The organism is Methylobacterium sp. Leaf125 (genome assembly GCF_001423085.1).
Classification (GTDB): domain Bacteria; phylum Pseudomonadota; class Alphaproteobacteria; order Rhizobiales; family Beijerinckiaceae; genus Methylobacterium.
Genome location: NZ_LMNU01000023.1, coordinates 229615 through 322500, shown reverse-complemented (window position 1 = coordinate 322500; position 92886 = coordinate 229615). Strand labels below are relative to the sequence as shown.

The following is a 92886-nucleotide window of genomic DNA, read 5'->3' as shown; positions in this document are numbered from 1 at the left end:
CCTCCGGGAAAGACGAACTTGCCGGGCATGAAGGCGAGGCTGGCATGCCGGCGCCCCATCAGAATCCGAAGTGCACGCTTGCTCCGGTCGAGCAGGATCAGGGTCGCGGCGTTGCGTGGTCTCAGGGCCGCCTTGCGGGCTGATGCCTCAGGCGGGACCGAATCCGGCCGCTCGGTCGGCGGCACGCCCGTCGGCTGGTCCATGCGGCCTCTCCTCGCCCTGCGGCCCCGTCGCCGCGCCCGGCACCGGTAGCGTGGCGAAGCCGTGCATGCCAAGCGCATATTGCAGCCCCACCACTGCGCCCTTCACCGGCTGCAGCAGCCCCAGCGATCCGAGCAGGGTGACGAGGGGCCAGAAGGTCAGCTGAAACCAGAGGGGCACGTCGTAATTCATCTCGGTCTCGAGGAGGAAGTACCCGACGATGTGACCGACGATGAAGATGACGATGTAGGGCGGCAGGTCGTCGGCCCGGTGATGCGACAGTTCAAGGCTGCAGACGTCGCAATGCGGCCGGACCTTGAGGAATTTTCCGAAGATGCGGCCCGCGCCACAATGGGGGCAGCGGCCGAGGAAGCCGCGTCCCAACGCACGCAGGAGCGGGGTGCGTTCGGCCTGGGCCGGCTCGACGGTATCGGTCATCTCGACTCCTCGCATGGCGCTCAGCCTAGACCCTTCGCCTCAGCGACGCGAGCCGCGGTGGCGCGACCCGGTATTGCGGATGCCGGCCGGCCGGCCAGGAGCGCCGGGCTTGCGAACCGAGCGGTTCGGCCCGGGGCGCGTTCCGCGTTCCGGCCGTGCCTGTCCCTCCGACAGCAATTCGAAGCGCAGTGCTCCGGCGACCGCGGCCGCCTCCACCAGGCGGACCTCGACCCGGTCGCCCAGCCGATGGGTCTCGCCCGAGCGCTCACCCACCAGGGCATGCTTGGCCTCGTCGTGCCGGTAATAGTCGGCCCCGATGGTGGAGATCGGCACGAAGCCATCGGCCCCGGTCTCATCGAGCTTGATGAACAGCCCGGAGCGGGTGACGCCGGAGATCTGCCCGGTGAAGGTCGCGCCGACCCGGTCGGCGAGGTGATGGGCGATGAGGCGGTCGATGGTCTCCCGCTCGGCTGCCATGGCGCGGCGCTCGGCCGCCGAGATCTGCTCTCCGATCTGGTCGAGGGCCGCCACGGACATCTCCGAGGACAGGCCGTCCGAGCCGAGGCGGCACGCGGTGATCAGGGCCCGGTGCACGATGAGGTCGGCGTAGCGCCGGATCGGCGAGGTGAAGTGCGCGTAGCGCCGGAGGTTGAGCCCGAAATGGCCGAGATTCTGCGCGGCGTAGACCGCCTGCGCCTGGGAGCGCAGCACGACCTCGTTGATGAAGATGGCGTGCTCGGTCTCGGCCACGGTGGCGAGGATGCGGTTGAACAGGGCGGGTCGCAGGATGCCCTCCTTCGGCAGCTTGATGCCGATGGAGGCGAGGACCTCGCCGAGCGCCCGCATTTTCTCCAGGGCCGGCTCGTCGTGCACCCGGTAGATCAGGGGTTGGCGCGCCTGCTCCAGGGTCTCGGCCGCCGCGACGTTGGCCTGGATCATGAACTCCTCGATGAGCCGGTGCGCGTCGAGGCGGGCCGGGACCACCACGCGATCGACCGCCCCGTCCGCCGTGAGCAGCACCTTGCGCTCCGGCAGGTCGAGCGCCAGCGGTCCGCGGGCGTCGCGGGCCCGGCGCAGAGCCTCGTAGGCAGCCCAGAGCGGACGCAGCACGGGCTCGAGCAGAGAGGCGGTGGTCTCGTCGGCGAAGCCGTCGATGGCGGCCTGGGCCTGGGCGTAGCTGAGCTTGGCCCGGGAGCGCATCATCACCCGGTGGAAACTGTGCCGGCGCTTGGCGCCCTCGGCATCGATCACGATGCGGACGGCCAGGGCCGGCCGGTCCTCGGCCTCGCGCAGGGAGCAGAGGTCGTTGGAGATGCGCTCCGGCAGCATCGGCACGACCCGGTCGGGGAAGTAGACCGAGTTGCCCCGCAGGAGCGCCTCGCGGTCGAGGGCCGAACCCGGGCGCACGTAGGCGGCGACGTCGGCGATGGCCACGGTGACGACGAACCCGCCCGGATTGGCCGGGTCGGGATCGGGGTTCGCCATCACGGCGTCGTCGTGATCCTTGGCATCCGGCGGGTCGATGGTCAGGAGCGGCACCTCGCGCCAGTCCTCGCGTCCGTCGAGGCCCACCGGCACCACGGCGTCGGCTTCCGCCAGGGTGGCAGCGGCGAAGACATGGGGGATGTGGTGGAGATGCAGGGCGATCAGGCTGATCGCCTTCTCCGAGCCGAGGGAGCCCAGGCGCTCGCGCACCCGGCCCTGGGGCAGGCCCAAGCGGCTCTCGCGCTGAAGGGTGACGCTGACGAGGTCGCCGTCGCGGGCGTCCCCCTCCTCGCCGGCGGGAATCGCGACCTCCCGGCCCTGCGCCCGCTTCTCGACGGGGATGATCCGTCCGCCCTGGGGGCCGGCGCGGAAGATGCCGATGATGTCGGACTTGTTCTTGCCCAGCACCTTGATGACGCGGCCGGTGTAGCGGCCCGGCTCGCCGGCACTGGCCTCGACCCGCATGAGCACGCGGTCGCCGATGCCCGGCGCCGGCTGGCCCGGGCGCTTCCCGCCGCGGGGCGTGGCGACGGTGATCTTCGGGGCAGCGCCGTTGCCGATATCCCACTCGGCGGGACTTGCCAGGAACTCACCGTCGCGGTCCCGGGCGGTGATGTCGGCGAGCACCACGGGCGGCAGGCGGCCGGAGGGTGCGAGGCCGCCGCGACCGCGGGCGATGGCGCCGTCCTCCTCGATCTCCTTCAGGATGCGCTTGAGGCCGATCCGGTCGGCACCCTTGATGTTGAAGGCCGAAGCGATCTCGCGCTTGCCGACCTTCTCGGTGGAGGCGGCGATGAAGGCGAGGATCTGCTCGCGGGAGGGAAGGCCGGCGGCGCCGGGATTGGGATTGATGCGTTTTGCCAAGGGATCCGGCTCGCTGCGCGGGCGCGAAGCCGTACGCGAAGAGGACGTGTCTCGCCGGGGGCGGGAGCGCGACCCGACGACAGGTCCTTAACATGGGCGCTGGACCCCGCCCCGGCAACGGCGTGGGCCCGGCCCTCAACATGGTTCAGCCGGTGGCGGCGGACTTCCGCAGGCGCTCGACCGCCGCATCGACGTCGAAGCCGGGCGCGGTGAGTTCGGCCAGGGTGAACGGACAGAGCGCTGGGAAGCCGAACTCCACCTGCGACTCGGCCGCACGATACTCGGGCGCCTCGGCCTCCCTGACCGCCAGGGTCCAGAAGCCCTCGACATTCAAGCCTGCGAGCTTGGCCGGTTCGGCGGCCAAACCCGCCTGACCCTGCCGGGCGGCTTCGCGCCAGAGGGCGCTCGCCCGGTCGTCCGACATCAGGGCGGCTCGCACGAGGTTGGCGAGGAGCGTACGAAGTTCCGTGGTGGTCTCGGACATGAGGGGCACTCGGCATGAGGAAATCGACCCGGACCCTGGGGCAAGGCTCGCGCCAGACCGGGTCCCGACGCGCCTCAGTAGGGCGTTCCCTTCGCCCGCCGGGCTTGCAGGGCCTCGGCGTACCAGACCAATTCGTCGAGGAAGCGCTTCGCCGCCTTCGGCAGCCAGTCGTCCTGGGCCGCACCGGCCTCGTCCAGGACCTTGCCGATGCGCGGGATCGGCAGGAGCGAGGGGATGCTCGAAGCGCCGAGCTCGGCCATCATCGCCCGGAGCTGCATCGCCGCGCGCACGCCGCCGTACTGGCCGGCCGAGTAGCAGACGATGCCGGAGGGCCGCCAGGAATACTCCTCCAGGAAATGGTCGAGGGTGTTCGACAGGGCGGGCGGGATCGCGTGGTTGTACTCGGCCGAGACGACCAGGAAGGCGTCCGCGCGCCGGTACAGGGTGGCCAGATCCTCGAGGACGGCCGGCGCCTCGCCCTTGGGGTATTCCTTGTACATCCGGTCGAGGAGCGGGAGCTTCAGCACCGCCGGGTCCACCAGCGGCGCCTCGAGGCCGCGGCTCTCCAGTTCGCGGATGACGAAGCGGGCGGCGCGCAGGCCCTGCCGGTCGGAGCGGACGGAGCCGAGAATGACGGGGACGACGAGGGACATGGGATGACCTCCGGGGGATGCCGTCCCTGGATACGCCCGGGTGGCGGCGGCCACCAAGCCCGCCGCCCGGACAGCCCTGTCGTCAGAACCGCGTCGTCAGCCGCGTGAGCCAGTCCGGGGAGGCGTCGACGAGGAGTGTTTCCAGCGCCTTGTCGGCGCCGAGCACGATCGCGAGCCCCGTCACCACGAGGATGAGGCCGAGGGCGACCTTGAGGCCCTTGCCGAGGCTCATCATCCGGTCGCGCCAACCCACCAGGGTGGCGCGGGACAGGGTGCCCAGGACGCAAAGGGGAAGGGCGGCCCCGAGGCCGAACAGGAACATGGTGAGGGCGACGGCGCCGAGGTCGTGTCCCTGGGAGGCCAGGAGCGAGGCAGCCCCGAGGGTCGGCCCGACGCACGGGCTCCAGACCGCGCCCAGGAGAAGGCCGACGCCGAACTGTCCCGAGAGGCCGGTGGTCGAGAGCCCGCCGAAGCGCGTCTCGGTCCAGTTGCTCAGCGGACCGGCGGCGACCGCGAGACGCGTCTGTGCCGCCGGGAGCATCAGCACCAGGCCGAGCAGGATCATCAGGATGGCGGCGCCCGTCCGGAAGATCCCGGTGTCGAGCCCGAGGCCGAAGCCGATCGTGGCCACGAACAGGCCGATCGCCACGAACGAAAGGGCCAGGCCCCCGGCGAGCGCCAGGGGCCCGAAGCGGTGCTCGGAGGCTGCGGCACCGAGGACCAGCGGCAGCAGCGGCAGCACGCAAGGCGAGAGCACCGACAGCAGGCCGGCGAGGAAGGCCAGTCCCAGGCTGGTGCCCACCGCGGCGTCCTAGAGCGTCTTCTCGACGAGACCCTCGATCCACTCGGGCTGGGTCTCGCCCACCGAGCGGCCGGTCTCGGTCTCGCCCTTGAAGGCGATCAGGGTGCTCTGCATGCGGGCATTGAACTGCCGCAGCACGTCCTTCCGGGTGTCGAAATCGACATCGAAGATGACGAGGTCCTTGAACCGGGGCTGCTCGGCGAGCGTGGCCAGGATCGGCTTCTGGGTCTTGCAGATCGGGCACCAGGGCGCGCTGACCTCGACGAGGATCGGCTTGCCCGCTTTCTGCGCGGCCGCGAAGGCCTCGGGCGTGAACGGCACCGGTTCGGCGGCCGCGGCCGGTCCCGCCAGGGCGAGGGGTGCGAGCGCCAGCAGGGCGAGAAGCGAGCGGCGGTACAGCATGGAAGGCTTAGCCTCGGCTTGGAGTGAATCGGGCCTCAGGGCCCTGCGCCGTCCTTGGCGCGTCGCGTCCAGATTTCGTCGGGGTGGATCGCCGCCGTGTCGTGCCGGTCCTGCCAGCCCTCGATCCCCTCCGGATACCAATGCACGTTGCGGTAGCCGAGATGGACGAGGCGCTTGCCGAGGTTCCAGCTGCCCCAGCAATCCGGGTGGCAGTAGGTCACGATCGCCCGGCCGCGGTCTCCCTGCGTCAGGGCCGCGATCCGTGCGGCGAGGGCGACCTGCTCGGGCGCCGAGAGGGTCCCCGATCCCGCCCCCGGCAGCCAGGTGCTCTCCGGGATCGCCCGGTGGATCGGCCGCCACAGGCGTCCGGCCGGCGGGTTCGGCGGCGTCGGGTCGGCCTCCGACACATCGATCAGCACGGCCGGCCCGGCCGCCAGGAGGGCGTCGAGCCGAGGCCCGTCCAGCACCGTGGCACCCGCGAGGGACTTGGGGGTGTAGCCCTGGAGCGCGCCCTCCCACAGGCCGGCGGGTTCGGGCACGTCGACCGGCGAATCCGCCGGGGCCGCCGCGGTCAGAACCGTGGCCGCCAGGCAAGCGACGAGGCAAGCGACCGAGAAAGCCGCCGCGGCGCGGCGGAGGCGCTCAGTTGCTGGCGACCGGTGCATCGAAGCTGTGCTCCCAGCGTCCGCCCTGGTTATCCTGCGTCACCACCGTGATCGGGCCCTTGCCCTCCGGCAGCATGGCGAAGTTGATCACCGGATTGGCCGAGATCGAGATATCGCCCTCCATCACGAAGACGTTCTTGCTGCCGTAGGTGACGCTGATCCGGTTGATGTAGCGCGCGGGCGTGTACTCGCGGCTGACCTGGTTCATCTGCAGGCCGGTGAAGTTCGGATGGCGGATCATCAGGGTCGCGGCGATGGGTTTGCCCGGGGCCGCATCGGCGAATTTCAGGCGCATGTCGCCCATGCCCTTCATCGCCTCCTCGTCGGTCATGCCCATGGGCGCCGAGCAGCCGCCGGAGGCCTTCACGAACTGGGTGGTCTGCACCAGCGCCCCGTCCTTGGTCTCCGCGACCGCGTGGACGTTGGTGTAGGTGTTGACCCGGATGCGCAGCTTCAGTTCCTCCGGATCGGCCGCGGGACCGAAGGTGAAGTGGGCGGCGAGGGGCGCCGGGTTGTCGTCGATGACGAGGTAGAGGCCCTTGATCCGATCCTTGTCGGCGATCGTCATGGTCAGGGGCACGAGGGAGGCGTCGTTGGCCCGGTCCGGCAGGTCCATCCGCACCAGTGGCTTGGCGGTCTCCACCGGACGATCTCCGAAGATCGATTGCTGCAGTTCCTTCCAGCGCGCGTCGCGCTCGGCGGCATCGTCGCCCGCGGCGGCCCAGGTGGTACCGGGCACGGCCAGGGCCGCGAAGAACAGGCCGGCGCTCAGGGCAGCGGCGCGGTGGGACATCCGCATGGCGTTTCACTCCTCGCACGATCGTGCAGGCCTTGCCGCGGAAGCGGCGGTCTTTGCAGCCTGCTTACGCCAAGGCGCCGGGAAAGTCCGAGATCGGATCGCCGTACGCGGAGATATCTTGCGCAAGTTTGCGTGACGAGGCGCCCGGCGCGTCAGGGTTCGCGATAGGCCGAGCCCTCTGCAGCCGTCGCCGGCTTGGCGACGTAACGGCCCTGCTTCGGCACTGCAATGCGGTCGAAATCCTGCGCCAGCGCGTCGAGGGCGCGGCGCAGCTCCGGTCCCTGGAGCGGGCGCCCATGCCCGGTGACGGCTCGCTCCGGCTTCAGGGCGGCAAGGATCTCGACGGAGTGCCGTGCTGCCGCCCAGTCGGTGGTCAGGTACATGGGCGGGCCGTGCAGCTCGGGCGCCTGCGTCGCCACCGCGTAGGCGGATTCCTGCGCCGTGGTCACGAAGGCGTCGCCAGCGATCAGGGTTCGGTCGCCCTCGCGCCAGAGGGAGACATGGCCGGGCGCGTGCCCCGGCGTGTGGATCCAGCGCCAACCCGGCATCGGCGGCACGCTGCCATCCTCGGGCAGCAGGCGCAGGCGCTTCGAGACGTCCACCGGGCGCGTCGGATAGAGCGGGGCGATCCGTGCCATCAGGCCGCCGCCGACGCTTGGGTCGGGCGTCGGGTAGGCGGCCGAACCGTCGAGGTAGGGCCGCTCCAGGGCGTGTGCGTAGACCGGCACGTCCCAGGCCTCGGCCAGATCCTCCAGCACGCCCACATGGTCGAAATGGCCGTGGGTGAGGACGATGGCGGAGGGCCGCGCCCCGGTGCCGTACCGCGCGGCCGCGGCAGCCTCGATCCAGCGACGCGAGCCGGGGATCCCGGCATCGATCAGCACCCAGCCCCGGTCCCCGGCATCCGGCGGCCCGGCCAGAATCACGTTGACCAGGGCGAGGCGGCGATAGGCGAGATCCTCGGCGACGGGATGGGTGCCGCCGCCCGCGCCGTCGCGATCCTCGAAGTCGCGGTCCGTGATGACGGCCTCGCGCGAGACCGGAACCTGCTGTGCCATTGGTAGTCTCCCGGGGTCGTCTTCCGACGTGCTGTGCTCTTCCGACGTGGTTCGCTCCGCGGCTCGGCCCCTTAGGTCAGCCCCGGAGCAGATGCAGGCTGAAGCCACCCTCCGTGCCGGCCCAATGCCGCACCGGCGTCCAACCGTTCGCGGTCGCCAGGGCCGCGAAGGCCTCCGGCGTGTACTTGTGCGAGGTGTCGGTGCGGATGCTGTCGCCGGGCGCGAAGGCGAAATCGGTGCCGTCGAGCCGCGCGGTGGTGGCCTGCTGCGCCACGAGGTGCGCCTCGACGCGGAAGGGGGCGTCGCAGAGCCGGACGGCTTGGGCGAAGGCGTCGGTGTCGAATTCGGCGCCGAGCTCCCGGTTCATCCGCACCAGGATGTTGCGATGGAAGGCGTCCATCAGCCCGTCGGCACCGCCATAGGCGACCCGCAGGATGTCGGGGTCGACGGTGGGGTCGGCACCCACGAGGAAGAGGCAGTCGCCGAGGGCGTCCCGAGCCCGGGCCAGGAAAGCGCCGGCCTCCGCGGGCGTGAAGTTGCCGATGCTGGTGCCCGGGAAGAATCCGAGGACCGGCCCGCCCCCCGCCGGCAGGGGAAGGGTGAACGGCTTGGCGTAGTCGGCGCAGACCGCCTGCATGGCCACCCGCGGGTAGTCCGGAGCCAGCCGCCGGATCGCCTCGGCGAGATAGTCGCCGGAAATGTCCACGGCGATGTAGGCCGCGGGCCGATCAAGGGCATCCAGGAGGGTGCGGATCTTACGGCTGGCACCGCTGCCGAACTCCACCACGGTGGCCCCAGGCCCCACGTCCGCCGCCACCGCGAGAGCCACCTCCGGCAGCAGCGTCATCTCGCGCCGGGTCGGGTAATAGTCGCGGGTGTGACAGATCCGGTCGAACAGATCGGAGCCGATCGCGTCCCAGAGGTACTTGCCCGGCAGCGTCCGCGGCTCGGCCGAGAGCCCGGCCAGGGCATCGCGCAGGAACTCGGCACGTTGGGACTCGGCGCGGTCGGACTCGGCGCGGTCGCATTCGGCAGGCTGCCGCTCTATCACCATGCTCATGCGCGCGTTGCCGTGAGGATCACGAGGGCGATGCGCTCGACCCCGGCATAGGCCGGGTCCTCCAACTCCTCGCCGTAGGCGTCGGGATCGAACTCCCGGTACTCCCATGTGAGCCCCGCCGCCTCGCACAGGCCGCCGGCGGCTTGGCGGAACGGGTCCTCGCCGTCGACGATCGCCGCGCCGGTGAACAGCACGAGGCTGCCGCCCGGGGCGAGGCGCTCGCGGGCCGCCTCGACGACGCGCAGCGAGAGCCCGGCGCCGAGGGGGCCGCCGCCGTGGCGATAGGCCCGTGCGCCGCGGTCGATCATGAAGGGCGGGTTCGAGACGATGAGGTCGAAGTCCCCTTGTACCGCCTGGAGCATGTCGCTCCGCTGCAGGTGGACGTTGCCGACCCCCGCCGCCGCGGCATTCACTTCGGCGGCACGCAGGGCGGCCGGGTTGATGTCGACCAGGCAGACCGCCGCCTCCGGTGCCCGCTTGGCGATGCAGATGCCGGCCGCGCCGGAGCCGCAGCCGATATCGACCGCACGCCGCACCGGTGTCGTCCGCTCGGCGAGGTGCGCGAGCACCCCCGAGACGAAGCGCAGGGTGTCGGGACCGAAGAACACCGCGTCGGCGGCGCTCGGCGGGTAGGCCGAGTGCAGGAAGAGCTCGCCATCCAGGCTGGAGAGCCGGACCGTCGGGCGCCATGCCGCGCCGTCTCGGGTCACGGCACCGGCCCGTTCGAGGGTGGCGAGGAGATCGGGCGGCAGGAGGTCGGGCGTGAAGGGCCGGCTCCAGCCGAGCACGTCGCGCAGGGTCTGCGCGCGTCGGTTCTCGGCCCGCGCGTTCACCCGGGCATGGGTGGCGGGGGTCACCGTGGTGAAGCCGTAGCCCGTCTCGCGCACCGCCCGCGTCAGGGCGAGCAGCGCCTCGGGCGCGACCTCGGGGAATGCGGGGGCGGCGCTGCGTGCTTCCATCCTCAGCCCTCCATGCCTTCGGCCACGAAGGCGCCGTTGCGCAGGGCGGCGATCACCTCGTCGCCGTTCCAGGCCGCCGGCTCGGCACGGCGCTGATACGGGCAGGTCCAATCGTCCGGCACCGCGCGACCGCTGAACTGGCGTGCGGCGGAGCGCTCGCCATGGTCGGCCAGCATCGGGTTCGCGGTTCCGGCCAGGGCGACGTCGCGGGCGACGATGCTGTCGCGCAGGCGTTCGTAGCGCCCCTCCGCCCGCAGGCGCTGGAACTGGTCGTGCAGGTTGAACACCAGGGCCGGGGCCGCGAAGCGGCGGGCGAGGCGGCTCGCCGCCGGATGCAGACCGACGATGAAGAAGCCTTCGCCCCCGAGGCTCACCGAGAAATGCGGGTCCTCCGGGTCGGCGGCGACGCGGGAATCATGCGGCTGGCCGAGCTGGCCGTCGCGGTCGGTGAGGGCCTGCACCCGCGTCCACAGGGCGGCCTCGAATCCTTCCTCCGAGTCCGGTGCCTCGCCGTCGAACAGCACCGCGAAGCTCTGGAACAGCTCCGGTGCCTGACGGTAGCGCCAGACGAAGGCCAGGAGGGCCGCGTAGATCCGGGCATCGTCGGCCGGGGTCCCGATGCCCCGGGCCACCACCAGGGTCATGCCCCCGCGCGACAGGGCCGATTTGGCGCCGACACAGGGAAAGGGGCGATGGCGAATGAAGTCCCGGAAGCGCTGAGCCAGGGGATGCGACGTGTCATCGGGAGGCAGAAGCATAGCAACTCGAAATCTCGACCATCATCATCGTGCTGCGATGCGTCGATGTCCGAATTCAGACACAAGCAAGACCAACCAAGTGCCTGACGAGGCGGTGATGGCGGCCTTGGCGATACGCCCGCAGCCTCAGATGAAGATCACCCGCGTGACCCGTGTTCCCTGCAAAACTGCCGCAGGACTGTGGATAACCACGCGTGTCGAGCGCGTCCTACCAGAGCGAGAATTCGGTGCCGAAATCCGTGCTCTTCAGCCGCTCACAGGTCTGCGGTTCCGCTTGGCAATTCGCCTTGGCCTTCAGCGTGAGGGTGCCGTCTGGACCTGTCTCGAAAGTCAGGAGCACCGGGGGCTCGTCGCCCTTGGTATAGACGAGGCTGACCTCGAAGCGGACGAAGTCGAAACGGTCACGGTCGGCGTACACGATGAGATCGCGCGAGACCGATTCGCCGGGATTCAGGTCGGAGGGTTCGCCCCCCGCTTCGGTGGCGCCGGCGAAGAGTCGGCCCTCGCGCAGGATCGCCTCACCGGGGCCCGTGAAGCCGTAGGCGCGCGCCGTGGTGGTGCGATCGGCGGGCGCGCGTTCGCCCGCTGGCGTGCCGCTGGGCGCCGCATCGAAGCGCACCCGCACCCCGGTGACGTTGTAGACGAGGCCGAGCACGCGTACGCCGGTCTGGCCGACGTTCTTGCGCGTCACGGTGGAGCGGATGGCCACGTGCCGGTCGCGCTCTCCTGCCCGAACGAGGCTCGTCGTCACCGAGACGGCGGGCGGCTCCAGGGCCGGCTTGATCCGGGCCTCATAGATGAAGGTGTAGACCGCCCAGGCGCCGGCGGCGAGGATCGCCAGGGTCTGCACCAGGGCATTGGAACGCTCCAGGCGGTCGCTCCGCTGGGCTCCGGGAGTCTGGTCGTCCCGCTGCATCTCGGTCCCGGTCTCCGCGTCGGGGCGGCAAGCGCGCCGGAGCCGCGAAGGTTCCGTGGGCCCGGTCCCTCCCGGACAACCGACGCCCGGACCGTTCGGCGCGGTATCGAGGCCGGCCCACGGAAACGCGAAACGCCGGAGCCCCTCGTGAGGCTCCGGCGTTGCGTCGTCGTCCGGTGAGCCGGGCGCGCGGCCCGGCACGCGCGCTCAGAGCGAGTAGTACATCGTGAACTCGACCGGGTGCGGGGTCATCTCGTAGCGCATGACCTCGGTCATCTTCAGCTCGATGAAGGAGTCGATCTGGTCGTCGGTGAAGACGTTGCCGGCCTTCAGGAACGCGCGGTCGCGGTCGAGGTTCTGCAGGGCTTCACGGAGCGAACCGCAGACGGTGGGGATCTTCTTCAGCTCGCGCGGGGGCAGGTCGTAGAGATCCTTGTCCATGGCCGCGCCCGGATCGATCTTGTTGATGATGCCGTCGAGGCCGGCCATCAGCAGGGCCGAGAAGGCGAGGTAGGGGTTCGCCATCGGGTCGGGGAAGCGGACCTCGACGCGCTTGGCCTTCGGGTTCGTCGTCCACGGAATGCGGCAGGAGGCCGAGCGGTTGCGCGCCGAGTAGGCGAGCAGCACGGGAGCCTCGTAGCCGGGCACCAGCCGCTTGTAGGAGTTGGTCGACGGGTTGGTGAAGGCGTTCAGCGCCTTGGCGTGCTTGATGATGCCGCCGATGTACCAGAGGCACTCCTGCGAAAGGTCGGCATACTTGTCGCCGGCGAAGAGCGGCTTGCCGTCTTTCCAGATCGACTGGTGCACGTGCATGCCCGAGCCGTTGTCGCCGTAGACCGGCTTGGGCATGAACGTCGCCGTCTTGCCGTAGCTCTGGGCGACCTGATGGATGCAGTACTTGTAGATCTGCATGTGGTCGGCGAGCAGCGTCAGGGTGTCGAACTTCATGCCCAGCTCGTGCTGAGCGGAGGCCACCTCGTGGTGGTGCTTCTCGACCTTCACGCCCATGGACTGCATGGCGGCCAGCATTTCGCCGCGCATGTCCTGCGCCGAATCCTGCGGCGGCACCGGGAAGTAGCCGCCCTTGGTGGCGACGCGGTGGCCGAGGTTGCCACCCTCGTAGTCGGTGAAGCCGTTGGTCGGCAGCTCGGTCGAGTCGAGCTGGAAGCCGGTGTGATACGGGTCGGAGCCGAACTTGACGTCGTCGAACACGAAGAATTCGGCCTCGGGGCCGACATAGATGGTGTCGCCGATGCCGGTGGACTTGAGGAAGGCTTCGGCCAGCTTGGCGGTGCTGCGCGGGTCGCGGCTGTAGGGCGCGCCCGTGGAGGGCTCGAGCACGTCGCAGACGATCGACATGGTCGAGGCCGAGAAGAACGGGTCCATGCAGGCGGTCGCCGGGTCAGGCATCAGCAGCATGTCGGATTCGTTGATGGCCTTCCAGCCGGCGATCGACGAGCCGTCGAACATCGTGCCTTCGGAGAACATCTCGTCGTCGATGAGGGAGACGTCGAACGTGACGTGCTGCCACTTACCGCGCGGATCGGTGAACCGAAGGTCGACGTACTTGACGTCGTTGTCCCTGATTTCCTTCAGGACGTCGGCTGCAGTCTTGGCCATCCTTGGGGGTCTCCTTCATGTCTCGGCCCGTTGCGGCCGTGGTTTTGCCGCAGCGGGCACCGGCGCGCCGCAGAGCGGAAGGGTCTTGGGCGTCGAGCGTTTAGCGCAGCTGAAGCCTTCCGGCCAGCGTAATTTCACGCCGCCCGCCGTGGAACGACCGGGAGAAGATCCGCAAAAACAGAAACTTAGATCTGTCTTTCCCCCGATGGGGCCGGTCCGGGAGGGCGTGACGAAATCGGGTGATCGTGACGCGGCGCGCCGGACCGCCGGGCTTCGGGGTACGCTGGGCGGCGTGCCGGGACGGCGGACGGTTCCTCGAGACGGCGTCGCCGCCCCCAAGGGCCGGACTGTCACGCGTCGAAGCAAGCTGCCGCTTCCCGACCTTCTTCCCGGCGTCACGCCCGTCCTCGGGAGTCGGGTCCTGCCGCGTGGCCCGGAGGCCCGACGCCTCAGATCGCGTCGGTGCCGGTCTCGCCGGTGCGGATGCGGATGGCTTCCTCGATGGTGGAGACGAAGATCTTGCCGTCGCCGATGCGGCCGGTCTGGGCCGACTTGCGGATCGCCTCGACGGCGCCCTCCACGAGGGCGTCCGACAGGACGATCTCGAGCTTCACCTTGGGCAGGAAGTCGACCACGTACTCGGCCCCGCGATAGAGCTCGGTGTGCCCTTTCTGGCGCCCGAAGCCCTTCGCCTCGATCACGGTGATGCCCTGGAGGCCAACCTCCTGCAGAGCTTCCTTCACCTCGTCCAGTTTGAAAGGCTTGATGATCGCTTCGATCTTCTTCATGCCGGGCGGGCCTGACCTCGATGCTGCTTGATCCATCGTTGGTATCATCGCCGTCCGGCCTTCGCCACGCCGATTTGTTCGGTAAGGGCGGAAAACTGCACAACAACCAAGCACGTGCCGCAAATCGTTTGAGCGGAAGCCCGGCCTGAGGCGGTTTCGTGAGCCTCAGACGAGCAGCCGGGCAACAATCCCGGCATGCATCCCAGGAGAAAACCCCCATGACCAGCCTGCGTCTGCTCAACGTCGAGGCGATGCGCCGGGTCGATGCGGCCGCGATCGCGGCCGGAACCCCCGGTCTCGCCCTGATGGAGCGGGCCGGGGTCGCCGTGGCCGAGCGCGCCCGCGCACTGGCCGGGGCGGGGGCCCGCATCCTGGTCCTGTGCGGGCCGGGCAACAACGGCGGCGACGGCTACGTGGTGGCCCGCCGCCTCGCCGAGGCCGGCCATCCGGTCGACCTCGCCGGGCTGGTGCCGCCCAGCGCGCTGTCCGGGGATGCGGCCGAGGCGGCGAAGGGCTGGACCGGACCAGTGTCCGAGCTTTCGGCGGTCGGCGACCTCTCGGCCTACGGCCTCGTCGTCGACGCGCTGTTCGGCGCAGGCCTCGCGCGCGACCTCGAGGGGGCCGTCGCCGCCCTGGTGGAACGGCTCGGGCAGGCCGTCTGTCCCATCCTCGCCGTCGACGTGCCGAGCGGGATCGACGGGGATACCGGCGCTATCCGCGGCGTCGCGGTGAGCGCCACCGAGACCGTCACCTTCGTGGCCCTGAAGCCCGGGCATCTTCTCGAGCCCGGACGGAGCCATTGCGGCACCCTGCAGGTGGCCGAGATCGGTACCGGCGCGGACGCCCTGGAGGCGGGCCTCGCTGGGGCTGCGCCGGCCTGGCGCAACGGACCCGGCCTCTGGGATGCGGTCTTTCCGCGGCTGAGCGCTGCGAGCCACAAGTACACGCGCGGGCACGCCCTCGTCCTGTCGGGGCCCGCCACCCGCACGGGGGCTGCCCGGATGGCGGCCCGCGCCGCGCTGCGGGTCGGTGCCGGCCTCGTCACCCTGGTCTCGCCGAGCGCGGCGATGGCGGAGAACGCCGCCCACTGCACCGCCATCATGCTGCGCGCCTGCGACAGCGCCGACGACCTCGACGACCTCCTCGTGGACGAGCGTCTCAACGTGGTCCTGGCCGGCCCGGGTCTCGGGGTCGGCGCGGGCACCCGCGATCTCGTGGCGGTGGCCGCCGCGGCGGGGCGCACCCTCGTCCTCGACGCCGACGCCCTGACGAGCTTCAAGGGACAGGCGGCCCTCCTGGGGGCGCACCTCTCCGACGGTGATTCCGCCGCGGTGCTGACGCCGCACGAGGGCGAGTTCGCCCGGCTGTTCGAGGGGACGGACGCGGTGGATCCGGAGGCGGACAAGCTGGCGCGCGCCCGCCGGGCCGCTGCCCTGGCCGGTGCCGTCGTGGTCCTCAAGGGCGCCGACACCGTCGTCGCCGCCCCCGATGGCCGGGCCGCCATCAACGATCACGGCACGCCCTATCTCGGCACCGCCGGCGCCGGCGACGTCCTGGCCGGACTCATCGCCGGGCTCCTGGCCCAGGGCATGGCGCCGTTCGAGGCCGCCGCCGCGGCGGTCTGGCTCCACGGCGATGCCGGTCTGCGCTACGGGCCGGGCCTGATCGCCGAGGATCTGCCGGACATGATGCCCGAGGTCCTCGGCGCGCTGCTCGGGGCCTAGGTGACCTCGAACAGGGTCCAGAGACCGGTGTCGAAGCGCTCCAGCACCGTGGCGCTGATCAGCCAGCGCCCGGGATTGTCCGCCTTGAAGGCGATCCGCGCCGTCCGGCCCTCAAGGAGCTGGAAGGTGTCGAGCCAGTAGGGCTCCCAGCCGTCGTCGAGGGGGTGGAGCAGCCGGAAGACGTGGCCGTGCAGGTGCAGCGATTGCGGGAAGGCGGTCTCGTTCCGGATCGCCAGCACCACCACCTGGCCGCGCTTGACCGAGAACAGGGGCGCCATCCCGGCCGTGCCGGGGGCGCCGTTCACCGACCAGACCCGGGAAGGGTCGCCGGTATAGACCGGCTCGGCGGCGGGCTTGTCCTTGTCGACCCTGGCGCCGCCCGTGATGGTGATGTCGCGCCGGACCGCGTTCTGAAGCTTCACCTCCGCCGGCAGCAGCGGATTGTCGCCGATCTTGGCGATCGGCGGCCGCGGCGGTGCGGCGGCCTCACCCGTCGCCGCGAGGGTCGCGAGGGCGATGCCGTTGCCGATCAGCGCCGTGATCGCGCCCTTGGCGCCGGCCTCGGTGGGCATGTCGAGCATCAGGTCGTAGCGGGTGCCGGGCGGGAAGGGCAGGGTGGCCCGTAGGGGCTCGAAGGTGTCGGTCGGTTGGCCGTCGACCGCCAGCACGTAGACCTTCACGCCGTCGAAGCGGATGCGGGTGGCGCGGGCGTTGCAGACGTTGCCGAGGCGCAGGCGCAGGCGGCTGCCCGGCCGGGCCGTGATCGGGGCCGGCACCGGCACCCCGTTCAGGGTGACGAGGCTGCCGAGGCGCCCGGAGCTCGCCGCGAAGATCGGTTGGCCGAAGGGCAGCAGGGTGGTGGCGTCGTCGAGCCGCCAGTCCTGCATCAGCAGGGTCAGGTCCTGGTCCACGGCGGGGGGCGTGGCCTCCTCGACCACCAGGGCGCCGGCGAGGCCCCGGCCCGAGGGCTCGCTCGACCCGCCGACCACCAGGGGGCGAATCAGGAAGGTGCCGGCATCCGGCGGCACGAACGCGTAGGTGAAGTCGGCACCCGGGGCGATCGGCGCCTGGGTGACGCCGCCGACCCCGTCCATGGGATTCTGGTTGCGCACCCCGTGCCAGTGCAGGCTGAGCGGCTTGTCCGTCCTGTTCTCCACCTTCAGCCGCGCCGTCTCGCCGAGCCGGATCCGCACCACCGGGGGCGTCGCCCGGCCGTCGAAGGACCAGACCGGCGTCGGGGCCGCCGGCTCGGGCTTCAGGCGCAGGGTGCCGGGGGCCGCCGTCAGGGCGCGGGCGGATCCCGCCGCCGTAGGAGCGCTCGGGACTGCGGCGGGGGCCGGCGGTGCCTTGGTCCCCTGCGCGCGAGCGCCGCGAGGCAGCAGGGCCAGCGCCGCGACGCCGCCCAGCAGGGCGCGGCGCGAGGCCGAGACGGGATCGTTCGGGACGAGCGATCGGGTGTTCGGCATGAAACCTCGGTATCGGGGGAGGGCAGGACCGGGCGCGAGCGTCCAGGCGGTGTTCGTGGTCCGGGCAGCGCTTGTAGAATGCGGATTCGGCGGACGCCAAATCGTCGTCCGGAGGCGTCTGCCGGCGCCGGGACCGATCCGCGGCGAGCCCTGATTTTTTTGCTGCGGCCCGTGGCGCGCGTGCTATAGGACCCCGCTCTGGCGGCGGAAAGCGCGCTGGGCGTTGGCGCTTGCGGGCGTGGCGGAACTGGTAGACGCGCTGGATTTAGGTTCCAGTGTCGCAAGACGTGGGGGTTCGAGCCCCTCCGCCCGCACCAGTCCATCGCCATCGGGAACGGATTGGCTCAGTGCGATGGCCGGCCGGCCCGCTGCAGGAAGCCGGCCCCCGGCGGCGCATCATTCCGGCGCCGACCTCGTGGGGCCCGCAAGGGCGGGCTGCGAGGGACAAACCGAATTTGCGCGATCACACGGACGACAGCGGAAAGACGACCATGCAGGTGACCGAGACACTCTCCCAGGGACTGAAGCGCGAGTTTCAGGTCCTGCTCGCCGCGAACGAGCTCGAGGAGCGCCTGACCAGCGAGCTGTCGACCCTCAAGGACAAGGCCCAGATCAAGGGCTTCCGTCCCGGCAAGGTGCCGGTCGCGCACCTGCGCAAGCTCTACGGCCGCTCGGTCATGGCCGACGTGCTGCAGAACGCCGTCAACGAGGCGAACCAGAAGATCGTGACGGAGAACAATCTCAAGCTCGCCCTCGAGCCCAAGATCGAGTTCCCCGGCGAGCAGTCGATCGTCGAGCGGGCCCTCGACGCCAAGGACGACGTCTCGTTCAACGTCGCCCTCGAGGTGCTGCCGACCTTCGATCTCGTCGACCTGTCCGACGTCAGCCTGACGAAGCAGGTGGCCAAGCCCTCCGACGCGGAGGTCGATGAGGCCATCACCCGCATGGCTTCCTCCAACCGCTCCTTCGCGCCCCGCGAGGACGGCGCCGCCGCCGAGACCGGCGACCGCGTCACCATCGACTTCGTCGGTCGCATCGACGGCACCGAGTTCGACGGCGGCAAGGGCGAGGGCATCGACCTGGAGCTCGGCTCCGGCTCGTTCATCCCCGGCTTCGAGGATCAGCTCGTCGGCGCCAAGGTCGGCGATCAGCGCGTCGTGAAGTCGACCTTCCCGGAGGCGTACGGCGCCGCCCACCTCGCCGGCAAGGATGCCGAGTTCGACGTGACCGTCACGGCGATCCAGGCCCCCGGCGAGACCAAGATCGACGACGAGCTCGCCAAGACCTTCGGCATGGAATCTCTCGAGAAGCTCAAGGAGGCGGTCTCCACCGCCATCGGCAGCGACTTCGAGGCGCAGTCCCGCCGCAAGCTCAAGAAGGACCTGCTCGACGCCCTCGACACCAAGTACGCCTTCGAGCTGCCCCCGAGCCTCGTCCACCAGGAGTTCGCCGCCGTGTGGGCCCAGGTCGAGCAGGACCTGAAGACCCGCGAGAAGACCTTCGAGGACGAGGGCACCACCGAGGAGAAGGCGACCGCCGAGTACCGCAAAATCGCCGAGCGTCGCGTCCGCCTCGGCTTGGTGCTTGCGCAGGTCGGTGAGACCGCCGATATCAAGGTCTCGGACGACGAGGTGAACCAGGCGCTGATCGCCCGGGTGCGGCAGTATCCCGGCCAGGAGCAGCAGGTCTGGGACTTCTACCGCAAGAATGCCCAGGCGCTCGCCGAGCTCCGTGCGCCGATCTTCGAGGAGAAGGTCGTCGACCACGTGCTCGCGCAGGTGAAGCTGGTCGAGGAGCCCGTCTCGAAGGAGGCGCTGTTCGCCGACGAGGACGACGCCGAGGGCAAGTCCGAGCCGAAGAGCGAGACCGACGAGTCCGCCTCGGCCGGAACCGACGAGGGCCTGCCCGCCGTCGCCAAGGCCGACTGAGCCTCGCTGCTCCCACGAGGGCGGCGGGCCGAGAGTAAGGCGATGTTCACCATCGCCGTAGTTCGCTGAAACGTCCGGTGCGCGCCCGATTCGTGGCGCGGCCGGACCCCTTGTAGCTGGGGCACGTGATGATGAGAGATCCGGTCGACTATTATAACAGCGCGCTCGTGCCCATGGTGGTCGAGCAGTCGAGCCGCGGTGAGCGTGCCTTCGACATCTACTCGCGCCTGCTGCGCGAGCGCATCATCTTCCTCACCGGCCCGGTCGAGGATTACGGCGCGTCGCTGATCGTCGCGCAGCTGCTGTTCCTCGAGGCCGAGAATCCGAAGAAGGAAATCTCCTTCTACATCAACTCGCCGGGCGGCGTCGTGACCTCCGGCCTGTCGATCTACGACACCATGCAGTTCATCCGCTGCCCCGTGACCACGCTCTGCGTCGGCCAGGCCGCGTCGATGGGTTCGCTGCTCCTCACCGCCGGCGAGCCCGGCCACCGCTTCGCCCTGCCGAACGCCCGGATCATGGTCCACCAGCCCTCCGGCGGCTTCCAGGGCCAGGCCACCGACATCCTGATCCATGCCCGCGAGATCGAGGCCCTGAAGAAGCGCCTCAACGAGATCTACGTGAAGCATACCGGCCGCGACTACGACACCATCGTCCAGGCCCTCGAGCGCGACAACTTCATGACGGCCGATGCCGCCAAGGAGTTCGGGCTCATCGACGAGGTGATCCAGAAGCGGCCCGAGCCCGTCGCCGCGTAAACCCGACCGGGACCGCCGGGCCGTCCGGCCCGGCGCGTCGTTTCGAGGCGGGGCGCTTTTTCGGTGCCTGCCTTGATCCCGTCGCGGTCGCGTGCTTGCATCGCCAGTCTGATCGAAGCCGGCAGATGCGCGCAGGTGACTGTTTCTTTAGGCGGACGCCATTAAATTCGAAGGATGCGTGTGCGCCCCGGACCGGCGCCATGCCCGCGAACGGAGACCGATATGAGCAAGACTGGCGGCAACGACTCGAAGAGCACGCTGTACTGCTCGTTTTGCGGCAAGAGCCAGCACGAGGTCCGCAAGCTGATCGCGGGCCCGACGGTGTTCATCTGCGACGAGTGTGTCGAACTGTGCATGGACATCATCCGCGAGGAATCCAAGTCCTCCCTGGTGAAGTCGCGCGACGGGGTCCCGACCCCGAAGGAGATCCGCCGCGTCCTCGATGACTACGTCATCGGTCAGGATTTCGCGAAGAAGGTCCTCTCGGTCGCGGTCCACAACCACTACAAGCGCCTCGCCCACGCCTCGAAGCACAACGACGTCGAGCTGGCGAAGTCGAACATCATGCTGATCGGGCCGACCGGCTCGGGCAAGACGCTGCTGGCCCAGACCCTGGCCCGCATCCTCGACGTGCCGTTCACCATGGCGGACGCCACCACCCTCACGGAAGCCGGCTACGTCGGCGAGGACGTCGAGAACATCATCCTCAAGCTGCTCCAGGCCTCCGACTACAACGTCGAGCGGGCGCAGCGCGGCATCGTCTACATCGACGAGATCGACAAGATCTCGCGCAAGTCCGACAACCCGTCGATCACCCGTGACGTCTCGGGCGAGGGCGTGCAGCAGGCGCTGCTGAAGATCATGGAGGGCACCGTCGCCTCCGTGCCTCCGCAGGGTGGCCGCAAGCATCCGCAGCAGGAGTTCCTGCAGGTCGACACCACCAACATCCTGTTCATCTGCGGCGGCGCCTTCGCGGGCCTCGAGCGGATCATCTCGGCCCGCGGCAAGGGCACCTCGATCGGCTTCGGCGCGACCGTGCAGGCCCCCGACGACCGTCGCACCGGCGAGATCTTCCGCAACGTCGAGCCCGAGGACCTGCTGAAGTTCGGCCTCATCCCCGAGTTCGTCGGCCGCCTGCCCGTGCTGGCGACCCTCGAGGACCTCGACGAGACCGCCCTGAAGCGCATCCTGCAGGAGCCGAAGAACGCCCTGGTCAAGCAGTACCAGCGCCTGTTCGAGATGGAGAACGTCGACCTGACCTTCCAGGAAGAGGCGCTCTCCATGGTCGCCCGCAAGGCGATCGAGCGGAAGACCGGCGCCCGCGGCCTGCGCTCCATCCTGGAGACCATCCTCCTGGAGACGATGTACGACCTGCCGGGCCTCGAATCCGTCGAGCAGGTCGTGATCGGTCCCGAAGTCGTCGAGGGCAAGGCACGGCCGCTCTACATCCATGGCGACCGCAACAAGGAAGCCCCGGCCAGCGTCAGCGCCTGAGGCCCTTCCGGGTCGCGTCAGGTCTGGGTTGAGCCTCGGGGCGGATGCTTGAAAACATCCGCCCCGATTTCCATCTGAAGCCTCAGCGCGATGGCCGCACGCTCACCCTCTGAGGTGCGGTGTCCCGCCACCAGCCGCACAGTCCAAGACCGTTTTCCAGACTGTCTCACCAAGACTGTTCCACCAAGACACTTCCGACCCCCTCGCGGCCCGGTCGGCCCCTGGCAGGATGCTTGCTCCCTGGGAGGAGTGACTGCCCGGCGTCCATCATGAGGAAGTCCGATATGACTCAATCGAAATCGCGCCAACCCGTCGTTCCGGGCTCGACGGGCTCTTACGCCGTCCTCCCCCTGCGCGACATCGTCGTGTTCCCCCACATCATCGTGCCGCTCTTCGTCGGTCGCGAGAAGTCGATCCGCGCTCTCGAGGAGGCGGTCCGCACCGACCGGCACATCCTGCTGGCGACGCAGATCAACGCCAGCGAGGACGATCCCTCGACGGACGCCATCTACAAGATCGGCACCCTGGCCAGCGTGCTGCAGCTCCTGAAGCTGCCCGACGGCACCGTGAAGGTGCTGGTCGAGGGCGCCGGCCGTGCCAAGATCTCCCGCTTCACCAAGTCCGACACCTATTACGAGGCCGAGGCCGAGACCCTGACCGACGAGCTCGGTGACAGCGTCGAGGCGGAAGCCCTCGCGCGCTCGGTGATCGCCGAGTTCGAGAACTACGTGAAGCTCAACAAGAAGATCTCGCCCGAGGTCGTCTCCGCGGTGACCCAGATCGACGAGCCCTCGAAGCTCGCTGACACCGTCGGCTCGCACCTGGCGGTCAAGATCGCCGACAAGCAGGCGATCCTGGAGATCCCCACGGTGGCGCAGCGCCTCGAGCGCGTGCTGTCGCTGATGGAGAGCGAGATCTCCGTGCTCCAGGTGGAGAAGCGCATCCGGACCCGCGTCAAGCGGCAGATGGAGAAGACCCAGCGCGAGTACTACCTCAACGAGCAGATGAAGGCGATCCAGAAGGAGCTGGGCGACTCCGAGGACGGCAAGGACGAGCTGGCCGAGCTCGAGGAGAAGATCGAGAAGACCAAGTTCACCAAGGAAGCCCGCGACAAGGCGGTGGCGGAGCTCAAGAAGCTGCGCCAGATGTCGCCGATGTCGGCCGAGGCGACCGTGGTGCGCAACTACCTCGACTGGATGCTCGGCATCCCGTGGGGCAAGCGCTCGAAGATCAAGAAGGATCTGCTCGGCGCCCAGGTCATGCTCGACGAGGACCATTTTGGCCTCGACAAAGTTAAGGAGCGGATCGTCGAGTACCTCGCCGTGCAGCAGCGTGCAAACAAGCTCACGGGCCCGATCCTGTGCCTCGTCGGTCCCCCCGGCGTCGGCAAGACCTCGCTCGGCAAGTCCATCGCCAAGGCGACGGGCCGTGAGTTCGTGCGCATGTCCCTCGGCGGCGTGCGCGACGAGGCCGAGATCCGCGGTCACCGCCGGACCTATATCGGTTCGATGCCCGGCAAGATCGTCCAGTCGATGCGCAAGGCGAAGACCTCGAACCCGCTCATCCTGCTCGACGAGATCGACAAGATGGGCATGGACTTCCGGGGTGACCCGTCGGCCGCACTGCTGGAGGTTCTCGACCCGGAGCAGAACGCCACGTTCAACGACCACTACTTGGAGGTGGACTACGATCTCTCGAACGTGATGTTCGTGACGACCGCCAACACGCTGAACATCCCTGCGCCCCTGATGGACCGCATGGAGGTGATCCGCATCGCCGGCTACACCGAGGAAGAGAAGCTCGAGATCGCGCGCAAGCACCTGATCCCGGGCGCCGTGAAGAAGCACGGTCTCGACGCCAAGGAGTGGCAGGTCGACGATTCCGGTCTGTTGATGCTCATCCGCCGCTACACGCGGGAGGCGGGCGTCCGCAACCTGGAGCGTGAGATCTCCAACCTGATCCGCAAGGCGGTGAAGGAGATCCTCATCACCAAGGTGAAGGCCGTCAGCGTCACCGAGGAAAACCTCCCGGTCTTCCTCGGCCCGCCGAAGTTCCGCTACGGCGAGATCGACGAGGAGGATCAGGTCGGTGTGGTCACGGGTCTGGCCTGGACCGAGGTCGGCGGCGAGCTGCTGACGATCGAGGGCGTCATGATGCCTGGAAAGGGCAAGATGACGGTCACGGGCAACCTGCGCGACGTCATGAAGGAGTCGATCTCCGCAGCGGCGAGCTACGTCCGCTCGCGGGCCGTCGACTTCGGCATCGAGCCGCCGCTGTTCGAGCGCCGGGACATCCACGTCCACGTTCCCGAGGGGGCGACCCCGAAGGACGGTCCGTCCGCCGGCATCGGCATGGCGACCGCGATCATCTCGACGCTGACGGGCATCCCGGTGCGCCGCGACGTGGCGATGACGGGCGAGGTCACCCTGCGGGGCCGCGTGCTCCCGATCGGTGGCCTGAAGGAGAAGCTGCTCGCCGCGCTCCGCGGCGGCATCAAGACGGTCCTCATCCCGGAGGAGAATGCCAAGGACATCGCCGAGGTGCCCGACAGCGTGAAGAACGGGATGGAGATCATCCCCGTTTCGCGGATGGATCAAGTGCTCCAGCACGCCCTGGTCCGCGTCCCCGAGGCGATCGAGTGGGAGGAACCTGCTCCGAAGGTCCGCCCGGTCATCGCCGACGAGGATTCCGCGACGGTCATCGCCCATTGAGCGCGATGCGACCCTGACTCGAAGCGACGCCCCGGCAACCCTGCCGGGGCCTTTTTCGTACCCGGACCCGGGGCCCGCCGGGGGAGGGGGTTGCGCCCCCGCCCGCCCTTCCGGTACGAAGCCTCGCATCGCGCGCAAACCTGCGGTGGCTCGGGCGGTTAGCTCAGTTGGTAGAGCGTCTCCTTTACACGGAGAGGGTCGGGGGTTCGAGTCCCTCACCGCCCACCATGCATTGCAACGACTTAGCCGTTTTGATTTTGACGGGCTGGTGGCCGATCCCCGAAAATCCTCGGAAACCCCGATTATGGGACTGATTTTGTCCTCTGAACCGCGTCGTTTTCCGACCCTAGGCGCCACATCGAATTGGCTGAAGCCTTCCGCATCGAGGCCGCTAGCAGCTTCGCCGTGGCCTACGTCTCTTTCTGCCACGGACGAAGAAGGACGGTCGGCGTCGGCGTTCCGGCGAGACGGGATTCGCCCGCTGAAGCGGGACTGGCGGACTCCAAGATCTTCGTTGATTGCGGCCTGAGCGGAGCAACGCGACCTAAGGCCTCGGCTCATCGAGCGTAAGCTTGACGTTCGAGACGTCGACCATAGCCCCCACCGTTCCGGTTAGATCGCATGTTTGCTGATCCGAACCACCGACCGCAGTGACGTCGCTCCATTGGCCATCCGGAATGTTCCGTGCGGTCGGGGTGCCCTGGCTTTCCCAGGCGAACCCGATCGCACCCCAGAGGCCGCCCCAGTCATTGGCTCCGAGGCCTGCTTTCCAGGTTCCTGGCGCACCGACCTTGTCACCTTTGATGCGCAAGGTGACGCGCGTCTTGGTCGACGTGACGGGAAAGGACTGAACGTACGAGCGACCGAGTTTGGAGAGCGATTTGTAGCCGAGCATCATGATCGACGCCGTGCAGTTCGGCAGTCCCGACGAAACCACGTCGAAGGAAAGCGTCGCATCTCGCGCCTCGGGTGTCCCATATCGGAAGCCCACGGCGTCCGCGGCTTGAATGTCCTGGTACAGGAAATTGCCCTGGTTCCCGTAGAACGTGACCTGTTGCCCCTCGATGACGGAGACGCCTGCCGGTGCCCCGGCCGGCGAGACAAGGGCTTGGCTCAGCGTGACGGTCGTATCTGTTTTGCTGACGACGTAGGTGCCGCGCCGGATCCCGTTGTTCGACCTGAATTGAGCGTCGAAGGCGAACTCCACGTTTGCGCCTCTCTGCACGCCAGCCGTGTTGGCGAAGGTCAGCATGGTGCTGCCTGCGGGAGACGCCGCCGACGTGACGAGCTTCGTTTGGCCCTGCTTCGTCGTACCCGATGCGCCGATCGTCCAATGATCGACGATACCCGAGCCGGCTACGACAGCGACATCCAGGACAAGCTTCGTACCCCTGTACGAAGCGATCGTTCCACGCATCGATTTCGAGTGATCGTGGGCCGCAACCGCATTGACCGGGAAACCAGCGGCAAAATTCAAGCCGCGAGCCACGGTGAAGGTTTTGAAGCCGGTTCCGATAGTGACCGGCCCCGAGGCTGCAAAGCCGTTGAGCATCCGGATGGCGGTGCTGCCGTCTGCCCACGTCACGCGCTGCCCGGTTACGTAGGGAGTCAGGGTTACCTGCTGGAAGATCCAGCGCCGAGGTCCGTAGACGCTCAGACCGTCGTTGTGGACGACCTTGGGGACCTGATCACCAACGGCACCATCCGGGTTGACCCACAGATTGCGCGATGCGCTGTCAATCCGACCCTGCCAGGGAAGCTGGTCAGCCTGAGAAGGCGTGCCAAGCAAAATGCCGGTGAACGCAGCAATGATAGTAGGAAGAGCAAGGCGGACCGAGGTGGATGTCATAGGTGGACCTAGCACGAGCGTACGCAGAACCGGAAACAAAGTGAGCGGGACCGCTATGACGGCAGATGACGGGCGTGATAGCCTGTTTTGGGACGGTAGCCGGAAATCGTGTGGATCGAAACTGATCAAGCTTACGCAAGGCTACAGTAATAAAAATTTGGACGACAAAAATGGCAAGTCATATCAATATAAATGACCCGCAGACGATCACTTATCTAAGTGTTAGAGCGTTAATAGCCTCGGAAGAGGATAGTGCAGATAAAAATATATTTATTTTGTCTGACGGTTCGGTGGCCATACTCCATCAAATTGGTGCTAGATCCAGCAACGTTACGCGTGTCAAATTAGAATTGAGTAATGGGGGAAATAGGCGCTGGGGCGCTAAGGCTGTGCGTGACAGCGATTGGATCATAAAAATCCATGACGAATTGCTTCGCCAAGTACCCAATCAACATAAAGGATTTATTGAGGACTAAACGACTCGCGCCGGCGGACCCAATCAGCCGCCGGGCGACCTGCGTATGCGCATTAAGACTTTAAGTTCGCTTGATCAGCTTCATCGTAGAGCGTGCCATGCGGGTAATGACACCGCTGCTTCTAAGGTTGCCTAGAACGCTGGCTGGTGATGCGCCCGCGCCACGAGTGCTGTGCTCTAAATGCGAGAAATGCAGAGCGCGATCTAGATTGTCTGGTTCGTATGAATAAAGCGGCGGCGGCTCGAAAGTAGGCGTTCCAGCACAGATGAGATTGATCTCATCACCTATGCCGCTACTCTCAAAGCAGTAGTGCGCCAAATAATGGGCCCGAGACCTGATCGAGTGAGCTTTAAGTATCTCGCTGCTGACAGCCTTGAGCGCCTCTAGAAATTGGTGGGGATATTTCCACGTTAGAGCGTTTGGATAAACAATATCTCGGCTGCTATGGAACCTTGTAAGGTAATTTTCTGCAATTAGAATGGGGATTCCCGCTCCCATGACTTCGAGCGTAGTTCTTGCGCCGCCAATCGGAAATGACGCGATGAACAGATCGACTTTTTTCTCAATCAGAAGTTCCCACAGATCTTTGACCCATGGGACGTGAACGAACCTCTGCGGGTCAACGCCCTTTTGTGCAAGTTCTGCCTTGATGCTTACCAGGTATCCATTGGGTATATTGCCTACATGGATATGAATTCCCGACCTCACTACAAGCCTATCTACGATCAGGCTTGTATAAGGATATAGATAGAAAGCAGCAAATTTATGAAATGTCGCGCAAGAACACGTAATAAGCTCATCGTTTTCGATAAAAATCGCACCGCTTCGATTGGATAATTTATCTCTGACGACGAGCGGAAGATAGACATTATCCCTGATCAGCTCTTTCTCTCTACAGTTGCAGTATCCAACGTTGTGTGGATCTACGTGGGTGACTCCTTCTAGATGGACGCCAAGGCACATGCTGTAATCAGCATGGTGATAAAATAGGACTTTGGTCTTTTTTAGAAATGGTTGGACCGCTGCAATAATTACCGAGTCTTGGTGATGGTTTAGTAGAAAAATGCGCGCTGGTTCTAGTTGGTCTATTTGTTCAATTATCCACTCTAATTTAGAGACTGCATTACCTTTGGGGCAGGTCAACAAATCAGCGGATGTATCGCCTATTCGCGCCGCGCTGATGTCCTGCTCGGTCATATCGTTGAGATAATCTGTAGCAATTACAGTGCATTCGCTTCCCGGGTGTGCCTTGATGAGATCGGCGATCACCAGAGATGTTCCACCGTATCGGTAAAGCCCTGTACAGATGAACAATACACGATCATTGCGGGCGGCAAACCCAGACTCAATCTTTTTGTCTTTTTCTGCGAAGACAGAGTACGAGGCGCCAATGCGCGCGCATAAAGCATCCAGCTTCGGTGATCCGTTGATGTTGCCGGGCGAAAACTGAGCATGCAGCATGGAGACGACAAAATCTCTGACGGAGTCGAGAGCTGCGGAATAATTATTTTCCACTAGTTTGTCGGTAACATATTGTTCCAAGTTATAGAAGGCTGAGTACATCCCTGACCCTGTTCGTATAATTGGAAGTCGATACCGCTAGCTTGGTAGCAACAATTGTTCCGTGCCAGCCGTCTGTGCTAATTGGCAGGCGGCAGACAACATCGTCAAACAGTAGTGCTTCCACACTCGAGGGAGCGGGAAGCTCGCGGAGTGATAGCAGGGATCAGATGGTGTGTCGCCCGGCCAAGCTCATGACAACCTTGCTGCGAAGACCGGCCAACGCGCGTCGACGTTAGCCTGGAACGACAAAAGCTCCGGGGCCGAAGCTCCGGGGCGCTGTGGACAGCCGTAGATAGCCGGGATCAGCGTGGCTTGAATTGACCATCCTCAAGACGGGCGAGGCGCTCGCCCTCTGCGTCCTCCGCGCGGACAGCCGGGCGACGTGGGCCTGCAGAGCCTCGCGCTCGTCTTGCGTCCATTCCTGCTCGTGAACCCACCGGGGAATTTCGTCGGTCTGCATCCTTGCAACGTCGGAGGTGATACCCGCGATCGGTGTTTCGATCGGCGCTCTCCACGACACGCCGATTGATCCGCGCATCATCAGCATTGCCGTGAAGTAGGAGATGTAGACGGACCACTACGGCTGCGAGCGCTTGTCCACCTTCTCGCCGTGGGAGTTGACCGCTGTGGCTATGCTCTGGACCGTGCCGATGATTCCCTCGACGCGCGTCTCGATTGCGCTGAGCCGCGCGGCTACGTGCCGGCCGTTCCGTGTTCATGTCGGCCCCCAGACCAGAGGCCCGACGGTGTCCGGTCGCGCGGAAGAGGATCAGCGCGCCAAGTCGCGGCGAACGCTGTCGATCCAGTACACGGCACGAGCGCTGCAGGCGGTCTTGGCGTGGTCGAGCGCTTTGGCCTCGCCGATCAACTGCACCGCGTCCCGCTTCGTCAGCGCTCGGTCCGGGATCTGAAGGAAGGACCGGCGTAGGCATCAGGATTTGAGCACGAATAAATGGTGGGTTCGGCGTTGGGATTAGACGGTGCGGTTCAACGAGCCTGTATCCCTTCAGGTGTCAGTGTGAGGGAAGTAGATGGGACGCCTGCCACGGCGCGCCGCGCGCGATACGGAGATCGTTTCTGCGAACGTGCGCACGTTCTCAAGGGACGTGCGGCGCTGGTAAGCGCGCGTCGAAGGTTGTAAATCAGCGCACATCTGATCGACACGGAGAGGGGGGGCGGGGGTTCGCGGCACTCTCCATCCGTCATATGATGCAACGCGGCGATCGCGACCCTGCCCCAACGCTGAGGTGTCCCGTGGCGGATGATGCCGAGATCCAACCGCGGCCGGCCCGGGGATTCCCGCCGCCCTGGATCGTGGTCGAGCGCGACGGCAGCTTCTGCGTCGAGGACGGGGAGGGGTTGGCCGTGGCCTGGACCTACTTCTCCGAGGAAGCCGACGCGCGCACGGCCACGGGCGCGATGACTCGGGAGGAGGCGCAGCGCATCGCCAAGGCAATCGCCATGGTACCGGAGATGCGCACGATCATTCGCTCGCTGCAGGACGGGCTCGCCGAGGCGGATGCCGATGATGCGTAGGGCTGAGCCGCCGCGATCGGCTGGGACCGCGCGATGACCGGGCTCGGCATCGATGGGGTCGAGGCCATCGGCTATCTCGGCACGGCCCTCACCATCACGGCTTCGGCGATGACGACGATGATCCCCCTGCGGATCATCGCCCTCGTGGCCAGTGCGGCCGTGATCACCTACGGGATGCTGATCGGAAGCTGGCCGGTGGTTCTCACCGAGGCGATCCAGATCCCCTTCAACGCCTTCCGCCTCTGGCAGATGATCCGTCTCGTGCGCCAGGTGGAAACGGCGGCGGAGGGCGACCTCTCCCTCGACTGGCTCCGGCCCTTCGGCAGCGCGGTCCGCTTCAGGGCGGGGCAGACGGTTTTCCGCAAGGGGGATGACGCGGGCGAGATGTTCTACGTGGAGAGCGGCAGCTTCCGCATCCCGGAATACGGGATCGCGGTGCGGCCGGACGGGGTCGTCGGCGAACTCGGGCTGCTCTCGCCGGGCAACACCCGCACCGCCTCGCTGGTCTGCGTCGAGGCGGGGCAGGCCCTGCGGATCTCCTATTCGGAGGTCAAGCAGCTCTACTACCAGAATCCGGAATTCGGCTTCTTCTTCCTGAAGCTCACCAGCGAGCGCCTGTTCCAGGGGGCGCAGGAGCAGGCCCAGTCCCGAGCTGCGACGGGACTTGCGGCCCCGACCGGGGCGCTCTGAGGCGTGTCCGACGGCGCCGAGGCGCGCGAATGCCTCAGCCTCCGGCCATGACCAGGGCCCAGTAGCGCTTGTAGCGCGTGCCCGGCGCGTCGACCCGGGCGATGCCGATGCGCCGGAGCTGCGGGATCAGCATGTTCTTGTTGTGCTCGCTCGAGGCTTTCCAGCGCGCCAGCACCTCGTCGAAGGTGGCCGAGCCGGCGCTGAGGTTCTCCGCGGCGTAGCTCCGGCCGAAGCCGGCCTGGGCCATGCGGGAATCGAAGGTGCCGCCGATCTCGTGGCTGAGGCGGCCGGCCTTGGCGTTCGACGCGGCCTGATAGGAGGCGGCCCGGATCAGGCTCGAATCGATCACCACCGGACCGAGTCCGTGCTGGGCCCGGTAGCGCGAGATCGCGGCGGCGGCCGCCTGCTCGTCCAGGATGACGAGGCTGGTGGGCTGGTCGGGGGCGAGGAGAGTCGGCGTGCCGCAGCCGGCCAGCGCCAGCAGGACGGTGAGGCCGAGGGCCGCCGTGCCGAGGCGGAGCGACGGGCGCAGAGGGGCGGAACGGAAAAAGCGCATCGGTGCGGACGGATCTCGAGGCTAGGGCTGTCGGCCCTCCGCCTCGGCATTCCATGCGGCGAAAACGCGGCGGTCTTCACGGGTTCGCTCGCCAGAGGAGTGCCTGTGTCTCCCGGGTCACGGGGCGCTGTCAGATCCGGGTTCCGTGATCGCGGGGCGGTGCGCCGCAGCGCCAAGCCGTAATGCGGAACTCGGGATGGCTGCCGATCCACCGTGCCAGCTGCGGCTGCGCCACGTGCAGGCAGGCCGGGGCGTCCTCGACGTCGAGGGCGAGCTTGCGCGATTCGCAGGTATCCGGCGCGCGGGTGAGGCAGACGGTGAAGTAGAGGAAGAAGACACCCGACATCCGTCGCCCTCCGGCACAGTCCTCGACGAGAGGATAGGGCGCGGAACTGAAAAGACGAGATGGGTGCATCTGGGACGCGATGGCGCGGGCGACGGGACTCGAACCCGCGACCTCCGGCGTGACAGGCCGGCACTCTAACCGACTGAGCTACGCCCGCATCCAATATTCGGGGAAGAAGTGACGTGGCGCGGGCGACGGGACTCGAACCCGCGACCTCCGGCGTGACAGGCCGGCACTCTAACCGACTGAGCTACGCCCGCTTGACGTCCCGCCCCGTTTCCGGCGGTGTCGGGGGTGTAGGTTCAGTGCCGGGGGCTGTCAAGCAATCCCGGAGCGCATTCGGCCGGGAATTTCAGGTCCCGCGCCGGCTTCGAGATGCGGCCCCGAGAACCGGCCCAAGATCCGGCCCCGAGACGCGGCATTGAAACCGCGTCGCTTTTCTGTCATAGCCCCCTCGCGTTGAACCGCCCGGCCGATCGGGCTGCCGTGGCGGTTCGTGCTGCTCCATCAGAAGCATCAACCGAGCGCATCTCTTCGATCCAACCGGATCGGAGCCGCTGCGCGTTCAGGAGAGCCAAATGCCCAAGCTGAAAACCAAGTCGGGCGCGAAGAAGCGCTTCAAGATCACCGGCACCGGCAAGGTCATGTATGCCCAGGCCGGCAAGCGCCACGGGATGATCAAGCGGACGACGAAGCAGATCCGCAACCTGCGCGGCACCACCACCCTGTTCGAGGGCGATGCTGCCAACGTGAAGAAGTACTTCCTGCCCAACAGCCGGTAAGCCTTCACGACGCCGACACTGCTTTTTTCGTAATCCAGGAGAACACCCATGGCCCGCGTCAAGCGCGGCGTGACCAGTCACGCGAAGCACAAGAAAGTCCTCAAGGCCGCCCGTGGTTATTACGGCCGCCGCAAGAATACGATCCGGATCGCCAAGCAGGCGGTCGAGAAGGGCATGCAGTATGCCTACCGCGATCGGAAGAACAAGAAGCGCACGTTCCGCGCCCTCTGGATCCAGCGCCTCAACGCCGCGGTCCGTGAGCATGGCCTGACCTATTCGCGCTTCATCAACGGCCTGTCGAAGTCCGGCATCGAGGTGGACCGCAAGGCCCTCTCCGAGCTCGCCATCCACGAGCCCGCCTCGTTCGCCGCCGTGGTCGAGCTGGCCAAGGCCGCCCTCCCGGCTGCCAAGGCCGCCTGAGTCGGGTTAGCCCGATTCGAGGCTGCCCGAGCCGGGCGCTGTTCTTCACGAAAGGCGCGGCACCCCTGGGGAGCCGCGCCTTTCGTCTTTCTGCCCGACGATCCGGGATTTTCGGCGCCCGACCGCTTGCGTTGCGGCCGGGGACCGGGAAAACCCACGCCCTGAAGCCGATCCCCCGATGCCGATCGAGCCCGCCCGGTCCCGCAAGGGGCCGGCGCCGCAGCCGGTGAGTGGAACCGATGACCGATCTCGACACCCTCGAAGGCGACCTGCTCCGTCAGGTCGCGGACGCCGCCGACGAGGCCGCCCTCGACGCCGTGCGCGTCGCGGCCCTGGGCAAGAAGGGGTCGGTCTCCGAACTCCTGAAGACCCTCGGGGCGATGACGCCCGACGCGCGCAAGGCGCGCGGCCCCCTCATCAACGGCCTGCGCGACCGGGTGCAGGGCGCGCTCACGGCCCGGCGGGACGCCCTGGCGGAGGCGGCCCTCTCCGCCCGCCTCGCGGCCGAGCGCATCGACGTGACCCTGCCGGTGCGCGAGGCGCCGGAGGTGCGCGGCCGCGTCCACCCGATCAGCCAGGTCATGGACGAGATCACGGCGATCTTCGCCGATATGGGCTTCTCGGTGGCCGAAGGGCCCGACATCGAGACCGACGACTACAACTTCACCGCCCTGAACTTCCCGCCCGGCCACCCGGCGCGGGAGATGCACGACACCTTCTTCCTGGCCCCCGACCGCAACGGCCAGCGCAAGGTGCTGCGCACCCACACCTCGCCGGTGCAGATCCGGACGATGCGCGCCCAGCAGCCGCCGATCCGGGTGATCTGCCCGGGCCGGACCTACCGGCACGATTCCGACCAGACCCACACGCCGATGTTCCATCAGGTCGAGGGCCTGGTGATCGACAAAGCGGCCAACATCGCCAACCTGAAATGGGTGCTGGAGGAGTTCTGCCGCAGCTTCTTCGAGGTCGAGGCGGTGAAGATGCGCTTCCGCCCGTCGTTCTTCCCCTTCACCGAGCCCTCGGCGGAGGTGGACATCCAGTGCTCGCGCAAGGGCGGCGAGATCCGCTTCGGCGAGGGCACCGACTGGCTCGAGATCCTCGGCTGCGGCATGGTCCACCCGAACGTGCTGCGCAATTGCGGCCTCGATCCGGACAGCGTGCAGGGCTTCGCCTTCGGCGTCGGCATCGATCGGATCGCGATGCTGAAATACGGCATGCCGGACCTGCGGCCCTTCTTCGAGGCGGACGTGCGCTGGCTGGACCATTACGGCTTCCGGCCCCTCGACATCCCGAGCCTGGTGGCCGGGCTGACGGGCTGATCCCCGGCTTTCGCGCCCCGGCCCCGGCCGGACGAGACCTTTCCTTTCCTGTTCGGCGCCGGCATCCCACCCTCCCGGGAGCCTCGGACGCCAGGGGATTCAAGCGATGAAACTCACCCTCTCCTGGCTCAAGGATCACCTCGACACCGAGGCGTCCCTCGACACCGTGGCCGAGACCCTGACGCGGATCGGGCTCGAGGTCGAAGGCATCGAGGACAAGGCGGCGAGCCTCAAGCCCTTCGTGGTCGCCCACGTGCTCACCGCCGAGCCGCACCCGAACGCCGACCGCCTGCGCGTCTGCACGGTGGAGACGGGCGACGGACAGCCCGTTCAGGTGGTGTGCGGCGCGCCCAACGCCCGCGCCGGGATGAAGACGGTGTTCGCGCCCCCCGGCACCTACGTGCCCGGCCTCGACAAGACCCTGGCGGTGGGCACCATCCGGGGTGTCGAGAGCCTCGGCATGCTGTGCTCGGGCGCCGAGCTCGGCCTCGGTGAGGAGGCCAGCGGCATCCTCGACCTGCCCGCGGACGCGCCCACGGGCCAGGCCTACGCCCTCTACGCCAAGCTCGACGACCCGGTGGTGGAGATCAATCTCACGCCGAACCGGCCCGACTGCACCGCCATCCACGGCATCGCCCGCGACCTCGCGGCGACCGGCCTCGGCGACCTCAAGCGCCCGCCGCAGCCGCCGGTGCGCGGGGAGGGCGCCTGCCCGGTGCCCGTCACCCTCGATTTCGCGGCACCCGACGCGGGCCTCTGCCCCTACTTCACCCTGCGCCTCGTGCGCGGCGTCAAGAACGGCCCCTCGCCGGACTGGATGCAGGCGCGCCTGCGGGCGCTGGGCCTGCGCCCGATCAACGCCCTGGTGGACATCACCAACTACCTGACCTTCGACCGCGGCCGACCCCTCCACGTCTTCGACGCCGCCAAGGTGGCGGGCGGCCTCGTGGTCCGCCGCGCCCGCGACGGCGAGGCCCTGAAGGCCCTCGACGGCAAGACCTATACCCTGACCGGCGACACCGTGGTCATCGCGGACGACAACGGCGTGGAGTCCATCGGCGGCATCATCGGCGGCGAGGCCTCCGGCTGCGATGCCGCGACCACCGACGTGCTGATCGAGTCGGCCCTGTGGGACCCGGTGAACATCGCCCAGTCCGGCCGCCGCCTCGGCGTCATCACCGATGCGCGCTACCGCTTCGAGCGCGGCGTCGACCCGGCCTTCACCCTGCCGGGCCTCGATCTCGCCACCCGCCTCGTGCTGGAGATCTGCGGCGGCAGCCCGAGCGAGCCGGTGATCGTCGGCGAGCCGCCCCAGACCGAGCGGGTCATCGACTTTCCCTGGACCGAGACCCGGCGTCTCGCCGGCATCGAGCTGTCCCGGGCCGAGATGAAGGTCACGCTGGAGGCCCTCGGCTTCCACGTCGCCGGCTCGGGCGACCGGGTGAAGGTGCTCACGCCCTCCTGGCGCCCGGATGTCGAGGGCAAGGCCGACCTCGTCGAGGAGATCGTGCGCATCGCCGGCCTCGACCGCATCGAGCCCAAGCCCCTGCCGCGCATCGAGGCGGCGGTAGGCAAGCCGGTGCTGACCGTGATGCAGAAGCGCACGCGCTTGGCCAAGCGGGCCCTCGCCAGCCGCGGCCTCGTCGAGGCCGTGACCTGGTCGTTCATTCCGCACGAGGATGCGGCGCTGTTCGGCGGCGGCGGCGCCGACCTCGCCCTGGCCAACCCGATCGCCGCCGATCTCTCCGACATGCGCCCGAGCCTCGTGCCGGGCCTGCTGCGCGCCGCCCAGCGCAACGCCGACCGTGGCAGCCCGGACGTCGCCCTGTTCGAGGTCGGCCAGTGCTTCGCCACCGACCAGCCGGAGGGGCAGACCATCCGGGCCGCCGCCATCCGTCGTGGCACCGCGACCCAGGCGGGCGCGGGCCGTCACTGGGACGGGCGCACCGACGGCGTCGACGCCTTCGACGCCAAGGCCGACGCCCTGGCGCTCCTGGCGGCCATGGGTGTCCCCAGCGGCGGCCTCCAGGTCGTGGCCGGCGGGCCGGACTGGCTGCATCCGGGCCGCTCCGGCACCCTGCAGTTCGGGCCGAAGAACCCGGTCGGCTTCTTCGGCGAGGTCCATCCCCGCGTGATGAAGGCCCTCGACCTCAAGGGCCAACTCGTCGCCTTCGAGATCACCCTCGATGCGGTGCCGCTGCCGAAGTACCGTCCGACCAAGGTCAAGCCGGCGCTGGCCCTCTCCGACTTCCAGCCGATCTCCCGCGACTTCGCCTTCGTGGTCGGCCGCGACGTGGCGGCCGGGGACGTGGTGAAGGCGGCCCAGGCCGCCGAGCGCAAGCTCATCACCGGGATCGACGTGTTCGACATCTACGAGGGCGTCGGCATCCCCGAGGGCGCGAAGTCGGTGGCGATCGCGGTCCGGCTCCAGCCGGTGGACCGGACCCTGACCGACGCGGAGATCGAGGCGGTCAGCGCCCGGATCGTCGCCGAGGTCGCGCGCAAGACCGGGGCGACCCTTCGCTCCTGACAGAAGAGACCCCCCATGCTCGATCCGGATCTCGTTGCCGCCCTCTCGGCCGCCAAGTACCTCCCGGTGCCCGAGATGCGCGCGGCCCTGGCGGAGCCGGATCGCATCGCCGACGCGGTCCTCGCGGTCCTCGATCGGGCCGCCCGGGAGCCTGACCTCGAGGAGGCTGAGGCCGACCTCCTGTTCTGGGGGCTGCACGTCCTCGCGGCGGCCCGGGACACCCGGGTCTACCGGCCGCTGATCCGGCTGCTCGCCCTGGACGGCGAGACCCTCGATGACCTCCTCGGCGACGCGGTGACGACGACCCTGACCCGGATGCTCGTCAGCGTCTTCGACGGGGACGCCGCCCCCCTCGGCGCCCTGCTGGTCGACAGCACGGTCGACGACGCCGTGCGGAACGAAGCCTTCGCCGCCCTGGCCTACCTGACCCAGACCGGCCGCATCCCGCCCCGGGAGACCCACGACCTCCTGGTCCGCTTCGACGACAAGCGGGCCGCCGTCGAGGGGGACCTGGCCTGGGCCGGCTGGGAGGAGGCGATCGCCCTCCTCGGCCTGCGCGACCTGGGGGACCGCGTGCTCGCCGCCCGCCGGGACGGCCGGCTCACCCCGTCGAACAGCGACCCGACCTGGTTTCCCCGGGCCCTGCGCGAGGCGGAGGCGGAGGGCGACGACCTCGCCCGCTTCGATCCCCAGCGCTTCGCTCCCCTGGAGGATCCCCTGGCGGACCTCGCCTGGACGGCGGAGGGCTTCGGCCAGCCGGTGCGCAATCCCTGGAAGAACGTCGGCCGCAACGACCCATGCCCCTGCGGCAGCGGCAAGAAATTCAAGAAGTGCTGTCTCGACAAGGCCGTCGCCTGAGGGGACCGCGCCGCGTCGATCGTCGCCCTGCGACGACCCGGCATTCCGGCGGGCGCTCAGACGCGGAGAGCTCCGATCTCACCACGGACCTTGGGGCCCGACTTGGTTAATTCCCCGCGCGCGCAATGCTCGCATGGTCAGGTCCCATTTTAATCCCTGCCGGACCGAACAAAATACCAGCATAGCCCCGTGCGATTCAGGGCTTTCAGCCTTGGCCGGCCCCTTGTGCAGGGCAGCGTGACCGAACATATTTCGCCGTGAGGCGCCGCTTGGCGCCAAGAGGTCCTGTGCGTGAGCCTCCTTCCGAAACCACACGCTGAGAGAGCGTCCAAGGGAAACTCCCATGGCATTCGATAACAGCCCCTTCCGGTATGGCGCCCAGCCGACCGGGTATGCCGGCAGCCAGGTCGAGATCGACCAGGGCCTGCGTACCTTCATGCTCGGCGTCTACAACAACATGGTCATCGGCCTCGGGATCTCCGGTCTCGTCGCGCTCGGCCTCAACATGGCCGCCGTCGCGCAGACGGCGACCGGTCGCGTCGCCCTGACGCCCTTCGGCCAGCTACTCTACACCAGCCCGCTGAAGTGGGTCGTCATGCTGGCGCCGCTCGCCTTCATCTTCATCTTCTCGATGCGGATGGACCGGATGTCCGCGTCCTCGGCGCGCATGACCTTCTTCGCCTTCGCGGCGGTGATGGGCGCCTCGATGTCCTCGCTGCTGCTCGTGTTCACGGGCGCGAGCGTGGTGCGGGTGTTCTTCATCACGGCGGCGACCTTCGGCGGTCTCAGCCTCTACGGCTACAGCACCAAGCGTAGCCTGTCGGGCATGGGCTCGTTCCTGGTCATGGGCCTGATCGGCCTGATCATCGCCTCGCTGGTGAACATCTTCCTCGCCTCTTCGGCGCTGCAGTTCGCGATCTCGGTGATCGGCGTGCTGATCTTCGCAGGCCTCACCGCCTACGACACGCAGAAGCTCAAGGAGATGTTCCTCTACAGCGGCGCCGATGCCGAGGGTGCGGCCAAGCTGTCTGTGAACGGCGCCCTGACCCTGTACCTGGACTTCATCAACATGTTCCAGATGCTGCTCTCGCTCCTCGGCGACCGCCGCTAAGCGAACCCAGTCTCTCGGACGCGTGACGCGAAGGCCCCGGCGGATCACCGCCGGGGCCTTTTTGCTGGGTTGAGCATCGGGAGGCGAAACATCGCGTTCGGCGGTTTCGCGCGGCTTCGGGGCGGGACGGTGGACTTATCCGTCGACCGCGACCGGAGGCGCGCCCGAGGCTTGATCCTGTGCGCGCCGGCCCCGTTTCCCCGAACGCTGCTCGGGCCGAAGCCGCGGCGGGGCAGCCAGGCCATGACGGATCCCCTAATCCGGAATGCCGGAAGACTGCGCGGGTCGCCGCTCCCGGCAGGCGAGGAGACCTCGCGCTTCCGGCGTCGATCCTCGGGGCGATCTCTCCGAGCCCATTCACGCGGCGGTGCGGTCAGACCGCCCGTAGCGGCGGCTCCAGGACGGCCAGGACTCGGGCCAGGTCGGTGCCGCGCTTCATCACGAGGCCGGAGGCCGCGACCACGGCGTAGGCGCCCTGGCGCCGGGCGAGCTTGGGGTCCTTCTCGACCCGGTACAGGGGCATTTCCGAGCTGCGCCGGTAGATCGAGAACACCGCCTTGTCGCGCCGGAAATCGAGGGCGTAGTCGCGCCACTCGCCCTGCGATACCATCCGTCCGTAGAGATTGAAGAGGACGCGCAGCTCGGCGCGGTCGAAGGCGATCTGGGGCTGGACCGGCGCGGTCGGGAAGGGGATGACCCGGGCAGCCGCCTCGGGCAATCGCGAATCAGCACCGGTTCTCTCGCTCATCGTCACTCCTGCTGCGGACCGATCCTTCATCATGGTGCCGGGCTTTCCCGGCCGCAAGGGCGGCGATTCGCGCCGGCGCGGGGAAACACATCATCACGATTTCGCCGCCATAAGGCCCAGCGTCGGCCTTGATGAGGCGCGACACCTGTGGCCGAAACTTCGTCGATCCCGTCCCGACGCGGCGTCCGATCTCCACGGCTCCCCAGCTTTTCGGACGGTGCCCGGTTCGGCGGGACCGACACTCCAGAGGTTTCGAGACCCAAGGACTTCAGGCCGCCTCTTCGGAGCGCGGCCCTTTTTTTGGCAGGCGCCGCGGAACGGGTGCCGGCGTCCCCGTCTCCCTGGGTGATCCAGCGCCCGCGACAGAACCCGCGAGACACCCGTGCATTCCTCGCAAGAGGGGCTGACACGACGACAGCGGAGCAACCGAGTGGCACGCTACTTTTTCGATATCCACGATGGGCGGGAGTTCCTCCAGGATTCGATCGGGCAGGACTGCATCGACGGGGACCACATCCGTCGCGAAGCGATGCGCGCCCTGCCGGAGATCGCGCGCGACGCCATTCCCCATCGCGGCGCCGATGCCCAGGCCTTCACGGTCATCGTCCGCAACGCCGACAACGCACCGGTCTACACCGCGACGCTGACCTTCTCGGGTTTGTGGATGAGCCCCCAGGCTCAGCTGGGTGAGCCCACCGACTGAGGGCCGGACGGCGTCGAGACCGTCGAATCGCGGAAGGCCTTGCGCGAAACTTCCGCTCCGCGGAGAAACTCCGTCTATGAAGGGGCGAGTTCATCGCCGGGGACGGGTCGTGGTCAGCTTCGATGCCGAGTTTCGCCAGACGCTCGCGACCCTGTTCGCCTGGCGCCGCGACGTGCGCCGGTTTCGGACCGACCCGGTGGACGAGGCGCTGCTGCGCCGCTGCCTCGATCTCGCGCGCTTCAGTCCCTCCGTGGGCAACAGCCAGCCCTGGCGCTTCGTCCGGGTGGCGGACCCGGCACGTCGGGCCCAGGTGCTCGCCAGCTTCGAGCGCTGCAACGCCGCCGCCGCCGAGGCCTACGCCGCCGAGCAGCGCGAGGCCTATGTCCGCCTGAAGCTCGCCGGCCTGCGCGAGGCCCCCATCCATCTCGCGGTGTTCTGCGACGAGGCCACCGCCACCGGGCACGGCCTCGGGCGCGCGACCATGCCGGAGATGCTGCGCTACTCCGTGGTCACGGCCGTCCAGACCTTCTGGCTCGCCGCCCGGGCCCACGGCCTCGGCGTGGGCTGGGTCTCGATCCTTGAGCCCGGCACGGTCTGCGAGACCCTGGAGGTACCCTGCGCCTGGAGCCTCGTGGCCTATCTCTGCGTCGGCTTCCCCGTGGAGGAACACGAGGACCCGGAACTCGTGCGCCATGGCTGGCAGCAGCGCCTCGACGGCGGAATGCCCCTGATCGAGCGCTGATCTTCCGGGCACTGTCAGAGTCAAGAAAGTCCGAAGGCGAAGCGGACGATTTACAGGGATTCCGGGGGCCGTGCTTTACCGCGCCGGAGGATTCCCGGGTATGACTGCGCCCGAGCACTTCGCTTTACCGGAACGCGAACCTGCCTCCGCCATTGATGGTCGGGCAAACGGTCACGCTTTCGGAGAGACAGGTCATGGTTCGGCACGGCAAGCTTCGCCCTCGCGCGTGGGCTGCGGCAATCCTGGGCGCCGCCCTCGGTGCGGGTCTTCTGGGTGCGCCCGCCCAGGCCCGGGAGGTGGTGGCCTTCCACGACGGCGTGATGCCGGGTTCGATCATCGTGCGCACCGCCGAGCGCCGGCTCTACCTCGTCAACGGTGACGGCACAGCGATCCGCTACCCCGTCGCGGTCGGCAAGCCCGGCAAGCAGTGGAGCGGCGCGACGCAGATCGACGGCAAGTACGTCGAGCCGGCCTGGTCGCCGCCGCGCGAGGTCAAGCGCGACAACCCGCGCCTGCCCGCCGTCATCGCCGGCGGCTCGCCCTCGAACCCGATGGGCGTCGCGGCGATGACCCTGGCCGGCGGCGAGTACGCCATCCACGGTACCAACCGGCCGAACTCGATCGGCACCTACGCGTCCTACGGCTGTATCCGGATGTACAACCAGGACATCACCGACCTCTACGAGCGCGTCTCGGTCGGCACGCAGGTCTACGTCACCCGCTGAGCCTGCAAACCCGCGCGACCGCGGCACGGCCGCGCGGGCCTTCCTCAGAGTTTAGCGCGCCGGCGGCGACGTCGCCTCGACGGCCGTGAAGGCCTCGAGGATGCGGTAGGTGTGCTCGGCGCCCTCGGGCACCAGCCAGGAATCGCCCGGCTCGAGCACCACCGTCTCGCCCTCGACGATCAACTCCGCCCGCCCGGCGATCACGTAGCCGACGGTCTCGTAGGGGCGCTTGGCCATGGGCTTGTCGGCGCTCGGCGATTCGTCGCGCCACATCCGCATCGCGACCACTTGCCCCCGGGCCAGGGCGACCTCGCCATGCGCACCCTCGCCCGCGTTCTTGCTCGAAACCTTGATCGCCATCGTCGTGCTCCCTCCGGTATGTCCGTGGCCGGAACAACGGGAGGGGATCGCCGCCGTTCCGGCGACGAAGTGCCCTCAGAAGTCGACGGCGATGCCCTTGATCTCCCAATCGTCGTAGCGCACCGGCTCCAGGCCGCCCCGGCCCTGGCGCTCCCGCTGTGCCGCGATCTCGGTCGCACGGGCATCGATCGCCGCCCGACGCTCCGCCGCCTCCGCCAGCGCCCGCGCCGCCTCCGGGGTCAGGGTCCGGGCCTCGGCCGGGGCCTCATCCGCAGCGTTTTCCGTCGGTTCCGGGCTGGTCATGGCTTGCATCTCGGTGTCTCGGGTGGAAGGGCATCGCAGGGAGGCCCGCCGCGCACGGGCTCATGGCTTGGCGGGTATTGGCTCGGCGGGCACGGGTTTGGCGGGCACGGGCTCAGCGGGCTCATGAATTAGGAAGTGGCACTCATGACGACACGCCGCAACACGGATGCGCCGATGGCGCCGCTCGATCGCGGCGTCGCCGGGCTCGGCGCCCGTCAGGTCGCGCACGGCGCGGTGGCCGACCTCATCGGCAAGACCCGCGGCTTCGCCCTCGAGGACGCCCTCGCGCAGGCGAGCCGGAATGCCGGCCTCGACGCCGCCGATGCGGGCCTCGCCCGCGCCATCGCCACCGCCACCTTTCGCCGCCTCGGCTTTCTCCGCCGGGTGCTCGCCGCGCGCCTGTCGCAGGGCCTGCCCGACGACCAGCCGCGTCTCGTCGCGCTCCTGGCCACCGGCGCCGTGCAGATCCTCGACCTGAACGTGCCGGACCACGCCGCCGTCGACCTCGGCGTCCGCCTCGCCAAGGCCGATCCGCAACTCCAGCACCTCTCCGGCCTCGTGAACGCGGTCCTGCGTCGGATCGTGCGCGAACGGTCCGAGATCGTGGCCGATCCCGGCGATCCGCTGGCCGACAACACCCCGGACTGGCTCGCCCGCCGCTGGCGCGCCGCCTACGGCGAGGAGACGGCCCGGGCCATCGCGGCGGCTCACCTGCAGGGCGCGGCCCTCGACATCACGGTGCGGGGCTCGGCCGCCGCGTGGGCCGAACGCCTCGGCGGGGTGGCCCTGCCGACGGGCAGCGTGCGCCTGCACGACGTTCATGCCGCCGTCGCGGACCTGCCGGGATACGCCGAGGGCCAGTGGTGGGTGCAGGACGCCGCCGCCGCCCTCCCGGCCCGGCTCCTCGCCGTACAACCCGGAGAGCGCGTCGCCGATCTCTGTGCCGCTCCGGGCGGCAAGACCGCGCAGCTCGCGGCTGCCGGCGCCTCGGTTCTGGCCGTGGACCGGTCCAGCCCGCGCCTGGAGCGCCTGTCGCAGAACTTCGCCCGTCTCGGGCTGGAGGCGGAGATCCGCGTCGGCGATGCCCTGGCGCTGCCCGACGATCTGGCCTTCGATGCCGTCCTGCTCGATGCGCCCTGCTCGGCCACCGGCACGCTGCGCCGCCACCCCGACGTGGCCTGGACCAAGACCGAGAGCGATATCAGCCGCTTGATCGGGCTGCAGAAGCGTTTGTTCGACAAGGCCGCCGCCCTGGTGCGCCCCGGCGGACGCCTCGTCTACTGCACCTGTTCCCTCGAGCGGGAGGAGGGGGAGTATCAGGTTGCGACCTTCCTCACCCGCAACCCCGCGTTCGAACGCGTCCCCGTCGAGGCCGCTGAACTCGGCGGCCTGTCGGAGCCGATCGACGCCGCGGGCGACCTGCGGACGCTGCCTGCCCACCTCGACGGCGCCACGCCGGAGCGACTCGGCGGCCTCGACGGCTTCTTCGCAAGCCGGCTGCGCCGAAAGACCTGAGCGATGCGCGCGGTCCGGTTCGGAGGCGCCCGTCACGGATTGGCATCGGTCCTGGTCCTGCTCGCAGCGCTCGCCGCGGGCGCGATGCCCGCCCGGGCGCAGGTCGATCCCCGCATCCTGCCGCTGCGGCCGGCCTACGCGCGCAATCCCACCTGCGCGCCGGTCGCGACCAGCATTCCCTTCGCGGCGCACGAGGGAACGCGCGACGTCGGACTGTCGCCGTCCCCGCGCGAGATGCCCCTGAACCAGGGCGAGAGCGCCATCTGCTTCGCCTACGCCACCGCCGACATGATCTCGCATCGGCTGGGGCGCCAGATCGCCCCCCTCGACGTCGCCACGAAATACTATTTCGCCGATCCCGAGCGCCTGACGGCCATTCCGGCCCTCCGCGAGCACCTGAAGGCGCATCCGAACTGGCGCGCCGACATCGCCTGGAGCCGCAACGCCGCCGAGATGTCGAGTCTCGGGAATCCGAAGCTGCTGCCCTATTTCGACAAGATCGAGGGGGGCGAGGAGGATACGGCCGCGCTCCTCTACAACATCGATGGCCTGTGCGAGGACCGCGACCTGCCGTCCAACGACGGCTACCGCTACGCCGCGCCGACCCTGCATCGCCTGCGCTATCGCAGCCGCCTGGCGCCCCGGCCGATGAGCTTCCGCAGCCTCGCGGGCACGGTCCCGCACCTTCGGCATCCGCGGACCGACACCTTCAATGCGGGCTGGATCGCCCATGTGGATGCCCGCTGTCGACGGGCCAGCCTGCCGGTGCCTCTGCTGCCGGTCTCCTATCGGGTGGCAGCCAATCAGGCCGAGTTCGTCGAGATGCGGGATTCCGGGACGCCGCCGAGCCCGCGGGCGATCAGCCGGATCCTGGCGATGATCGATTACGCCCTGGACCACCGCCGCGTGCCCACCATCGGCTACAGCTGGTACCTCCTGGAGGACCGCGATCCCAAGGACCCGGACCTGCACGCGGATCACGCCAGTCCCGTGATCGGGCGGCGAAGGATCGGCGGTCGCTGCCAGTACCGGGTGCAGGACAACACCGGCGAGTACTGCGCCCGCATGCGATCGGGCATGCGCGAGGCCTGCGAGAATGGCCGCGTCTGGGTCGACGAGGAGGCCCTGCGCCGCACCCTCTACAGTGTCACGTACCTGCGCTGAGCTGAGCGCCGACGCGGTCTTCGTTCGGGGCGGAAACAAACGACAGCCTTGGCCGTTGCCCCGTTAACCATGAGGGAGCCGAATATGTCGTCACGCTGGATGACCCTGCAGGAAATCGCCGAGTCCCGCAGCATCAGTCTCGATCAGGCACGCCGCTGGGTCGATGCCGAGCATTGCCCGCGGGTCTTCCGCGCCGAGACCACGCTCTACCTCGTCTGAGACCGTCCGGGTCTCAGAGCAGGCGCCGGTCGAGCCTGAGGATGCGACAGGGGTCGCCGGCCTTGGCGGCCGGTGCATGGGGCGCGCGGATGAGCAGCGCTTCGGCCGAACCCAGGATGAAGAGCATCGAGGAATCCTGGCGGTTCTCGGGATGGACCACCGGGATGCGGTCGGGCCCCGTCTCGATCCGCGACCGGAGATAGTCCTGGCGCAGGTCGTTCTCGGGCAGATCGCTGCCGAGGATGGCCGGTTCGGACAGATCCGCGGACGCGCGCGGATCCCCCAGCAGGGCCCGGATCGCCGGGACCACGAACAGCAGCCCGCAGACCACCGAGGCCACCGGATTGCCCGGCAGTCCCAGAACGGCCATCCGGCCGAGGCGACCGTGCATCAACGGTTTGCCGGGCCGGAGCGCGACGCGCCAGAAACCGAGTTCGAGACCGCGGGTGGTCAGGGCCGATTGCACGAGGTCATGGTCGCCGACCGAGGCCCCTCCCAGCGTGATCAAAAGATCCGCATCGGCCGCCACCGCGCGCAGGATCGCGTCGTCGAGGGCCGCGAGCGTGTCGCCGGCGATCCCGAGATCGATGGCGTCCGCCCCGACCTCCCGGACCAGGGCCGCGACGGCGAGCCCGTTCGAAGCGACGATCTGGTCCCAGCGCGCCGGTTCCCCGGGCGCCACCAACTCGTCCCCCGTGGCCAGGATGGCCACCCGTGGGCGCCGCCGGACCGGGAGTGCGCCGTGCCCCCCGGCAGCCGCGAGGGCGATGCGGCGCGAATCCAGCACGTCACCGGCGGCGAGCAGGCGATCGTCCCTCCGGAAATCGAGGCCGCTCGGGCGGATGAAGCGACCCGCCGGTACGGGGTCGCGTCCGGTCACGCGGTCGGATGTCGCCTCGGCGTTCTCCTGGATCAGGATGGCGTCGGCCCCCTCCGGCACCGGCGCACCGGTGAAGATCCGCACGGCCTCACCGCGTCCCAGCACGCCGGCGAACCCGTGGCCGGCGGCGCTGCTGCCGATGAGCCGCAGGGTCGCGGGTGCTTCGGCGAGGTCGGCACTGTGGACCGCGTAACCGTCCATGGCCGAGGCCGGGAATGGCGGTTGCGTCCGGGTCGCCCGCACATCCGCCGCGAGCGTACGCCCGGCGGCCTGCCCGATCGGGACGGTCTCCGTCTCGACCGGTCCCGGAATGGATTGCAGGATGCGCGCCAGCGCCTCGGCGACCGGGATCATGCCCCCGGACCGCGATTTCTTCGAAGACATGCCGCTCAAGCGTGATCCTCGGCGCGATAGGCGCCGGAGCGGCCCCCGTCCTTGGCGAGCAGCCGGATCCCCTCGATGCGCATGCCGCGATCGGCCGCCTTCACCATGTCGTAGATGGTCAGGCAGGCCACCGAGACCGCGGTCAGCGCCTCCATCTCCACGCCGGTCGGGCCCAGCACCTTCACCTCCGCGGTGACCCGAAGGCCCGGAAGGCTGTCATCGGGCTCGCAATCGACGCGGACCTTCGCGAGCAGGAGGGGATGGCAGAGGGGAATGAGCTCGTGGGTGCGCTTCGAGGCCATGATCCCGGCGAGACGGGCCGTGCCGATGACGTCGCCCTTCTTGGCGTCGCCTTCCCGGATCAGCCGCAAGGTCTCGGGCAGCATGACCACCGAACCGGTGGCCCGCGCCGTGCGCGTGGTCGCGTCCTTCTCCGAGACATCGACCATGTTGGCCGCGCCGGAGGCGTCCAGGTGAGTGAGTTCGGCCATCGCTGCGCTCAGGCTTTCGCGTCGCCGAAGAGCAGGCGGCGGGTTGCGGCGGTGACGTCGGCCTCGCGCATCAGGCTCTCGCCGACCAGGATGGTATCGAGACCGTTCTCGGCCAGCCGGACCACGTCGGCATGCCCGGCGATGCCGCTCTCGGCCACGGCGATGCGGTCGGCCGGCACGCCCTCGGCGAGGCGGATCGCCGTCTCGAACGAGACCTCGAAGGTCTTGAGGTTGCGGTTGTTGATGCCCACCAGCCGTGTACCGAGGGGCAGGGCCCGGGCCAACTCCTCGGCATCGTGGACCTCGACCAGCACGTCCATGCCGAGGTCGTGGGCCGTCTCCACCAGGGCGGCGGCCTCCTCGTCGTCGAGGCAGGCCATGATCACGAGGATGCAATCGGCGCCCCAGGCCCGCGCCTCGAACACCTGGTAGGGCTCGAACAGGAAGTCCTTGCGCAGGACCGGCAGGGCGCAGGCCGCGCGCGCTTCGGTGAGGTACTCGGGCTTGCCCTGGAACGAGGGCGTGTCCGTGAGGACCGAGAGGCAGGTGGCGCCGCCGGCCTCGTAGGCCGCGGCCAGGATCGCAGGATCGAAGTCGGCGCGGATCAGGCCCTTCGAGGGCGAGGCCTTCTTCACCTCGGCGATCAGCGCGGGACGCTTCTGCGCGATGTGCGCCGCGATGGCATCGGCAAAGCCGCGCGGTGCCGTGACATCGGCGATGCGCTTCTCGAGCTTCGTCTGCGGCACCCGCAGCTTCGCCTCGGCGATCTCGCGCCGCTTGTAGGTCTCGATGCGGGCGAGCACGTCCTTGCGCTCGGCCGGAGCGATCTCGGGGACAAAGCCGGGTTTCGATTTGGACTCGGACGTGGGCTCGGACATGACGGGCTTTCAGGCGTTCGAGCGAAGGTTCGAGAGACGGACCAGTGTCTGTAGTGTGGCGCGCGCAGCGCCGCTGTCGAGGGCCTGCGCCGCCCGGGCGACGCCGTCGGCGAGCGCGTGTGCCGCCTCGGCCACGACGAGGGCGGCCCCGGCATTCAGCACGGCGATGTCGCGATACGCGTTCCGCGCCCCGTCGAGGACGTCGGCCAGCGCCGCGGCGTTGTGCGCCGGATCGCCGCCGCGCAGGGCGTCCAGGCTGTGTAGGGGCAACCCGACATCGCGCGGATCGATGGTGAATTGCGAGACCCGGCCCCCCTCCAGGGCCACCACGGCCGTGGGACCGGTGACGGTGATCTCGTCGAGGCCGTCGCTGCCGTGAACGGTCCAGACCCGCTCGCTGCCGAGCTCGGACAGCACGCCCGTCAGCGGCTCGGCCCAGGCGGGCGACGAGACGCCGAAGAGCTGGCGCCGGACGCCGGCCGGATTGGCCAGGGGGCCGAGCATGTTGAAGATCGTGCGCGTCGGGAGCTCGGCCCGCACGGGCGCCACGTGGCGCATGGCGGCGTGGTGCGTCTGCGCGAACATGAAGCACAGGCCCGCTTCGGCCAGGCAGAGGCTCAGCTCGTCCGGGGCGAGCCCGATGCGCACGCCGAGGGCCGCGAGCACGTCGGCCGCCCCGGAGCGCGAGGTGGCGGCGCGATTGCCGTGCTTGGCCACGGGGACGCCGCAGGCGGCCGTCACGATCGCCGCCAGGGTCGAGACGTTGTAGCTGCCGGAATGATCGCCGCCGGTGCCCACGACGTCGACGGCCCCGGGAACGCTGCGCACCGGCAGCATCCGGGCGCGCATGGCCTCCACCGCCCCGACGATCTCGTCCGGCGCCTCGCCGCGGACCTTCAGGGCCATCAGGAAGGCGCTGGCCTGGACCGGGGTCACCTCGCCCGACAGGAGGTCGTCGAAGGCCCGGCGGGCCTCGTCGCGCGTGAGACTCGCACCCGTAGCGACCTTCGCGAGGAGGGGTTTGAAGGATTCCATGGGTCTCGGGCGTGAAGATCCGGCGCGGGAGGCCGGGATTGTTCCTGACGAGCGACAGGCTTCGTCAATGCACGCCGTCGCGGCCCTTGTCACGCGTTGCGTTCCAGGCCGCCGCGATGTCGAGGAAATTGCGCAGGATCTGCGAACCGTGGTGCGAGAGGATGCTCTCGGGGTGGAACTGGACCCCGTGCACGGGCAGATGCGCGTGCTGCAGCCCCATGATCAGGCCGTCGGCCTCCGCCGTCACGGTCAGGTCCGTCGGACAGCCGCCGCGCTCCACCACCAGGGAATGATAGCGCGTCGCATCGAAGGGCCCGTTCAGACCGCGGAAGATGCCGGAGGCCCGGTGCTGGATGCTGGAGACCTTGCCGTGCATCGGTGCCGGGGCCCGCACGACGTCTCCGCCGAAAGCCTGCCCGATGGCCTGGAGCCCGAGACAGACGCCGAAGATCGGGATCTCGGCCGAGAGGTCCTTGACCACGTCGAGGCAGATGCCGGCCTCGTTCGGCGAACACGGTCCGGGCGACAGCACCACGGCGTCGGGCCGACGGGCACGGATCTCCGCGGTGGTGATGGCGTCGTTGCGCACCACGTCGATCGAACCGCAGAGGGGGCCGATCAGGTGGACGAGATTCCAGGTGAAGGAATCGTAGTTGTCGATGACGAGGACGTCGGACATGGGCGGCTCACGCGCAGGCATGGAAGCGGTTTGACCGGACTCCCGCGAGGGGTCAACACATCCGGGGTCGACGCATCCATGTCGACGGATCGGGGTCGCCCCCGCCCGCACCGGGCGCTACTGCCCCCGCCGGGCCCGGCTCGCGAACAGCACCGCATCCTCGGCCGCCCGGAACAGGGCCTTGGCCTTGTTGACGCATTCCTGCTGCTCGGAGGCCGGGTCGGAATCGTAGACGATGCCCGCGCCGGCCTGCACGTGCATGCGGCCGTCCTTCACCAGGGCTGTGCGGAGCACGATGCAGGTGTCCATCTCGCCGCGCGCGCCGAAATAGCCGATGCAGCCGCCGTAGGGGCCGCGCTTCTCGTGCTCGAGCTCGTCGATGATCTCCATGGCCCGCACTTTCGGGGCACCGGAGACGGTTCCGGCCGGAAAGCCGGCGGCGAGGGCCGCGAGCGCATCGTGCTTCGGGTCGAGGTCGCCCTCGACGTTCGAGACGATGTGCATGACCTGGCTGTAGAATTCGAGGAAGAACGAACCCGTGACCGTGACGCTGCCGATCCGCGCGACGCGGCCGACGTCGTTGCGGCCGAGGTCGAGCAGCATGAGGTGCTCGGAGCGCTCCTTCGGATCGGCCAGCAGTTCCTCGGCCAGCGCCTTGTCCTCGGCGGGCGTGGCGCCGCGCCGACGCGTGCCGGCGATCGGCCGGATCGTGACGCGATCGTCACGGACCCGAACCAGGATTTCCGGCGAGGAGCAGACGAGCTGAAACGCCTCGAAATCGAGGTAGCACAGGAACGGCGCCGGGTTGGTCCGGCGCAGCGACCGGTACAGGGCGAGGGCCGGCAGGGTGAAGGGCGCCTCGAAGCGCTGCGACAGCACGACCTGGAAGACGTCGCCGGCGACGATGTACTCCTTGGCCCGGGCGACCATCCCCAGGTATTCGTCCGGTGTGGTGTTCGAAACGGGCTCGGGATGCGCGATGGCGCGCGGGTCGATCCGCGCCTCGACGGGGAGGGGGCCTTCGAGGATCTCGGCCACCCGCTCCAGCCGAGCCAGGGTCGCCTCGTAGGCGGCGCGTGCGCCGACCCCGGCGGCCGGGCGGACCGGGCCGACCACGGTGATCAGGTCGCGAACCGAGTCGAAGACCACCATCAGGCGCGGTCGCACGAGGATCGCGTCCGGCACGCCGAGCGGATCGGGGTTCGGGCGACCGAGGGTTTCCATGGCCCGGACCATGTCGTAGCCGAGGTAGCCGAACAGGCCGGCCGCCATCGGCGGCAGCACCTCCGCGTCGCGCTCCGCGCCGATCGCGCTCTCGGCGATCAGGTCCCGCAGGCTCGCCAGGGGCGCCGCTGCCTCGGGCGCGAAGACCGACAGGTCGGGACCGCGCGCGATCTCCGCCCGGCCCTCGCGGCAGCGCCAGGCCAGGTCGGGGTCGAGCCCGATCATCGAGTAGCGTCCGCGGACGACGCCGCCCTCGACCGATTCGAGCAGGAAGGCCGTGCCGGAATGCTGCGCCCGCAGCTTCAGGAAGGCGGCGACGGGCGTTTCGAGGTCCGCCACCAGGGTGATGTTGAGGAGGGTGGGACGACCCGCCTCGTAGGCTTCGACGAAGGCCGTGAAGGCGGAGTCCTCAGACATCGTCGGCTCAGTACTCGCCGCCGCCGATCGCCCGGCGGAAGGCCGCCTGGTTGATGGTCACGCCCACCGAGGTCTGCACGTCGCCGATGTACTGGCCCAGGACATCGTCGGCGATGGTGGGCTGGAAGCGCTTGGTAATCGCCTCGTCCTCCGGCGAGCCGGGAACGAAGGCGGGCATCGTCGCAGCGGTGACCTTGAACAGGGCGCGACTCTCGCCGGCCTCGGCGGAGGCCGACTTCTCGACCGCCGTCGCGAAGACGCGGTTGACCACCTCGGCCGTCAGATCGCCCTGGGCCTGGTTGCGGGCCAGGTCGGTGAGGGTCTGGACGTTCAGGCCCGCTTCCGCCGCGAGGGCCTCGACGGTCTCGCCCTTGTCGAGGCGCGCCGACAGCTCCTTGGCCTTGGCGAGGAGGCGGCTCTGGACCTCGGCGGCGCGCCAGCGGGCGACGACCTCGTCGCGCACCTCGTCGAGGGGCTTGTCATGGGCCCGGTCGATGCCGGTCACGTCGTACCAGACGTATCCCCCGGTCTTGGTGCGCAGGGGCTCGTTGTCGCCGCCCATCTCGGCCCGGAACAGGGCGGTCAGGGTGGTGTCGCGATCCGGGATGCCCTCGACGGTCTTGCCCGCGGGATCGAGGCCCTGCGCGGTGACGGCCGGGATGGTCGTCAGCGGCAGGTCGCGCTCCTTGGCGATGTCGGCCAGGGGCTTCGAGTTGGCGCGCTGGTCCTCGATCGCGTCGTGCGTCGTGTCGAGGCCGCTGTTGGCGCGCTCCAGGGCGATGGTCTTGGCGATGTCCGCGGAGACGTCGGCCAGCGGCTTCACCGTCTCCGGCGCGATGGCGGTGACACGCAGGAGAACGGTGCCGAAGCGGCCCTTCACCGGTGCGCTCACCGTGTTCAGCGGCAGGCTGAAGGCCGCATCCGCCACGGCGGGATCGAACAGCTCCGCCTTCGACAGCGTCCCGAGCGAGAGGTTCTTCGCATCGGCGCCGGTCTCGGCGGCGGCCGTCTCGAACGGCTTCTCACCGGCCTCGATCGCCTTGCGGGCCGCCTCGGCGGCGGCCTGATCCGGGAAGACGATCTGCTGGATCGTGCGACGCTCCGGCGTCCCGTAGCGCGCCTTCTCGGACTCGTAGCGCTGGGCGATCTCCTCGGCGGTCACGGCCTCCGGCTTGGCCATCGCCTGCGGGTCCAGGACCAGCAGGGTGACGGCGCGGGCTTCCGGCGCGCGGAAGGCGAACTTGTTGTCCTCGTAATACGCCTTCACCGCCTCCTCGGAGGGGGCCGGGATGTCCCCCGCCACGGAGGGCGGCAGCATCATCAGGGCGACCGAACGGCGCTCGGTGGTGTAGCGGTGCACCGCCTCGCGCAGCGCCTCGGGGACATGCAGGTCGGCGGCGACCGCCTCGGCGAGCTGCAGGCGGGCGGCGACCGAGCGCTGCTCGCGCACGAAGGTCGCCTCGTTGATGCCGGCCCGCTGGAGCGTCTGGTAGAACAGGGCGGGATCGAACTTGCCGTCGGCGCCCTGGAAGCTCTTCTCCTCCTGGATCGCGCGCAGCACGGCCGCATCGGGGATGCTCAGGCCGAGGGCCGCGGTCTGCTGGTCGAGGGAGGCTTCGCTCACGAGCTGCGCCAGGACCTGACGGTCGATGCCGAGCGCCCGCGCCTGGTCGGGCGTCAGGGTGCGGCGGGTCTGGCTCTGGTAGCGCTGGAGCTGGTTCTGATAGGCGCTGCGCACGGTCTCGGCGGAGATCTGCGCCCGGCCCACGGTGGCCACGCTGGTGGACGAGCCCGCCCGGAAGAACTCCTCGACACCGAAGATCGCCACGCCGGCGATCAGGAAGGTGAAGACCACCGTGAGGATGATCTTGCCGAGCCAGTGCTGGCTGGCCTTGCGCATGTTCTGCAGCATCGAACGTCCGGGTACCCGTCGCGTGGGCGCCGGAAGCGCCCCGTCATTCCTGGGAAGGTCGCCCGCGATAGACCATCCGCGCTGTCACCGCAAAGGGCGTTCGCGGTTTGCGCCCTTCCTGAGGCTCTGTTAGGGCCGGCGCGACCGCGAAGCGAAGCCATATCAGCGAGGAACGGGATGACGAAGTCGGGGCGACGGCCGCTGGTTGCCGGCAACTGGAAGATGAACGGCCTGCGCAGCTCTGTCGCCGTCGTGGAGGCCGTGCGGAGCGGCCTGACCGCGGCGTTGCTCGACACGGTCGACGTCCTCATCTGCCCGCCCTCCACGCTGATCGCGTCCTGCGTCGCCGCCGCCTACGGCTCGCCGATCGCCATCGGCGGCCAGAACCTGCACGCCAAGCCGAACGGCGCCTTCACCGGCAGCATCTCGGCGGAGATGCTGGCCGATCTCGGCGCCACCTACGTCATCGTCGGCCATTCCGAGCGCCGGGCCTACCACCACGAGACCGATGACGGCGTCCACGCCAAGGCGCTGGCGGCCCGCCGCGCGGGTCTCTGCGGCATCATCTGCGTCGGCGAGACCAAGGAAGAGCGCGAGGAGGGCCGGACCCTCGACATCGTTCGCGCGCAGCTCGCGATCGGCGTGCCGAAGGGCGCCTCCGCCAAGGACACCGTCATCGCCTACGAGCCGGTCTGGGCGATCGGCACCGGCCTGACGCCGACCCCGGCCGACATCGCCGAGGTTCACGCCTCGCTGCGCGAGATGCTCGGCCAGCTCATCGGCGCCGAGGCACAGGCGGTGCGCATCCTCTATGGCGGCTCCGTCAAGCCGAGCAACGCCCGCGAGCTGATGGCGGTGGAGAACGTCGACGGCGCCTTGGTGGGCGGCGCCAGCCTGGTGGCCGACGACTTCCTCGGCATCGCCCGCGCCTACCTGCGCTAGGGATCGGGCCCGGACAGTCCACTGCAGCGGACGTCCGCAGTCGGACCGTGACAGTCCGGCTCCGGCAGGAGTGGCCCAGGAGGCATCGGCGGACATGATCTGGCAGTCGGACGAGGATCGCGCCTGGGCCGTCGAGGAGGCCTGCCGCAACGCCCGACCTTCGCCGCTGGAGATCGGCCTCGGGGGCTGGATCCTGCGGGCCTCGGGCGGTCCGACGCGGCGGACGAACTCGCTCAATCCCCTGCGCGGCTGGCGCGACGATCCCGCCCGCATCATCGCGGAGGCCGAGAGCCTCTACAGGAGCCTCGGCCGGCCGCTGATCGTCCGGGTGCCGGATCTCGTGCCCGAGATGGGCGCCGTGCTCGATGGTCTCGGATATCGCTCCGAAGGAGAGGCCTGCACGCTGTTCGCGGCGCTTCCGCCGGACGACCGCGCGGTGCCGGACGACGTCATCCTGACCGATGCCCCCGACGCGGCATGGCTGGAGGCCCATGCCGCCTGCGAGGGCGTGGTGTCCGAGGCCGCTCTGCGAGCGTATCGCGACTCGCTCGCATGCCTGATCCTGCCCAGGATGTTCGCGCGTCGGATCGAAGCGGATCGGACGGTGGCCGTGGCCTACGGCGTCCTGCATCGCGGGATCCTGGTGTTCGAATCCGTCGCGACGCACCCGGCCCATCGTCGGGCGGGGCATGCGCGCAGCCTGATCGCGACGCTGATGGCCTGGGCGCGGCAGGAGGGAGCGACCGGCGCCTGCCTTCAGGTGATCGCGGGCAATGCGCCGGCGCGGGCGCTCTATGGCGGGCTCGGGTTCTCCCGCAACCTCTACGACTACCGCTACCGCCGCCGCGACTAGGCGCTGCGAGCGCGAGATCCTTCGGCGCGAGATCCTTCGGCGCGAGACCCTTCGGCGCGAGACCCTTCGGCGCGAGACCCTTCGGCGTCGGACACGCCGCGGCGCCGGATCTGCGCCGAAGCCTCGGTCCGGTTGGCGCGCGCGGTCATCTGGTGTATGGCCCCGCGGATATGTCGGCGGCGCCAGGACTCTCCGGCCCGTAATGCACCCGTGGCCGGTTCCCTCCCCGGAACCAGCGCGCGGATGACGAAGCTTCCGGAAACCCGATGCAGACCGTTCTGATCTCGATCCATCTCATCGTCGTCCTCGGCCTCATCGCCGTGGTCCTGCTCCAGCGCTCCGAGGGCGGTCTCGGTCTCGGCGGGGGTGGCAGCGGCGGTGTCGCGGGTTTCATGACGGGGCGGGGCCAGGCCAACGCGCTGACCCGCGCGACCGCCATCCTCGCCGCCCTGTTCTTCACCACCAGCATGGCGCTCGCGATCCTGTCGCACCGCAGTGCGGCCCCGCGCTCGATCCTCGAGGGAACCGGGACCAGCCAGCCCGCGACGCCGCCGAACGCCGGCAACCTGCTCGACACCCTGCGCGGGCAGAGCGGCGCCCAGCCCAGCACCCAGCCCGGCACCCCGGCGCAGGTGCCCGAGACGGCACCGGCCCAGCCGGCCGTGCCGCAGGCGCCGCAGTCGCGCTGATCGGGCGGTTCAGGGCGCCACGAACGTCGCCTTTGACCCCGTCTTAACCGCGGCGTGTTCGCTGGGGCCGGTCGCTCGCTGCGAGCGCCCGGGTGATCGAGATACGCGGCGTCCGAGGGTTCAGACGCCGATCATCGTTGCAAGGCCGATCGAACGGCGTCCTCGCCCCGCATGCGCAGACCTCGCGGGGGATAGGCGTTTTTGTTGTTTGGCGAATCGTCTTCCCTTGTTTATGGACCGAGGCCCATGACGCGGTACGTATTCATCACCGGCGGCGTGGTTTCCTCGCTCGGCAAGGGTCTCGCATCGGCCGCCCTCGCGGCCCTGCTCCAGGCACGGGGCTACAAGGTCCGCCTGCGCAAGCTCGACCCCTACCTGAACGTCGATCCGGGGACGATGAGCCCGACCCAGCACGGCGAGGTCTTCGTCACCGACGACGGTGCGGAGACGGACCTCGACCTCGGGCATTACGAGCGCTTCACCGGCCTGCCCGCGACCCGGGCGGACAACATCACCACCGGGCGGATCTACCTCGACATCATCACCAAGGAGCGCCGCGGCGATTACCTCGGCGCGACGATCCAGGTGATCCCGCACGTCACCAACGCGATCAAGGACTTCGTCCTCGAAGGCAACGAGGCCTTCGACTTCGTGCTGGTCGAGATCGGCGGCACGGTCGGCGACATCGAGGGCCTGCCGTTCTTCGAGGCGATCCGGCAGCTCGGGCAGGAACTGCCCCGCGGCGCCACCGCCTTCGTGCACCTGACCCTGCTGCCCTACATCCCGTCCGCCGGGGAGCTGAAGACCAAGCCGACGCAGCACTCGGTGAAGGAGCTGCGCTCCATCGGCATCCAGCCCGACATGCTGCTCTGCCGCTGCGACCGGCCGATCCCGACGGACGAGCGCCGCAAGCTCGGCCTGTTCTGCAACGTCCGCGAGACCGCCGTGATCGAAGCGCGCGACGTCGCCTCGATCTACGACGTGCCGCTCTCCTATCGCGAGGCCGGCCTCGACCGGGAGGTGCTGGCGCATTTCGGCCTGCCGTCGCAGGACGAGCCGGACCTGACGCGCTGGCGCACCATCTCCGAGCGGGTGAAGAACCCCGAGGGCGAGGTCTCCATCGCCATCGTCGGCAAGTACACGGGCCTCAAGGACGCCTACAAGTCGCTGACCGAGGCGCTGACCCACGGCGGCATCGCGCATCGGGTGAAGGTCAACTTGGAGTGGATCGAGGCCGAGGTCTTCGAGCGCGAGGATCCCGCGCCGTTCCTCGAGGGCATCCACGGCATCCTCGTCCCCGGCGGCTTCGGCCAGCGTGGCGCCGAGGGGAAGATCCGCGCGGCGCGCTACGCCCGCGAGCGCAAGATCCCCTATTTCGGCATCTGCTTCGGCATGCAGATGGCCGTGATCGAGGCGGCCCGGGCCCTCGCCGGCGTCTCGGACGCCAACTCGACCGAGTTCGGCGAGACCAGCGAGCCGGTGGTCGGTCTCCTGACCGAGTGGCTGAAGGGCAATGAGCTGGAGCGCCGCGCCGCGGCCGGCGACCTCGGCGGGACCATGCGTCTCGGCGCCTACCAGGCCAGCCTGCGCCCGGATTCGAAGATCGCCGAGATCTACGGCACGACCGAGATCTCGGAGCGCCACCGCCACCGCTACGAGGTCAACATGGCCTATCGCGAGTGCCTGGAGGCCAAGGGCCTGCGCTTCTCGGGCCTTTCGCCGGACGGGCTCCTGCCGGAGACCGTGGAGCATGTCGGGCATCCCTGGTTCATCGGCGTGCAGTTCCACCCGGAGCTGAAGTCCCGCCCCTTCGAGCCGCACCCGCTCTTCGAGAGCTTCGTCGGCGCCGCGATGGTCCAGAGCCGCCTGGTCTAGCCCCGGAGGGGACGGTCGCCCGCCGACCGTCCCTGCCGGAGCGCGGCCCGATACGCCGGCACCGGCCCAGGGCGAGAACCGACGACGGTCCGACGGAGCGCGGTTCCGGCCGGGCGCGGACGGACGCCGCCCGGACCGCGCACCGGACGAGCCGGCGACGCTTCTGCCGGGGGGAACGTCACCCCCGTTGCTCCATTGACTGTCCACACGGGGTCGCTTCCCCAGATGGAGTCATGGAATGCCGCCGATCTTCACCGCTGATTTCGAGACCCGCCGCGATGCCGAGATGAGCGTGGAGCACCTCGTGCAGGAGCACGGCCTCGACCGGAAGGCGATCACGGTCGTCTCGACGGGCGAGCGCAACAGTGCCGGAACCGAGCAGGCCGGCGGCGATCTGGAGGACGGGCGGAAGAAGGGCGAGACCGAGGGCGAGCCCGCGCTGACGGCGGCGATCCAGGTTCGGGTCGACGCCGATGCCGCGCAGAAGGGCGTCATCGACGAGTCGTTCTCTACCTTCGGTGGAAAGACCGTTCAGCGCTGACGCGCGAGGTTCAGGCCGCGAGCGCGGTGAGGCTCGTCTCGGGCCGCGCCGTGTCGCGCGGTCCGAACAGGTGCTGGTGCAGGGCGTTCGGGCAATGGACGCGCCCCGAGGGATCGGTGATCTTCACCTCGGTCATCCCCGCGGTCATCAGCGACCAGCCCTGCTCCACGGCGCCCAGGATCGAGCTGTGGCGGAAACTGAAGCACCGCTCCGAGACGCGCGCGCTGACGGTGAAGCTCACGGACTGAGATCCTTGGCTGATCGCTCGGTCACCCGGTCGCGGGTCGCCGGCGAGAATGGGGGGAAGAGACGACGATCGGGGGAAGACAGTTGGGCAGCGCCTGGGGTTGCGCCGCCGCCGGGTTGCGTGTGCACCGCAATAATGGCTTCCGGTTGACGAAGCCTGAGCAAAAACGAGCCCGGTGCGATTGAGACCGCGCTCACGCGGGAACGTGATCGGCGAGGGCGCGGACCGCGCCCAGGACGGCGTCGGGATGCTGGTGATGCAGCATGTGCCCGGTCCCCGACAGGAGGGTGAAGGCGGCGCCCGGAATCCGGTGCGAGGCCCAGTATCCGTGTCGCGGCGTACTGACCACGATGTCCGAGTCGCCGGCGAGGATCCGGACCGGCACCCGGCAGGCCTGATAGGACAGGGCGCTGCGGGTCAGGCCCGACATCAGGCCGGCCGCATCCTCCCCTTCGGCCACCAGTTGTTCCGCGGTTCCCGCGAGGCCGAACGGGTTGGCGGCCGCGTAGCCGGGGGGCATCGTGGCCGGCAGGAACATCGCGTTCCAGAGCAGGGGCAGCAGCGCCGGGTCCATCGCGCGGCCGAGGACGCGCGACGCGAAATGTCCGCCGGGGGCCGCCCGGGGGCAGAAGAGAAGGTGTTCCAGGCGCGGCTCGGGGAAGCAGATCGGCGCCAGGGCGACGACGCCGGCGATCTCTTCCGGGAACTGGAGGCCGTAGGCCAGCGCCACCGCACCACCGTAGGAATGCCCGACGATGATCGGCCGCTCCAGGCCGAGCGCCCGAACGCCGTCGCGGATCAGGGCCGCCTGTTGCCAGAGATGGGCATCGCTGGCGCCGCGGCGCCTGCTGAAGCCGTGGCCCGGTCGGTCGACGGCGATGACCCGGAACTGCTCGGCGAGGCGAGGCACCGGTCCGAGCCACATGTCTTCCAGGGTCATCAGCGTGCCGTGGATGACCACGACCGGCGCTCCGGTCCCGGCTTCGGCATAGGCCAGCGTGCGCCCGTCCGGCAGGTCGAGGGTCGATCGGGGCACGAGACGCTCGGAGACCGCGGGCGAGACCCGGCCGACCGGGCTGACGAGGGATCCGGCCGCCATCAGAGCGGACGCCGGCGACGGCGGCTCTGTCCGGCGAGGAAGGCGGTCGCGGCGAGGCCGAGACCGAGCCGAAGCGCCGTCGAGGCCGGATGAAGGGACGCCCTTGTGTAGGTGCTGCTTCGCTGCACGTAGCCGGGCTGGTCGCCCCGCGTCTCGCCGTCCTGTCCGGGGCCGTGCAAGGTGCCGTCGGGATTGCGCGGGGCCTCGCGGCGCTTCTGGAGGGCGATGATCGCGGGCGCCAGCAGATCGTAGGTGCCCGGCGAAAATTCCTTGAGACTGGTCAGGGCTTTGCCCCCGCCGCCGACGACGATGTCGCGCTCGGGATGCACGGCGGCATGCAGGATGGCGCGCGCCACCTCTTCCGGCCGGTAGACCGGGGGCGGCAGCATCGGCTCGTGATCCATGTAGTTGCGCGCGCGGTGCGGCAGCGGCGTGTCGATGGAGGTCGGCTTGATCAAGGTCACCGAGATCGGTGCGCCTTCATCGGCGAGCTCCATGCGGAAGGCGTCGGTGAATCCTTTGATCGCGTGCTTGCTGGCGCAGTACATGCCCTGGAAGGGGAAGGCGAGGTCGCTCGCGACACTGCCGATATTGATGATGCTGCCCCCCCGCTCGCGCAGGTGATCGGCCGCGATCAGCGTGCCGTAGACCGTGCCCCAGAGGTTGGTCTGAAGCAGGCGCTCGTGATCGGCATCGGAGACCTTGCTGAGTGGCCCGTAGATGGTCAGGCCGGCCACGTTCACCCAGGTGTCGAACCCACCGAAGGCAGCGATGGCGCGGTCCGCGACGGCCTGGACGTCGGCGCGCTGGCCGACATCCGCCGCCACGGCGACGGCGTGACCGCCCGCGCCCTCGATCTCCCGCGCAATGCGCGCGAGGGTGTCGCCGCTGCGGGCCGCCAGGACCACCCGGACCCCGGCCTGGGCTGCCATGCGGGCCGTGGCGAGACCGATGCCGCTCGAAGCTCCCGTGATCACCATCACCTGATCGCGCAGCGCCTTCCGGTGTCGCATCGTGCCCATTCCCCGCCCGTTCGCACGGATCGCCACCGGCGTCCTCGAACGCTTACTCGCGGGAGGCCCGCGGGTTCTGTTCCCAGGGCGCGCCTGCGCGGTTTTCACGCGCGGCTTCGCCCAGGGGAAGAGGCGCGGCGGGCGGCGATGCCGCTGGCTTTGGCGCGCCGCATGACTACCTTGCAGCCTGTGACCGAGATCCTGTTCTACCACCTCCAGAATCAGCCCCTCGAGACGGTGCTCCCGAACCTGCTGGAGCGCTCGTTGGAGCGCCAGTGGCGTGCGACCATCCAGGCGGCCAGCGAGGAACGGCTCCAGGCGCTCGACGACCAGCTCTGGACGTACAGCGACGACAGCTTCCTGCCGCACGGGACCGACCGGGACGCCGACGCGGCCAGCCAGCCCGTCGTGCTGACCCTGAAGGCGGTGAACCCGAACGCTGCCTCGATCCGCTTCCTGGTGGAAGGCGCCGACCTGCCGTCCGATGCCGCCGACTATGCGCGGATCTGCGTGCTGTTCGACGGCACCGACCAGGATTCGCTGCTGCGCGCCCGCGAGCAGTGGAAGGAGGCGAAGGCCGCCGGACACACCATCGCCTATTGGCAGCAGGACGAGGACGGCCGTTGGCAGAAGAAGGCCTGACGTCGTCCCCCTACCGACCATCGCCGAGAGGATCCGCCATGATACGTCTCGCCATCGGCCTCGCGGCCCTGCTGATCGCGACCCCGCCCCTGCAGGCGCAGCCCGCCCCGCAGGGTGAGCGGCCGGCCGAGGCGCGAAGAGCGCCCGAGCCGCGCGCCCCCCAGGGCGGCAAGCTCCCCGCGGACGTGGTCACCGAACACAGCGTCACGCTCCCGGATGGGCGCACGCTCGCCTTCACGGCCCGCGCCGGCAGCCTGCCCCTGGTCGACGAGGCCGGCAAGCTCCAGGCGGAGATCGCCTTTATCGCCTACAGCCTGGCCGGCCAGGGCGGCGGCAAGACGGGGGACGCGGCGCGCCCCGTCACCTTCGCGGTGAATGGCGGGCCCGGCGCCGCCTCGGCCTACCTGAACATCGGGGCGATCGGGCCCTGGCGTCTGCCGGTGGAGGGCGCCAGCATCAGCCCGTCGGCACCGATCGGCCTGGTGCCCAATGACGGGACCTGGCTCGACTTCACCGACCTCGTGTTCCTCGACCCCGTGGGCACCGGCTACAGCCGCGCGGCCGATGGCGATGCCAAGCGCTACTGGAGCATCGATGCCGATGCCTCCGTGCTGGCCTCGGCCATCGCCCGCTGGCTGCGCACCAACGACCGCATGGCCGCGCCGAAATTCTACGTGGGCGAGAGCTATGGCGGCTTCCGCGGTCCGCTGATCGCCTCGAAGCTCCAGGAGGAGATCGGCGTCGGCCTGTCGGGCATGGTTCTGCTCTCGCCGGTGCTCGATTTCGCTTGGCTGCAGGCACCGCGCACGACGCCCTGGGGCCACGTGATCAAGCTGCCGTCCTTCGCGGCGGCGGCCATCGAGCGGGCGGGCGGCAGCCCGACGCGCGAGACGATGGCGGACGCGGAGGCCTACGCCACTGGGCCCTACCTCGCCGATCTCCTGAAGGGGCCGTCCGACAGCGCCGCCGTGGCCCGGCTGGGCGACCGGGTCGGCGCCCTGACCGGGCTCGACCCGAGCTTCGTCCGGCGGCAGGCCGGCCGGCTCTCGGGCCAGAGCGTCCAGCGCGAGATCGGCCGCGATACCGGCCGCGTCGCCAGCGCCTACGATACCGGCGTGACCGGCTGGGACCCGGACCCGAATGCCGCCTATTCGGGCTTCGAGGACCCGCTGCTGACCGCGCTCCAGGCGCCGCTGACCAGCGCGATGATCGCGCTCTACAACGACACGCTGAACTACCGGGTGCCGGATCTGCGCTACGAGTTGCTCAACACCGCGGTGAACCGGGGCTGGACCTGGGGCGGCGGCCGCTCGGCGCCCGAATCCCTCGGCGCCCTGCGCGGCGTGCTGGCCCTCGACGGCAACATGCGGGTGCTGGTCGCCCACGGGTATACCGACCTGGTCACTCCGTATTTCGCGTCGAAGCTCCTGATCGACCAGATGCCGGCCTATGGCGGCGGACGCCTCGATCTCGCCGTGTACCCGGGCGGGCACATGTTCTATTCCCGACCGGATTCGCGCGCCGCGTTCCATCGGGACGCGGCGGCTCTCTACGCGGCCGCGCTCAGCGCGCGGAGCCCCGCGCAGCGCTGAGGACCCGTGTCGTGCCCGCTTCCCACCTCCCGCGCCTGCTCATCCTGGCCGCGCTTGCGGCCGGCGGCCTGTCCGCCTGCACCAGCACCAGCACCGAGACCCGGGCGCCCGAGCCGCTCCCCGTCGCCGCGCCGCGGCCCGCACCCGCCCCGACGTTCCAGGGACCCGTCCTGACCGGGGACGGGACCTGCACGGCGCCCGCGCCGGCCGGAGCCCCCGCGATCGAGATCGGCATCGGCGAGTGCGACCTCGTCCGGCTCAAGGGCAAGCCGCCCACCGACGTGCTGGTGGGGGAGGGGCGCGCTGGCCGCGAGGTGCAGGTGCTCTACAACGAGCCCGGCGCGAAGGAGCTGTACTTCTTCGTCAACAACCACCTCGACCGGATTGTGAAGTGAGGCACCGGCTCAGCGCTCGGTGAGCTTCATCTCGATGCGGCGGTTGCGGGCATAGGCCTCCTCGGTCGTGCCGGCCTCGATGGGCTGGAACTCGCCGAAGGCGGCGGCGAGGAGGTGCTGGGGCGGGATGCCCTTGGCCACCATCGCCTGCACGACCGCGATGGCGCGGGCCGCCGACAGCGCCCAGTTCGAGGGGAACTGCGCGCTGGCGATCGGCCGCGCATCGGTATGCCCGTCGATGCGCAGCACCCAGGGAATGTCGGCCGGGATCTGCTTGGCGAGGTCGAGGATCGCACCGGCGATGCGGTCGAGCTCGGGCCCGGCCTCCGGCTTCAGGCTGGCGGACCCCGCCGGGAACAGCACCTCGGATTGCAGGACGAAGCGGTCGCCGACGATGCGGATGTCCGGGCGGTTGCCGAGGATCTGGCGCAGGCGGCCGAAGAAGTCCGAACGATAGCGCGCGAGCTCCTGCACCTTCTGGGCCAGGGCCACGTTGAGGCGGCTGCCGAGGTCGGCGATGCGGGCCTGGCTCTCGCGGTCGCGAGTCTCGGAGGCCGCGAGGGCATCCTCGAGGGCGGCGAGCTGCCGCCGCATCGCCGCGATCTGCTCGTTCAGCAGGTCGATCTGCGAGACGGCCCGCGCCGTGTTGGCGCGCTCGGCCGCCAGCTGCCTGTCGACCTCGCCCTGGCGCCCCGCCGCGCCCTGGGACGCGTCGGCCTGAGCCTTGAGGCGGTCGCGGTCGGCCTGCGCGCCGAGCAGGGTGCTGCGCAGGGACGAGGCCTGCTCCTCCTGCGTCTTGCGGGTCGAGCGCTCCAGGGCCAGCAGGTCCGTCAGGTCGGCGATCTGGCGATTGAGCCGGGTCAGCACCGAATCGCGGCCGCTGATCTCCTGGGAGAGGAAGAACTGGCCGACCACGAAGATCGTCAGCAGGAAGACCACCGCGAGCAGCAGCGTCGCCAGGGCATCGACGTAGCCCGGCCAGACGTTCAGGCTCCGGTCGCGGCGACCGCGCGTCGAGGCCATGTCAGGTCCGCTCGCGGCCCAGGCGCTCCAGCACCTGCTTCAGTTCGCGCTCGCGCGTCGCCTGGGCCTCGACCCAGTCGCGAATCATCTGCTGCTCGGCGCGCATGTGCTGCACGAGCCCCTGGATGCCTTCCGCGAGATTCGTCATGGCCTGGGTGGCGACGCGCCCGTTGGCGCCCTCCGCCACCACGGCGGTCAGACGGTCCACGGCCTCTTTCAGTTCGCGGGCGCTGGCAGGGTCCTGTATCGGCAGGGGCGCGGGTTGCACCTTCGCCGGGGCCGCGACCTCGACACGACCCTGTGGTATTTCGCCGGAGAGGAGCCAGTCCTCCAGCTCGTTGTGGAAGCGCGCATGCGCCTGCCCGGCCTGCAGGTCGAGGAAGCCGATGATCAGCGAGCTCGCGAGGCCGAACAGCGAGGCCGAGAAGGCGAGACCGATGCCCGAAAGGGGCACCGCGAGGCCGTTCTTCAACTCGTCGAACATCGCCGCGGCCTCGCCGCCGCCCCGCATGGTCTTGATCACCGACCCGACCGCGCTCAGCGTGTCGATCAGGCCCCAGAACGTCCCGAGCAGGCCCAGCAGGATCAGCAGGCCCGAAACGTAGCGCAGAATTTCGCGGCCCTCGTCGAGGCGCGCGGCCGCGGTGTCGAGGAAGGCGCGGCTGGTGGTCAGGGTGAGGCCGTCGTGCCGGGCGGCGATGGCCGGTGCCAAGGGCGCCATCAGCGGTGGCGGCCGGCTCGGGCTCTCGCCCGCCGCCACGGCATTGACGTAGGTCACCTCCCGGTAGAGCCGCACCACCTGCCCGAAGGCCAGCAGCACGGCGATGAGCAGGACCCCGAGGATGAGCCCGTTGAGACCCGGATTGGTGAGGAAGGCCGGCGTGATCTGACGGAACAGGACGAAGGCGAGAAAGCCGACCAGGATCAGGAAGACCAGCATCCGGACGAGGTAGATGCCCGGCTTGGCGATCGTCGCGGGTGCGGGTGGGGTCGCCATCGGCTGGGGCACACTCTCAACGCGGAACTGTCGCCCCGCGCAGAGCGAGCGGGGCGAACGCGCCGGCACATTGCAGGGTGGTTCGGCGCCGATCAAGTCGCCCGCGGTTTCGTTCCGTGGATGGGCGCTCCGTTGCGCCGGCTAATCCCACGCTCGCGGCCACGTCTCCTCCAGATGCGGTCCGAGGCGTACCGCGGCCACGCTCCTGGCGAGGCCCGTCGCGTCGTCGGTCTCGACCGCGATCCCGCAGAGCGTCCCTTCGCCGTGGGCCACTTCCAGGCGGGCTCCCGGCGTCTTCTGCAGGAACCGGCGCAGGGGCTCCTCCTTCTGCATGCCGAGGATCGAGTCGTAGTCGCCGCACATGCCGGCATCCGAGAGATAGGCGGTGCCGCCGGGGAGAATCCTGTGATCCGAGGTCGGGGTGTGGGTGTGGGTGCCCACGACCAGGCTGGCGCGGCCGTCGAGAAAGTGACCGAAGGCCTGCTTCTCGCTCGTGGCCTCGGCGTGGACGTCGACGATGACGGCATCCGCCACGGCGCCCAACGGGCAGACGGAGAGTTCCCGTTCGGCCGAGGCGAAGGGATCGTCCAGGGCATCCATGTAGAGCCGGCCCATGACGTTCAGGATGAGCACGCGGGCGCCCTTGCGGGTTTCCACCACGGTGGCTCCGCGGCCAGGTGTGCCCGGGGGATAGTTTGCCGGCCGGACCAGACGGGTCTGCCGCTGGATGAAGACGAGGGCCTCGCGCTGGTCGAAGGAATGGTTGCCGAGCGTCACCGCGTCGGCCCCTGCCTGGAGGAGTTCGTCGCAGATCGCTTCCGTAAGCCCAAACCCACCGGCGGCGTTCTCGCCGTTGATGACCACGCAGTCGAGGCGCCAACGTTCACGAAGGGCCGGCAGTCGGTCCGAGATGACAGTCCGGCCGGGACGGCCCACCACGTCGCCGAGGAAGAGAATGCGCATTGCGGGAAGTCAGGTCCGTATCAGCGGGACCGGCCCCGCTTCGGTGACGAGATGATCGAGGGGCTGATCGTGCGGCTCGGACGGGACCGCGTCGACGGCCTGGACCGAGAAGGCGATCCCGATGGTGAGCACGGGACCGTTCCGCGAAAGACGCTCGATCGCCTGATCGTAGTAGCCGCGACCGTAGCCGATGCGATGGCCACGGCGATCATAGGCCGCCAGCGGCACGAGGAGCGCGGTCGGATCGAGCGGCGGCAGGTCGTCGTGCGGTTCACTGAGACCGAAGCGACCAGCGACGAGGGCCTCGCCCTCACGCCATTCCCGGAACACCAGCCCTTCGGAAGTGACCTTCGGCAAGGCGATGCGCTGGCCTCGCGCAAACAGGAGGCGGGCGAGGGGACGCGGATCGACTTCGCTGCGGATGGGCCAGAAGGCCCCGACAATCTCGGCCTTGGTCAGCGCCCCGATGGTCATCACCGTCTCGGCAATCCGCATCGAACCAATGTGCCGATCCGCCTCTCGGAGGGCATCACGGCGGGCCAGAGCCTCGTTGCGGAGGGCCGCCTTGCGGCTGGAAACGGATATCTCGGAGGGAGAAAGATCTGAGTGCGGAGCCACGTGAGCCGTTGGAGTGTCGATCCCGGGAAACCTACAATGTAGGTGGGCGCCGTGTTGGCCAAGTCCAGGGACAAGGCCAGGGACAGCTCCCTGGGGAGTCGATAAGGCCCCGGGGAAAAGTTCTCCTGACGGACCCGGCAGCCCCGCAGATCCCATGTAGCGACGGTACGCGTCCCGCGCCAGGGGGGCGCCGGTTCGACCCGCAGAAAACACGAGCGAGATAAGCGCTCGACGCTTCGCTGACTGGCATTGAGTCGACCTAGCGTGTTCAGCCGGCCGAGATGACGTGCGCAAGGCGCTCGATCCGTTCGGCACAGCGCACGAGTCCCTCGGCAAGCCGCTCCTCCGCGGCTGCACGCACCGCTTCGGCCGACTCCACCGTTTCCCTGAGGGCGGCGGCTTCCTGCTCGAGCGCGGCTAGGCGTCCTTGTACCTCCTGTAATTCGTCAGCCTGCATCAAGGCGGCCATTACGTGGAGGCGCATGTCGCCGATTTCGCCGAAGGATCGGCGCATCTCCACGATCCGTCCATCGAGTCCCTCAGCCAGGGCAGTCAGGTGCGCCTCCTCACCTTCGGCGCAGGCCATCCGGTAATTCTTGCCGTCGATGGTAACGTTGATTTGGGGCATCGGGCGTTGGGTCGCTGGAGCGTTGAAGTGCGAAACTTAGCGGAGTGCGCGGGACGGCGTCAGTACGCCTTCGACGGCGTCGATCGCTCGCCCGAGGCGGTGATCGATATCGGACGAGGTCGCCTCGACCTCTGCGAGGCGCGCGCTCGCCGCATCGAGTTCGGCGGCGAGCCTCGCCCGGTCCTCGCCCATGATCGCGAGCTCGGTTTCCAAGTCGCTGGGATCGCGCTCGGCCTCGAAGCGCTGCGTGACCGCACTCTCCAGCCGTGAGAGCACGGCTTGGAGGCGCTGCAGCGCCAGATCGACGGTCTGGCTCACGGATGGATGCCCTTCACTTCTACCTGCTTCTATCCGACGAAGTCGTTCACGCCACGCCTGAACGCCAGCACGGTATCCACCGTGAAACGGTTATCCACCCCCTGCGCCGGGCGATGTAACCTTTGCCTCGATTTGTCACCATGTTAGAGACCGGCCGCTCGCAGACCGGCTATACGGCAGCACGCGACGGGCTCAGGCGATAGGGCAGGGATCTGTCCGCCGCCCTGGGCACCGTCCTGCCGCGCGCTACCTCGGTCTTGGGCTGTGTTTGCGTGCCCGAGCCTGCGCGGCAGTTCATCTGCCGTTCAATCGGGACTCGCACAGAGCGGGCAACGGATCGAGGCCTGACATCCGGTCAAGCCGCGACGATCAACTTGCTGGAGGGTGCTGCGTGGCCGGCGCCCGATTATGGGAAGGACTCACGCCGTGTCGGTGAAGGTTGCCATCAACGGGTTCGGACGCATCGGCCGCAACATTCTGCGCGCCATCCATGAGGCCGGCCGCCAGGACATTGAGGTGGTGGCGATCAACGATCTCGGCCCCGTCGAGACCAATGCTCACCTGCTGCGCTTCGACTCGATCCACGGTCGGTTCAACGCCAAGGTTGAGGTCGACGGCGACTTCATCGTCGTTGACGGCAAGCGCATCAAGGTCACCGCCGTTCGCAATCCGGCGGAGCTGCCGCATCGCGAACTCGGTGTCGATATCGCCCTCGAGTGCACGGGCATCTTCACCTCGAAGGACAAGGCCAAGGCCCACCTGGATGCTGGGGCCAAGCGCGTCATTGTCTCGGCACCGGCCGACGGAGCCGACCTGACCGTGGTCTACGGCGTCAACCACGACAAGCTCACCACCGACCATCGCGTGATCTCGAACGCGTCTTGCACCACCAACTGCCTCGTACCGGTGGCCAAGGTGCTGAACGATCTCGTTGGGATCGAGCGTGGCTTCATGACGACGATCCATTCCTACACGAACGATCAGCCATCGCTCGATCAGATGCACAAGGACCTTTACCGGGCCCGTGCCGCCGCACTTTCGATGATTCCGACTTCGACTGGCGCCGCGAAGGCCGTCGGTCTCGTGCTGCCGGAGCTTAAAGGCAAGCTCGACGGAACCTCGATCCGCGTGCCGACCCCGAACGTCTCGGCTGTCGACCTCGTGTTCACCGCCAAGCGCCAGACCACCGTCGAGGAGATCAACGACGCGATCCGCGCAGCTGCGGACGGTCCCCTCAAGGGCGTACTGGCCTACACGGACCAGCCGAACGTCTCGATCGACTTCAACCACGATCCGCACTCGTCGACCTTCCACCTCGATCAGACCAAGGTCATGGACGGCACCTTCGTGCGCATCCTGTCCTGGTACGACAACGAGTGGGGCTTCTCGAACCGGATGGCTGACACGGCCGTGGCAATGGGCAAACTGCTCTAAGCCGCATCGCCGTATCCTGACGGGTTGAACGTTCCCGAAGACCACGCGAAGACGAGCATGGTGTGCCTGACATGACAGAGACCTCCCCCTCCGGACGCGGCTTCGTTCCAGGCACTTCAGCAATCCCGCCGGCGGACTCCCCGCCGGCGGTGGCTACTGCCGGTCAGGCTCCTGCGGGTCCCGTCGTGGCCGGCAAGGTGGAACCTCTGTCATCGCACGGCGGCACTGCCGGCGGCGATCAGCTCGCCCGAATCGAGGATAAATGCTCCCGGATCGAGGACAAGTACGCTCGCTCTGAGGCGCTGTTGTCCCGCGTCGAGGAGAAGGTCGAGGGCGCCGCTGGCCGTATGAACGAGGCGGCCCGCCAGAGCGATCTCTCCGCCTTGCGCAGCGAGGTTCGCGCCATCGCGGATCGCACGCGCGGCCTACCCGGGTCCGGCGCCTTGGTGCTTACCGCCATCATCACCGCCGTTCTCACGGTTGCGCTCACCATCGCGGCGCAGCGCTTCCACCTCGATGCGATGCTGCCCCCGCGCTGATTTCCTCGTCCTGCCCGACTGAAGCCAAGGCCCCGATGACCGCTTTTCGAACCCTCGACGATGCCGGCCCGCTGAAGGGCAAGCGCGTTCTCCTTCGTGTAGACTTGAACGTTCCGATGGAGGGCGGGCGCGTCACCGACGCCACCCGCATTGAGCGAATCGTGCCGACGATCAATGAAGTCGCCGATAAGGGCGGCCGCGTCGTACTGTTGGCCCATTTCGGACGACCGAAAGGTAAGCCCGTCAGCTCCGAGTCGCTGGAGCCCGTGGTCGAGCCTCTCAGTCAGAAGCTCGGCCGTCCCGTTGCCTTCGCCGAGGATTGTGTGGGTTCGGCTGCGGCAGAAGCGGTCGCGCGCCTGGAGGACGGGGACGTTGTCCTCCTTGAAAACACGCGTTTCCACGCCGGCGAAGAGAAGAACGACCGGGCTTTCACCGAGCAGCTCGCGGCGAACGGCGACCTCTACGTGAACGAGGCCTTCTCGGCGGCGCACCGGGCGCACGCTTCCACAGAGGGGCTGGCACATCTGCTGCCGGCCTATGCGGGCCGCCTGATGCAGGCCGAACTCGACGCTCTCACCAAGGGGCTTGAGGCTCCTGCCCGCCCAGTCATTGCTCTCGTCGGCGGGGCGAAGGTTTCCTCCAAGATCGACCTTCTCCAAAACCTCGTGGAGAAGGTCGACATGCTGGTCATCGGCGGCGGGATGGCCAACACTTTCTTGCACGCGCAGGGTAAGGCGGTTGGCAAATCGCTTTGCGAGAAGGATCTTGCCGAGACTGCCCTTCGCATCATTGTGGCAGCCAAGGCGGCCAAGTGTCGGATTATTCTGCCGGTCGATGCCGTCTCGGCCTCTGAGTTCAAGGCCAACGCCGCGCACGAGACCGTCACGGTCGATGATGTGCCGGAAACAGGAATGATCCTTGATGCCGGGCCTGCCTCGGTCGCCGAGATCAACGCGGCCATCGACGAGGCCGCCACTCTGGTCTGGAACGGCCCCCTAGGTGCCTTCGAACTGACCCCGTTCGATGCCGCAACCGTGGCAGCCGCCCGGCACGCTGCTGAGCGTACGCAAGCTGGGAAGCTTGTCTCGGTGGCGGGTGGCGGTGACACGGTCGCTGCGCTGAACCATGCAGGTGTAGGCGAGACCTTTTCCTACGTATCAACTGCCGGTGGCGCCTTCCTGGAGTGGCTTGAGGGCAAGGAACTGCCGGGCGTCGAGGCCCTGCGCGCCAAAAGTTGATCGCATCCGCGACCCAGCGCGTCAGGGAATGACGGCCGCCGTTTATTGACGCTGCGCCCCCTGGCCGAAATGCTGTCTTGCGACAGTTGCAACGGATCCGCAAAGGTCCGAAAAGACGACCGAATTCGGATGGATCGCGTTTTCTGGCGCGACAACTGGTGGATCGCCTCGGCGGCGGTCGTATCTGTGGAGAAACCTATGGCCCGCATCACCCTGAGGCAGCTCCTGGACCATGCCGCCGAGCATGAATACGGCGTGCCGGCGTTCAACCTGAACAACATGGAGCAGGGTCTCGCCATTATGGCCGCGGCGGATGCGACTGATTCCCCGGTGATCCTGCAGGCGAGCAAAGGCGCGCGTGCCTATGCCAACGACATCGTCCTGGCCAAGCTCATCGACGGTCTTGTTGAGATTTATCCTCATATCCCCGTCTGCATGCACCTCGACCATGGTAGCGACGAGGCCACCTGTGCCACCGCTATTCAGTACGGCTTCACCTCGGTGATGATGGATGGGTCGCTGAAAGCGGACGGCAAGACCCCGGCCGATTACAACTACAATGTCGAGATCACCCGCAATGTCACGAAGATGGCCCACTGGGCGGGCGTCTCGGTGGAGGGCGAACTCGGCGTGCTCGGCTCGCTCGAAAGCGGACAGGGCGAGGCCGAGGACGGCCATGGCGCAGAGGGCGTGCTGAGTCACGACCAACTCCTTACCGATCCCGACGAGGCTGTGAAGTTCGTCGAAGCCACCAAGGTCGATGCGCTGGCGGTTGCCATGGGCACCTCGCACGGCGCCTACAAGTTCACTCGCAAGCCCGACGGCGACGTCCTGGCAATGAATATTATCGAGGAGATCCACCGCCGCCTGCCCTCGACCCACCTTGTGATGCACGGCTCGTCGTCGGTACCGCAGGACTTGCAGGACATCATCAATCAGTATGGCGGCGAGATGAAGCCGACCTGGGGAGTGCCGGTCGAGGAGATCCAGCGCGGCATCAAGCACGGCGTGCGAAAAATTAATATCGACACGGATAACCGGATGGCGATGACAGGCCAGATTCGGAAGATCCTGGCCGAGAATAAGGCTGAGTTCGATCCGCGCAAATACCTGAAGCCCGCCATGGAGGCGATGACGAAGCTCTGCAAGCAACGCTTTGAGGAGTTCGGTACCGCCGGTCAGGGTTCTAAGATCCGCCCGGTTTCCGTGGCTACCATGGCCAAACGCTACGCCAACGGCTCCCTCGATCCGAAGATCGGTGCGGCGGGCTGAGCGTCAGAAGGACCCTGTATGTCGGAAACTCGCACCCGCCTCGCCCTGCTTAGCCCCCACCGAGTCGAGGCCGGTGACGCCGACGCGCTTAGTGCAGCGATCACGGCCGCCTGTGCGGCCGGTGATGTTGCAGCTGTCATTCTGAGGCTTGCCCCAGCCGATGAGCGAAGCTTGGTGAACCTCGTCAAGCGCTTGGCACCGACGGTACAGGAGGCCGGTGCGGCCGTGGTTGTCGCCTGTACAAATTTCGACGGCGACCTTGTGAGCGTGTCGGCCCGCGGTGGCGCCGATGGCGTCCATCTCGACAAGCCGCGGGAAGGCGACTTACGCGGACTGCGCGAGCGCTTGGCCGACGGACGAATTCTGGGAGCCGGCGGTCACGAGCAGAAGCACGCCGCAATGGAGGCCGGTGAGGCTGGCGTCGACTACGTCATGTTCGGTGGTCTCTACGCGGATGGGATGGCTCCCGATCCTGAGACGGTTCTTGATCGCGCCGGGTGGTGGACCGAGATCTTCGAGACGCCGTGCATCGCCGTCGCACATGCCGCGGATCAAGTCGGGCCGCTCCTGGCCACGGGCGCGGAGTTCCTCGGCCTAGAAAGCCCGCTTTGGATCGGCCAGGACGCTGACGTCGCCACAATCCAAGTGCAGGTTGCCGCTGCCGCGGAGACGGCCGCGTGAGACTGTTGTTCAGCCTTCTGGCTCTGATGTTTGGCCTGTCTGACGTCTGGGCCGCGTCGTCCCTATCGCCGGAAGCAGCCAAGCCAGCGACGCGTGAGGTCTTCTCTGCCCCTCTGAAGGAACTGCCGACTCCTTATTCGCCCAACGCTATGCGGGCGGTACCCTTCACCGCGAAGCCTAGCGACAAGTCGGCGGATACGGCCTTTGGTGCCTACCAGCGTGGGCAATACACCACGGCGTTTCGCGAGGCGACAAAGCGAATTGCGGCGGATCCGAAGGATGCGGCGGCGATGACGCTGCTAGGCGAACTCTACAATCAGGGTCTCGGTATCAAACAGGATCCGGTCAAGGCCGCGGAATGGTACCGCCTTGCGGCGGCGCAGGGAGACGTGCACGCGATGGCGTCGCTGGGTCTGATGTCCATCGATGGGCGGGGCGGCGCCAAAGACATGAAGACCGGCCGGCAATGGCTCGAAAAGGCTGCTGAGACTGGCGACACTACGGCAGCCTACAATCTCGCCTTGATTCTTCTGGGGACCGGCACTGAGCCGGATCAAGCTCGGGCTGCCACCCTGTTCCGCAAGGCGGCCGAAGGGGAGATCGGTGCGGCTCAGCACGATCTCGGCGTCCTCTACCTACAGGGGCGCGGTGTGCAGAAAGATCCGACTCAGGCTGCCGAATGGTTTCGGCGTGCGGCGGATAACGGTGATCTGGCCGGCGAGGTTGAGTTCGCCATCCTTCTCTTCAACGGGACGGGTCTGCCGAAGGACGAAATGCGTGCGGCGCGTTATTTCCAGCATGCCGCCGCCCGCGGAAATGCGATCGCACAGAACCGGATTGCGCGCCTGTTCGCGGTCGGGCGTGGCGTTCAAAAGAATTTGGTCGAGGCGGCTGCCTGGAACCTCGCGGCGTCTGCGCAGGGTTTGTCCGACGCCTGGCTGGACGAGAACCTGAAAGGCCTTGAGCCGGCCGAGCGCACACGCGCCGAAACGCTTGCTGCGGATCGAGCGAAGGTCAATTAGCGGAGTCCCGTGGGGCAGCCCCGCATTCGATAGGGGTGAGCCGGCGCGCAAACGTGCTATTGCCGCGCCGAATGTTATGTGAACCGACGTTCTTTGAATCGGCCTGGACCTGAAGATCGATGATCAGCTCACCCCTCATGACCGTCATGGTCGACGCCGTGCGCAAAGCGGCCCGCGGCCTCAAACGCGACTACGGCGAGATTGAGAACCTCCAGGTCTCACGCAAAGGGCCCGGAAACTTCGTCTCGGCTGCCGATCGCAAGGCCGAGGAAGTCCTCAAGGATGCCCTGATGAAGGCGCGTCCAGGCTACGGGCTCATCCTGGAAGAGTCCGGCAATGTCGAGGGCGCGGACAAGAGCCACACTTGGCATGTTGACCCTCTCGACGGCACCACGAACTTCCTTCACGGCATCCCGCACTTCGCCATCTCCGTCGGGCTGGAGCGCGAGGGACAGATCGTCGCCGGCGTGATCTATGATCCGGCCAAGGATGAACTGTTCGTAGCCGAGCGTGGGAAGGGTGCTTATCTTAACAACCGTCGCCTCCGCGTCTCCGGGCGCACTGACATGGCCGATGCCCTTGTCGCCTACGGCTCACCCTATCTTGGTCGCGGCGACCATCCGAAGCTCCTGCGGGAGGTCGCCGCCGTGATGGCCGTCACCGGAGGCGCTCGCCGCTTCGGATCGGCCGCTCTCGATCTCGCCTATGTCGCCTGCGGCCGCTCGGACCTATACTGGGAGCGCGATCTACAAACCTGGGACATCGCTGCGGGGATCATCCTAGTGCGTGAGGCCGGCGGCTTCGTTACCAGCGCCGATGGTGGCGCCGAGCCGCTGGCAGCCCGTTCGGTCGCTTGCGGCAACGAGATTCTACACGGCGAGCTCGTGAAACTCCTACGCCGCGCCAACGCCTGAGGGGCGCGTCTTCGCCTCCAATCTCCTCGACAAGGGCTCCCCGATGGAAAGCCGCCGCCACATTGCGTTGAAGGACTCGATCCGGTCCATCCCGGATTACCCGAAGCCCGGCATCGTATTTCGCGATATCACCACCCTGCTCAGCGACCCGCGCGCGTTCCGTCGGGCGGTCGATGCGCTGGTGCATCCGTATGCGGGGGGACGCATCGATCAGGTCGCGGGTATCGAGGCGCGGGGCTTTATTCTTGGAGGGGCGGTCGCGCACCAGCTTTCGTCCGGCTTCGTCCCGATTCGAAAGAAGGGCAAGCTACCACATACGACAGTATCGATTGCCTACGCCCTCGAGTACGGCACCGACGAGATGGAAATCCACGTTGATGCCATCAAGCCGGGCGACCGGGTGCTTCTGGTGGATGACCTGATCGCCACCGGCGGCACAGCCTGCGCGGCTGTGAACCTGCTGCGTCGGATTGGCGCTGAAGTGGTGGCGGCCTGCTTCGTCATCGACCTACCGGAGATCGGCGGCGCTCAGAAGCTACGGGACCTTGATGTGCCGGTGCGGACCTTAATGGAATTCGAGGGCCATTGAGCGGTCGCGAGCCCCACACTTGTCTTTGGGGCTCGGGATTGTCTGACCGCGGGGCAGTCGGGAGAGGATACAGAGCCTCTCCGGACCCATCGTTCACCTCGACCCGACCCGCCCCGCCGTTGGCCAGCCTCTTCCTGCGAAGAAGAGGCTTATGAGGGCGCTACGCCGCCAAGCTGGTGAAGAGTCCACGTCCGTCGGTCCCACCGACGAGGTCCTCTACGAAGTTCTCCGGGTGCGGCATCAGGCCGAGTACGTTCAGGTTCTCGGAGTAGATGCCAGCGATGGAATTTAGCGAGCCGTTGCGATTGGCGTCCACCGTGAGGTTGCCCGCAGCGTCGGAGTAACGGAACGCCACCCGTCCATCGCCTTCGAGGCGCGCGATCGTTTCTGGGTCTGCAAAGTAGTTGCCCTCGCCATGGGCTACGCAAACGTCGATGACCTGATCTTTGGCGTAGGCTGACGTGAAACGGGTATCGGCGCGCTCCACCCGGAGCAACTGCCGATGACAGATGAAACGCCGGTCAACGTTCCGCATCAGGACGCCGGGCAGCAGGCCAGACTCGCACAGGATCTGGAAGCCATTGCAGATGCCAAGCACAAGGCCACCCCGCGCGGCATGCGCGCGGACGGCGTCCATCGCGGCAGCGCGGCCGGCGATAGCACCGCAACGGAGGTAGTCACCGTAGGAAAACCCACCTGGCAGCACAGCGAGATCGGTGCCGGCCGGCAGGGCTGTATCCGCGTGCCAGACCTTAATGACCTCGGCACCGGATTGGGCCAGGGCTCGGGCCACGTCCGCGTCGCGATTAGAGCCCGGGAAAACGATGATGGCGGCGCGCATCAGGCGATCTCGATGACGTAGTTCTCGACGACGGTGTTGGCGAGCAGCTTCTCGCAGGCGCTTTTCAGCGTCGTTTCTGCGGCCGTGCGGTCTTCCCCCGCGACCTCGACGTCGAAGACTTTTCCTTGGCGAACGCTGTCGATACCCGATAGCCCGAACGATGTCAGGGCCGCTTCGATCGCCTTGCCCTGCGGGTCTAGCACGCCGGTCTTAAGGGTGACGATGATGCGTGCTTTCATGGGTTCGAACTCGTCTAGTGTCGGGGCATCCAGCCGATAATCGGGAAATGCCAAGCAAGCAACGCGAAACGGCCCCGGAGGGGCCGCGCGTAGAGGTCGAAGGCGTGATTTCCGCTCAGCGCCTAATGGTTTCTGGTCCGCGCAGTGGCTCAATGCTCGTCGCGCGTCGCCATAGTTGTAGCATCACCCAGGCGGCGAAGAGACTGAACAGCGCCATCAGAACATGGCCTACCGTGTCACCAAGATCGAACAGACCGGCCAAAGCCCAGCCGGCTGCGATGGCCACGGCGAACACCTCCGTGCCGACGAGAACCATCATGCTCAGGATGGTGACGAAATTGCGCGTGTTCACAGGAGTGTCACCCCGTTGCCAACTTCACGCCCAGGAAACCCGGCGTTGAAACGATGAAGGGCGGCGTAGCGCGAACCGAACCGGTTGCGCAACGTCGCCCTTGTTTTCCCCAGACGTCAGCGCGGAGCGCGCTTGGCCAGGATACGCTGGAGCGTCCGGCGATGCATGTTCAGGCGACGCGCCGTTTCAGAGACGTTCCGTCCACAAAGCTCGTAGACGCGTTGGATGTGCTCCCAGCGCACCCGGTCCGCCGACATCGGGTTCTCGGGCGGGTCGGCTCGCTCGCCGGGCTGCGCCATGAGTGTCCCGTGGATCTCATCGGCGTCGGCTGGTTTGGCCAGGTAGTCAAACGCACCGAGTTTCACGGCCGTTACGGCCGTTGCGATATTGCCGTAGCCAGTCAGAATGACCCCTCGTGCATCCGGTCGACGCTCCTTGAGCCGAGCGATGACGTCGAGCCCATTGCCATCGCCGAGCCTCATATCGATGACTGCGAAGGCCGGCGGACGAACATCGACCATCGAGACGCCTTCGGCGACACTCTCAGCAACCTGTACCTCGTAGCCTCGCATCTCCATGGCACGGGCTAGACGCGTCGAGAAAGGCTTGTCGTCATCGACGATCAGCAGCGAACGATCGTGGAAAGCGGCCAGGGGATCATTGTCGGCAAGCTGAGCGATATCGGCACTCGGCGCCGTTGTTCCAGTCTGCGTCAGCATCCGACGCTCCTCCGTAGTTCACGAACCAACTTCGATTGGGTTCTGCTCTGGTCGTTATATAGGTGTCGCACCTGTTTCCGTCAGGGGTTGCCCACTACTCAATTGCGCATGATCGACCGCCAGCGCGCCTCGCTCGAAGATGTGACGCGCCCAGCTGACGCGGACCACCGCGCCTGTCGCCTCGTGTTGAGAGACATTTGACAGTGTTAACTGAGCTCCGGAGCGCTCGATCAGCGTCTTGGCAATGAAAAGCCCGAGGCCGAGACCGGCGCCGGTGCTGTCCGGGCTGCGTGAGCGATCCGGGCTTCGTGTCGTCACGTAGGGCTCGCCGGCCCTCAGCAGGACCTCGCTCGAGAAGCCTGGGCCGTCGTCCCGAATCTCTAGCCAAACCCGTTCAAGGGTCCAGCGCGCCTCGATGATCACCCGCTCGGTGGCGAAGTCGACGGCGTTATCCACGATGTTGGCCAACCCGAACATCACTCCCGGATTGCGCCTGCACGCAGGCTCCCGACCTTCGCCCTGGTTCGAGACGTCGAGGATGATGCCCATGGCACGCTGCGGCTCGACGAGCTCCTCCACGAGGTGGCTGAGGCTGACAGTCTGGAGGAAGCCGGCCTCATCACTATCGAGGGACGTCAGCTTCGAAAGAATGCCACGGCAGCGATCGACCTGATCACGTAGGAGCGCCAGGTCCTCCCGCACAGAGGGGCTGGCCGTCGTCGCCAACTGACGGGTCAGTTCCTTTGTCACCACCATGATGGTCCCAAGCGGCGTACCGAGTTCGTGGGCGGCGGCGGCAGCGAGCCCATCGAGCTGCGACAGGTGTTGCTCCCGGGCCAGCACCAGTTCCGTGGCGGCCAGGGCCTGCGCGAGCTGACGCGTCTCCTCCGCGACTTTCCAGGCATAAACCCCCGTGAAGGCCGTCCCGAGCAGGATCGCGGTCCAGATGCCCGAAATGTACAGGAAGGGCAGTTCCAGCCGCCCATCGGCAAACCAAGGCAAGGGGCGGTGCACGAGGGCGAGCAGCGTCGCGAGACCGATCGCCAGGAGACCGAGCGCGAGGGTGCGCTCGGGCGGCAGGGCGGTGGCCGAGATTAGCACCGGGGCGAGGAACAGCAGCGAGAACGGGTTCTGCAATCCGCCGGTGAGGAAGAGCAGAGCGGCGAGCTGGATGATGTCGAAGGCGAGGAGCAGGGCGGCGGAATCGTCGCTGAGGCGGTAGCTCGCGGGAAAGCGGATGCGCAGCGCGAGGTTCAGCCAGGACGAGGTGGCGATTACGAGGAAGCACCACCCGAAGGGCAGTGGCAGGCCCAACCCGAATTGCGCCCCGACCACCGCCGCGCTTTGGCCGGTGATCGCGAGCCATCGCAGGCGCACGAAGGTGTCGAGACGCAGGTGCCGTGCGTCGCGGACGAAGCCGTTGGTGCTCATGTCGATCATATCAGGGGAACGATAGGGCCCGGCTGTCTCGCGTCTATCCCTCCAGGTTCCAACATCCGCTCTTGTCGACATCGCTTTTGCGCTAAATCGAGCGGATCGCATCCGCGCAAATCGATGCGGAGTGCCGTGCCGACGGCGGATTTCGTAGGCGACCCTCGGAAGCGACGTCGACAAAAGGGGGGAATGGTCCGTGAACTTGTCCTATCTCTGGTACGAGGCCGCCCGACTGATGACGACGCCGGCGCGACTTGTCGCCGACGTCGCACGGCACAGCCTACAAAACCCCGCCAATCCATTGGCCTACTCGCCCTATGCCCGCTCGATAACGGCCGCCTGCGAGATGTTCGAGCGGGTCACCCGGCGCTACGGCAAGCCGTCTTTCGGCATCCTCAGCACCGATGTTGACGGCACGAGCGTTCCGGTGAGTGAGCGTGTGGTCTGGGAGCGGCCGTTCTGCCGTGTGATCACCTTCGATCGAAGCTTCGTGCGCGGCCCCACTGCGCCACAACCGAAGCTGCTCATCGTCGCGCCAATGTCGGGCCACTACGCCACGCTCCTGCGCGGCACCGTGGAGGCCATGTTGCCCGATCACCAGGTCTTCATCACCGATTGGGCTGACGCCCGCATGGTGCCGATCGGGGTTGGACGGTTCGATCTGGATTCCTACATCGACTACCTCATCGACATGTTCCGGGACCTCGGACCGGAGCTGCACGTCATGGCCGTGTGTCAGCCGGCCGTGCCGGTCCTGGCGGCGGTCGCCGTGATGGAGGCACAGGGCTACGCGCCAGTGCCGCAAACGATGACGCTGATGGGAGGTCCCATCGATACGCGGCGTTCACCGACAGCCGTCAACTGTGTGGCGCAGGAGCGCGGGACGGCCTGGTTCGAGCGCAACTGCATCACCACCGTGCCTGCCGGCTATCCCGGCGTCTGGCGCAGCGTCTATCCGGGCTTTTTTCAGCTGTCAGGGTTCATGGCGATGAACCTCGACCGCCACGTGAACGCTCACGCCGAGATGTTCGACCACCTTGTGACGGGGGATGGCGATTCGGCGGAGAAGCATCGCGAGTTCTACGATGAGTATCTCGCGGTGATGGATCTGACGGCAGAGTTCTACCTCCAGACGGTGAAAACGGTTTTCGTCGATCACGCCCTGCCGAAGGGATCGATGATCCACCGCGGGGCTCGCGTCGACCTCGGCGCGGTTCGCACGTGTGCCATTCTCGCCATCGAGGGGGAAAACGACGACATTTCCGGCGTCGGCCAGACCCAAGCGGCCTTAGACCTCACGCCGAACCTTCCCCCGGAACGGAAAGCGTATCATTTGCAGCACGGTGTCGGCCATTACGGCGTGTTCAACGGGTCGCGCTACCGCACCACCATTGCACCCCGGATCGCCGCCTTCATTCGCCAGATGGGCAATCTTGAACGGGTCGAAGCGGCGATCACCCACCGGCCGGAGCCCGACCTGTCTGAGGCACCGGTGTGAGGACGGAGGCGTCCGCGCCAATGGCGAAGGCGGGCGACAGCGGTTAAGCTGGCGGGATGCGATTGGCGTTGTTGCGCGGGGCGGACCCGGATCACCTCGACATCCTGCACGAGGGTGAGACCCTTCGCGTTCTGCTGCGTCGCCGGCCGACCGCACGCCGGCTCACCCTGCGCGTCTCGAGTGCGACCGGAGAAGTCGTCATGACGCTTCCGACGCGCACCTCGATCGGTGTTGCCCGGACCTTCGCCGTGAGCCACGGAGGATGGATTGCGGCACGGCTCGCCCGCATGCCCGAGCGTGTGCTGTTCGCGGCGGACGCCGTCCTGCCGATCCGGGGTGTGCCTCACCGGGTTCTGCATCGTGATCGTCGAAGCGGACTCACCCGGCTCGAGGTGCTTGCCGCGGAGCCCGTCCTATCCGTTGCCTGCGACGCGCCGCACATCGCGCGGAGGATCACGGATTTCCTGCAGCGGGAAGCCCGGCGCGATCTGACCGAGGCGGTGGCGCGCTACACCGAGAAGCTGGGACAAGGGCCGACGCGCATCACCCTGCGCGACACGCGGAGCCGTTGGGGCTCCTGCACGGTGCGTGGCGAGCTGAATTTCTCCTGGCGGCTGATCCTCGCGCCGCCGATGGTGCTCGATTATCTCGTGGCGCACGAGATGGGGCATCTCCGGGAGATGAACCACTCGACACGGTTCTGGACTCTGGTGGGGTCGCTCTGCCCGCATGTGGACGAAGCCGAGCGTTGGCTGAAACGCAACGGCGCCACCCTCCACCGTTACGGCTGAGGTCGTCTCAGCCGCGGACGCGAAGCGCCCGGCCGCGAACGACCTGCTCGGCCGGCCAGGTCGGGCGGGGATCGACATCGCCCGGGTTCAGGGTGCGCGGCGCGACGCTGTCGCAGACCTCGCGCTGGCGCAGGATCACCGGCTGGCCGAACTCGTCCCGACGACGGATGATGCCCCCATCGCGGCAAAATCCCGCGATCTCGGCCGAGCTTCCGCCACGGCGACCGCCCGGCGTGCGTGCCACCGGACGGTGCTCGATCACGAGGGGACCGTCCCGGTTGAGGGAGCGCTCGATATAGGTGGTCTCGCCGACGGGAAGCGGCTCTGCGACGGCCGGACCGGTGAGAGCGAGGGTGGCGAGGAGGAGGGGGGCGCGCAGTCGCATGGATCGGTCCGTTGTCGGGCAAGCGTGGCTGTCAGCACTAGAGGCTGTACGCGCGGCGCGATAGTCGGTTCCCGCAGGCCGGCCTTCGCTTGACATGCGATGGCCCAGCATGGTCGGAACACCCGTGTTTTCCGTTAACGGTTCGCGGGGCGGCGGGCCATGCGAAAGGGTCGACGCGTGGGGTTTCGAGGAATGGCGCAGCTTGCACGCGGCCTGGTCGCCCGGGGCGTCGCGGTCGGCCTGCTCGCTGCGGGAATCCTGCTCGCCGGCTTCGGGCCCGAGGGTGCAGCCGCCCAGGGGATGGTTCGGAACACGTTCGGCGACTGGCAGCTCCGGTGTGAGACACCGGCAGGCGCCAAGGCCGAACAATGCGCCCTGGTGCAATACCTGGCTGCCGAGGACCGGCCGAACCTCACGCTGGTCGTGATCGTCCTGAAGACGGCCGACAATCGGGGCTATCTTCTGCGCGTGGTTGCGCCGCTCGGGGTCCTGCTGCCGTCCGGCCTCGGTTTGAAGATCGATAAGACCGATGTGGGCCGCGCCGGCTTCGTCCGGTGTCTGACGACGGGCTGCGTCGCCGAGGTCGTCATGGATGATGGCCTGATCAAGCAGTTCAGCGGTGGGGCGCAGGCCACCTTCATCGTGTTCCAGACGCCGGAGGAGGGCGTCGGCATTCCTCTGTCGATGAAGGGATTCGCGCAGGGCTTCGATAGCCTCAAGTGATGGCCCCCGCGGGGGTGCGGGTGCGACGGACGGTGCGAAGAGAGCGGGATCTCGGCATGTATCTCAGCATGATGACGGGCCGGCAGCGGTTCGGGCTCCTCCTGGCGGCAACCCTCGCGGCGAGCGGCCTCGGGATCGACGCCACTTTTGCGGAGGAGGGTAACTTCTTCACGAACATGCTGAAATACGGCGGAACCTCGGTGCCGCCGTCGCAGCCGGACGATGCCGATCCGCCCTATTGTCCGACGGTGGCGGTTCCGGAAGGGGGGGCGGCGCTCCAGAGCTATACGGGCCGGGCCGGAGACGGCAGCAGCCTTCGACACCAGGTGACGATCGGTCGTCTCGCCCGGGAATGCGCCAAGCTTCAGGACGGCTCCGTCTCGGTGAAGGTCGGCGTCGAAGGGCAGGTGCTTCTGGGTCCCGTCGGGAAGCCGGGTCGCTTCGATGCACCGGTCTCCATCAGCATCAAGGCCGGCGACAAAGTCGTGCAGTCGCGGGTTCACCGCGTGGCGGTCACGGTGCCCGCGGGGGCGGCGCAGGGCCTGTTCTCCTTCGTCGAGGACAATCTCGTCGTCCCGGCGGCGATGGCCCGCGACTACGACATCGAGGTGCGTCTCGGGGCTGCGCCCCAGAAGGCTGCGCCGCGGAAGACGAGGAAGCCGGCGGTCGCTGCCACGTCGGAGGATCGGGTGGCGGCGCCCGCAACGGATGCCGCCGAGTGAGCTTTGAGCCTGCGCAGGTGATGTCCTGACCGCATCCGGACGCTCCGTCGCCTTCTCGCTCGATGCTACGGATGATCCCCTCTTCGACCGCCGGCTTCGCCTCGCCGAGAACGGGCGCGGCTGCTGGATCGTCTCGATCTATCGCGCGAATCCCCGGGTTCGTCCGCTGCGGCCGCTGCTGCGCCTGACCCGCGACGACGGTCGGCGCGAAGTTTTCGTCCTGCCCGGGACGGGGCAGGGGGCGGCCGAGTGGCTCGGCTGGCTTCCGCCGGATACCGCGGCGATCGACCTCGCCACCGACGGACGCAGCGGCTTCGTGCTGGAGCGGGTCGGCCTGCGTTCGGAGGCGAGCGTGTTCGCCGAATGCCTGCGCGTACGCCCACTCCGGGCGATGTCCGCTTTCTATCAGAGGCTTAGGCGAAACGAGCGGCGCACCCGCGACATCCTTCGGGGCAGTTGCGGCGTGACCCCGATCGCGGATTTCGCGGACTGGGCGCGCCACCGTGCCCGCGCCGACGCGACTCCGGTACCGGCGGGGCCGGCGGTTCGGCTGGTGATGCCGGCCGGGCCGGCGGACGGCGAGCGGGTCGCGGCGACAATCGCGAGCCTGAAGGCCCAGCGTGACGCCGCCTGGCGCCTCGTCGTGGGCTGGTCGGACACGGGGCTCGCTGTCGCGGAGGACGATGCGCGGATCGAGCAGCACGTCTGGGCGGCCTCGGCCTGCCTCGGCGATTTCCTGAATGATGACAGCGCGTTGATGGTGCTGGCCCCGGGCGATGCTCTCGATCCGGACGCCCTGGCGATCCTGGTCCGCGCGCTGGCGGAGCCGGATCGCCCGCAGATGGTCTACGCGGATTCCCGGGTCGAGGGCTCTGACCCGAGACCGGCGCTGAAGCCGGACTGGAGTCCGGACCTGGCCCTGACCACCGCCTATCCCGGGACGCCGACCCTCTATGCCGGGGGCCTGCTCGAGCGACTGAGGACTCGTCCGCTCGGAGCGCCGGACGGGTTCGCCCTCCGCCTCGGGTTGGCCGCCGTATACCACGTGGGTTTCGACGAGGTCGCGCATGTCCCGCGTGTTCTCGCCCGCGCGGCGCCTCCGCCGCCAGATTCGGCCGAGCGCCACGCGGCGATTCTCCAGACTCACCTCAACGAGACCCGCCGTCCGGCGCGGGTCGAGGCGAACCCCACCGGGTTCGATCTGCTCTGGGCGTTGCCCGAGCCGCCGCCGCTCGCCAGCGTGATCATTCCGTCGCGGGACCGCCTGGAGCTGATCCGGGTCGCCGCCGACGGGGTGCTCAACGGGACGGACTACCCGGCGATCGAGCTCGTCATCGTCGATAACGGCTCGACCGATCCGGACGTGCTCGCCCATTACGAGACCCTGCGGCAGGATTCGCGGGTCCGTATCCTGTCCTATCCGGGGCCGTTCAATTTCTCCGCGATGATCAATGCCGGGGTGGCCGGGTCGCGGGGGGCGGTGGTGGTCCTCCTCAACAACGACGTCGCGGTGCTGCGCGAGGATTGGCTCACCGCTTTGGTGCGCCAGGCCTGCCGGCCGGAGATCGGCGCGGTGGGCGCCAAGCTCCTCTATGCCGACGGGACGCTGCAGCATGCCGGCGTGGTGGTGGGCCTCGGGGGGCGGGCCGGGCACATCCTGCGCCGGCGGCCGGCCGATACCCCAGGAATGCTCGGCCGGATGCGGGTCGCCCACGAGGTCTCGGCCGTCACCGCGGCTTGCCTGGCGGTGGGGCGGGCCAAGTTCGACGCGGTCGGGGGCCTCGACGCGGACGCCTTCGCGGTGGATTTCAACGACGTCGATTTCTGCCTGCGCCTCAATGCGGCCGGCTACCGGACGATCTGGACGCCGCGCGCCGTGATGGCCCACCTCGAATCGACCAGCCGCGGACCCGCCGTCGGGGCGGCGCGCTTGCGCTTCGAGCAGGAGGCCGACCGCTTCGTCGAGCGCTGGCGCGACACCATCCGGCACGATCCCTATTACCACCCGGTGCTGTCGCTGACGACGTTCGGGGAAGACCTTGAGTAGGAGGGCCGACGCCGCGCTCGCCTTCGCGGGCGTCGCCCGGCATCCGGTCTGGCTGCGTTGGGGCCGTGCCGCCGCGCTCCTGCTCCGGCATCGGGGGGAGGGGCTGGCGATCCTGCGGGCGCGGCTGGCGGGCAAGCGCGTCCGCGCCGGCCAGGCGGCGGCCGCCCTGTTCGGCCTCAATCATGCGGGACTTCTCTGCGGCCCGGCGGCGCAAGGCCGGCTCCTGCAGGCGCCGGCCGCCGGGGGCGCTGCGGGGCCACGCGACACCGTCGCAGTCCTGACGCTCGCGGACCTGGCATCCGCGGACCTGACATCCGCGGACCTGGCATCCGCAGACTTGGCGCAGGGTCGTCCGTCGGAGGCGTCGCGCGCCGGTGCCGAGATTCTCGTGCTCACGGCGCCGGGTCATGCCCTGCTGCCGGGCGCACCCGCGATCCTGGCCGAGGCCTTCGCCCGGAGCCCGGCGCACCAGCTCGCCTACGGCGATGCGCTCCTGGGGTCCGAGACCGGGCTCGCGATGCCGCTGCTGCGTCCGGCCTTCGACCCCGACTACGCCTGCGCGGTGGCGTATTGCGGCCCGGTGCTGGCGCTCCGGGCCTCGGCCCTCGCCGCCGTCACCGAGCGGGAGGGGCCGGTGACCGATGCCCTCGACCTCATCCTGAGGGTGGCGGAGCGGTTCGGGCACGGGGCGATCGGGCACCTGCCGCGCCTGCTCTCCCGCAGCGACGCGGCCTCCACCGGGATGCCAGATCCGGCGGCGCGGGCCGCCACCCTGCGCCGGGCCCTCGACCGCAGGGGCGACCACGCCGTCACGATCCAGGTGGAGGCGGACGGCGTGCTGACGCTCGCGCACCCGCTGCCGCAGGCGCGCCCCCGCGTCAGCCTCATCGTGCCGACCCGCGACCGGGTCGACCTCCTGCGGACCTGCATCACCAGCCTGGTCGGGTGTACCGACTGGCCGGAGCGGGAGATCCTGATCTGCGACAACGACAGTCGCGCGCCCGAGACCCTGGCGTATTTCCGGGAGCTGGAGGCGGCGGGCATCGCACGAATCGTGTCCTGTCCCGGCCCGTTCGACTTTGCCGGCATGAACAATCGGGCCGCGGCCGCGGCGCAGGGGCAGGTGCTGGCCTTCATCAACAACGACGTCGCGGCCCTGCACCCGGACTGGCTCGAGCGGCTGGTACGCGAGGCCCTGCGGCCGGATGTGGGCGCGGTCGGCGCCAAGCTCATCGACGGGCGGGGCCGCATCCAGCATGGCGGCGTGCTGCTCGGGCCGGGTGGCCTCGTCACCCATGCGCACCGATTCTTCTCCGGAGAGGCGCCGGGCTACCTGGCCGGCCTGCGGGCGACCCGCGCGGTCGCGGCGGTCACGGCCGCCTGCCTCGTGGTGGAGGCGCACAAGTTCGCGGCGGTCGGAGGCTTCGATGCGGCGGCCTTCGCGGTCGACTTCAACGATGTCGACCTGTGCCTCCGCCTGAACGCGGCCGGCTACCGCACCCTGTTCGTGCCGGGGGCGGTGCTGCGCCACGACGAGGCGGCGAGCCGGCGCTGGACGCCCGCCGCGCAGGAGCGCCACCGGCGCGAAGTCGCGGCCTTTCAAGACCGATGGGGGCCGCTGCTCGCGCAGGACCCCCATTATCACCCGGGGTTCGACCCCGATCTCGGCACCTATGCGCGGCTGCGTCCGGGCTGGCCGGAGGCGGGGCCGGTCGATCTGCGGTGAGCCTCTCGCAGGCTGCCGGATACGGGAACCCGCGCGCAGCACCCCGTCACCCCGGGGCCGCGCCGCGGAGCCCGGGAGCCGGACACGCAGCGCGTGCCGGAGGTGACGCCGTCGGCGGCTCGGGATCGCACGCCGCTGCGCGCCCCTTGCGGGTCCCGGGCGCGCCGGCGGCGCCCCGGAATGATGGCGCCGGACGACCCCTGGGTTCAGGCGTCGCCGTCGGTCGAAGACCAGCCGGCGCGGGCCGGAGAGACCCGCGGGGCCGGCCGGTCCTTTACTGGACGAGGCGCGGGCCGCCCGTCTGGACCTTCTCGTTCTCGGACATGATGCCGAGGCGCTTGGCCACCTCGGTATAGGCCTCGATCAGGCCGCCGAGATCCTTGCGGAAGCGGTCCTTGTCGAGCTTGTCCGACGACTTGATGTCCCAGAGGCGGCACGAATCCGGGGAGATCTCGTCGGCGACGACGATGCGCATCATGTCGCCTTCCCAGAGGCGGCCGGTCTCGATCTTGAAGTCGACGAGGCGGATGCCGACGCCGAGGAAGAGCCCGGACAGGAAGTCGTTGACCCGGATGGCCAGCGCCATGATGTCGTCGATCTCCTGCGGGGTCGCCCAGCCGAAGGCGGTGATGTGCTCTTCCGACACCATCGGGTCATTGAGCGCGTCGTTCTTGTAGTAGAACTCGATGATCGAGCGCGGCAGCTGCGTGCCTTCCTCGAGGCCGAGGCGGGTGGCGAGCGAGCCGGCGGCGACGTTGCGCACCACCACTTCGAGCGGGATGATCTCGACTTCGCGGATCAGCTGCTCGCGCATGTTCAGGCGGCGGATGAAGTGCGTGGGCACGCCGATGTCGTTGAGGTGCTGGAAGACGAACTCGGAAATCCGGTTGTTCAGCACGCCCTTGCCGTCGATGACATCATGCTTCTGCGCGTTGAAGGCGGTGGCATCATCCTTGAAGTGCTGGATGAGCGTTCCCGGCTCCGGACCCTCGTAGAGGACCTTCGCCTTGCCCTCGTAGATGCGACGGCGGCGGTTCATAGGCGTGTACCGTGGTTTGAGGAAGTCCATGGGCCGTGACTCCTTGCGAGCGAACGATGCGGAATCCGCGGCGTGGCGGCCTGTGGGTGGGGCCGGGCCGAGAGACACGTCGTACGTCGAAAGCCTCCGCGACCGTGGCGCAAACTACCCGAAGGCGGCTGGCAGCACAACGCGCTGGCCGGATGGGACCCATGCCGTCCTGGGAGGACACCGGTGATAAAGCGGTGTGCGGGTCGGGGGCAAGGGGACCGGGCCTCGCGGACCGGGCCTTCAGGACGGGGCCTTCAGGACCGGGCCTTCGTGAGGACTGAGCCTTGGCGCGGGTTGCGCCTTGGCGCGAACCGAGGCTTCGCGCCGACCGGACCTCGGAGCGGAACGGCTCAGCCCCGTCCCGGCGAGCGGGCGGGCGGCTGTCGGTGGGCCGGCTCGTCCGGCCGGGTCACGGGGCGGCCGTCTTGGCCGGGAAGCGGCACAGGTCGGCGATCGGGCAGCGGTAGCATTCGGGCTTGCGCGCCTTGCAGATGTAGCGGCCGAACAGGATCAGCCAGTGATGGGCGTTGAGCCGGTAGGGCGCGGGTACGATGGCCTCCAGCCCGGCCTGGACCTTGTCGGTGGTGGGGGCGACCACCAGCGGAATCCGGTTGGAGACCCGGAAGATGTGGGTGTCGACCGCGATGGTCTCCTCGCCGAAGGCGACGTTGCGGACCACGCTGGCGGTCTTGGCGCCGACGCCGGGCAGCACCTCCAGCGCCGCCCGGGCGCTGGGGACTTCGCCGCCATGCTCCTCCACCAGGATGCGCGACAGGGCGATGACGTTCTTCGCCTTGGTGTTGAACAGGCCGATGGTGCGGATGAAGTCGCGCACCCGCGCCTCCCCGAGGGCCAGCATCGCGGCCGGCGTGTCGGCGATGGCGAAGAGCGGCGCGGTGGCGAGGTTGACGCTGCGGTCGGTGGCCTGGGCCGAGAGCACCACCGCCACCAGGAGGGTGAAGGGGTTCTCGAACTCGAGTTCGGCGCGCGGCTCCGGGTTGGCCGCGCTGAGCCGCGCGAAGATCTCCGCCACGGTGTCCGGGCCCACGGGGTCCGGCGTGGCGGGCGCCGCTGCGACGATCGGCGCGGCGAGCCGCGCGGAGATCGGCGATTTCCGTGGTTTGGTCGGCTGTCGGCTGGGCATCCCTGCGTTATATTCCTCGCATGGCGAGCGGCAATGACCACGTCCCTCCGATCGGCCGGCATCCGGACGGCCTCGATCCCGACAGCATGGATCGGCCTGTCTTCCAGGCCACCATCCGGCCGCACCAGTCCCTGGGGCCGGACGGCTTCCGCAACGTCATGATCGGCTGCTGCGCCGTCTCCCTCGTCACCTCGATCGCCTGCGTCCGGGCCGGGTTCTGGCCCGTGGCCGGGTTCTTCGGCCTCGACATGCTCGCCCTCTACGTGGCGCTGAAGGCGAGCTTCCGGCGCGGCCGCTCCTTCGAGGAGGTGATGATCACCCCGATCGAGGTGATGCTCGCCCGGGTGACCCACCGGGGCGAGCGCCGGGAATGGCGCTTCAATCCGCTCTGGACCAAGCTGACCCGGGTGGAGGACGACGAGTACGGCATGCAGACCCTGACCCTCGAATCCCGCCGGGAATTCGTGGTGGTCGCCCGGGACGCCTCGCCGCCGGAGCGCGAGGTCATCGCCGACGGCCTGACCCGTGCCCTGGCGCAGGTGAAGAAGGGCTACTGACGGGGGCCGAGCCTCGAGGCCCGGGGGCGCCGGTGTCACGGCAGGGCAGGGCCTGTCCGGTCGGAGCGATTCACAGGGGCATGAGCGGATGAGGCGCCACAGTTTCGCGCAACGGGCGCTTTCCGCCTCCCTTGTCGTGGCCGCCCTCGCCTTGGCCGCCCCCGCCTTGGCTGCCCCCGCCTTGGCCGCACCGGCGGATGCGCGCGTCACCGTCCGCTTCGTCGCGCCCGAGCGCTACACCGACGCCGACGACCGCTACGGTTCGGGGCCCGGCCTGCGGGGCACCCTCGCGGAGATCCGGCGGATCATCGCGGCGTCCGCCCTGCGGGTGATGGGACCGGACGAGACCCTGTCCGTGGATGTCCTCGATATCGACCGGGCCGGCTTCGTCCGCCCGGACCTGAACAGCCCCTCGGGCCTGAGGATCGTCAGCGACGCGACCCCGCCGGCGATCCGCCTGCGCTACGACCTGCGCCGCGGCGGCCGCCGGATCGCCGGGGGCGAGGAGCGCCTGACCGACATCAACTTCCTGTTCGGCGCCCGCGCCGCGGCCGCCGGCGGGAGCTTCGGCTACGAGGAAGCCCTCCTGCGCGACTGGGCCCGCAGCCGGCTGTCCGCGCCTGCCGGCGGCGCGGGGCCGCGCCCGGACTAGGCCGGCTTCAGGCGGCTTCGTCAGCTCCGTCGTCCCCAGACATGACCAAAGCGTCATGTTGCCGCCAGGGTCGTGCAACCCACGGCTGCCCATGGTCCGGCTCATCGACCCAGCGCGGAGGGATGCGGCATGAGCGTTGCCGGACAAGGCGGTTTCGCGAGGACGGGCGAGACCCTATCACTCCGTCCCATGCGTCTGCTCATCATCGAGGACGACCGCGAGGCGGTCGCGTACCTGATCAAGGCTTTTCGCGAGGCCGGTCACATGCCGGACCAGGCCTCCGACGGCCTCGACGGCTACGCCCTGGCGCAGGAGGGCGATTACGACGTGCTCATCGTCGACCGCATGCTGCCCAAGCTCGACGGCCTGTCGCTGATCCGCTCCCTGCGCGAGCAGGGCGTGACCACGCCGGTGCTGATTCTCTCGGCCCTCGGGCAGGTGGACGACCGGGTGAAGGGCCTGCGGGCCGGGGGCGACGACTACCTGCCCAAGCCCTACGCCTTCTCCGAGCTGCTCGCCCGGGCCGAGGTGCTGGCCCGCCGCCGGGCCGGGCCGGGCACCGCCGCCGAAGCGACCGCCTACCGGGTCGGCGACCTCGAACTCGATCGCCTCTCGCACCGCGTGACCCGGGCCGGCCAGGAGATCGTGCTGCAGCCGCGCGAATTCCGCCTGCTCGAGTACCTGATGCGCCATGCCGGCCAGGTCGTGACCCGGACCATGCTGCTGGAGCACGTCTGGGACTACCATTTCGACCCGCAGACCAACGTCATCGACGTCCACGTCTCGCGCCTGCGCGCGAAGGTCGACAAGGATTTCGAGCACCCGATCATCCACACCGTGCGCGGCACCGGCTACGTGCTGCGGGTCGACGAGGCGCGGGCACCGGGACCGTCGGCGTGAGGCGCAGCGTGAGGCTCAGGCCGTGACGACTCTCGACGACGCCCCGGCCGGGCGCCTCGGCAACCTGTTCCGCACGACGGCCTTCAAGCTGTCCTTCGCCTACCTGGTGGTGTTCGCCACCTTCGCGCTGCTGGCGCTGGGCTACGTCGCCTGGAACGCCAGCCGCGCCCTCGACGACCAGATGGTGTCCACCATCGAGGCCGAGATCAACGGCCTGTCGGAGCAGTACAAGGTCGGGGGCCTGCGGCGCCTGATCTCCGCGGTGGAGCGGCGCGCCGGCGAGCCCGGGGCCTCGCTCTACCTCGTCACCAACGCCGCCGGCGAGCGCATCGTCGGCAACATCGACGCCCTGCCCACCGGGCTCATCGTCGATCCGGGCCAGACCGAGGCCAACTACGCCCGCATCGGCGGCGCGCAGAACCTCGAGCACCGGGCGATCATGCAGATCTTCGTCCTGCCCGGGGGCTTCCGGCTCCTCGTCGGCCGCGATGTCGCCGAGCGCGACCGGCTGCGGGCGGTGATCGGACGGACCTTCGGCTCCTCCGTGGGGCTGGTGATGGTGCTGGGCGTGATCGGCACCTGGTTCATCGCCAGCCGGGTCCTGAGGCGCGTCGACGCCATGACGGAGACCACCCGCCGGATCATGGCCGGCGACCTCGACGGGCGCCTCGCGGTGGCGGGGACCGGCGACGAGCTCGACCGGCTGGCCCACAACCTCAACGCCATGCTGGAGCGGATCGGCGAGCTGATGCGCGGCCTGCGCGACGTCTCCGACAACATCGCCCACGACCTCAAGACGCCCCTGACCCGCCTGCGCAACCGGGCCGAGGAGGCCCTGCGCACGGCCGAGACGCCGGACGCCCTGCGGGCGGCGATGGAGGGGGTGATCGAGGAGAGCGACGGCCTGATCCGGATCTTCAACGCGCTCCTGATGATCGCCCGCCTGGAGGGCGTGAACGCCCGCGAGGATTTCCAGACCTTCGACGTCGCCGCCGTGGTCCAGGCCGTGGCCGAGCTCTACGAGCCCCTGGCCTCGGAGCAGGGCCTGGCGCTGCAGGTCGAGACCGAGGGCGCGCCCCTGACCCTGCGCGGCAGCCGGGAACTGATCGGACAGGCGCTCGCCAACCTGATCGACAACGCGGTGAAGTATGGCGGGCCCAGCGGCGAGATCCGGCTCAGCGCCGCGCGGGTCGGCGACGCCGTGCGCCTCGGCGTGGCCGATTCCGGGCCGGGCATCCCCAGCGAGGCCCGCGGCCGGGTGCTCGACCGCTTCGTCCGGCTGGAGGAGGCGCGCTCGCGGCCGGGCTTCGGCCTCGGCCTCAGTCTCGTCAACGCGGTGGTGCGCCTGCACCAGGGCACGCTGGCGCTGGAAGACCATGCCCCCGGGCTCTCCGTCGTGATAACCCTGCCGGCCGGAGATCCGACGGGAGGGTAGGGCATGAACCAGGCCGCCGACGCGCAACGCCGCAGTCTCCGGGCGCGCCTGTCCGCCGCCCCGGTCCTGTCCGATCCCGACGCGGCCGCCGCGCGCCTCGCCGCGGTTGCGCCCGCGTGGCCGGCGGGCTTCCTCGACGTCCCCCTGCGCGCCCTGCTCCTCGGCCTCGCCGACCATTCCGCCTTTCTCTGGCAGCTGGTCGCCCGGGCCCCCGACCGCCTCGCGGCCCTCGTGGAGGCCGAGCCGGAGGCCGCCCTCGCGGCCGTCATCGCCCGCCAGCGGACGGCCGGGCAGGCGCCGGACCTCGACGCCGTCGCGCGCGCGCTGCGACAGAACCGGGCGGAGCACGCGCTCCTGGTGGCCCTGGCGGATATCGGCGGGCTCTGGCCCCTGGCCACGGTGACCCAGGCCCTGTCGGACTTCGCCGACGCCTCGGTACGGGCCGCCGCCGACGCCATGCTGCTCCAGGCTTCGGCCGCCGGGCGCTTCCTGCCCCGCGACGCGGCCGAGCCGCAGGCCGGCTCCGGACTCATCGTCCTGGCCCTCGGCAAGCACGGGGCGGGCGAGCTCAACTACTCGAGCGACATCGACCTCGTGGTCTTCTTCGACCCCGAGACCGCCCCCCTGAAGGCCGACCTGCCGCCGACGCCGTTCTTCAGCAAGCTGGCGCAGGGGATGGCCAAGCTGCTGCAGGAGCGCACCGCCGACGGCTACGTCCACCGGGTCGATTACCGCCTGCGTCCGGACCCGGGCTCGACCCCGGCGGCGCTCTCCCTGAATGCCGCGTACGTCTATTACGAGAACCTCGGCCAGAACTGGGAGCGGGCGGCCTACATCAAGGCGCGGGCGATCGCCGGCGACATCCCGGCCGGGGAGGCGTTCCTGGCGAACCTGCGCCCCTTCGTCTGGCGGAAATACTTCGACTTCGCCTCCATCGCCGACGTGCACGCGATGAAACGCCAGATCCACGCGGTGCGCGGCCACGACACGATCGCGGTGGCGGGCCACGACATCAAGCTGGGACGCGGCGGCATCCGCGAGATCGAGTTCTTCGTCCAGACCCAGCAACTCGTGTTC

General features: G+C 68.6%; 96 protein-coding genes, 4 tRNA genes and 1 other RNA gene (2 of these 101 cut by a window edge). 50 read left to right on the top strand and 51 right to left on the bottom strand.

The window, feature by feature from the left end:
* The 16 genes from ASF58_RS17830 to ASF58_RS17755 form a co-directional block, all read right to left on the bottom strand.
* Positions 1-203 carry the beginning of an NUDIX hydrolase gene (locus ASF58_RS17830; RefSeq protein WP_055955422.1) on the bottom strand. 553 nt of this gene lie to the left of the window's left edge, so the window shows 203 of its 756 coding nt (coding positions 1-203); it begins with the start codon at positions 201-203; the stop codon falls past the left edge of the window.
* Positions 148-639 (bottom strand): DUF983 domain-containing protein, encoded by a 492-nt coding sequence (locus ASF58_RS17825; protein WP_055955419.1) that lies wholly within the window; start codon positions 637-639, stop codon positions 148-150. The genes ASF58_RS17830 and ASF58_RS17825 overlap by 56 nt, the downstream gene beginning before the upstream one ends.
* Positions 640-678: 39 nt before the next feature.
* Positions 679-2988: a ribonuclease R gene (rnr, locus tag ASF58_RS17820; RefSeq protein WP_055955417.1), complete on the bottom strand. Its 2310-nt coding sequence runs from the start codon at positions 2986-2988 to the stop codon at positions 679-681.
* A 145-nt stretch (positions 2989-3133) separates the two neighbouring features.
* Positions 3134-3472 carry a hypothetical protein gene (locus ASF58_RS17815; RefSeq protein WP_055955414.1) on the bottom strand — a complete coding sequence of 113 codons (339 nt, stop codon included), beginning with the start codon at positions 3470-3472 and terminating at the stop codon, positions 3134-3136.
* A gap of 74 nt (positions 3473-3546) precedes the next feature.
* Positions 3547-4125 carry an NAD(P)H-dependent oxidoreductase gene (locus ASF58_RS17810; RefSeq protein WP_055955411.1) on the bottom strand — a complete coding sequence of 193 codons (579 nt, stop codon included), beginning with the start codon at positions 4123-4125 and terminating at the stop codon, positions 3547-3549.
* An 82-nt stretch (positions 4126-4207) separates the two neighbouring features.
* The gene (locus ASF58_RS17805; protein ID WP_055955408.1) at positions 4208-4927 is read right to left on the bottom strand and encodes a cytochrome c biogenesis protein CcdA; all 720 of its coding nucleotides are present in this window, start codon (positions 4925-4927) and stop codon (positions 4208-4210) included.
* A gap of 9 nt (positions 4928-4936) precedes the next feature.
* Positions 4937-5329, bottom strand: coding sequence for a thioredoxin family protein (locus ASF58_RS17800; protein ID WP_055955405.1), 393 nt, complete (start codon positions 5327-5329; stop codon positions 4937-4939).
* A 35-nt stretch (positions 5330-5364) separates the two neighbouring features.
* Positions 5365-5904 (bottom strand): rhodanese-like domain-containing protein, encoded by a 540-nt coding sequence (locus ASF58_RS17795; protein WP_348271611.1) that lies wholly within the window; start codon positions 5902-5904, stop codon positions 5365-5367.
* Between the two features lie 67 nt (positions 5905-5971).
* Positions 5972-6793, bottom strand: a complete 822-nt coding sequence (locus tag ASF58_RS17790; RefSeq protein WP_156375771.1) for a quinoprotein dehydrogenase-associated SoxYZ-like carrier — start codon at positions 6791-6793, stop codon at positions 5972-5974.
* Between the two features lie 152 nt (positions 6794-6945).
* The gene (locus ASF58_RS17785) at positions 6946-7851 is read right to left on the bottom strand and encodes an MBL fold metallo-hydrolase (protein WP_055955402.1); all 906 of its coding nucleotides are present in this window, start codon (positions 7849-7851) and stop codon (positions 6946-6948) included.
* Between the two features lie 76 nt (positions 7852-7927).
* Complete coding sequence (gene egtD, locus ASF58_RS17780; protein WP_055955398.1) at positions 7928-8905, bottom strand: L-histidine N(alpha)-methyltransferase; 978 nt, start codon at positions 8903-8905, stop codon at positions 7928-7930.
* A gap of 2 nt (positions 8906-8907) precedes the next feature.
* The gene (locus ASF58_RS17775; protein WP_055955395.1) at positions 8908-9870 is read right to left on the bottom strand and encodes a methyltransferase; all 963 of its coding nucleotides are present in this window, start codon (positions 9868-9870) and stop codon (positions 8908-8910) included.
* A gap of 2 nt (positions 9871-9872) precedes the next feature.
* Positions 9873-10628 (bottom strand): guanitoxin biosynthesis heme-dependent pre-guanitoxin N-hydroxylase GntA, encoded by a 756-nt coding sequence (gene gntA / locus ASF58_RS17770; RefSeq protein ID WP_055955392.1) that lies wholly within the window; start codon positions 10626-10628, stop codon positions 9873-9875.
* Positions 10629-10836: 208 nt separating this feature from the next.
* A complete protein-coding gene (locus ASF58_RS17765; protein ID WP_055955389.1) occupies positions 10837-11544 on the bottom strand; it encodes a hypothetical protein in 708 nt (235 codons plus the stop codon).
* Positions 11545-11751: 207 nt separating this feature from the next.
* Entirely contained in the window at positions 11752-13164 is a 1413-nt protein-coding gene (glnA, locus tag ASF58_RS17760) for a type I glutamate--ammonia ligase (RefSeq protein WP_055955386.1), read from the bottom strand.
* A 449-nt stretch (positions 13165-13613) separates the two neighbouring features.
* Positions 13614-13952 carry a P-II family nitrogen regulator gene (locus tag ASF58_RS17755; RefSeq protein ID WP_003600526.1) on the bottom strand — a complete coding sequence of 113 codons (339 nt, stop codon included), beginning with the start codon at positions 13950-13952 and terminating at the stop codon, positions 13614-13616.
* Positions 13953-14170: 218 nt separating this feature from the next.
* On the opposite strand from ASF58_RS17755, the gene ASF58_RS17750 reads away from it, so the two are divergent.
* Positions 14171-15676, top strand: coding sequence for a bifunctional ADP-dependent NAD(P)H-hydrate dehydratase/NAD(P)H-hydrate epimerase (locus tag ASF58_RS17750; RefSeq protein WP_055955384.1), 1506 nt, complete (start codon positions 14171-14173; stop codon positions 15674-15676).
* Here the strand turns inward: ASF58_RS17750 and ASF58_RS17745 are convergent.
* Positions 15673-17142: a multicopper oxidase family protein gene (locus ASF58_RS17745; protein ID WP_055955381.1), complete on the bottom strand. Its 1470-nt coding sequence runs from the start codon at positions 17140-17142 to the stop codon at positions 15673-15675. The two genes, ASF58_RS17750 and ASF58_RS17745, sit on opposite strands and share 4 nt — an antisense overlap.
* Before the next feature lie 232 nt (positions 17143-17374).
* Here ASF58_RS17745 and ASF58_RS17740 point away from each other — a divergent pair.
* From ASF58_RS17740 to ASF58_RS17715, 6 genes are all read left to right on the top strand, one after another.
* A tRNA-Leu gene (locus tag ASF58_RS17740) sits at positions 17375-17459 on the top strand.
* Positions 17460-17633: 174 nt separating this feature from the next.
* The gene (gene tig, locus ASF58_RS17735; protein ID WP_055955378.1) at positions 17634-19070 is read left to right on the top strand and encodes a trigger factor; all 1437 of its coding nucleotides are present in this window, start codon (positions 17634-17636) and stop codon (positions 19068-19070) included.
* A 131-nt stretch (positions 19071-19201) separates the two neighbouring features.
* Positions 19202-19828: an ATP-dependent Clp protease proteolytic subunit gene (locus tag ASF58_RS17730; protein ID WP_055955505.1), complete on the top strand. Its 627-nt coding sequence runs from the start codon at positions 19202-19204 to the stop codon at positions 19826-19828.
* Between the two features lie 222 nt (positions 19829-20050).
* Positions 20051-21322, top strand: coding sequence for an ATP-dependent Clp protease ATP-binding subunit ClpX (gene clpX, locus ASF58_RS17725; protein WP_055955375.1), 1272 nt, complete (start codon positions 20051-20053; stop codon positions 21320-21322).
* A 284-nt stretch (positions 21323-21606) separates the two neighbouring features.
* A complete protein-coding gene (gene lon / locus ASF58_RS17720) occupies positions 21607-24033 on the top strand; it encodes an endopeptidase La (protein WP_055955371.1) in 2427 nt (808 codons plus the stop codon).
* Between the two features lie 152 nt (positions 24034-24185).
* Positions 24186-24261, top strand: a tRNA-Val gene (locus tag ASF58_RS17715).
* 316 nt (positions 24262-24577) lie between these two features.
* Here the strand turns inward: ASF58_RS17715 and ASF58_RS17710 are convergent.
* Positions 24578-25882, bottom strand: coding sequence for a hypothetical protein (locus ASF58_RS17710; RefSeq protein ID WP_156375770.1), 1305 nt, complete (start codon positions 25880-25882; stop codon positions 24578-24580).
* 170 nt (positions 25883-26052) lie between these two features.
* On the opposite strand from ASF58_RS17710, the gene ASF58_RS26155 reads away from it, so the two are divergent.
* The gene (locus ASF58_RS26155; RefSeq protein WP_156375769.1) at positions 26053-26358 is read left to right on the top strand and encodes a hypothetical protein; all 306 of its coding nucleotides are present in this window, start codon (positions 26053-26055) and stop codon (positions 26356-26358) included.
* Positions 26359-26418: 60 nt separating this feature from the next.
* Here ASF58_RS26155 and ASF58_RS26150 read toward each other — a convergent pair whose 3' ends face one another.
* A complete protein-coding gene (locus ASF58_RS26150) occupies positions 26419-27921 on the bottom strand; it encodes a hypothetical protein (RefSeq protein WP_156375768.1) in 1503 nt (500 codons plus the stop codon).
* Between the two features lie 593 nt (positions 27922-28514).
* On the opposite strand from ASF58_RS26150, the gene ASF58_RS17700 reads away from it, so the two are divergent.
* The 3 genes from ASF58_RS17700 (at position 28515) to ASF58_RS17690 (ending at position 30147) form a co-directional block, all read left to right on the top strand.
* Positions 28515-28832, top strand: coding sequence for a hypothetical protein (locus ASF58_RS17700; protein ID WP_055955361.1), 318 nt, complete (start codon positions 28515-28517; stop codon positions 28830-28832).
* 343 nt (positions 28833-29175) lie between these two features.
* Positions 29176-29457, top strand: coding sequence for a hypothetical protein (locus ASF58_RS17695; RefSeq protein ID WP_244477375.1), 282 nt, complete (start codon positions 29176-29178; stop codon positions 29455-29457).
* Between the two features lie 48 nt (positions 29458-29505).
* Complete coding sequence (locus ASF58_RS17690) at positions 29506-30147, top strand: cyclic nucleotide-binding domain-containing protein (RefSeq protein ID WP_055955499.1); 642 nt, start codon at positions 29506-29508, stop codon at positions 30145-30147.
* 34 nt (positions 30148-30181) lie between these two features.
* On the opposite strand, the gene ASF58_RS17685 is transcribed toward ASF58_RS17690, so the two are convergent.
* The 4 genes from ASF58_RS17685 to ASF58_RS17670 all read right to left on the bottom strand — a co-directional run bounded on the left by ASF58_RS17685 (position 30182) and on the right by ASF58_RS17670 (position 31309).
* Positions 30182-30703, bottom strand: coding sequence for a CAP domain-containing protein (locus tag ASF58_RS17685; protein WP_055955358.1), 522 nt, complete (start codon positions 30701-30703; stop codon positions 30182-30184).
* Positions 30704-30833: 130 nt separating this feature from the next.
* On the bottom strand, positions 30834-31049 hold the full coding sequence (locus ASF58_RS17680) for a hypothetical protein (protein WP_055955355.1): 216 nt from the start codon (positions 31047-31049) through the stop codon (positions 30834-30836).
* An 80-nt stretch (positions 31050-31129) separates the two neighbouring features.
* Positions 31130-31206: transfer RNA gene (locus tag ASF58_RS17675), tRNA-Asp, on the bottom strand.
* Between the two features lie 26 nt (positions 31207-31232).
* Positions 31233-31309 (bottom strand) — tRNA-Asp (locus ASF58_RS17670).
* Between the two features lie 318 nt (positions 31310-31627).
* Between ASF58_RS17670 and rpmI the strand changes: the two genes are divergently transcribed.
* The 6 genes from rpmI to ASF58_RS17640 all read left to right on the top strand — a co-directional run bounded on the left by rpmI (position 31628) and on the right by ASF58_RS17640 (position 38072).
* Positions 31628-31831, top strand: coding sequence for a 50S ribosomal protein L35 (gene rpmI, locus ASF58_RS17665; RefSeq protein WP_018044555.1), 204 nt, complete (start codon positions 31628-31630; stop codon positions 31829-31831).
* Positions 31832-31879: 48 nt separating this feature from the next.
* Positions 31880-32251: a 50S ribosomal protein L20 gene (gene rplT, locus ASF58_RS17660; protein ID WP_055955353.1), complete on the top strand. Its 372-nt coding sequence runs from the start codon at positions 31880-31882 to the stop codon at positions 32249-32251.
* A 239-nt stretch (positions 32252-32490) separates the two neighbouring features.
* Complete coding sequence (gene pheS / locus ASF58_RS17655) at positions 32491-33573, top strand: phenylalanine--tRNA ligase subunit alpha (RefSeq protein WP_055955349.1); 1083 nt, start codon at positions 32491-32493, stop codon at positions 33571-33573.
* A 106-nt stretch (positions 33574-33679) separates the two neighbouring features.
* Positions 33680-36103, top strand: a complete 2424-nt coding sequence (gene pheT, locus ASF58_RS17650; RefSeq protein ID WP_055955346.1) for a phenylalanine--tRNA ligase subunit beta — start codon at positions 33680-33682, stop codon at positions 36101-36103.
* Positions 36104-36118: 15 nt separating this feature from the next.
* A complete protein-coding gene (locus ASF58_RS17645) occupies positions 36119-36961 on the top strand; it encodes a DUF1186 domain-containing protein (protein WP_055955344.1) in 843 nt (280 codons plus the stop codon).
* A 343-nt stretch (positions 36962-37304) separates the two neighbouring features.
* A complete protein-coding gene (locus ASF58_RS17640) occupies positions 37305-38072 on the top strand; it encodes a Bax inhibitor-1/YccA family protein (RefSeq protein WP_055955341.1) in 768 nt (255 codons plus the stop codon).
* Between the two features lie 373 nt (positions 38073-38445).
* Here the strand turns inward: ASF58_RS17640 and ASF58_RS17635 are convergent, their stop codons facing one another.
* Positions 38446-38820: a DUF2794 domain-containing protein gene (locus ASF58_RS17635; RefSeq protein WP_055955339.1), complete on the bottom strand. Its 375-nt coding sequence runs from the start codon at positions 38818-38820 to the stop codon at positions 38446-38448.
* A 430-nt stretch (positions 38821-39250) separates the two neighbouring features.
* Here ASF58_RS17635 and ASF58_RS17630 point away from each other — a divergent pair, with 430 nt between their 5' ends.
* The 3 genes from ASF58_RS17630 (at position 39251) to ASF58_RS17620 (ending at position 40990) form a co-directional block, all read left to right on the top strand.
* Positions 39251-39523, top strand: coding sequence for a hypothetical protein (locus ASF58_RS17630; RefSeq protein ID WP_055955336.1), 273 nt, complete (start codon positions 39251-39253; stop codon positions 39521-39523).
* A gap of 76 nt (positions 39524-39599) precedes the next feature.
* Positions 39600-40265: a 5,6-dimethylbenzimidazole synthase gene (gene bluB, locus ASF58_RS17625; protein ID WP_055955333.1), complete on the top strand. Its 666-nt coding sequence runs from the start codon at positions 39600-39602 to the stop codon at positions 40263-40265.
* Between the two features lie 194 nt (positions 40266-40459).
* A complete protein-coding gene (locus ASF58_RS17620; RefSeq protein WP_055955329.1) occupies positions 40460-40990 on the top strand; it encodes a L,D-transpeptidase in 531 nt (176 codons plus the stop codon).
* Between the two features lie 51 nt (positions 40991-41041).
* Here the strand turns inward: ASF58_RS17620 and ASF58_RS17615 are convergent, their stop codons facing one another.
* Entirely contained in the window at positions 41042-41350 is a 309-nt protein-coding gene (locus ASF58_RS17615) for a cupin domain-containing protein (RefSeq protein ID WP_055955326.1), read from the bottom strand.
* A 75-nt stretch (positions 41351-41425) separates the two neighbouring features.
* On the bottom strand, positions 41426-41653 hold the full coding sequence (locus tag ASF58_RS17610; protein ID WP_055955498.1) for a DUF1674 domain-containing protein: 228 nt from the start codon (positions 41651-41653) through the stop codon (positions 41426-41428).
* Between the two features lie 144 nt (positions 41654-41797).
* Between ASF58_RS17610 and ASF58_RS17605 the strand changes: the two genes are divergently transcribed.
* The 3 genes from ASF58_RS17605 (at position 41798) to ASF58_RS27540 (ending at position 44551) form a co-directional block, all read left to right on the top strand.
* Positions 41798-43168, top strand: coding sequence for an RsmB/NOP family class I SAM-dependent RNA methyltransferase (locus tag ASF58_RS17605; protein ID WP_082513146.1), 1371 nt, complete (start codon positions 41798-41800; stop codon positions 43166-43168).
* Between the two features lie 3 nt (positions 43169-43171).
* Positions 43172-44332, top strand: a complete 1161-nt coding sequence (locus tag ASF58_RS17600) for a hypothetical protein (protein WP_055955323.1) — start codon at positions 43172-43174, stop codon at positions 44330-44332.
* Between the two features lie 84 nt (positions 44333-44416).
* Complete coding sequence (locus ASF58_RS27540; RefSeq protein ID WP_280137554.1) at positions 44417-44551, top strand: hypothetical protein; 135 nt, start codon at positions 44417-44419, stop codon at positions 44549-44551.
* Positions 44552-44564: 13 nt separating this feature from the next.
* Here ASF58_RS27540 and glp read toward each other — a convergent pair whose 3' ends face one another.
* From glp to ASF58_RS17565, 7 genes are all read right to left on the bottom strand, one after another.
* Entirely contained in the window at positions 44565-45815 is a 1251-nt protein-coding gene (gene glp, locus ASF58_RS17595; RefSeq protein WP_055955320.1) for a gephyrin-like molybdotransferase Glp, read from the bottom strand.
* A 5-nt stretch (positions 45816-45820) separates the two neighbouring features.
* On the bottom strand, positions 45821-46306 hold the full coding sequence (gene moaC, locus ASF58_RS17590) for a cyclic pyranopterin monophosphate synthase MoaC (protein WP_055955316.1): 486 nt from the start codon (positions 46304-46306) through the stop codon (positions 45821-45823).
* 8 nt (positions 46307-46314) lie between these two features.
* A complete protein-coding gene (gene trpC / locus ASF58_RS17585; protein ID WP_082513145.1) occupies positions 46315-47184 on the bottom strand; it encodes an indole-3-glycerol phosphate synthase TrpC in 870 nt (289 codons plus the stop codon).
* Between the two features lie 9 nt (positions 47185-47193).
* On the bottom strand, positions 47194-48219 hold the full coding sequence (trpD, locus tag ASF58_RS17580; RefSeq protein WP_055955312.1) for an anthranilate phosphoribosyltransferase: 1026 nt from the start codon (positions 48217-48219) through the stop codon (positions 47194-47196).
* A 64-nt stretch (positions 48220-48283) separates the two neighbouring features.
* Positions 48284-48898 (bottom strand): aminodeoxychorismate/anthranilate synthase component II, encoded by a 615-nt coding sequence (locus tag ASF58_RS17575; protein WP_055955309.1) that lies wholly within the window; start codon positions 48896-48898, stop codon positions 48284-48286.
* A 117-nt stretch (positions 48899-49015) separates the two neighbouring features.
* Positions 49016-50539 carry an anthranilate synthase component I gene (gene trpE / locus ASF58_RS17570; protein WP_055955306.1) on the bottom strand — a complete coding sequence of 508 codons (1524 nt, stop codon included), beginning with the start codon at positions 50537-50539 and terminating at the stop codon, positions 49016-49018.
* Positions 50540-50546: 7 nt separating this feature from the next.
* Positions 50547-52451, bottom strand: coding sequence for a peptidylprolyl isomerase (locus ASF58_RS17565; RefSeq protein WP_055955303.1), 1905 nt, complete (start codon positions 52449-52451; stop codon positions 50547-50549).
* Positions 52452-52628: 177 nt separating this feature from the next.
* Here ASF58_RS17565 and tpiA point away from each other — a divergent pair, with 177 nt between their 5' ends.
* The 5 genes from tpiA to ASF58_RS17540 all read left to right on the top strand — a co-directional run bounded on the left by tpiA (position 52629) and on the right by ASF58_RS17540 (position 57351).
* On the top strand, positions 52629-53393 hold the full coding sequence (tpiA, locus tag ASF58_RS17560) for a triose-phosphate isomerase (protein WP_055955300.1): 765 nt from the start codon (positions 52629-52631) through the stop codon (positions 53391-53393).
* A 94-nt stretch (positions 53394-53487) separates the two neighbouring features.
* Positions 53488-54246, top strand: coding sequence for a GNAT family N-acetyltransferase (locus ASF58_RS17555; protein WP_055955298.1), 759 nt, complete (start codon positions 53488-53490; stop codon positions 54244-54246).
* 266 nt (positions 54247-54512) lie between these two features.
* Positions 54513-54935, top strand: coding sequence for a preprotein translocase subunit SecG (secG, locus tag ASF58_RS17550; RefSeq protein WP_055955295.1), 423 nt, complete (start codon positions 54513-54515; stop codon positions 54933-54935).
* 246 nt (positions 54936-55181) lie between these two features.
* On the top strand, positions 55182-56810 hold the full coding sequence (locus ASF58_RS17545; RefSeq protein ID WP_055955292.1) for a CTP synthase: 1629 nt from the start codon (positions 55182-55184) through the stop codon (positions 56808-56810).
* Between the two features lie 238 nt (positions 56811-57048).
* Positions 57049-57351, top strand: coding sequence for a hypothetical protein (locus ASF58_RS17540; RefSeq protein WP_055955290.1), 303 nt, complete (start codon positions 57049-57051; stop codon positions 57349-57351).
* Positions 57352-57361: 10 nt separating this feature from the next.
* On the opposite strand, the gene ASF58_RS17535 is transcribed toward ASF58_RS17540, so the two are convergent.
* The 3 genes from ASF58_RS17535 to ASF58_RS17525 all read right to left on the bottom strand — a co-directional run bounded on the left by ASF58_RS17535 (position 57362) and on the right by ASF58_RS17525 (position 59710).
* Positions 57362-57592 carry a hypothetical protein gene (locus ASF58_RS17535; protein WP_055955287.1) on the bottom strand — a complete coding sequence of 77 codons (231 nt, stop codon included), beginning with the start codon at positions 57590-57592 and terminating at the stop codon, positions 57362-57364.
* 199 nt (positions 57593-57791) lie between these two features.
* Positions 57792-58697, bottom strand: a complete 906-nt coding sequence (locus ASF58_RS17530; RefSeq protein WP_055955284.1) for an alpha/beta hydrolase — start codon at positions 58695-58697, stop codon at positions 57792-57794.
* Positions 58697-59710, bottom strand: a complete 1014-nt coding sequence (locus ASF58_RS17525; protein ID WP_055955492.1) for an SDR family oxidoreductase — start codon at positions 59708-59710, stop codon at positions 58697-58699. The genes ASF58_RS17530 and ASF58_RS17525 overlap by 1 nt, the downstream gene beginning before the upstream one ends.
* Positions 59711-59899: 189 nt before the next feature.
* Here ASF58_RS17525 and ASF58_RS17520 point away from each other — a divergent pair, with 189 nt between their 5' ends.
* Genes ASF58_RS17520 through ASF58_RS17510 form a run of 3 tightly spaced genes read left to right on the top strand, consistent with a single transcriptional unit; the run spans position 59900 to position 62339 of the window.
* Complete coding sequence (locus tag ASF58_RS17520; RefSeq protein ID WP_055955281.1) at positions 59900-60352, top strand: DNA polymerase III subunit chi; 453 nt, start codon at positions 59900-59902, stop codon at positions 60350-60352.
* A gap of 38 nt (positions 60353-60390) precedes the next feature.
* Positions 60391-61944 (top strand): peptidase S10, encoded by a 1554-nt coding sequence (locus ASF58_RS17515; RefSeq protein WP_082513144.1) that lies wholly within the window; start codon positions 60391-60393, stop codon positions 61942-61944.
* Positions 61945-61955: 11 nt separating this feature from the next.
* Complete coding sequence (locus ASF58_RS17510; RefSeq protein ID WP_156375767.1) at positions 61956-62339, top strand: hypothetical protein; 384 nt, start codon at positions 61956-61958, stop codon at positions 62337-62339.
* A 9-nt stretch (positions 62340-62348) separates the two neighbouring features.
* Here ASF58_RS17510 and ASF58_RS17505 read toward each other — a convergent pair whose 3' ends face one another.
* The 7 genes from ASF58_RS17505 to ASF58_RS17480 form a co-directional block, all read right to left on the bottom strand.
* Positions 62349-63362: a peptidoglycan -binding protein gene (locus tag ASF58_RS17505; RefSeq protein WP_055955275.1), complete on the bottom strand. Its 1014-nt coding sequence runs from the start codon at positions 63360-63362 to the stop codon at positions 62349-62351.
* 1 nt (position 63363) lies between these two features.
* Entirely contained in the window at positions 63364-64359 is a 996-nt protein-coding gene (locus tag ASF58_RS17500) for a MotA/TolQ/ExbB proton channel family protein (protein WP_055955273.1), read from the bottom strand.
* Between the two features lie 141 nt (positions 64360-64500).
* Positions 64501-65322 carry a TIGR00282 family metallophosphoesterase gene (locus ASF58_RS17495; protein WP_055955269.1) on the bottom strand — a complete coding sequence of 274 codons (822 nt, stop codon included), beginning with the start codon at positions 65320-65322 and terminating at the stop codon, positions 64501-64503.
* A gap of 9 nt (positions 65323-65331) precedes the next feature.
* Positions 65332-65940 (bottom strand): 5-formyltetrahydrofolate cyclo-ligase, encoded by a 609-nt coding sequence (locus tag ASF58_RS17490; RefSeq protein WP_055955267.1) that lies wholly within the window; start codon positions 65938-65940, stop codon positions 65332-65334.
* Positions 65930-66087, bottom strand: a non-coding RNA gene (gene ssrS / locus ASF58_RS25245) — 6S RNA. The genes ASF58_RS17490 and ssrS overlap by 11 nt, the downstream gene beginning before the upstream one ends.
* A gap of 121 nt (positions 66088-66208) precedes the next feature.
* Complete coding sequence (zapA, locus tag ASF58_RS17485) at positions 66209-66568, bottom strand: cell division protein ZapA (RefSeq protein WP_055955265.1); 360 nt, start codon at positions 66566-66568, stop codon at positions 66209-66211.
* 36 nt (positions 66569-66604) lie between these two features.
* Positions 66605-66886, bottom strand: a complete 282-nt coding sequence (locus ASF58_RS17480) for a DUF4164 domain-containing protein (protein WP_055955263.1) — start codon at positions 66884-66886, stop codon at positions 66605-66607.
* 426 nt (positions 66887-67312) lie between these two features.
* Here ASF58_RS17480 and gap point away from each other — a divergent pair, with 426 nt between their 5' ends.
* The 8 genes from gap to ASF58_RS17440 all read left to right on the top strand — a co-directional run bounded on the left by gap (position 67313) and on the right by ASF58_RS17440 (position 74575).
* Positions 67313-68320, top strand: a complete 1008-nt coding sequence (gene gap / locus ASF58_RS17475) for a type I glyceraldehyde-3-phosphate dehydrogenase (protein WP_055955260.1) — start codon at positions 67313-67315, stop codon at positions 68318-68320.
* A gap of 71 nt (positions 68321-68391) precedes the next feature.
* Entirely contained in the window at positions 68392-68859 is a 468-nt protein-coding gene (locus tag ASF58_RS17470; RefSeq protein ID WP_055955257.1) for a hypothetical protein, read from the top strand.
* Between the two features lie 35 nt (positions 68860-68894).
* The gene (locus tag ASF58_RS17465) at positions 68895-70097 is read left to right on the top strand and encodes a phosphoglycerate kinase (protein WP_055955254.1); all 1203 of its coding nucleotides are present in this window, start codon (positions 68895-68897) and stop codon (positions 70095-70097) included.
* 198 nt (positions 70098-70295) lie between these two features.
* Complete coding sequence (gene fba / locus ASF58_RS17460) at positions 70296-71369, top strand: class II fructose-bisphosphate aldolase (protein WP_055955251.1); 1074 nt, start codon at positions 70296-70298, stop codon at positions 71367-71369.
* An 18-nt stretch (positions 71370-71387) separates the two neighbouring features.
* The gene (locus ASF58_RS17455) at positions 71388-72050 is read left to right on the top strand and encodes a thiamine phosphate synthase (protein ID WP_055955248.1); all 663 of its coding nucleotides are present in this window, start codon (positions 71388-71390) and stop codon (positions 72048-72050) included.
* Entirely contained in the window at positions 72047-73072 is a 1026-nt protein-coding gene (locus ASF58_RS17450) for a tetratricopeptide repeat protein (protein ID WP_244477374.1), read from the top strand. The genes ASF58_RS17455 and ASF58_RS17450 overlap by 4 nt, the downstream gene beginning before the upstream one ends.
* A 119-nt stretch (positions 73073-73191) precedes the next feature.
* Positions 73192-73986, top strand: coding sequence for an inositol monophosphatase family protein (locus ASF58_RS17445; RefSeq protein ID WP_055955245.1), 795 nt, complete (start codon positions 73192-73194; stop codon positions 73984-73986).
* Between the two features lie 43 nt (positions 73987-74029).
* Positions 74030-74575, top strand: coding sequence for an adenine phosphoribosyltransferase (locus tag ASF58_RS17440; RefSeq protein ID WP_055955242.1), 546 nt, complete (start codon positions 74030-74032; stop codon positions 74573-74575).
* 160 nt (positions 74576-74735) lie between these two features.
* Here the strand turns inward: ASF58_RS17440 and purQ are convergent, their stop codons facing one another.
* The 5 genes from purQ to ASF58_RS17415 form a co-directional block, all read right to left on the bottom strand.
* Positions 74736-75416 (bottom strand): phosphoribosylformylglycinamidine synthase subunit PurQ, encoded by a 681-nt coding sequence (gene purQ / locus ASF58_RS17435; protein ID WP_055955240.1) that lies wholly within the window; start codon positions 75414-75416, stop codon positions 74736-74738.
* Complete coding sequence (purS, locus tag ASF58_RS17430; RefSeq protein WP_055955237.1) at positions 75416-75655, bottom strand: phosphoribosylformylglycinamidine synthase subunit PurS; 240 nt, start codon at positions 75653-75655, stop codon at positions 75416-75418. The genes purQ and purS overlap by 1 nt, the downstream gene beginning before the upstream one ends.
* Before the next feature lie 115 nt (positions 75656-75770).
* Positions 75771-76007 (bottom strand): hypothetical protein, encoded by a 237-nt coding sequence (locus ASF58_RS17425; protein ID WP_055955233.1) that lies wholly within the window; start codon positions 76005-76007, stop codon positions 75771-75773.
* Between the two features lie 116 nt (positions 76008-76123).
* Positions 76124-76726: an ActR/PrrA/RegA family redox response regulator transcription factor gene (locus ASF58_RS17420; protein ID WP_055955230.1), complete on the bottom strand. Its 603-nt coding sequence runs from the start codon at positions 76724-76726 to the stop codon at positions 76124-76126.
* Positions 76727-76780: 54 nt separating this feature from the next.
* Positions 76781-78166 (bottom strand): ActS/PrrB/RegB family redox-sensitive histidine kinase, encoded by a 1386-nt coding sequence (locus tag ASF58_RS17415; protein ID WP_055955228.1) that lies wholly within the window; start codon positions 78164-78166, stop codon positions 76781-76783.
* Between the two features lie 190 nt (positions 78167-78356).
* Here ASF58_RS17415 and phaZ point away from each other — a divergent pair, with 190 nt between their 5' ends.
* On the top strand, positions 78357-79658 hold the full coding sequence (gene phaZ, locus ASF58_RS17410; RefSeq protein ID WP_055955225.1) for a polyhydroxyalkanoate depolymerase: 1302 nt from the start codon (positions 78357-78359) through the stop codon (positions 79656-79658).
* A 56-nt stretch (positions 79659-79714) separates the two neighbouring features.
* Positions 79715-80449: a SprT family zinc-dependent metalloprotease gene (locus tag ASF58_RS17405; protein ID WP_055955222.1), complete on the top strand. Its 735-nt coding sequence runs from the start codon at positions 79715-79717 to the stop codon at positions 80447-80449.
* Positions 80450-80456: 7 nt separating this feature from the next.
* Here the strand turns inward: ASF58_RS17405 and ASF58_RS17400 are convergent, their stop codons facing one another.
* Positions 80457-80834 carry a hypothetical protein gene (locus ASF58_RS17400; RefSeq protein ID WP_055955219.1) on the bottom strand — a complete coding sequence of 126 codons (378 nt, stop codon included), beginning with the start codon at positions 80832-80834 and terminating at the stop codon, positions 80457-80459.
* A gap of 192 nt (positions 80835-81026) precedes the next feature.
* On the opposite strand from ASF58_RS17400, the gene ASF58_RS17395 reads away from it, so the two are divergent.
* The 4 genes from ASF58_RS17395 (at position 81027) to ASF58_RS17380 (ending at position 86052) form a co-directional block, all read left to right on the top strand.
* Positions 81027-81557 carry an invasion associated locus B family protein gene (locus ASF58_RS17395; protein WP_103708712.1) on the top strand — a complete coding sequence of 177 codons (531 nt, stop codon included), beginning with the start codon at positions 81027-81029 and terminating at the stop codon, positions 81555-81557.
* A gap of 56 nt (positions 81558-81613) precedes the next feature.
* Complete coding sequence (locus tag ASF58_RS17390; protein ID WP_244477373.1) at positions 81614-82279, top strand: hypothetical protein; 666 nt, start codon at positions 81614-81616, stop codon at positions 82277-82279.
* Positions 82280-82742: 463 nt separating this feature from the next.
* Positions 82743-84326 carry a glycosyltransferase gene (locus tag ASF58_RS17385; protein ID WP_244477372.1) on the top strand — a complete coding sequence of 528 codons (1584 nt, stop codon included), beginning with the start codon at positions 82743-82745 and terminating at the stop codon, positions 84324-84326.
* Positions 84327-84378: 52 nt separating this feature from the next.
* Positions 84379-86052, top strand: a complete 1674-nt coding sequence (locus ASF58_RS17380) for a glycosyltransferase (protein ID WP_244477381.1) — start codon at positions 84379-84381, stop codon at positions 86050-86052.
* Between the two features lie 274 nt (positions 86053-86326).
* On the opposite strand, the gene purC is transcribed toward ASF58_RS17380, so the two are convergent.
* Both purC and nth read right to left on the bottom strand, forming a co-directional pair.
* Positions 86327-87121, bottom strand: coding sequence for a phosphoribosylaminoimidazolesuccinocarboxamide synthase (purC, locus tag ASF58_RS17375; protein WP_055955211.1), 795 nt, complete (start codon positions 87119-87121; stop codon positions 86327-86329).
* A gap of 409 nt (positions 87122-87530) precedes the next feature.
* A complete protein-coding gene (gene nth, locus ASF58_RS17370) occupies positions 87531-88265 on the bottom strand; it encodes an endonuclease III (RefSeq protein WP_055955209.1) in 735 nt (244 codons plus the stop codon).
* Positions 88266-88285: 20 nt separating this feature from the next.
* On the opposite strand from nth, the gene ASF58_RS17365 reads away from it, so the two are divergent.
* The 5 genes from ASF58_RS17365 to ASF58_RS17345 form a co-directional block, all read left to right on the top strand.
* Positions 88286-88822, top strand: a complete 537-nt coding sequence (locus tag ASF58_RS17365) for a DUF2244 domain-containing protein (protein WP_055955206.1) — start codon at positions 88286-88288, stop codon at positions 88820-88822.
* Between the two features lie 88 nt (positions 88823-88910).
* On the top strand, positions 88911-89474 hold the full coding sequence (locus ASF58_RS17360; protein ID WP_055955204.1) for a DUF3016 domain-containing protein: 564 nt from the start codon (positions 88911-88913) through the stop codon (positions 89472-89474).
* A gap of 189 nt (positions 89475-89663) precedes the next feature.
* Entirely contained in the window at positions 89664-90374 is a 711-nt protein-coding gene (locus ASF58_RS17355; protein ID WP_055955201.1) for a response regulator transcription factor, read from the top strand.
* A gap of 22 nt (positions 90375-90396) precedes the next feature.
* A complete protein-coding gene (locus ASF58_RS17350) occupies positions 90397-91809 on the top strand; it encodes an ATP-binding protein (RefSeq protein ID WP_055955198.1) in 1413 nt (470 codons plus the stop codon).
* 3 nt (positions 91810-91812) lie between these two features.
* Positions 91813-92886, top strand: the beginning of a protein-coding gene (locus ASF58_RS17345) for a bifunctional [glutamine synthetase] adenylyltransferase/[glutamine synthetase]-adenylyl-L-tyrosine phosphorylase (protein ID WP_055955195.1). Its footprint extends 1845 nt past the window's final position; only the first 1074 of its 2919 coding nucleotides appear in the window; it begins with the start codon at positions 91813-91815; the stop codon falls past the right edge of the window.

Coding starts and splice junctions, on each gene's coding strand:
- ASF58_RS17825 (WP_055955419.1), bottom strand. CDS start 639: ATGACCGATACCGTCGAGCCGGCCCAGGCCGAACGCACCCCGCTCCTG.
- ASF58_RS17815 (WP_055955414.1), bottom strand. CDS start 3,472: ATGTCCGAGACCACCACGGAACTTCGTACGCTCCTCGCCAACCTCGTG.
- ASF58_RS17810 (WP_055955411.1), bottom strand. CDS start 4,125: ATGTCCCTCGTCGTCCCCGTCATTCTCGGCTCCGTCCGCTCCGACCGG.
- ASF58_RS17800 (WP_055955405.1), bottom strand. CDS start 5,329: ATGCTGTACCGCCGCTCGCTTCTCGCCCTGCTGGCGCTCGCACCCCTC.
- ASF58_RS17790 (WP_156375771.1), bottom strand. CDS start 6,793: ATGCGGATGTCCCACCGCGCCGCTGCCCTGAGCGCCGGCCTGTTCTTC.
- ASF58_RS17785 (WP_055955402.1), bottom strand. CDS start 7,851: ATGGCACAGCAGGTTCCGGTCTCGCGCGAGGCCGTCATCACGGACCGC.
- egtD (WP_055955398.1), bottom strand. CDS start 8,905: ATGGTGATAGAGCGGCAGCCTGCCGAATGCGACCGCGCCGAGTCCGAC.
- ASF58_RS17775 (WP_055955395.1), bottom strand. CDS start 9,870: ATGGAAGCACGCAGCGCCGCCCCCGCATTCCCCGAGGTCGCGCCCGAG.
- gntA (WP_055955392.1), bottom strand. CDS start 10,628: ATGCTTCTGCCTCCCGATGACACGTCGCATCCCCTGGCTCAGCGCTTC.
- ASF58_RS17765 (WP_055955389.1), bottom strand. CDS start 11,544: ATGCAGCGGGACGACCAGACTCCCGGAGCCCAGCGGAGCGACCGCCTG.
- glnA (WP_055955386.1), bottom strand. CDS start 13,164: ATGGCCAAGACTGCAGCCGACGTCCTGAAGGAAATCAGGGACAACGAC.
- ASF58_RS17755 (WP_003600526.1), bottom strand. CDS start 13,952: ATGAAGAAGATCGAAGCGATCATCAAGCCTTTCAAACTGGACGAGGTG.
- ASF58_RS17750 (WP_055955384.1), top strand. CDS start 14,171: ATGACCAGCCTGCGTCTGCTCAACGTCGAGGCGATGCGCCGGGTCGAT.
- ASF58_RS17745 (WP_055955381.1), bottom strand. CDS start 17,142: ATGCCGAACACCCGATCGCTCGTCCCGAACGATCCCGTCTCGGCCTCG.
- tig (WP_055955378.1), top strand. CDS start 17,634: ATGCAGGTGACCGAGACACTCTCCCAGGGACTGAAGCGCGAGTTTCAG.
- ASF58_RS17730 (WP_055955505.1), top strand. CDS start 19,202: ATGAGAGATCCGGTCGACTATTATAACAGCGCGCTCGTGCCCATGGTG.
- clpX (WP_055955375.1), top strand. CDS start 20,051: ATGAGCAAGACTGGCGGCAACGACTCGAAGAGCACGCTGTACTGCTCG.
- lon (WP_055955371.1), top strand. CDS start 21,607: ATGACTCAATCGAAATCGCGCCAACCCGTCGTTCCGGGCTCGACGGGC.
- ASF58_RS17710 (WP_156375770.1), bottom strand. CDS start 25,882: ATGACATCCACCTCGGTCCGCCTTGCTCTTCCTACTATCATTGCTGCG.
- ASF58_RS26155 (WP_156375769.1), top strand. CDS start 26,053: ATGGCAAGTCATATCAATATAAATGACCCGCAGACGATCACTTATCTA.
- ASF58_RS26150 (WP_156375768.1), bottom strand. CDS start 27,921: ATGTACTCAGCCTTCTATAACTTGGAACAATATGTTACCGACAAACTA.
- ASF58_RS17685 (WP_055955358.1), bottom strand. CDS start 30,703: ATGCGCTTTTTCCGTTCCGCCCCTCTGCGCCCGTCGCTCCGCCTCGGC.
- ASF58_RS17680 (WP_055955355.1), bottom strand. CDS start 31,049: ATGTCGGGTGTCTTCTTCCTCTACTTCACCGTCTGCCTCACCCGCGCG.
- rpmI (WP_018044555.1), top strand. CDS start 31,628: ATGCCCAAGCTGAAAACCAAGTCGGGCGCGAAGAAGCGCTTCAAGATC.
- rplT (WP_055955353.1), top strand. CDS start 31,880: ATGGCCCGCGTCAAGCGCGGCGTGACCAGTCACGCGAAGCACAAGAAA.
- pheS (WP_055955349.1), top strand. CDS start 32,491: ATGACCGATCTCGACACCCTCGAAGGCGACCTGCTCCGTCAGGTCGCG.
- pheT (WP_055955346.1), top strand. CDS start 33,680: ATGAAACTCACCCTCTCCTGGCTCAAGGATCACCTCGACACCGAGGCG.
- ASF58_RS17645 (WP_055955344.1), top strand. CDS start 36,119: ATGCTCGATCCGGATCTCGTTGCCGCCCTCTCGGCCGCCAAGTACCTC.
- ASF58_RS17640 (WP_055955341.1), top strand. CDS start 37,305: ATGGCATTCGATAACAGCCCCTTCCGGTATGGCGCCCAGCCGACCGGG.
- ASF58_RS17635 (WP_055955339.1), bottom strand. CDS start 38,820: ATGAGCGAGAGAACCGGTGCTGATTCGCGATTGCCCGAGGCGGCTGCC.
- bluB (WP_055955333.1), top strand. CDS start 39,600: ATGAAGGGGCGAGTTCATCGCCGGGGACGGGTCGTGGTCAGCTTCGAT.
- ASF58_RS17620 (WP_055955329.1), top strand. CDS start 40,460: ATGGTTCGGCACGGCAAGCTTCGCCCTCGCGCGTGGGCTGCGGCAATC.
- ASF58_RS17615 (WP_055955326.1), bottom strand. CDS start 41,350: ATGGCGATCAAGGTTTCGAGCAAGAACGCGGGCGAGGGTGCGCATGGC.
- ASF58_RS17610 (WP_055955498.1), bottom strand. CDS start 41,653: ATGACCAGCCCGGAACCGACGGAAAACGCTGCGGATGAGGCCCCGGCC.
- ASF58_RS17605 (WP_082513146.1), top strand. CDS start 41,798: ATGACGACACGCCGCAACACGGATGCGCCGATGGCGCCGCTCGATCGC.
- ASF58_RS17600 (WP_055955323.1), top strand. CDS start 43,172: ATGCGCGCGGTCCGGTTCGGAGGCGCCCGTCACGGATTGGCATCGGTC.
- ASF58_RS27540 (WP_280137554.1), top strand. CDS start 44,417: ATGTCGTCACGCTGGATGACCCTGCAGGAAATCGCCGAGTCCCGCAGC.
- glp (WP_055955320.1), bottom strand. CDS start 45,815: ATGTCTTCGAAGAAATCGCGGTCCGGGGGCATGATCCCGGTCGCCGAG.
- moaC (WP_055955316.1), bottom strand. CDS start 46,306: ATGGCCGAACTCACTCACCTGGACGCCTCCGGCGCGGCCAACATGGTC.
- trpC (WP_082513145.1), bottom strand. CDS start 47,184: ATGTCCGAGCCCACGTCCGAGTCCAAATCGAAACCCGGCTTTGTCCCC.
- trpD (WP_055955312.1), bottom strand. CDS start 48,219: ATGGAATCCTTCAAACCCCTCCTCGCGAAGGTCGCTACGGGTGCGAGT.
- ASF58_RS17575 (WP_055955309.1), bottom strand. CDS start 48,898: ATGTCCGACGTCCTCGTCATCGACAACTACGATTCCTTCACCTGGAAT.
- trpE (WP_055955306.1), bottom strand. CDS start 50,539: ATGTCTGAGGACTCCGCCTTCACGGCCTTCGTCGAAGCCTACGAGGCG.
- ASF58_RS17565 (WP_055955303.1), bottom strand. CDS start 52,451: ATGCTGCAGAACATGCGCAAGGCCAGCCAGCACTGGCTCGGCAAGATC.
- tpiA (WP_055955300.1), top strand. CDS start 52,629: ATGACGAAGTCGGGGCGACGGCCGCTGGTTGCCGGCAACTGGAAGATG.
- ASF58_RS17555 (WP_055955298.1), top strand. CDS start 53,488: ATGATCTGGCAGTCGGACGAGGATCGCGCCTGGGCCGTCGAGGAGGCC.
- secG (WP_055955295.1), top strand. CDS start 54,513: ATGCAGACCGTTCTGATCTCGATCCATCTCATCGTCGTCCTCGGCCTC.
- ASF58_RS17545 (WP_055955292.1), top strand. CDS start 55,182: ATGACGCGGTACGTATTCATCACCGGCGGCGTGGTTTCCTCGCTCGGC.
- ASF58_RS17540 (WP_055955290.1), top strand. CDS start 57,049: ATGCCGCCGATCTTCACCGCTGATTTCGAGACCCGCCGCGATGCCGAG.
- ASF58_RS17530 (WP_055955284.1), bottom strand. CDS start 58,697: ATGGCGGCCGGATCCCTCGTCAGCCCGGTCGGCCGGGTCTCGCCCGCG.
- ASF58_RS17525 (WP_055955492.1), bottom strand. CDS start 59,710: ATGCGACACCGGAAGGCGCTGCGCGATCAGGTGATGGTGATCACGGGA.
- ASF58_RS17515 (WP_082513144.1), top strand. CDS start 60,391: ATGATACGTCTCGCCATCGGCCTCGCGGCCCTGCTGATCGCGACCCCG.
- ASF58_RS17505 (WP_055955275.1), bottom strand. CDS start 63,362: ATGGCCTCGACGCGCGGTCGCCGCGACCGGAGCCTGAACGTCTGGCCG.
- ASF58_RS17500 (WP_055955273.1), bottom strand. CDS start 64,359: ATGGCGACCCCACCCGCACCCGCGACGATCGCCAAGCCGGGCATCTAC.
- ASF58_RS17495 (WP_055955269.1), bottom strand. CDS start 65,322: ATGCGCATTCTCTTCCTCGGCGACGTGGTGGGCCGTCCCGGCCGGACT.
- zapA (WP_055955265.1), bottom strand. CDS start 66,568: ATGCCCCAAATCAACGTTACCATCGACGGCAAGAATTACCGGATGGCC.
- ASF58_RS17470 (WP_055955257.1), top strand. CDS start 68,392: ATGACAGAGACCTCCCCCTCCGGACGCGGCTTCGTTCCAGGCACTTCA.
- ASF58_RS17465 (WP_055955254.1), top strand. CDS start 68,895: ATGACCGCTTTTCGAACCCTCGACGATGCCGGCCCGCTGAAGGGCAAG.
- fba (WP_055955251.1), top strand. CDS start 70,296: ATGGCCCGCATCACCCTGAGGCAGCTCCTGGACCATGCCGCCGAGCAT.
- ASF58_RS17455 (WP_055955248.1), top strand. CDS start 71,388: ATGTCGGAAACTCGCACCCGCCTCGCCCTGCTTAGCCCCCACCGAGTC.
- ASF58_RS17445 (WP_055955245.1), top strand. CDS start 73,192: ATGATCAGCTCACCCCTCATGACCGTCATGGTCGACGCCGTGCGCAAA.
- ASF58_RS17440 (WP_055955242.1), top strand. CDS start 74,030: ATGGAAAGCCGCCGCCACATTGCGTTGAAGGACTCGATCCGGTCCATC.
- purQ (WP_055955240.1), bottom strand. CDS start 75,416: ATGCGCGCCGCCATCATCGTTTTCCCGGGCTCTAATCGCGACGCGGAC.
- purS (WP_055955237.1), bottom strand. CDS start 75,655: ATGAAAGCACGCATCATCGTCACCCTTAAGACCGGCGTGCTAGACCCG.
- ASF58_RS17420 (WP_055955230.1), bottom strand. CDS start 76,726: ATGCTGACGCAGACTGGAACAACGGCGCCGAGTGCCGATATCGCTCAG.
- ASF58_RS17415 (WP_055955228.1), bottom strand. CDS start 78,166: ATGATCGACATGAGCACCAACGGCTTCGTCCGCGACGCACGGCACCTG.
- ASF58_RS17405 (WP_055955222.1), top strand. CDS start 79,715: ATGCGATTGGCGTTGTTGCGCGGGGCGGACCCGGATCACCTCGACATC.
- ASF58_RS17400 (WP_055955219.1), bottom strand. CDS start 80,834: ATGCGACTGCGCGCCCCCCTCCTCCTCGCCACCCTCGCTCTCACCGGT.
- ASF58_RS17395 (WP_103708712.1), top strand. CDS start 81,027: ATGGCGCAGCTTGCACGCGGCCTGGTCGCCCGGGGCGTCGCGGTCGGC.
- ASF58_RS17390 (WP_244477373.1), top strand. CDS start 81,614: ATGTATCTCAGCATGATGACGGGCCGGCAGCGGTTCGGGCTCCTCCTG.
- purC (WP_055955211.1), bottom strand. CDS start 87,121: ATGGACTTCCTCAAACCACGGTACACGCCTATGAACCGCCGCCGTCGC.
- nth (WP_055955209.1), bottom strand. CDS start 88,265: ATGCCCAGCCGACAGCCGACCAAACCACGGAAATCGCCGATCTCCGCG.
- ASF58_RS17365 (WP_055955206.1), top strand. CDS start 88,286: ATGGCGAGCGGCAATGACCACGTCCCTCCGATCGGCCGGCATCCGGAC.
- ASF58_RS17360 (WP_055955204.1), top strand. CDS start 88,911: ATGAGGCGCCACAGTTTCGCGCAACGGGCGCTTTCCGCCTCCCTTGTC.
- ASF58_RS17355 (WP_055955201.1), top strand. CDS start 89,664: ATGCGTCTGCTCATCATCGAGGACGACCGCGAGGCGGTCGCGTACCTG.